The sequence below is a fragment of the Rhizobium sp. Leaf311 genome (assembly GCF_001423445.1).
Taxonomy (GTDB): Bacteria; Pseudomonadota; Alphaproteobacteria; order Rhizobiales; family Rhizobiaceae; genus Agrobacterium.
The window spans coordinates 1-89454 of the sequence record NZ_LMNZ01000009.1; the positions used below are offsets into that span (position 1 = coordinate 1).

General features: G+C 55.1%; 80 protein-coding genes, 1 tRNA gene and 1 pseudogene. 43 read left to right on the forward strand and 39 right to left on the reverse strand.

Annotated elements, in window-relative coordinates:
• Positions 1-207: 207 nt before the first annotated feature.
• The 3 genes from ASF69_RS23260 to ASF69_RS13855 all read right to left on the reverse strand — a co-directional run bounded on the left by ASF69_RS23260 (position 208) and on the right by ASF69_RS13855 (position 2456).
• Positions 208-810, reverse strand: coding sequence for a hypothetical protein (locus tag ASF69_RS23260; protein WP_244475477.1), 603 nt, complete (start codon positions 808-810; stop codon positions 208-210).
• 358 nt (positions 811-1168) lie between these two features.
• Positions 1169-1852 (reverse strand): recombinase family protein, encoded by a 684-nt coding sequence (locus tag ASF69_RS23095; RefSeq protein ID WP_156462068.1) that lies wholly within the window; start codon positions 1850-1852, stop codon positions 1169-1171.
• A gap of 76 nt (positions 1853-1928) precedes the next feature.
• Positions 1929-2456, reverse strand: a complete 528-nt coding sequence (locus ASF69_RS13855) for a hypothetical protein (protein ID WP_062588453.1) — start codon at positions 2454-2456, stop codon at positions 1929-1931.
• 978 nt (positions 2457-3434) lie between these two features.
• On the opposite strand from ASF69_RS13855, the gene ASF69_RS13865 reads away from it, so the two are divergent.
• Positions 3435-3896 (forward strand): hypothetical protein, encoded by a 462-nt coding sequence (locus ASF69_RS13865; protein WP_062588457.1) that lies wholly within the window; start codon positions 3435-3437, stop codon positions 3894-3896.
• 753 nt (positions 3897-4649) lie between these two features.
• On the opposite strand, the gene ASF69_RS13870 is transcribed toward ASF69_RS13865, so the two are convergent.
• Complete coding sequence (locus ASF69_RS13870) at positions 4650-6323, reverse strand: ATP-binding protein (protein ID WP_062588459.1); 1674 nt, start codon at positions 6321-6323, stop codon at positions 4650-4652.
• Positions 6324-7021: 698 nt separating this feature from the next.
• Between ASF69_RS13870 and ASF69_RS13875 the strand changes: the two genes are divergently transcribed.
• Both ASF69_RS13875 and ASF69_RS13880 read left to right on the forward strand, forming a co-directional pair.
• A complete protein-coding gene (locus ASF69_RS13875; protein WP_062588461.1) occupies positions 7022-7357 on the forward strand; it encodes a hypothetical protein in 336 nt (111 codons plus the stop codon).
• Between the two features lie 536 nt (positions 7358-7893).
• Positions 7894-8985, forward strand: a complete 1092-nt coding sequence (locus tag ASF69_RS13880; RefSeq protein ID WP_162238080.1) for a glycosyltransferase family 4 protein — start codon at positions 7894-7896, stop codon at positions 8983-8985.
• 440 nt (positions 8986-9425) lie between these two features.
• On the opposite strand, the gene ASF69_RS13885 is transcribed toward ASF69_RS13880, so the two are convergent.
• Positions 9426-9809, reverse strand: a complete 384-nt coding sequence (locus ASF69_RS13885) for a response regulator (protein ID WP_062588466.1) — start codon at positions 9807-9809, stop codon at positions 9426-9428.
• Between the two features lie 69 nt (positions 9810-9878).
• The gene (locus tag ASF69_RS13890; protein ID WP_348271379.1) at positions 9879-10547 is read right to left on the reverse strand and encodes a response regulator transcription factor; all 669 of its coding nucleotides are present in this window, start codon (positions 10545-10547) and stop codon (positions 9879-9881) included.
• Positions 10548-10637: 90 nt separating this feature from the next.
• Here ASF69_RS13890 and ASF69_RS13895 point away from each other — a divergent pair, with 90 nt between their 5' ends.
• On the forward strand, positions 10638-12782 hold the full coding sequence (locus ASF69_RS13895; RefSeq protein WP_156462069.1) for a PAS domain-containing sensor histidine kinase: 2145 nt from the start codon (positions 10638-10640) through the stop codon (positions 12780-12782).
• Between the two features lie 100 nt (positions 12783-12882).
• Here ASF69_RS13895 and ASF69_RS13900 read toward each other — a convergent pair whose 3' ends face one another.
• Positions 12883-13917 (reverse strand): glutamine synthetase beta-grasp domain-containing protein, encoded by a 1035-nt coding sequence (locus ASF69_RS13900; RefSeq protein ID WP_062588471.1) that lies wholly within the window; start codon positions 13915-13917, stop codon positions 12883-12885.
• Between the two features lie 366 nt (positions 13918-14283).
• Here ASF69_RS13900 and ASF69_RS13910 point away from each other — a divergent pair, with 366 nt between their 5' ends.
• The 3 genes from ASF69_RS13910 (at position 14284) to ASF69_RS13925 (ending at position 18056) form a co-directional block, all read left to right on the forward strand.
• On the forward strand, positions 14284-15435 hold the full coding sequence (locus ASF69_RS13910) for an esterase-like activity of phytase family protein (protein WP_062588475.1): 1152 nt from the start codon (positions 14284-14286) through the stop codon (positions 15433-15435).
• A 666-nt stretch (positions 15436-16101) separates the two neighbouring features.
• Positions 16102-16566: a peptide deformylase gene (gene def, locus ASF69_RS13920; RefSeq protein WP_062588479.1), complete on the forward strand. Its 465-nt coding sequence runs from the start codon at positions 16102-16104 to the stop codon at positions 16564-16566.
• A gap of 137 nt (positions 16567-16703) precedes the next feature.
• Positions 16704-18056 (forward strand): MFS transporter, encoded by a 1353-nt coding sequence (locus ASF69_RS13925; RefSeq protein WP_244475478.1) that lies wholly within the window; start codon positions 16704-16706, stop codon positions 18054-18056.
• A 40-nt stretch (positions 18057-18096) separates the two neighbouring features.
• Here the strand turns inward: ASF69_RS13925 and ASF69_RS13930 are convergent, their stop codons facing one another.
• Positions 18097-19266 (reverse strand): cytochrome P450, encoded by a 1170-nt coding sequence (locus ASF69_RS13930; protein ID WP_062588481.1) that lies wholly within the window; start codon positions 19264-19266, stop codon positions 18097-18099.
• A gap of 529 nt (positions 19267-19795) precedes the next feature.
• On the opposite strand from ASF69_RS13930, the gene ASF69_RS13935 reads away from it, so the two are divergent.
• The 4 genes from ASF69_RS13935 to ASF69_RS13950 all read left to right on the forward strand — a co-directional run bounded on the left by ASF69_RS13935 (position 19796) and on the right by ASF69_RS13950 (position 22279).
• Positions 19796-21004 carry a cytochrome P450 gene (locus ASF69_RS13935; protein WP_156462070.1) on the forward strand — a complete coding sequence of 403 codons (1209 nt, stop codon included), beginning with the start codon at positions 19796-19798 and terminating at the stop codon, positions 21002-21004.
• A gap of 132 nt (positions 21005-21136) precedes the next feature.
• Positions 21137-21382 (forward strand): DUF1127 domain-containing protein, encoded by a 246-nt coding sequence (locus tag ASF69_RS13940; RefSeq protein ID WP_062588485.1) that lies wholly within the window; start codon positions 21137-21139, stop codon positions 21380-21382.
• 17 nt (positions 21383-21399) lie between these two features.
• Positions 21400-21669, forward strand: coding sequence for a hypothetical protein (locus ASF69_RS13945; RefSeq protein WP_062588486.1), 270 nt, complete (start codon positions 21400-21402; stop codon positions 21667-21669).
• Entirely contained in the window at positions 21623-22279 is a 657-nt protein-coding gene (locus ASF69_RS13950; protein ID WP_244475479.1) for a cytochrome c, read from the forward strand. The genes ASF69_RS13945 and ASF69_RS13950 overlap by 47 nt, the downstream gene beginning before the upstream one ends.
• A 597-nt stretch (positions 22280-22876) precedes the next feature.
• Here ASF69_RS13950 and ASF69_RS23100 read toward each other — a convergent pair.
• Positions 22877-23245: a hypothetical protein gene (locus ASF69_RS23100; protein ID WP_156462071.1), complete on the reverse strand. Its 369-nt coding sequence runs from the start codon at positions 23243-23245 to the stop codon at positions 22877-22879.
• A gap of 144 nt (positions 23246-23389) precedes the next feature.
• Here ASF69_RS23100 and ASF69_RS13965 point away from each other — a divergent pair, with 144 nt between their 5' ends.
• The 7 genes from ASF69_RS13965 (at position 23390) to ASF69_RS13995 (ending at position 31388) form a co-directional block, all read left to right on the forward strand.
• On the forward strand, positions 23390-24070 hold the full coding sequence (locus ASF69_RS13965) for an EAL domain-containing protein (protein WP_280136386.1): 681 nt from the start codon (positions 23390-23392) through the stop codon (positions 24068-24070).
• 105 nt (positions 24071-24175) lie between these two features.
• Positions 24176-24826: a phosphatase PAP2 family protein gene (locus tag ASF69_RS13970; RefSeq protein ID WP_082469734.1), complete on the forward strand. Its 651-nt coding sequence runs from the start codon at positions 24176-24178 to the stop codon at positions 24824-24826.
• Positions 24827-24965: 139 nt separating this feature from the next.
• Positions 24966-25991, forward strand: a complete 1026-nt coding sequence (locus ASF69_RS13975; RefSeq protein WP_062588495.1) for a cytochrome c peroxidase — start codon at positions 24966-24968, stop codon at positions 25989-25991.
• Positions 25948-28461 carry a two-component system VirA-like sensor kinase gene (locus tag ASF69_RS13980; protein WP_162238083.1) on the forward strand — a complete coding sequence of 838 codons (2514 nt, stop codon included), beginning with the start codon at positions 25948-25950 and terminating at the stop codon, positions 28459-28461. Before ASF69_RS13975 ends, ASF69_RS13980 begins: the two co-directional genes overlap by 44 nt.
• A 659-nt stretch (positions 28462-29120) precedes the next feature.
• Positions 29121-29858 carry a response regulator gene (locus ASF69_RS13985; RefSeq protein WP_062588499.1) on the forward strand — a complete coding sequence of 246 codons (738 nt, stop codon included), beginning with the start codon at positions 29121-29123 and terminating at the stop codon, positions 29856-29858.
• 302 nt (positions 29859-30160) lie between these two features.
• Positions 30161-31024, forward strand: a complete 864-nt coding sequence (locus ASF69_RS13990; protein ID WP_062588501.1) for an extradiol ring-cleavage dioxygenase — start codon at positions 30161-30163, stop codon at positions 31022-31024.
• The gene (locus ASF69_RS13995; protein ID WP_062588503.1) at positions 31017-31388 is read left to right on the forward strand and encodes a hypothetical protein; all 372 of its coding nucleotides are present in this window, start codon (positions 31017-31019) and stop codon (positions 31386-31388) included. Before ASF69_RS13990 ends, ASF69_RS13995 begins: the two co-directional genes overlap by 8 nt.
• Positions 31389-31406: 18 nt before the next feature.
• Here ASF69_RS13995 and ASF69_RS14000 read toward each other — a convergent pair whose 3' ends face one another.
• Complete coding sequence (locus ASF69_RS14000) at positions 31407-32489, reverse strand: GAF domain-containing protein (RefSeq protein ID WP_062588505.1); 1083 nt, start codon at positions 32487-32489, stop codon at positions 31407-31409.
• 210 nt (positions 32490-32699) lie between these two features.
• Here ASF69_RS14000 and ASF69_RS14005 point away from each other — a divergent pair, with 210 nt between their 5' ends.
• The 6 genes from ASF69_RS14005 to ASF69_RS14030 all read left to right on the forward strand — a co-directional run bounded on the left by ASF69_RS14005 (position 32700) and on the right by ASF69_RS14030 (position 38542).
• Positions 32700-32912 (forward strand): hypothetical protein, encoded by a 213-nt coding sequence (locus ASF69_RS14005; RefSeq protein WP_062588507.1) that lies wholly within the window; start codon positions 32700-32702, stop codon positions 32910-32912.
• Between the two features lie 419 nt (positions 32913-33331).
• Positions 33332-34039, forward strand: a complete 708-nt coding sequence (locus ASF69_RS14010; RefSeq protein WP_244475482.1) for an alpha/beta hydrolase — start codon at positions 33332-33334, stop codon at positions 34037-34039.
• 222 nt (positions 34040-34261) lie between these two features.
• Positions 34262-35839, forward strand: coding sequence for a GMC family oxidoreductase N-terminal domain-containing protein (locus ASF69_RS14015; protein ID WP_244475483.1), 1578 nt, complete (start codon positions 34262-34264; stop codon positions 35837-35839).
• A gap of 128 nt (positions 35840-35967) precedes the next feature.
• Entirely contained in the window at positions 35968-37071 is a 1104-nt protein-coding gene (locus ASF69_RS14020; RefSeq protein WP_062588512.1) for an FAD-dependent monooxygenase, read from the forward strand.
• Positions 37072-37185: 114 nt separating this feature from the next.
• Positions 37186-37521 (forward strand): hypothetical protein, encoded by a 336-nt coding sequence (locus ASF69_RS14025; RefSeq protein ID WP_062588514.1) that lies wholly within the window; start codon positions 37186-37188, stop codon positions 37519-37521.
• A 106-nt stretch (positions 37522-37627) separates the two neighbouring features.
• Complete coding sequence (locus ASF69_RS14030) at positions 37628-38542, forward strand: fumarylacetoacetate hydrolase family protein (protein WP_062588516.1); 915 nt, start codon at positions 37628-37630, stop codon at positions 38540-38542.
• Between the two features lie 93 nt (positions 38543-38635).
• Here ASF69_RS14030 and ASF69_RS14035 read toward each other — a convergent pair whose 3' ends face one another.
• Positions 38636-39244 carry a Urease operon accessory protein gene (locus ASF69_RS14035; RefSeq protein ID WP_244475480.1) on the reverse strand — a complete coding sequence of 203 codons (609 nt, stop codon included), beginning with the start codon at positions 39242-39244 and terminating at the stop codon, positions 38636-38638.
• Between the two features lie 2 nt (positions 39245-39246).
• The gene (locus ASF69_RS14040; protein WP_062588517.1) at positions 39247-39636 is read right to left on the reverse strand and encodes a lysozyme inhibitor LprI family protein; all 390 of its coding nucleotides are present in this window, start codon (positions 39634-39636) and stop codon (positions 39247-39249) included.
• A gap of 516 nt (positions 39637-40152) precedes the next feature.
• On the opposite strand from ASF69_RS14040, the gene ASF69_RS14045 reads away from it, so the two are divergent.
• Both ASF69_RS14045 and ASF69_RS14050 read left to right on the forward strand, forming a co-directional pair.
• The gene (locus tag ASF69_RS14045; protein WP_082469735.1) at positions 40153-41478 is read left to right on the forward strand and encodes an O-antigen ligase; all 1326 of its coding nucleotides are present in this window, start codon (positions 40153-40155) and stop codon (positions 41476-41478) included.
• 180 nt (positions 41479-41658) lie between these two features.
• Entirely contained in the window at positions 41659-42750 is a 1092-nt protein-coding gene (locus ASF69_RS14050) for a polyamine ABC transporter substrate-binding protein (RefSeq protein ID WP_062588775.1), read from the forward strand.
• Positions 42751-42884: 134 nt separating this feature from the next.
• Here the strand turns inward: ASF69_RS14050 and ASF69_RS14055 are convergent.
• The 13 genes and pseudogenes from ASF69_RS14055 to ASF69_RS14115 all read right to left on the reverse strand — a co-directional run.
• Positions 42885-43574 (reverse strand): annotated as a pseudogene (locus ASF69_RS14055) (LysR substrate-binding domain-containing protein); the annotation flags it as partial.
• Between the two features lie 38 nt (positions 43575-43612).
• A tRNA-Gln gene (locus tag ASF69_RS14060) sits at positions 43613-43686 on the reverse strand.
• A gap of 466 nt (positions 43687-44152) precedes the next feature.
• Positions 44153-45199, reverse strand: coding sequence for an alcohol dehydrogenase AdhP (adhP, locus tag ASF69_RS14065; RefSeq protein ID WP_062588520.1), 1047 nt, complete (start codon positions 45197-45199; stop codon positions 44153-44155).
• 187 nt (positions 45200-45386) lie between these two features.
• Complete coding sequence (locus ASF69_RS14070) at positions 45387-46085, reverse strand: ParA family protein (RefSeq protein WP_062588521.1); 699 nt, start codon at positions 46083-46085, stop codon at positions 45387-45389.
• A 117-nt stretch (positions 46086-46202) separates the two neighbouring features.
• A complete protein-coding gene (locus tag ASF69_RS14075) occupies positions 46203-47288 on the reverse strand; it encodes a chemotaxis response regulator protein-glutamate methylesterase (protein ID WP_062588523.1) in 1086 nt (361 codons plus the stop codon).
• Positions 47289-47297: 9 nt separating this feature from the next.
• A complete protein-coding gene (locus ASF69_RS14080) occupies positions 47298-48125 on the reverse strand; it encodes a CheR family methyltransferase (RefSeq protein WP_062588525.1) in 828 nt (275 codons plus the stop codon).
• A gap of 35 nt (positions 48126-48160) precedes the next feature.
• On the reverse strand, positions 48161-48655 hold the full coding sequence (locus tag ASF69_RS14085; protein ID WP_062588527.1) for a chemotaxis protein CheW: 495 nt from the start codon (positions 48653-48655) through the stop codon (positions 48161-48163).
• A gap of 3 nt (positions 48656-48658) precedes the next feature.
• Positions 48659-50356: a methyl-accepting chemotaxis protein gene (locus ASF69_RS14090; RefSeq protein ID WP_062588529.1), complete on the reverse strand. Its 1698-nt coding sequence runs from the start codon at positions 50354-50356 to the stop codon at positions 48659-48661.
• 163 nt (positions 50357-50519) lie between these two features.
• Positions 50520-52331 carry a methyl-accepting chemotaxis protein gene (locus tag ASF69_RS14095; RefSeq protein ID WP_062588531.1) on the reverse strand — a complete coding sequence of 604 codons (1812 nt, stop codon included), beginning with the start codon at positions 52329-52331 and terminating at the stop codon, positions 50520-50522.
• 1 nt (position 52332) lies between these two features.
• Positions 52333-52875 (reverse strand): chemotaxis protein CheW, encoded by a 543-nt coding sequence (locus ASF69_RS14100; RefSeq protein ID WP_062588533.1) that lies wholly within the window; start codon positions 52873-52875, stop codon positions 52333-52335.
• Positions 52872-54863, reverse strand: a complete 1992-nt coding sequence (locus tag ASF69_RS14105; protein ID WP_062588535.1) for a chemotaxis protein CheA — start codon at positions 54861-54863, stop codon at positions 52872-52874. Before ASF69_RS14105 ends, ASF69_RS14100 begins: the two co-directional genes overlap by 4 nt.
• Positions 54860-55228: a response regulator gene (locus ASF69_RS14110; RefSeq protein ID WP_062588537.1), complete on the reverse strand. Its 369-nt coding sequence runs from the start codon at positions 55226-55228 to the stop codon at positions 54860-54862. The genes ASF69_RS14105 and ASF69_RS14110 overlap by 4 nt, the downstream gene beginning before the upstream one ends.
• The gene (locus ASF69_RS14115) at positions 55225-55539 is read right to left on the reverse strand and encodes an STAS domain-containing protein (protein WP_062588539.1); all 315 of its coding nucleotides are present in this window, start codon (positions 55537-55539) and stop codon (positions 55225-55227) included. Before ASF69_RS14115 ends, ASF69_RS14110 begins: the two co-directional genes overlap by 4 nt.
• Positions 55540-56400: 861 nt before the next feature.
• Here ASF69_RS14115 and ASF69_RS14125 point away from each other — a divergent pair.
• The 6 genes from ASF69_RS14125 (at position 56401) to ASF69_RS14150 (ending at position 62690) form a co-directional block, all read left to right on the forward strand.
• Positions 56401-57636, forward strand: a complete 1236-nt coding sequence (locus ASF69_RS14125; RefSeq protein WP_062588543.1) for an ABC transporter substrate-binding protein — start codon at positions 56401-56403, stop codon at positions 57634-57636.
• Positions 57637-57794: 158 nt separating this feature from the next.
• Complete coding sequence (locus ASF69_RS14130; protein WP_062588546.1) at positions 57795-58697, forward strand: sugar ABC transporter permease; 903 nt, start codon at positions 57795-57797, stop codon at positions 58695-58697.
• Positions 58690-59631, forward strand: a complete 942-nt coding sequence (locus ASF69_RS14135) for a carbohydrate ABC transporter permease (RefSeq protein WP_062588548.1) — start codon at positions 58690-58692, stop codon at positions 59629-59631. The genes ASF69_RS14130 and ASF69_RS14135 overlap by 8 nt, the downstream gene beginning before the upstream one ends.
• 5 nt (positions 59632-59636) lie before the next feature.
• Positions 59637-60725, forward strand: a complete 1089-nt coding sequence (locus ASF69_RS14140; RefSeq protein ID WP_062588550.1) for an ABC transporter ATP-binding protein — start codon at positions 59637-59639, stop codon at positions 60723-60725.
• Positions 60726-60770: 45 nt separating this feature from the next.
• Positions 60771-61532 carry a sugar phosphate isomerase/epimerase gene (locus tag ASF69_RS14145; RefSeq protein WP_062588552.1) on the forward strand — a complete coding sequence of 254 codons (762 nt, stop codon included), beginning with the start codon at positions 60771-60773 and terminating at the stop codon, positions 61530-61532.
• Positions 61533-61556: 24 nt separating this feature from the next.
• A complete protein-coding gene (locus tag ASF69_RS14150; protein ID WP_062588554.1) occupies positions 61557-62690 on the forward strand; it encodes a Gfo/Idh/MocA family oxidoreductase in 1134 nt (377 codons plus the stop codon).
• 40 nt (positions 62691-62730) lie between these two features.
• On the opposite strand, the gene ASF69_RS14155 is transcribed toward ASF69_RS14150, so the two are convergent.
• Together ASF69_RS14155 and ASF69_RS14160 are read right to left on the reverse strand one after the other, a co-directional pair.
• The gene (locus tag ASF69_RS14155) at positions 62731-63540 is read right to left on the reverse strand and encodes an endonuclease/exonuclease/phosphatase family protein (protein ID WP_200939092.1); all 810 of its coding nucleotides are present in this window, start codon (positions 63538-63540) and stop codon (positions 62731-62733) included.
• Between the two features lie 73 nt (positions 63541-63613).
• A complete protein-coding gene (locus ASF69_RS14160; RefSeq protein WP_062588556.1) occupies positions 63614-65074 on the reverse strand; it encodes a phosphatidylserine/phosphatidylglycerophosphate/cardiolipin synthase family protein in 1461 nt (486 codons plus the stop codon).
• Positions 65075-65313: 239 nt separating this feature from the next.
• Between ASF69_RS14160 and ASF69_RS14165 the strand changes: the two genes are divergently transcribed.
• Both ASF69_RS14165 and ASF69_RS14170 read left to right on the forward strand, forming a co-directional pair.
• Positions 65314-66606 carry a murein L,D-transpeptidase family protein gene (locus ASF69_RS14165; protein ID WP_062588558.1) on the forward strand — a complete coding sequence of 431 codons (1293 nt, stop codon included), beginning with the start codon at positions 65314-65316 and terminating at the stop codon, positions 66604-66606.
• The gene (locus ASF69_RS14170; RefSeq protein WP_062588560.1) at positions 66603-66836 is read left to right on the forward strand and encodes a sulfurtransferase TusA family protein; all 234 of its coding nucleotides are present in this window, start codon (positions 66603-66605) and stop codon (positions 66834-66836) included. The genes ASF69_RS14165 and ASF69_RS14170 overlap by 4 nt, the downstream gene beginning before the upstream one ends.
• A 14-nt stretch (positions 66837-66850) precedes the next feature.
• Here ASF69_RS14170 and queE read toward each other — a convergent pair whose 3' ends face one another.
• The 8 genes from queE to ASF69_RS14210 all read right to left on the reverse strand — a co-directional run bounded on the left by queE (position 66851) and on the right by ASF69_RS14210 (position 74836).
• Complete coding sequence (gene queE, locus ASF69_RS14175) at positions 66851-67588, reverse strand: 7-carboxy-7-deazaguanine synthase QueE (protein ID WP_062588562.1); 738 nt, start codon at positions 67586-67588, stop codon at positions 66851-66853.
• Complete coding sequence (queD, locus tag ASF69_RS14180) at positions 67585-67953, reverse strand: 6-carboxytetrahydropterin synthase QueD (RefSeq protein WP_062588564.1); 369 nt, start codon at positions 67951-67953, stop codon at positions 67585-67587. Before queD ends, queE begins: the two co-directional genes overlap by 4 nt.
• Positions 67953-68663 (reverse strand): 7-cyano-7-deazaguanine synthase QueC, encoded by a 711-nt coding sequence (gene queC, locus ASF69_RS14185; protein ID WP_062588567.1) that lies wholly within the window; start codon positions 68661-68663, stop codon positions 67953-67955. The genes queD and queC overlap by 1 nt, the downstream gene beginning before the upstream one ends.
• 125 nt (positions 68664-68788) lie before the next feature.
• Positions 68789-70768, reverse strand: coding sequence for a phosphatase PAP2 family protein (locus ASF69_RS14190; protein WP_062588777.1), 1980 nt, complete (start codon positions 70766-70768; stop codon positions 68789-68791).
• Between the two features lie 162 nt (positions 70769-70930).
• Positions 70931-71752: an ABC transporter ATP-binding protein gene (locus tag ASF69_RS14195; RefSeq protein ID WP_062588569.1), complete on the reverse strand. Its 822-nt coding sequence runs from the start codon at positions 71750-71752 to the stop codon at positions 70931-70933.
• Positions 71749-72789: an iron ABC transporter permease gene (locus ASF69_RS14200; RefSeq protein WP_062588571.1), complete on the reverse strand. Its 1041-nt coding sequence runs from the start codon at positions 72787-72789 to the stop codon at positions 71749-71751. Before ASF69_RS14200 ends, ASF69_RS14195 begins: the two co-directional genes overlap by 4 nt.
• The gene (locus ASF69_RS14205) at positions 72786-73829 is read right to left on the reverse strand and encodes an iron ABC transporter permease (RefSeq protein WP_062588572.1); all 1044 of its coding nucleotides are present in this window, start codon (positions 73827-73829) and stop codon (positions 72786-72788) included. Before ASF69_RS14205 ends, ASF69_RS14200 begins: the two co-directional genes overlap by 4 nt.
• Positions 73826-74836 (reverse strand): iron-siderophore ABC transporter substrate-binding protein, encoded by a 1011-nt coding sequence (locus ASF69_RS14210; RefSeq protein ID WP_062588778.1) that lies wholly within the window; start codon positions 74834-74836, stop codon positions 73826-73828. Before ASF69_RS14210 ends, ASF69_RS14205 begins: the two co-directional genes overlap by 4 nt.
• 229 nt (positions 74837-75065) lie before the next feature.
• Here ASF69_RS14210 and ASF69_RS14215 point away from each other — a divergent pair, with 229 nt between their 5' ends.
• Positions 75066-77201, forward strand: a complete 2136-nt coding sequence (locus ASF69_RS14215) for a TonB-dependent siderophore receptor (RefSeq protein WP_062588575.1) — start codon at positions 75066-75068, stop codon at positions 77199-77201.
• A gap of 33 nt (positions 77202-77234) precedes the next feature.
• Here the strand turns inward: ASF69_RS14215 and ASF69_RS14220 are convergent, their stop codons facing one another.
• A complete protein-coding gene (locus tag ASF69_RS14220) occupies positions 77235-78134 on the reverse strand; it encodes an AraC family transcriptional regulator (protein WP_200939094.1) in 900 nt (299 codons plus the stop codon).
• A 402-nt stretch (positions 78135-78536) separates the two neighbouring features.
• On the opposite strand from ASF69_RS14220, the gene ASF69_RS14225 reads away from it, so the two are divergent.
• Complete coding sequence (locus tag ASF69_RS14225) at positions 78537-79742, forward strand: low temperature requirement protein A (RefSeq protein WP_062588577.1); 1206 nt, start codon at positions 78537-78539, stop codon at positions 79740-79742.
• A gap of 14 nt (positions 79743-79756) precedes the next feature.
• On the opposite strand, the gene ASF69_RS14230 is transcribed toward ASF69_RS14225, so the two are convergent.
• Positions 79757-80311, reverse strand: coding sequence for a PAS and helix-turn-helix domain-containing protein (locus ASF69_RS14230; protein ID WP_062588579.1), 555 nt, complete (start codon positions 80309-80311; stop codon positions 79757-79759).
• Positions 80312-80416: 105 nt separating this feature from the next.
• Between ASF69_RS14230 and ASF69_RS14235 the strand changes: the two genes are divergently transcribed.
• From ASF69_RS14235 to ASF69_RS22770, 3 genes are all read left to right on the forward strand, one after another.
• A complete protein-coding gene (locus ASF69_RS14235; RefSeq protein WP_062588581.1) occupies positions 80417-81133 on the forward strand; it encodes a CoA transferase subunit A in 717 nt (238 codons plus the stop codon).
• A gap of 1 nt (position 81134) precedes the next feature.
• Entirely contained in the window at positions 81135-81794 is a 660-nt protein-coding gene (locus ASF69_RS14240) for a 3-oxoacid CoA-transferase subunit B (protein WP_062588584.1), read from the forward strand.
• Positions 81795-81966: 172 nt separating this feature from the next.
• Positions 81967-82113 (forward strand): DUF1127 domain-containing protein, encoded by a 147-nt coding sequence (locus tag ASF69_RS22770; RefSeq protein WP_082469737.1) that lies wholly within the window; start codon positions 81967-81969, stop codon positions 82111-82113.
• Between the two features lie 326 nt (positions 82114-82439).
• On the opposite strand, the gene dinB is transcribed toward ASF69_RS22770, so the two are convergent.
• Complete coding sequence (gene dinB, locus ASF69_RS14245) at positions 82440-83519, reverse strand: DNA polymerase IV (RefSeq protein ID WP_062588780.1); 1080 nt, start codon at positions 83517-83519, stop codon at positions 82440-82442.
• 114 nt (positions 83520-83633) lie between these two features.
• Complete coding sequence (locus ASF69_RS14250; protein ID WP_062588585.1) at positions 83634-84230, reverse strand: TetR/AcrR family transcriptional regulator; 597 nt, start codon at positions 84228-84230, stop codon at positions 83634-83636.
• A gap of 223 nt (positions 84231-84453) precedes the next feature.
• On the opposite strand from ASF69_RS14250, the gene ASF69_RS14255 reads away from it, so the two are divergent.
• From ASF69_RS14255 to ASF69_RS14270, 4 genes are all read left to right on the forward strand, one after another.
• The gene (locus ASF69_RS14255) at positions 84454-85455 is read left to right on the forward strand and encodes an XdhC family protein (RefSeq protein WP_082469738.1); all 1002 of its coding nucleotides are present in this window, start codon (positions 84454-84456) and stop codon (positions 85453-85455) included.
• Between the two features lie 126 nt (positions 85456-85581).
• Entirely contained in the window at positions 85582-86112 is a 531-nt protein-coding gene (locus ASF69_RS14260) for a 2Fe-2S iron-sulfur cluster-binding protein (protein ID WP_062588586.1), read from the forward strand.
• Positions 86109-87098, forward strand: a complete 990-nt coding sequence (locus ASF69_RS14265; protein WP_062588587.1) for a xanthine dehydrogenase family protein subunit M — start codon at positions 86109-86111, stop codon at positions 87096-87098. Before ASF69_RS14260 ends, ASF69_RS14265 begins: the two co-directional genes overlap by 4 nt.
• A 71-nt stretch (positions 87099-87169) precedes the next feature.
• The gene (locus tag ASF69_RS14270) at positions 87170-89395 is read left to right on the forward strand and encodes a xanthine dehydrogenase family protein molybdopterin-binding subunit (protein ID WP_244475484.1); all 2226 of its coding nucleotides are present in this window, start codon (positions 87170-87172) and stop codon (positions 89393-89395) included.
• Positions 89396-89454: the final 59 nt, after the last annotated feature.

Below are 89454 nucleotides of genomic sequence, written 5' to 3' on the forward strand. Positions count from 1 at the left end.
TCAGGCTCATAACCTGAAGGCCGCAGGTTCAAATCCTGCCCCCGCAACCAACGAAACTTGTAACAGCTTCCATTCGGCCTCCGCTTCGGTGATTACGGCACTACAGCGTTCAAAATAGGCCAGCTTCTCAGACTGATTATTGAACTCACCCGCCCTGACCCGGCGGGCGAACTCGTTTCTATGATGCTGCGCGAGACCGGCACTATATTACAGGAATGCTTGCATAAACGCACGGATAGCAGCAAGTTGACCGTAAATTGTCAGCTCCGTTGACTTGCCGTCAGAGGTGGGCGAGATGACGACCTTCTGAACAAGCTGCCTCAGGAAGTTAAAATGTCGCTGAACTGTATCATCTTGGCTAGCAGCGGTGCGGATAACTCTGGTGAGCGCACCGATGACAGCGTTATACATCGCCGGATTGATGATGAATGTCTTCGGTGGACCTATCGACTTTCTGGTGGTCGTCGCGAGATTGGCTTCAATTTCATTACGCTGGTTTTGTAGGTCATCGAGCATCTTATTGAATGCTTCGATCTGTGGCTGTCCGTTCATGATACGTTGGGTGATTTGCCCTGCGACCACCTCTTGCCCGTGCGAAATATCGCGTAAGCTAGCGCGCAGCTTACCTTCGTTGCGTTCACGGCTCGCTCCCGCAGCAGCCAGTTGCTTATTGATCTCGTCCTGGATGGGCGGGAATGGCGTGGAGAACCCGCCTCTCCAACTCGTGCCGGCTGATGGTTTTGGAGTTGGGGCAAACGACGCCACCCAGATGTTCGATAGGGAGCTTCTTCTGGCGATTGGTGCAGCCATACCGGTCCTTCGCCATGATGGCGAAGGGACCGCTGCAATGGCTGCACTCAAGCAATCCACTGAGAAGGTAGGACGGTCGATGTGTTCGGTTTAATCTGTTGGTCGTCGTATGGCTGAAACTCGCTTCGACTTCCATCTGGCGTTTCTTAACCTTTGTCCACATCTCGTCGGACACGATCCGCAGCTCAGGCTTCTCGCCGACCACCCACTCGCTTTTATCATTCATCCGCGCTTCACGGTTCTCCGTTTCCGGGTTCTTTCGGAAATTGCGGCGGTTGAATACGAGGCGACCAATATAGGTCTCGTTGTTGAGAATGCCAGCACCACGATCCCGATGACCGCGGATAGCAGTGTCACATTATTTAAGCCCGCGAGGGCCTGGTACGGTCGGCACACGTCCATTGAGTTCGACAGCCAATTCTTTCGGTGACCTTCCGAGCACGTATTGTTCGAAAAGCCATCTGACGATCTCGGCCTGTTCCTCGTCAATCTCCCGTTCGCCGGGAATACGATCGCCTTTGGCGTCATAGACGAGCTTGGCCCTATAGCCATAGGCAATCCCTCCAGCAGCCCGACCTTTCTTGACGGAGGTCTTCATGCCCTCGCGCGTACGGTAACGGGTTTGTTCGATCATGTCGTGACTGATGATCGAGCGAAGACCGAGTTCCATGTCATTAACTGCGGAGCTGTTCTGGACTGTCCAGAGCTCAACACTATGGTGTCGAAGCTGTTTGAGAATGCCGGAGCTGTGTTCCATATCTCGGGAGATGCGGTCGACCGAAACGCAAAGAAGAACGTGAATGTCGCCGCGCTTGATACGGCGCAGGACGTTCTGGATGCCAGGCCGCGACTTCAGTTTCGTCCCGCTGATCGCTCGATCTTCTAAGGTCTCGATAATCGTCCAACCGCGTTCGCGGGCGAATTCGCGGCCCAGCGCCACCTGCGTCTCAATGGATTGCTCATCCTGGCGATCGGTTGAGTAGCGGGCATAGAATAGGACGTTCTTGGTAATGATTGCTCTACGAAGGTCATTGGTAAGCAATACCTAGCGTGAAATTTCGCCGTTCCAAGCCGGCGCGGGAAATTTTGGGCGGGCCGGCTCGGATGTGGTCGTCAGATCAAACAGCTGCGGTACGATAGACGCCTCGCTCGAAAAGCTCTGGCGTTCCGTAGTGTCGGCGCATACCGACCGCATCCACAAGAATGCCGGCACTTTGCTTGCTCTGCAGCAGGTTCAGTACGAAATTCGTTTCGAATACGATCCCGAAATACAGATTGCCAGTTGTGTCGCGCCAAGTTGGATCAATGACCTTAATTTCTTCGTCAACGAGCCATGCATGTTGCATCGGAATTGGCAGTTCGGCGTCCATCGCATAACCTTCGGCGTAACGGATGCCGGTTTCTCCCGCTGCCACTCGTGAGACAAGAACTTGCGTAGCGTTATCGAAGGCCTGCTTCGCAGGACCGCGGGTGAACCAATCGGGATTGGTGTCCGTCGGTTCGAAGGTTCTAGCGTGTTGCAGCAAGGCGGTTGCCGGTACAAAGCCTCGCTCCATCTCTGCGTTCATCTGGATGAACGTGAGGAGTTGTTCGAGGTAGGGATCGGACGTCGTTTCAATGTGATTGAGGTTGAAGGTATCAGTCATGATGATCTCCCTGCGCGGCGCGCATCGTTGTTCTTCGGTATGTCGGAAAAAACGATGACGGGACCGTGTGAGCCGGTATTTACCGTCGAGAGCTCTTGACGCAGGATCGGCTCTCCCTCACGCTCACAACCGCTTGGGACGACACTGTCGTGACTGTTCAAATAATCGATGGTGCGGAAATGGCAAGCGAGATGGCGAGAGCGTTCGCGGTCATCTCGTGGCTTGGTTAACGAAAAGTTTTCAGCGGTTGACCTTGCGTCCAGTCCCCAAAAAAGGGGCCACCAGTGACCTTGCGCAGCCGGCACCGGCAGACCTGAACGTGCCGGCTGCGCAAGGGGCCTGAGGTGACGCTGGCCAAGATCAACAGATTGTTCATTGGCATGAGCGCGCCGAAAAGGACAGTCACGGCCAGGAGGAGAATCGCTTCTGGAGCAGCCGTCCCGGCGTGACGTGCAAAAAGCCGTACCGATAGCCCCGCCCGCGCGGGGCTATTTTTTGACCGGTGTTCGCCGCGTACCCTGTTAACCATACCGGTGCTCTTTGTTCCGGATGTGTTCCAACCGGATTGCCGGATGTAAAACTCCGGGCTATGTCGACAGCGTCAGCAGAAACTGAATATCTGCAGACACTTAACGGCCCCCGCCGATGCGCCAACATCGAACGAGGGCCTAACCCGCAACCTTCTCAAGAAAGGCATTGGGCTATGTGGCCCTTACTTGCTTTGCTTCCGAACGGGAAGCTTCTCTGTCATCTGATCCTGTTGATGAGCGCATTTTGTCACGGTGCAGCTGGTTGCCCCGTCGTTTTCGATGTGCCTGCACTTCGTCGATGAACTGAGCCACTCAACCGATCATCCCATTTCTAGGACCCGGCTTCGTTTGAAGCTGGCTGGCCGCCGGATACGGAAATGATTTCCGGATCGGACGCCGTGGGTTCGAGGTCTGCAGGCTGATCGGCACTGTCAGCAGGAGCAATATAATGACCATCATTCTTTCAGGCGCGTCTTCCGCGCAAGCCTATTCGCATGCCGTCGATCTCGATGCATTACAGTCGCGCTTCGATACCCTCATCGATGAACTGTCTACCCAGCCCTTTTCCGCCTGCGCGCTTTCGGACGCGCTTGCCGGCGGGGTCAATGAAGCTGCGGAAATCCTACGCGCCATCCCTATTCAGGAGGGCAGGCTGCTTGAGCGCGGAATTGGCATCATCGCGGGCCTCAATCCTGACCTTGTTGTTTTGGCGCATAATCTGCGATTACCAGTTACGAAGACCGCCCTTGAACTCGTCGAGAAAAACGATCCGAAGCATTTTCGCTCCCTGACACTCGACGCCGATACCGGTGGACGCAAAGGGGCGGCTGCTCATAGGGTCGGCCAACCTGACCGCCAGTGGGATCGCAGGCAACCTCGAAATCGTCAGCGAGCTCCGAGCAACAGCTGAAGCGAGCGGCGAGCGGAGGATTCTGCGCCAGGCATTAGATTATTTACTCCGCCATCTCGACCAAGGCGATCCAGCGGTAGAGGCGCAGCTAGAATTTCTGCGGCGACGTACCCCTTGGCTAGCGCACGCGCGTTTGGTAGGTGTCCCTGATCTTCAGCTTTAGTTCGGCCTGCTCGCCACGTCTGGACTTGTAGACATAGAGCGACCGGTCAAACTTCAACACCGAGCATGCACACCGGATCGAACCTTCCAGTCCGCTTCTACTGAGTCGACAAGCTTGCGCTTGTGGACAGGCCTCACAGCTTTCATAACAGAACATCCTGGGGCAGGGCCTTGTTCAGTAAAAGATCCGCCACAATCCGCTTCAGCTTGGCATTTCCTCTGCAAGCTGGGGTAATGGCTTCATCTCCAACGGCATCACACACGCGTATTTACGTCATTTGTGCAACGTCGCATCCGAAATGCCTTACGGCACACCTCCCAAATTGGGTTCCATCCGCCGCCTGCTTCAGCACAAATGCAATCTGTGCTTCCGAACCGAGGACCGCGCACCAAAAATTGGACGCCTTAATCTGGTTCCCCTCTTCTTCCATCAGGGATCACGAGCGCAAATGCCAGTTCAACATCGACAAATTTGCCGGTGGTACATCAACGCTTAGAGTTTCCTGAGAACCAGAGATAATTGTTTTGCCAGGCCGTGCCTGCATCACGACCCTGTGGAATAAGCAGGTCTTCGCGATCCCTGTATCTATCTCACGTCCGGATCAATGCCTCTCTGATACCTTCAGCGAGTGCGCTGGTGCTTAACGGCTCCCGTAGCACGTTGAAGCGCAACGCGATTGCAGCGCTGAGCATGTCCTCGTTTCCCGCGTGCGAGATCAACACGACAGATGCGCCTTGGGCCATCGAGGCTATGTCGCATGCTGTATAACGTGGCGGTAGTGACCTGATATCGATAATGATCAAGTCCGGGGTCTGGGTGGACAGCCATTCCTCCATGGCGCCGATATCGAGAAACCCAACCGGTTCGTAGCCAAGCGCTGCAATCTTTTCCTCATGCATCGCAAGGTCGCGTGCATAGGGTTTCAGAAGTGCGACCAGCTGCCCGTTGCCCAAAGTCACTTTCGGCGTTTCGAAGAATTGGTTGATAGGAGTGGGCAATAGTGTCGAATGGGGAAAATACACTTCGAAAGATGTGCCCTTGGCGCAGTCGCTTTCTACATTGATCCGGCCATCCATGGCCGTTACCAGGCCGTGGACAGCGGAGAGCCCGAGGCCCGTACCTCCTGTGGCAGCCTTTGTCGTGAAGAATGGTTCAAAGATATGCGGCAGGGCATCCGGTGATATCCCTGTGCCGTTATCCGCGATACGGACGCGCACATATTTGCCTGGTTGCAACAGTCCGAAGGACAAGGAGTGAACATCCTTGATGACGACAACATCGACATTTATGTCAACCCGGATTTCTCCGCGTGACGCTTCTGCCGCGTTTTTACAGAGGTTCATGACAACCTGTTGGAGTTCAACAGGATGACCGAGAAGTTTGCAATCCTCATCGGGCTCCAGACATGCATTGACCTCCAAGAGAGGCAACGAGGCCGATATCAGCGGTAGGGCGTCCCGGATCGCTTCCACCAGGTTGATCGGGCGCCTTTCCTGCTCCCGGTTTCGACTCAAAGTGAGGATCTGGTTCACAATATATTCTGCTCGTCTGGCAGTAGACATCATTTCCGCAAGATAGGGCTCCACCTGACCGCCCTCCTGCGCGCGCTGCAATGCCATCTCACCATAGCCGAGCAGTGCGCCCAAGATGTTGTTGAACTCATGCGCTATGCCTCCCGCCAACGTACCAACCGCTTGTACGCGTTCCGCATGCCTGAGGCGCCGTTCGAGATCTTCCCTGTTTCTGCGCTTGCAATGGTCAGAAGCCGTCTGGATGAGACCAGACAGAGATGAGCACAGCAGCGAAACTTCATCCTGTCGAAAGGTTCGCCGAGGCTTGGGAAAGGTCAGGAGCATAATGGCAATGCGTCCGAGTGGCGTTAAAACCGCCGCGGCGACAGTCGTTGTTTGGCGGCCAGTGAACGACTTGGAATGTGAATTGGCAATGTCGAGGAAATAGCCGGCAGACTGGTCTTCGGTGGTTTGCGATGCGCTGACCCGTGTCAGGAAGTGTGCTTTGACTTCAGGCGCGAGGGGAGGCGGGAATTGTGCACTCAAATATTCTTCGATCGTTACACCCGTCCGCGGCTCCACGATTTCGACCCTGAGCGCGTCCGCCCCGAAATAGAATGCGAACTCCGAGAGAACTCTTGTTGCAACGACTGTGAATTCGTCCCTGTTCAGGGTCTCGTCAAACGCTTGAGCGAACCTGTGCAGGAGTGACTGTCCATCCAGCAACCGCTTGATGGATGTTGCCTGCCTCATTCCACTGAATGTCAGCCACGAGGCGTAAGCGCACAAACAAAGAGACGCGAAGGCAAAAACCGCACCGGCTAGAGAAAAGCGATCAGTTATGCCCCATGCCCTGCATCCCGCCATTACACCGCCGCAGGACGCAAAATAGGCGAGGAAGAACGCGCCTGATATGCAGACCAATATCCTCAAGGAATTGTCGACAAAGATAAATCGAGTGAGCGTGGTGGGCACAGATGGGAGGGTCGTCATATCTGCTCATGTTGTGAAGGGGAAATCGGGCTGCTGAGGGGCTGATACTGAGCCGAGCAATGCGAGTTGACGCCAAGCTTTGAGGCAAGCGAGCAAATTTGAAGGTACACGCACCTGGAGACGGCCAAATTGATCTGAGGATAGGCAGTCATATTGGTCCGCAACTTGGGTTATCCGCGGTAAGAGGTGGCGAAGTGTCTCGGCATGAAGGCCATCACCAGACTCTGCCTCTCCCCAAGTGCGACATTGTTTCTGTTTTGACGCCCCGCGTTACAAATGAAATTCGCCGCCGCCCGACAAACGCGCCGGGAGCACACGGTTTGTTGCATTTGAAAGCAGATATTGCCGATCTGACACGCATCCGATAATCGGGTCGTCTTTCTAAGAAAATTACATCTCCGACACGCTGCCACGCCTGCCACAGTCGGACCCCGATTGCGGCTATGAGGATCGATCAAATGCCCCAGGTTGAAAGTCTGAAAGCGTCAGCAGCAATAAAATCGGATCCGATGTGCAGTTGCTCAGTCGAGCAGTTCCTGGCGACCATTGATGTAGCAGGCGGGAGAATCCTGCTGACGTCCGACGAATTGGAAAGTCTGGAGACCGACCCCAGCTTTACGAAAGCTTGGCAGCGCGATCTTGTCCGGATTGATGCTGGTGGAGAGTGGTGTGAAGGGGGAATTGTTTACCTGACCAAGTCTGGACGTTCATTATTAAAGGCGTCCCGCCCGTCCATGCCTGACGAAAGTATTGTCACAAGGCTTCTGCGCTGGTGCGCAAACCTTTCACGATAAGTATTCCCCGCGTTTCATTTTAAGTCCGGGACAACCGGAGTGGCAACTCGGGCCGCCGGCTCGATTGCTGAGATTACCTGGGCCAAATAAGCGACGTTCAGCATTTTTGCTCCCAGCCATTTCGGCTCGTTGCAGATGTAATTCTATTTCGCTTCTCGTTCACATTACGCTTTTGCAGGCCGTCCAGAGGTTCGTCATCGCAATGATGGAGACCGGACGTTGATGCCAATCGAGTTAACCGCAAAGCCGAGGTTACCACGTCTACGTGGCCCCGTGATCCCATCCAGATCTACGGGAAGGCACACCCTGTGCCCTAGGCGGTAACGCCCACAGTGATGCCACTGGCGGCCCCGATCCGTCCGCAGGCTTCGGCCGATTGATGCGACCAAGTTGGGAGCCAAACCTCATATAATCCCGAGAACGCGAGAAGAACCATGACTGGTCCCCTCACTATTCTAGCTCCGGTCCGTTACCCCTCCCTCTTCAACAGCCCAAGAACGTCTCGTCATCACATTCTCCGGCGTCGATTTCTGCCGATGAATTACCTGTCGCCGAAAGTTGAAGGCGTGACGGTATTCCCCCCAAGTTTGCTCGACAGGATCGATCTCATTCATGGATTCAACCGGATTCCACTCAATCCCAAGCCCTTTGTCATAGGATTTGAGTCACATCTTCCCAGAGGTTTCGGAATTGAAAACTCATTCTTCTTTACGTTCATGCGAAACCAGTTGTTGAATGAGCGGTGCAGGGCCATCGTCGGAATTTCCGAATATGCAAAACGCACCTTTCTCGCGCAACATGAGGGGACATCTGCATATCATGAACTTGCGGCAAAGCTGGTTGTCCGCATGCCCTCCGTCGTATTGCCAAAGGATCCGCCAGCGAAAAAACAGACTTTGCCACCAATTCGTCTGCTGTTTGTTGGAAACCACTTTGCGAGAAAGGGTGGTTGCGTGGCTCTGCGTCTTGCCCAGTTGTCGCTGGATGCAGGGCTGCCATTGGAAATTGAAATCATCTCCAAGCTGGAAATTGGTCGCGTCTCGTGGACAGATCCACTGGATGAGAGTTTTTTCGATCGGTATCGACCACTTCTCAATTTGCCCAATGTCCGATGTTGGGGAGAGCTGCCCAATCAGCAGGTGATCGAAAAAATCCGTCAATCCCATTTCCTTCTGCTCCCGACCTTTGGAGACAGCTTCGGTTACAGCGCGATCGAGTCTCTCATCAACGGCACCCCTGTCATCGCTACCCGACAATGTGCACTGCCGGAATTTATAAGGGATGGCGTCAATGGCATCATGCTTGACCTGCCTTTGAGCGATAAAGGCGAATGGATACATTTGAACAGTCCAGATCGCGGGTCAAAAACATTCGAGAAAATCCATGCGCAGGAGGTGGATCGGCTGGCAGAAGAGACGCTTCGTCGTCTGGAGGAAATGTTGAATTCTCCGACCTCTTTCGATGCGATGGCACTGAACGCGCATGAAACCGCGGTCCAGAGATTTGACTCTCGACTGCATGATACGTTTTGGGATGATCTTTATGAAACGGCGGTTTTGCAGCCTGTGGAGGCGTATGCCCCGGACGGTGTACGTCAGGCCTACCCAATCGACCATTTTGAGACTTGACGGAGCAAGCTGCCAGGGCGACGAGACCAGCAATCTCGTCACCCCCAGTGGCGTCGGACCTGATTAGCTTGGACCAGAGCTGAGCTACAGCCGAAACGAATTTCTATAAATTTTGAAACAATGGCGAGGTTTGGGCGACCGATCATGCTGCCTTCAGTCTGATATCACCCCACCTCACCATTGGAGTCTAGAATGAAGACACTGTTTCAAACGATGGCAGTCCTGGCTGCCCTCATTGTGCCGGCCAATGCTTTTGAACCTATTCCGTTCAGCCTTACATTTCCAACCCAGCCCCGGTCAAAGGTGTCCGCCATTCCAGGTGGTAAAGTTTCGAGGCTGAACAGATCGAACTCGAACGCCGCTTCCGACAACTCGAAAAAGTCGGGTCAGACACAAAATCCTGCTCGACATGAGAAACATTCGCGGTGACGCGCCGCCGACTAGCAGAGCAGGTTGCCTAACACGGATTGCACAGCGTCGATCAAGGCCTGGCCACTGAAGGGCTTGTATAGCAATACGAAGCCACCACATTCAGACACCCGTTTGACCAAGGAAGCATCGGACTTTGCAGTGACGAAAATCACCGCGGTTTCGCAGCCATCGTCGTTCATTTTCTGTTTCATCTCGATGCCTGACATTCCCGGCATGTGAATGTCGGAGATTACGCAGGCCGGGTTCAGGCCTGTGCGGGCTTCCAGAAATTCTGTAGCTGTTGCAAACCCTGCTGTCTCGTATCCAAGGGACCTCATCAAGCCTTCCGTTGCTGTGCGAAAGGAATTGTCATCATCTACGATGGCGATGAGCACGTTGCTGTGCTTCGGCATTGCGATTACCCTTGTGGAAAGATACTGGTACGTATCCTACCTCATCGCATAAACGGGCCTGTCACGAAATCATACGGTGGTGTTAGTGCTTCGTTTTGGATCGCGTTCCTGCAAGGCATCGGCCATACGCACCAGATCAGGGACCGTGCGGGCACCCATCTTCCGCATTGCAGCGCCACGATGGATTTTGACTGTAACCTCGCTGATACCCAGATCTCCTGCGATCTGTTTGTTCAGCAAACCCCTTGTCACCATCAACATCACTTGCTGTTCTCGACTGGAGAGCGTTTGAAAGCGCGCTTCGGTCTCGGCGGTCTGTCCATGCTCCGCGCGCCTCTTTCGATCAAGCTTGAGTGCTGAAGCGATTGCATCCAGCATATCCTGATCGCGAAATGGCTTTGTCAGAAAGTCCACAGCACCAGCTTTCATACCGCGGACCGACATCGGAATATCACCGTGACCCGTCATCAGGATAACTGGAATGAAAATGCCACGGGCGTTCAACTGATCCTGAAAATCGAGCCCACTCGTCCCTTGCAATCGGATATCGAGCACCAGACATCCTTCAGTATCCGAACGACTGGCTGCCAGGAAAGCCTCAGTCGACACATACATCGCAGTCGTAAAGCCGACAGACCGAAACAGGCTGTCCAAAGCAGACCTGAGAGATTCATCGTCATCGATGACGTGAATGATGGGGGGCTGGGGCTTCACGTGTTCCCTCTTGCAAAAACACACATTGCTTTACTTAAAAGCGTTTCCCCTTCATGCCAAAAAAGTAGACATTGTGAAAGTCGTTTTGTGCGCGAGCTTTTTAAAGGATGAATCGTGAGCCCTTTGCCTGAGCAAATCGGTTTGATGGACTTGAAGCCAAGCTCCCCGGAAGCGTTAAGCAGGCTTCTCACGGCGATGGGTGCACTCGTGGTGGAGGTCGATGCATCCTCCGCCATGGCTGTGTTGACCACGCTCCAAAAGGAGGGGGTTTCAGATCTCGCAAACCATCTTCAACGTCATGATGACGTCGTCCGTCAGATCATGCGGGACACAACATGGGCGGTTCAGGTTTCAGATCATGCGGCATCAGGGATCGGTGTTCTTTGGCCAGAAGAGAGCGCGAGCAGTTTCATTGATCTGGTCGTCTCGTCCTTTTTGGGCGAGGGCGAGTGGCGTGGCGAGTGCCGGATGCGCCATGACAACGGTAGTGTCTATCATGCTCAACTGACGTCGGTCATAATCCATCGATCGGAAACAGACCTTCGTCTTCTTCTCGCACTAAAGGATATTTCCGCCGAAAAAGAAGAATTTGACCGGCTCACTGCGAGTGAGCGCCGCTTCAGACAGCTTTTCGATTACATGCCGATCGCATTGACGGAGGTCGATGCCAGCCGTCTTGTCGATATATTCCGTAGCCTTCGTGAGCAGGGCGTAGAAGATCTTTCTTCATATATTGACGCCAATCCCGGCTTCATGGCCGACGTGATGAACGCGATGCATGTTGAGGAAGTCAATCACTACAATGTCGCGATGTTCGGGGCAGAATCTCAAGAGGCGATGAAGGGGCCGATAACGCGGTACTGGCAAGCCGGGATAGCAACGCTTAGACGGTCTATCGAGGCGAGATATCGGGGTGAGAACTTCTTCCAGGAGGAAGGTCAAGTTTGCCGTATGGATGGAACGGTCATCGACGTTCTCTATGCGGCGGCGCGACACGGATCCAGTCCTGACAAGAGTCTTGTGGCTTTCATTGATATTTCGGATCGTAAGAAAGCCGCAGAAGCACTGCGCCGGAGCGAACGACGTTATCAGGACCTTTTCCAGCATGTGCCGGTTCCGGTGTTGCAGGTGAATGCCAGCGGGCTCCTTGCGCTTCTCGCAGAGCTGAAGGAGCAGGGGGTAGACGATCTCGAAGCCTATATCGCCGGGAACCCGCAGTTCCTGTGGGCTGCGATGCAAAGCACAGTGATAGAGGAGGCAAATTACGCTGCGATAAAAGTTCTTGGAGTCACCAACGCGGATGAGTTGAAAGGTCCGATCACGCCGCTGTGGCGCAACCATCCCGAAATCTATTCCCGTCTGCTCAAACATCGTTATCTCGACAATACGACCTATGAGGAGGAGGTTACGATCACCGCCTACGATGGCAGAGTAAGGGAGGGATCGTTGACGGTCACATTCCCTCCTGAGGTGGGCGACAATGGACTAACAATTAATGCCTTCGTAGACACGACGGACAGGAAATTGGCGGAACAGAAGCTGAGGCAAATCGAGGCAGATTACGCACACGCAGCCCGGATTTCCATGCTGGGAGAATTGACGGCGTCTATCGCCCATGAGGTCAATCAGCCGCTTGCAGCAATCACCACCTATGGCGAAGCCGGGTTGCGCTGGCTAGGAAGACCGGAACCTGAGCTTTCCGAGGTCAAGGAAATCGTGGAGCGAATCGTCGCGGATGCCCAGCGTGCCGCTAGCGTTATATCCCGAGTGCGAAACCTCGCGCTAAGGCGGGCAACAAGCGAACAGGTTCTGCCGCTCGATGATGTGGTTGCCGAAGCACTGTCATTTTTAAAGCACGAGTGCCATACGCATCAGGTTCGTGTAACGCATCTGCCGGCACTGGGCCGCACGGATGTTGTTGTGGATCGCACGCAGTTGCAGCAGGTCGTCGTCAATCTTACCGTCAACTCAATTCAGGCGATGGCCTCGGTCAGCAAAAATCGGCGTCAAATCTCTATTCAGACGGTAGCTGACGGTATCAAGGTGCGGTGCATAGTCGATGATTCCGGGCCGGGTATCATGGATGCAGAGGCTGAGAACCTGTTCCAGAGCTTTGTTACGACCAAGGAAAACGGTATGGGAATGGGCCTGGCCATATGTCGCTCCATTGTGGAAGCGCATGGCGGACGCATCCATGCAAGCGCAGACAGCGCGCTCGGTGGGGCGCGCTTTATTTTCGAGCTACCAGCCGCGCCATGACGGTTGGTTGTTGAGAGGCAGGTCGCCAGAATGCCATGCCTCTCAACCTGTTTTACGTGCTCAGGCCCATGCTGGGCGATCTACAGTTCTTCGCAACTGCTCACGCCGCAACGGATGACATGGTCGGGACCTGGGAGATTGTCTTGAGAATTTGCGACGCGATCTGGTAGGGATCGCCCTGGCTGTTCGGTCGGCGATCCTCGAGATAGCCCTTGTAATCGCTCGTAACGAATGAATGCGGAACGCGGACAGACGCGCCGCGATCAGCGATCCCGTAGGAGAACTCGTTCCAAGGGGCCGTCTCGTGTTTGCCGGTGAGGCGTTTGTCGTTGTCGGGACCATAGACGTTGATGTGGTCCATCACATTTGCGTTGAACTGCGCCATGAGCGCTTCGAAGTAGTCTTTGCCTCCGACGTCGCGCATGAATTTGGTAGAGAAGTTGCAATGCATTCCAGAGCCGTTCCAGTCGGTGTCGCCCAGCGGCTTGCAGTGGAACTCGACGTCGATGCCGTATGTTTCGGTGAGACGCTGCAGCAAGTAGCGAGCCATCCAGATCTGGTCTGCGGCCCGCTTTGAGCCCTTCCCAAAAATCTGGAACTCCCACTGGCCCTTGGCCACTTCCGCATTGATGCCCTCGTGATTGAGACCGGCGGCCAGGCACAGATCGAGGTGCTCCTCGACAATCTTGCGTGCGATGGAGCCCACATTCTTATGGCCGACCCCGGTATAGTACGGGCCCTGCGGGGCGGGATAACCCGACTCGGGAAAGCCGAGCGGCCGTCCATCCTTGTAGAAAAAGTATTCCTGCTCAAAGCCGAACCAGGCATCTTCATCGTCAAGGATGGTGGCTCTCTTATTGGACTCATGCGGCGTCACTCCGTCCGGCAGCATGACTTCGCACATGACAAGAATGCCGTTGATGCGCGCGGGGTCAGGATACATGGCGACGGGCTTGAGCACGCAATCGGAATTGCTCCCTTCTGCCTGCATGGTCGAGCTACCATCGAAGCCCCACAGCGGCAGTTCCTCAAGTGTGGGCATTGTCTGGAAATCTTTGATTTTTGTCTTGCCGCGCAGGTTCGGTACCGGTGTGTAGCCGTCCAGCCATATATATTCGAGCTTGTATTTCGTCATAAGGATCTCCTGTTTTGAAGAGCCTTTATTTGAGGACTGGATGCTTCAAATCGATTTCCCGCTTAACCGTCAAAGTTTCAGACTTAACGTTCAGCCAGCCATGCATTGGAGTTGGCAATTTCATTTGAAGTCCGCCCACTAAAACCTGAAATCCGTCGATGCGATTTGTACCCGAAGCTCCCGACGTGGCCAGGTCACTCCAGGTCAAAAAGATGCGCATAACAGGCAGGACTGTCCCGCATCTTGATTGCACAACCAAAACCAGAGCGGATCGCAGCCGTTGCCGGACGGAAGGCTATTTGCGCAAACGACCCTGACCATGAAGGCTACGCGCGACGACCGCTATTCACACAGATAGGATCTTTGATGAGTAAGCGTTTATTTGCCACGGTGGCATTCACCTTTCTGCTTGGCACTACAACCTACGCGAATGCCGAGGTGAAGCCTGTGGAAACCACATGCCCGTTTGGAGATTGCGATGCGGCTATTTCCTTCTCCTATCTTGGAGAAGTCATCATCCCGACGGGAACCATGGAGAATGGACTGGAATTCGGCGGTATTTCGGGCCTGGATTTCGACCCGTCCAGTGGTCGCTACATCGCTATCAGCGATGATCGTTCCGACAAGGGACCTGCCCGCTTTTACGAGCTTGATATAGACGTGAGCGCTAACGGTTTAAAAAGCGTCAAAGTGGTCAAGCGGGTGACCCTACTGGACGCTGACGGGGAAGCCTTTCCAAAAAACGCTGTAGATCCGGAGGCCATTCGTGTCGGCAAGGAAGGGATTTACTGGTCTAGCGAAGGCGGTGGAGATCCGCTGATCGCGCCGTCGGTTCACGTCGCCTCGTCCGACGGCAAATCCATTCGAGAATTGTGGTTGCCGGGGGAATTCGCGCCCACTGCCAACAAGACGAGCGGTGTTCGCGAGAACCTGTCATTTGAAAATCTCGCGTTTGCTCCATCCGGTGCCGTGTTTGTCGCGGTCGAGGCAGCCCTCTATCAGGATGGAGACAAGCCTGGGCTTACCAATGGTAGTCTTGCCCGGATCATCAGTTACGACAGCACCACGGGCGAGCCTGGAAAACAATACGTCTATCCGGTTTCACCAATTCCTCAAGCCGCTAGCAAGGCTGACGGGGCAAATGACAATGGCATGTCTGACATGCTTGCACTTGATGATCGCCACATGCTTGTCGTTGAACGCAACTTCGCTCAAGGTTTTGGAAACAACATCAAGTTGTTCATGGTCGATCTCGAGGGTGCGACCGATGTCTCGAACATTGCCTCACTGGCCCGCACTGGGGAGCGCGTTGTTCCTGCTCGCAAGAGCCAGGTGCTCGACTTGCGCGCTATCGGCTTGACGCCAGATAATATCGAGGCAATTTCCCTCGGCAAAGCCAGGGACGGGACAGATGTTCTCATTCTTGCGGCGGACAACAATTTCTCGGATCGTCAGAAAACGCAGTTCTACGCCTTTAAAATTGGAGGTCGGTGGACGGCTCCCGGCAGCGCCCGATAATTGAATAAGCTGCGCTCCGCTTAAAACGCCTGGCAAGCAAAACGCAGCCCTTGAAGTCGGATGTGGACGTCAAGGGCTGCAATTTCGTAATGGTGTAAGCACTTTACTTGTAGGCAGTATTGCCGGATCTCCGAAGTCCTCAAAGTGATGTCGCGATCCCTAAGTTGTGCAGTATGCAAATGCCGACTGCGACCATTTATTTTGTGTATCCTCGACGGCCAAAGCGCACGATGTTTTCGATGTCACACCGGCCGATTCCGATGTCATTGAGCAAGTAATCGTCCAGCTCTTCCAGACGGTTCATGGCCGCTCTCAGCCTTCTTTTGCGCATGAGTGTCGTGATAAGATCGCGCAATCGCAATACGGATAGGTGTTGAGTTATCATCATGCTCTCCATAAATGCCTTCAGAAAAGTCCAGACGCCTAAAAGACGTGCAATGGACGATGATTATTTGGGCATTTAAGGCTAATGCGACGTTTCACACCTGATGATCTTGATTACAGTTGTAGGCGGCTGATCCGGCGGCAACTATAGATTCTCAAAAGAGCTGATGGCATTTCAGCTGAAGTCTCATCGCAGATTTCTAAAATCAATCGGTGCGAATTATCACCCACATTCCCGGTCTTTGCGTGATCAGCCATCGCGAGTGACAAGGAGTGCGCCGCTTGACCGTTCGGAAAATTGTTTCATCTCTCAATCGGATGCTCAGGCAACGGTCTCAGCCCGTGTCGCTGGAGGATCGGACGATTGGCGCGCTGGTCAAGGATATGCTTGATACGATGTACGCCGCAGGGGGCGTAGGGCTCGCTGCCGTTCAGATAGGGGTTCTCAAGCAAGTTATCGTAGTTGACCTTCCCGGCGGAGACCCGCTCGGTCCACAAATTTTCATCAATCCGGAGATCATTGAAGCAAGCGGGGAGCAGGCTGTTTTCCGCGAAGGTTGCCTGTCACTTCCGGGCGTGATGGTGAATGTGAAGCGCCCGACACATGTTCACGTCCGGTACCGATCCCTCGATGGCAGGGCCTGTGAGATAATGGCTCATGGTTTGCTGGCAATTTGTCTGCAGCATGAGATCGACCATCTCAATGGCGTACTCATCACTGATCATGTCTCGCCAGAAGAGTTCTGACACGGGCGGAGCAGCATGTTACAGTTGAAATGACTTTAGCGCCGATTAATCCAAGAAATCGCGGGCGGCTGCTTGAATTTGGATTTCCCGTTGCGTATCGGGCAACTAGATTGTGCTGATGTTTTCAGGGGGCGCCCATGGCAAGTAGTGTTACACGGCTTCCTCGTCTTCTGGCGCTTTCCGGGATTGGTGGCGCACTGGAGTTTTTCGACTTCGTCATCTTTCTCTTTCTTGCCCCCGTTATCAGCAAGAATTTCTTCCCGCCGGACACTCCGGAATGGTTGGCGGACGTTCATGTGCTCGGCATTTTTGCCGCTGGGTACGTCTTTCGCCCGCTGGGTGGTCTCATCATGGCCCATTTTGGAGACCGCTCCGGCCGTAAGCAGGTTTTCCTTTTTTCGATCCTGCTCATGGCTTTTGCGACAACTGGTATCGCGTTGATCCCGAGTTATTCGACGGCCGGTTGGCTGGCGCCACTCCTTCTGGTGTTACTGCGCATGATGCAGGGCGTCGCAATTGGAGGCGAAGCTCCCGGTGCCTGGACATTCGTCGCGGAACACGTTGCTCCTCGTCATCTCGCGCTGGCTTGCAGCTTCATGAGTTCATCTCTCATTGCCGGTGTCTTGATGGCTTCTCTGGTCACGATGGCGGTGCACAGTTACTTCTCTCCCGCCGCCATGCTTGACTATGGCTGGCGTGTCCCGTTTGTCGTGGCAGGGGTTCTGGGGCTGTTGGGCGCCATCTTGCGGCGGTGGCTCAGCGAAACACCCGTGTTCCTAAGGGCTAGAGAGCAGCGTGCCGCTGCAAAGCGGCTGCCGATTCTGGTCGTGTTGCGCAGTCACTGGGAGGCGCTTTCGATTTCGGTGGTTGCGACATGGATCCTGTCGGCTGTCGTGATTGTCACGACACTTATGACGCCGCTGATCCTTCAAAAGCAGTACCATTTCGATCCCCAGTCGGCACTTGCGATTTCAGCCTTCGGATCGCCGTTTGTTTGTGTGGGGGGGCATTTGCGCGGGCTATATGGCAGACAGGGTTGGCCTCGGTCGATATTTCATGTTTGCCAGTCTTCCTTTTGCGACGGCCAATTTCCTGTTCTATTCCTATGTGGATCCTGCAAGCGGCAATGTGTATCTGCTGTACGGTCTGTCGTCTTTTTTCAATGGCATGGTTGGAGCGATCCCATGCTTCATGGTTCGGGCATTTCCGAGCAGTGTCCGTTTCACTGGCATCTCGCTGGCGTACAACGTGACATTCGCAGTCTTTGGCGGGCTTACACCAGTCGTGATCGGTGCGCTTCTCCCGACCTCGCCCCTGTCCCACATGTATTATCTGCTTGCGGTCGCCGTCGGCATTTTCCTGTTGGGCGCTTATGTAACCGTGAGGCCATCGGCTGTGCGATACAGATCGGCTCGCGACGAAGGTTTGGCGATTTAGCGCTTTCAAGTTGCGCATCCTCGAAACTGCGCAGACATTTAACGCTTGCGTAAAGCGCGCAATCGCCGCGCGCCGATGATTTTTGGTTGGTTCTCAGACGGGCCAGCTGACACAGAAATGGCTCGGCATGCGAACAAAGATATGGCCGTTGAAAACTGGTATGTCTTCCAGCCGCAGCTTCGGCAGTCTTCGTGTGAAAACCGATAGACACTCTTCCAGCTCGATTCGTGCCAGATGATCAGCGGCGCATCGATGTGACCCGGCACCAAATGCGAGATGGTCTCGCGCAAGGTCACCGCGGTGAATGTCGAATGTATCAGGATGCTGGTAGACTGTTTCGTCTCTCAACGCCGATATTGTCGATAAGATCAGCAGCGTATGTGCCGGGATTATGTGCCCGTGCAACTCGATTTCGTCCGCAGTCGCGCGTACCATTCCGGCAATTCCGGGCTGATAACGCATCGCTTCGCTCACAGCTGCGGCCACAAGACTTTGATCCTCACAAACCGCATTCCATTGGCTTTTATGAAGCAAAAGAAGAGATGTCTGTGCGACGATAGCGGCCCGCACGGACTCGTTTCCCCCTATGATGAGTTGAATGATCTGGATAGCTGCTTCCACAGGGCTCACGCCCGCATCCTCTGCCGCTTCCCTGATAGCATCCATGAAACCTGCGCCGGTGTGCGTCTGGGCCATTTTTCGCATCAGGTAATCGCGAAGGAACGTTGCCGCCTCAGCCGATTTTGCGATGTCGGCAACCGTCGAGGCGGGACTGAAGAACCGGCTCAACTCACCCACATGCGAAACGAATACGGCACGCTCTTCCTGAGGAACGCCGAGGATACCTGCCAGAGCAAGAACGGTAACCTTGTCGGCAAACTGGCTGACGAATTCAGCGGTTCCCTGTGCGTAGACAGTATCGATCAAGTCTTCTGTCGCGTTTCGGACACTAGTACGCAGTTCCTTTGTCAAAACGGTTGAAAGAGCGCGGGACATGATGGACCTGCGTCTTTCGTGAGGCGCGCCGTTTGCCGTCAACATGCCAAGGCTGAAAAACTCATGCAGGATCCCCTCGGTAACACCTCTGGATTCAGGTATCGCAGCTTCTGTTGCGACAATGCGTGGGTCTGAACTCAGCTGAACGACATCGGCATGGCGAAGAACGAATAGACCGCCCCCCTCGTACTCCACAATAGGGCTCTTCGAGCGCCAGCGTTTGAAAGCAGCCTGGGGATTGGCGTCAAGCTCTGCGATCGTCAGCATAATGTCTCCTACTCGTAAGATATGCCGTTTGGCACCAAAAATATTTGTATCGATATTATCGAATATATCAAATATGTCGAGTTGCATGAGGTTTCAGATGTAACCAAGACAAGCGCATGACGATGTTTCGGGATCGCAGCGGATGGGATGGGCCTGTGCCAACAGACCGTTGCAAAAGGTGTCCCGATGACAATGGTAATCGTGCACCCGTCCATTGAAGCGCAAAAGAAACCGACCGGCTTCAAACATGCCGGACGCGCCTAATGAGCCTCCCTTGCTCGGCTATCCATCAACAGAAAGCGCTGCCCTTCAGCGGAATGGATTGTTACGACAACACGCCAGTGCTGGATATCAAGCCTTATCGTGGGCTTTGCAGGCCCTCGAGGTGATCTAACATTCGCAGTGTAGAGGCAGATACAGACGCTCCTCCAGAGATGCTCATGTCAAATGCAATAGTATTTCGTGGCCATGTAATGAGCGCGTCGGATTGAATGGCAAAAAAGCGGTCTCGTTATCGAAGGAACCGCATTTGACCTACTCATCTCCAGTCGCCAGTCCACCTGTTCTTGGTTTCCGTGAGCTCAACGCCCAACCTCATGAGACATTTGCCGAATATCGCTCCATCGTTCCCTTTTTGAAGAGAGAAGACGGTGCGCATCTCTTATTGAGAGGCCACGATGTTCAGAGGTTCGTGAAGGATCCAAAGACGAAGCAACTAGAGACAGAATTGCTATATGCTCGCGGCATAACAGCAGGTCCGCTCGTCGAGCTCGCAGCGAACAGCATGTTGTTCTCCAACGGCGAGGTACATCGGCGGCGGCGACAGGCAATGGCGAAATGCTTCTCCTTTAGCTTGATGGAACACGTCAGACCGGAGGTTCGAAGGCTCGCACAGGGCATCATCGACAGCCACGCCTATGCTGAAGGATTCAAGCTTCGCGATGATTTTGCCGCTGCAATACCGGCCGTAACCCTTGCTGCCATACTGGGTATTTCCCAATCGGACATTCCATTGTTCACATCGTTGGCCTACCGGGTATCGAAGGTCCTGACCACGTCTTGGGGCGCTGAGGATGTTCCGGAGATGGAAGAGGCCACGCGTCAACTCGTATCCTATTGCGAAGATCTCATGGCCGAACGACGCAGGGAACCACAGGATGATTTTCTTTCCCGATATGTAGCAAGTGTGGATGCGAATGCTGATCTTTCTCCCGCCGAGGCCGTGATGCAACTGGTTTCCGTGGTTCTCGGGGGCACGGATACGACACGCGCCGCGATCGTCATCCAGACAGGACTATTGCTTGAAAGGCCGGATATCTGGAGCGCGATCCAGGAAAACGACAACCTGATTGCGCCAGCGGTCGCCGAATCGTTGCGATTGGAACCGGCCGTCGCATCCATTCCCCGCCTCGTGGTCGAGGATATCGATATAGAAGGCCACATGATCCCAAGGGGAAGCGTGCTGCTTCTGTCTACGATGTCCGCGCTTCGTGACCCACTTCAATTTCCTCATCCGGGCGAGTTTGATCTACACCGCGAACGGCCAAGATGGCATCCTGTCTATGGAGATGGCGAACATCGGTGTCTGGGACAGGCATTAGCGCAGGTCGAACTGGAAGAAGCGCTTCGCGCACTGATCAAATCCAGACGCAGCTTGCGCATGGACAATCAGACCTTACGTGTCTCGGGACATGCCGGCATAAGGCAGGTCGAGGAAATAATCGTCCAGTTTGCATGACAGTGCTGAGATGAAGCCATTCATTCAAAGCGAGCAACGCGTATTTCGTCTGCAACCGATCTGCCTGTTTGGCAATCAACTTAAAATTTTACGCGGCCAGAGTGGCTCAAGTGAACAACTTGGAGAACTCTCATGGCGCTAGATAAATCAATGGACGATGTCGTACTGACGGGCTCCGCTTCGGGTTCCGGTCTCGTCAAGCGATGTGCAAGCCTGCTGCGCAAAACAGCAGACTGGCTTGGCTCGTATCAAGCCACGGCCAGACATAACGAGGAGTTGCGCGCTCTCGATGACCGTCTCCTCCGGGACATAGGAATCAACCGGCAGGACCTGGAATTTATGATTGTGTTTCCGTCCCGGTCGCATCGGGATTTGTGATGGAGAGATGCTTCATCATGTCTCCTGAGCGCCCGGCAAAGCCGATCAGCAATGTCGTTGCTTTCAATGGTTCTCACCAGAGAGAACAAGGGCTCGACAAAGACCGACGCGGATATTTGGCAAATGCGGCGGCAGGCGCGCAGCGGCAGGAGGCGAAGCCCGCTTTCTGGTTGCGCCTGTTCTTATCGTTCAGCGCGGCCTGTTGCCTCGTCTCCGTCATGCCGATCTCTGGCGGTGAGCGTGGGCAAGGCAATCACCTGGATGAAGGTCAGGATGGCGACGTCTGACCAGTTCCCTATGTCCGGCCTCTTGATTCATCCACCGGACAGTGAAACCCGAGCACATGAGGATCCCGTGTATTCAAGAACTTTAAAGGCGCCACGCGTTCCGCTGGCAAGCGTTACGCTTCTCGCATCTCTATGTCTTGGTCCCCTTTGCGCCAGGGCAGAGCCAGACGCTGACCTCATTGCCCGCGGCGCGTATTTGTCTCTGCTCGGCAATTGCGAACATTGTCATACTCCGGGGCACTTCCTGGGGAAGCGAGATGACAGCAAAGCCTTATCCGGTTCTGATGTTGGCTTTTGGGACCCTGTTGCCGGGACCGTCATTGGTCCAAACATCACCCCAGATATCGAAACAGGCATAGGCTCATGGTCGAGTGCTGACCTCAAAAAAGCGCTTACAACAGGTGAGCGGCCGGACGGGCGAATGCTGTCCCCTGTCATGCCCTGGCAGGATCTCGCTCGATTGCATGACGAGGACATTACCGCGCTTGTAGAATATCTCAAGTCGCTCAAACCTGTAAAAAATCAAGTGGTTGGGCCATTAGGGCCGACCGAGCCGGTGCCGGTTTACACGCTTCGTCTGACGCCTCCCGAAACCGGAAGCACACGCTGAGGATGCTGCCTGGAGAGTGTGGCCAAGCGAGATATTTCGCCGCCATCAAACGTTATTCGCGACCCCTAAGGATACTCTCAATGCCAGATTGCCCCAATTCACAAAGAGCGGCGCGGCCATCCCATCTCTATCTGGTGAGCAACGAAGAACCGGAGTGTATGCGAAGAAGCGGGTCTTCCCCCGAGGATCAGTCAATCGGAGGTACGGCCAGAAAAGCTTGCGAAAGCTCAAAAGGGATGAGGTCCGTCGACAGCTCGCGCGGGTTGGTCAATCAGGCCCCGTCTAAGAAGGACGATCGGAGACAGGTCCGGGATCGTGACCGTTTGAACGGTGTTGACGACCTATGGCATTCGGGTGTCCTGCCGATCACTCTCTTGATCGCCATAGGCATAATTCACTTCACGATCTTCTCTGTGATATGGCAGTCGGTGCCGACATATGTCGACTGGCACCCGTAGAGCGAACAAATGCAATTGTAACATTGTGACCATTGCCGGAAACAAGCCCGAAACATCGCGACATCATGTTTTATGCTTCTGAGAATTACCAAGTAGCGAAGTATACAGGGGTAAAAATGGGCTTCGGAAGCAGAATTATTCATCGCCACTTTGCGAGGGCAATATGACGAAGCGCTGCGTCTTGTTCGTCATGATCGATCCACTCGTCGTCTCCGGTCAAATGAGAGGTCTGATGCAGCGGCCATTGGCAGGAGATTTGCATTTCAGCCAAATGCTGGATCCTGATAACGCCAATGCGGATGCCACCGTCACTGGCGAAATCCACATGGCGAAAATGATCATCACTCTCAATATCTATCACGCGCTGGAAGGATATGACTGGAGGAACATCATCCGTGTTGTCGATGGTGCGCCTTGCGGTGCCGACGTGGAATTTGCCTCGTCTGAAGAGGCGAGGAGGTTTCAGATGGCGAATCCCTCTTTCGTTGACGGCGTTCAGCTGTGCCATGCGTAGCCTTCAGGGCTTTGCCGTTTTCAAGAAGCTCCTTGTGAAACGGGAACCACTGGTCAGAGCGGGAATCTCGGTCGATGCGAACCCTTCAGGGGCTGGCTACTGATGCCGCATGATGTTGATTCAACCGTTAAAATTGCCATGGAGCAAGGATTGCTGTCGCTCGTCTATCAGCCAATACGCTGTCTCGAGTCCGGCGAAATCAGTGCTGTTGAGGCGCTGATGAGATTGCGAATGCTTGACGGTGTTGAGGTCCCGCCCCAACAGTTCATACCGGTTGCGGAGAAAACCGGAGGAATTATCCAGCTGGGTTACTGGGCCATCCGCGAGGCCTGTTGCAAGCTCCTGACCAATGCAGATTTGCCTCTCGTCAGCGTCAACGTTTCTCCTGTTCAATTGAGGGAGCCGAGCTTTGCGGACGAAGTCGGGGCCATCCTTTCTGAAGCGGGGATACGTGGCGACCGGCTGGCCTTCGAGATCACCGAAGGACAGAGAGTTGAAGCCAGATCCGTGGAATTGCATTGCATCTGCAGGCTGCAGGCACTTGGTATCGCGATATGGCTAGATGACTTTGGAACTGGTTTTGCGGGCTTGGCCCTGCTTCGCCTTGTTGATTTCGACCTTGTGAAAATCGACCGGTCGTTTCTTTACGCAAGCAGCAGCAGGCGAGGTCACGTGATGTTGCGCAACATCGTTCGGCTCATACAAGACCATGGACCCGAGACTTTGGTCGAAGGAATAGAAAGCGCTTCACATCTGGAGTTGGCCAGGGCGCTCCAAGTGCGCCATGTTCAGGGTTTTCACATCGGTAGGCCAGCCTGAGTTGGCCGATTACTCTCCCACTCTGCACCGCGTTAAGATGGCGCCATAGGGAAGGGGGCTTGGCGATTTATATGCAGCACCTTTGCATCCACAGGACATCAAAGCATGGAAAATCAGACGTCTAGAACCAGGATGCAAACGGTTTGTCTCTCGTTATTCGGCGCAATGATCTGCTTTGTGAGCATGTGGTTTTTCGATCGCGCCACACTCCTCGCTGTACGCGAAATGCCGGAAGCAACGAAACACGTTTTCATGCAACTGTCTTACTGGACAGAGCCATCAAAAGCGCTGACAGCGATGGCAATGGCTGTGGTCCTGACCGCCTTGTCGTCATCGGTGTTCGGATTTCCCCGACCGACACTTTTGAAGTTTTTAGGATTAAGCCTGGTCAGTTGTGTACTTGTTCTTTGTTTTGTTTTGCTTGCGAAGACCTCGATAGGTCGGGCACGGCCGTTGCCGTCTTCAGCTTTTGATCCTTTTGTATTTGCTCCCTTTTCCGGGTCCGAGGCATTTGAGTCTTTCCCGTCTGCTCAAGCAGCAATTGCGGCGGCGATCTGTTACTGTTTCATGTTTCGATACCCATCCTACCGCCCTTTGGCGTTTGCACTGATGGTCTCGGTTGGGCTCTCACGCGTCGTGATCGAGCGACACTGGATAAGTGATGTCGTGGCAGGTTGGTTGATTGGATGGCTAGGCGCTGCGGTAATCTGCGCCATGGTGCAGAATCGATATGCAAAGCCAAAATTGCATCGTTGATCGTAGACATCTCATACCAACTTTCGCAGCTAATGATAGATTTGATGTTTGTGGAAATTCTGAAAGCTGATACACAGTTTGCTCACTCCCGATGTTGACGTGCATTTCCTGATGGCTGCCTCCACGCTGGACAATATCCATGTACGCAAAGCGCCACTATTCGAAGTTGATCGTGATAAGCGTGCTGACGAGTTTCCTGGGCGCCATGTTTTCGAGTGCGCAACCCCTGTCGGACGATCTTCTTTACTATTCGGGTGAGGAAAACGCGCTGGCGCCCTTGCCGGCTCCACCTGTTCTGGATCCCGGCAAGGTTTTGATCGGTCGGCGCCTCTTTCATGATCCCGTGCTTTCGAAACAGAAGGCCCTGTCCTGCAGCACCTGCCACAATCTTGAGACAGGCGGTACGGTCCGAATACCGAGAACTGTCGGCTATCAAGGCAAGACTCATGCTTTCAATGCGCCGACAATTTTCAATGTTGGAAACAACTACCGGCTGGGATGGCGCGGGAAGTTCACGTCGCTGCTGGTTCAGAACGAGGCTATCTTGCATGATCCGAACCTCATGGCCGTGGACTGGCCCACCTTGCTGTCGAGGTTGAACGACGACAGCAGCTACGACGCGGTATTCAGGGCCCAGTATGGAAGAGCCGCGGACCGGGAGAGTGTCCTCGACGCGCTGGTGACCTATCAGCAGTCTTTGTTCACGCCGGACTCGGCATTTGATCTGTATATGCGAGGTGACCAGAATGCCCTTTCGCAAGCTCAAAAATCAGGTCTCAGGCTGTTCATGGAGTATGGTTGCGTGTCGTGTCACCAAGGGTCAAACATAGGTGGCAACATGTTCCAGATATTCGGCGTCTTTGGCGAACCCGGGACAACAACGCTGCCGACGCCTGATGATCTGGACGAGCGCCTGAGATTGCATGATCGGGAGGAAAATGTCTTTCGGGTGCCGAGCCTCCGCAACGTAGAGCTAACAGCGCCTTATTTTCATGATGGTCGGACCGAGACCCTGGCCGAAGCGATAGCGATCATGGGAATGAGCCAGTTGGGACGTCAATTAAGTGACGAGGATATCGCTGCTCTCGAAGCATTTCTGAAGAGTTTGACTGGAGTATATGATGGCAAACATCTATCGACGGCTGTCGCTGACGAGCCTCGCTGATTTTTTGCCCATCGGGCTCTTGACCATATCAGCGATTGTTATCGGGTTTGCGCTGGCGGGCAGAGATCCAAGCCGGGCGGTCCATGAAGCCGTCATGACCAATCTGAGAGCAATCGATTTTCATTACGCCTCGCTACAACGAGATGTCTTGAGAGCACGTGCGGGAATGCTCCCATCCTACGATCCGCTCGTTCGTTCTGTCGGCAACCTTCAGCGTACAAGCGGCGAATTGGCTGAACTCTTCAAAACCAAGCCTTTCGATGATGACTTGACGCTACATCAGCTGCTCAAAGACCTCCGGGAGGGCATAGAGAGCGATGATGCGCTCGTAGAAGAATTTAAAACCCGCAATGCTCTTTTGCAGAACTCGATCAATGTCTTTGGGCAGACGATGACGGCTTTGCAAGAATCCGACGATGATGTCGTCAAACGGGTCGTTTCGCGCGTAAGTGACCTCGGTACTCTCATGCTGCGCTTTTCGACCAGACCGGATGAAGAGCTGCACGAATTGATTGGACGTAGGCTGACCGAGATACCTGAGTTTGATACCGCGGCACCAGCCCTCGTAAGCCTTGGCGCTGTGATCGTGCATGCCAAAATGATCCTTGCCGTTCTTCCCCGCGTGGATTCCAAAATTGCAGCAATCCAGGCCTCCACAACGCCTGTGCGGGCGGAAAAACTTCAATCGGAATATGTGAGTATTGCTGCAGACGCAGCGTCTCGGGCATCGACCAGCCGCATCATGCTTGGCGTCGTGGCATCATTTCTTTCCATCTATATCTGTGTGCTCATTTACAGGCTCCGCGCGCAGACAAAGCGCCTCAGGCGTCGTCTCCACTACGAAACGATCATCGCAGATATCAAGGCCCAGCTCGTTGATTGCGAGGCGGGGCAGATACAATCCTTCATGGACGAAGCGCTGAAGCGGATGTCAGGCTTTTTTGGCGCTCGGAGTGTCGGCTTCGCGGTATATGGGCCTAGCCAGAACAGCTTCAAACATGCGTACCAGTTCGAGGATCACACCAGGAACCAGCAAATATTGGAGAGTTTCGCGCAACACACTGAATGGCGGCAGGAAACATCGACACGTCTGTTTCAAGATGATGCGCCGTACGGCAGCCCACTGCCGCTGGGCTGCATGTTAAAATTGCAAGAGTGCAGGCTGGTTGTCGGGACGCAGTCACATGAGCAGGACATTGCGGCTCTGATATTTGTCTTCGACAAGGCCCACCGTCATTTTACATCCGACGAAGCCCACCTGATGACGGCGACGCTGCAAACCTTTATGGAATTTCTAGACGCGTATAATGGTTGCCAGGAGCGCCAGGCGCTCGAGCATCGCTTGCAACATTCTCAGCGTCTGGAGGCAATCGGCACCCTTGCCGGCGGCATAGCCCATGAATTCAACAATGTGTTGAGTGCGATTCTCGGTTATGGAGAGATGACGGTTCAGCTACTGAAAAAGCCATCTGCAGCGCTCAATTATGTTGAGGAGATTTTGAAAAGCGGCACACGTGCCAAATACATCGTTGATCAGATCCTGACGTTTAGCAGAAAGCGGGAGCGTACGGTCAAACCCTTCGATGTTTCAGACGCCATTGCCGATATTCTTCCCCTTCTGCACGTCACGATTTCCAATCATGTGGAACTGGATTGTCATCTTTCCACGACGCCAGCGGTGATCGAGGGCAACCCGGTCGAGATACACCAGCTTGCGATGAACTTGTGCAAGAATGCAAGCCAGGCGTCGGCGAGAGGTCAGAAAGTCACGATAGAGATCCGGACTATCGACGTGCCAAGCATGCGTCCCTTGACCCACGGCGAGATTTCCCGCGGTGCCTATGTATGCCTGTCCGTCAAGGATGAAGCAGCGGGAATTCCCGCTCACGCCCTACCGCATATATTTGAGCCCTTCTTCACAACCAATTCCAGTTCCGGAGGCTCCGGTCTCGGCCTGTCTGCTGTCCATGGTATCGTGTCCGCACTCGGCGGCGCTATCAATGTTGAAAGCAGGCCTGGAAAGGGATCGACGTTTTCCCTGTATTTCCCTGCCTCTACCCTTCCACCATTGCCGATAGACAGTTTTTACAACGAGCGTGCCGTGCCAATCGGAAACGGAGAGCAGGTGATTATCGTCGAAGACGACAACGCTCTACTCGAACTCTACGAGGAGAAGGTCGCAGCACTGGGTTATGAGCCAATAGGCATTTTGGGCATGGCGACTTTGAGACAAAAGCTGGATGCCGGCCTTCGTGCTGATCTGGTGATATTTAATCATAAGGCCATTAAGACGGCGGCCGAGCTTGCATGTGTCGAGAGAAGCATCGGTAACGGAAAATCACTGTTACTCTGCGAGCGAACCTCTGAGCTTCTTCCGGAATTTCAAAGCCTCGGCCCACGCATTTTAAAAACGCCCTTCAGTTCGGCCGTTCTGGCCAGTGCTATCTTTGACAGGCTGAAGCGATCATAATGCAGGGTGCCCCGGGTTCAGGTTCGCTGAGATAGCTGATGCCTTTGTCTGACAGTGCAGCATAGGCGTTCACTGCAAAAGGGGCTCCGTCGAGGACTGCATCACTCAAGGCTTGTTTTCAGCAACAATTTCGTTGTGCGCTTGGTCTTCCTCCGGGTCGGCCCGCGAACGCACGCGCTTTCCAAGTCTTATCGTCAATACGCTATCGAGCATGATGATCGCGCATCAGGCCTGGCACGTCGCGCCCATTGCATCTGCAATCTTTGCCCACACTCTCGAAACCGCTTTGAAACCTCGAAGCGCGAGCACAACGCCAGCAGCATCTGCACATTATTTGCTACGCAGGCGCGAAGAAATCATCTTATTGCGCTTTACAAATTGATGGAAATGATACAAATGATATAAATATAAGTACAGCAGACATATATACGCGATATTTGCGACTTGTTGAATTGGAAGGAAGCGAACGTGAATGACTTGCTAGCGCACCGGCCGGGCGGAGATCGTAGCCGGCCCATCCAACCGAATCCTGGCTTCGAACACACTGCAAACTCCGTGCACCGAAAGCGTGGGGCTGCGGAATCGAGACCGCGAATGCCCATCGGCACACCAAAAGCCCGTCTTGGGCGCAGTTGCCTCAAACGAGTTGGAGCGGGCCTGTGAAACACGTATTGGTGATAGATGACGACTCGGCCATTCGCAGTCTGTTGAGAGACTATCTCTCGCAGCACGCTTTCAGAGTAACCGTTGTCAGTGGAAGCCAGGACCTTCCGCGCATTATGGCAACAGATCCGGTCGACTTGATTATCGTCGATCTCAATCTTGGAAACGAAGACGGTCTGGATATCGTCCGGAAGCTTTCGAGTTCATCCGATTATCCCATCATAATCATAAGCGGTGATCGGCTTGAAGAAGCGGACAAAGTCGTCGGGCTGGAACTCGGGGCCGTCGACTATATTACGAAGCCCTTTGGTACGCGGGAACTTCTGGCACGCGTTCGTTCATCCCTGCGGGAACGACCGGTCATCGAGACCAAAAAAGACAAGAAAATATATACGTTTAATGAGTGGGAGCTGAATATCAAGCTTCGTCGGTTGACATGCAGAGGCGAACAGGAGGTCAAGTTGACGGCAGGGGAATTTAACCTTCTGACCGCTTTTCTAAGATCACCTCGCCAGGTGCTGTCCAGAGAGCAACTGCTCTCGGCAAGTCGGGTCTATAATGAAGAGGTTTTCGATCGCAGTATAGACGTGCTGATCCTGCGGTTGCGCCGAAAGTTGGAAAAAGACCCTTCGCAGCCCGCCCTGATAAAAACCGAAAGAGGCGCGGGTTATCTGTTTGATGCAGAAGTCGCAGTCACGCACAGGGGAAACGGCAAAATGATCGGAAACGCCTAGAGGTATCACCCAGCGCTAGGGACGATTGCGACAACGGTATTTTATCCCGGGTAAGACCATTGGCACTGACAGGTGTGCTTGGTTGAATATTACAGAAGCAACGAAAAATCTTGGTTTGAAACGGCGGTGCAACGCTGGAGCACTAGTTGAGCCTCGTCAGGTCAGGGCGTCGCGGTGGTGCCGCAGCTCAGCATGCATGGAAGTACGGCAGTTGGAAACGCAGCGCCCTCGACCTGAAGACGTTTTGCCTTCGTTTCGGTGAACGTCGTTCCTAGACGCCAACTTACTGAGGGAGCCGACCTGTGGCCCAGCTCGTTGCTACATTAGCATCCACACATCACCCATTTTATTACAAGGCGACCACGGCATCACCTGAAGATCAGATGCCGCAAGCGGCGGAATGGAAGCGCAGGATTGAAGCATATCGCGCGACCTTGGCGCGCGCCGAACCAGACATTCTGGTGATGATAGGGTCGGATCATTTTCATCAGATTTTCCTGGATAATTGCCCGCAGTTTCTGATCGGCAAAGCCCCTCAATATGATGCAACATTTTATAATGAGGAGCGGGAATTCGGGTTGCCAAGATACCTGTTGCAGGGTGACGAGGCTATGTCCCGCTTCATGCATCAGTCATTGATGGATCAGGATTTTGATCTGGCGTTTTCAAACGAGTTGAAGGTCGATCATTCGATTGTTTGCCCCATCATAACCCTGCGACCGCAAAATGATCTCCCGATCGTTCCTGTCTACACCAATATCTTTGCCCCGCCTCTCGCTTCGCCCCGTCGATTTTATGATCTTGGGCGGGCTATCAGGCAGGCGATCAAAGACTATCCATCGTCGCAAAGGGTAGCGGCGATTGGAACTGGGCATCTCTCGCTGGAGCTGGGTGGACCGCGGCAATTCATGGAAACTGGCCCCGATCCTGTGTTTGATCGGCAGGCCATCGAGTGGCTAAGGGCAGGCGATGTCGATGCCATTCTCGAACACGTCACACACGAAAGCATGGAAAAAAGCGGAAACGCTACTCACGGCTTCCTCAACTTCCTGCTGATGCTCGGAGTGGCTGGCGCTCAGCACGCCGACTATGTCGACAATCTCGATCTTTTTCACACGATGGAAGCCTATTTCACGTGGTATCCGCAGGAGGGAAAACATGAGTAAATACTACGTCAACAAGTTCCTCTACACGGTTGACCGCGATCCCGACCTCCTCAGACGCTATATCGAGGAGCCGTCCAACCTGGTTGCAAGCTGGGAGCAATCGATAGGCCCGGTGCTATGTGGGAATGCGACCGAGCTATCCACAGTCCATGCGCTGACCGAAGACGAGCGGGATGCGCTTGCCGGGCACGACTTTGTTACGCTGTTCGAAATGGGAGCGCATTTCTTCCTGAATCTGACGATCTTTATCGGGGTCTATGACGAACCCTACATGGCGCGGTCAGGCCCGCTTTCCTTTCAACGGGAGTTCGCCAGCAAACTGGCTCACTGGAAGGGTAGGGAGTATCCGTCTGTCGCGACATGACCCGAGCGACTGACGCCTCTAAATCCCCGATGTAAGCTTATTGCGCTCTTCGCGTTGCTGCATGCGAACACGGATGAGATTCGACGTCGCTTCTGCGATCGTCGATAGCGCCTCTAGTTCGCTGCTATCAAGCTTTCGGGGAACGACATCGATGACGCATATTGAGCCGAGCGCGAAATCCTGAGGATCACGGACCGGCGCGCCGGCGTAAAAACGAAATCCGAATGGCTCCGCGAGAGCAGGGTTCTGGACGAAGTTCTCGACCTTGGACAGATCTTCGATCACCGTAAACTGGTTCGCCAAAAGTGTCTGATTGCAGAAAGACCAGTCGCGCGGCGTTGTCTCTCCGTCAAACCCGATGCGTGATTTGAACCATTGTGTATCGCGCGTGATAAGCGTGAACATTGCGACGGGCGTACGGGCGGCGTGAGCTGCGAGGCGGACGAGACGATCAAAACTTGGGTCCGGCGCCGAGCCAAGAAGATCGGATTGTTGGACGGCCTCCAGGCGCGCGCTTTCATTCCAGGGCGGCAGGAAGCCTGCAGATCTCGGCGTGGCAGGTATCGTCGATCGCAAATAGTCCATAATCGCTGAACTCAGTTCCGCGACATTGCCCGACATTCTCAACTGTACGCGGTGATGCGCCCGAGCCACCGGGCGCTCAGGACCTTTGTCGACAAGGCTAAAAAGCCCGGTCTGTCTGAACCTAAAATTGCTCCCCACCGATGCAATGAATTTTCTGCGATCATCATTGTCGGCATTCTCAACAATGATAAGCATGGGAGGGGTCACTTCGACCAGCCTTAACGCGGCGTCGACATCCTCAACCACATCCAGAAGAAGACCTGAGCCAGGGAGACCTACAAGTCGCCAATCCTCTGCACGACCTTTCGCTGCGACAACGACCGCTCTAGCCGCCATCGAGACCTGCTCCGTATTGCTTTCTTCTACAAGATCCAGAACAGCCTGACGGGGTATTCTTCGGTGCCCACCCGGCGTTTTCCACGAGGGCAACTGGCCGCTTTCCACCCATAGCTGCGCCGTTCGCACCGATACGCCCAGTATTTCTGCTGCACTCGCAGTCGTCAGAATATCTTTCATCTCAATACCCACCCATGTGACAACATATATGGGAAAAAATGAAAGATATGCAAGAAGTGTTAGAATCGGCAGGCTGTCAGAACAGTGACTCTCGGTGTCGTTCTGCCCATATTACATTTGCCACCGCTCTGTTCGGATTAAATGCGATGCCGAAACACGAGCCGTCCATGCTGTGACCAAGCCCAGATTGGTAAAGCTGAAAGGACGGTCATGGCGCATCATGTTTCACCAAAAGAGAATGTCCCGCGCAAGCGCTTGCGCTCTTTTTTTCTATCCGCCTGCTCGCGAACAAGCAATGTGTTCAAGAAACTCGTCGAAGGTGGATCAGCGGCGTACTATCTTTCCCCGTATTATCCTCTTCCTGACGATGAACCGCTGACGGCTTTTGAAGACAAAAAGGATCATCCCAACCCATCTGAGTGATGGGCCTAAGGTGCTCCGACCAGATGCATGGGCCATGCTTCGCAATCGGTTGCGGTAATCGAAGTGCCTTCGCGCTCAGTCCCTCGATTTCCGCTTACAAGTCGGGGGCCATCACGCCAGTCGAACGAAAAGGTTCATTGGTATCATACCAACGGATGAGCCATCGATACGCACGTTCAATGGGCGCTACCGGTCCGTCCTGTCATCTTACTCGTGCTGAACAACGGCTCTGTTGCCTCCTGGAGCCCACGGCACATGCCTCCCGATGCCGGACAACGGTCCTTCCGTTGTCCGGAGAGGAGACGATCCAAAAACCGTAGAGACCTCAAACGAATAGGAACAAAGTCATGGATTTCGCTCACCTTACTCTCTCTCTCGCTGGTTCGGCTGCGCTGGCTCTTGCAGCGCTCACGCCCGTGATGGCCCAGGCCCAGCCAGTCAAAAATGTTGTTCTTGTGCATGGCGCTTTTGCCGATGGTGCCGGCTGGCGCGGCGTCTACGACGAACTGACGAAACGCGGCTACAACGTGACGATCGTGCAGAATCCGCTGACGTCTCTCGATGACGATGTTGCCGCTACCAATCGCGCACTCGACCGGACAAGCGGCCCAACCATACTCGTCGGCCACTCCTGGGGCGGCACGGTTATTACGGAAGCGGGCGTCCATCCCAAGGTCGCAGGGCTTGTCTATGTCTCAGCGCTCTCACCGGATGCTGGAGAGACCACGGCTCAACAATATGAGGGCTTTGCGCCCGCCTCCGAATTCGTCCTGGATATTGGTAAGGATGGCTACGGGTTCGTTGAAGCCAGCAAGTTCAAGGTCGGATTTGCCAATGATGTCAGCGATGCCGATGCTGCATTCATGCGCGACTCCCAGGTACCCATCAACATGTCTTCCTTCGCAACGAAACTCAAGAACGCTGCTTGGCGCACAAAGCCGAGCTGGGCCGTGATCGCCACCGAAGACAAGGCTTTCGATCAGGCGATGCTTCTCCATATGGCCGACCGGATCGGTGCCAAGGTCACCAAGGTTTCGGCAAGCCACGCGCTTTTCAAAACCCAGGCAAAAGTGGTTGCCGACACAATTCATGCGGCCGCCGAGAGCATTGACAAGCCTGCAAACTGAACATGCTAAACCTGGCAGGCGGCGTGCTGTCGCCTGCCAGACCGGCGTAATGTCCGGCGATACCTCCCATTACAAATGACATCGGAAGCCCGCGGCATGAAATCTGCGCCTGACAGGCCGCCGCTATGTCCGCCCCACTCCTTGCTTTCCAAGCGATGCGGAGTACCCCAACCTGCAAGGTGAAACATGGAACATTCTAGCAAGAACAACCACGACTCCGAAATCTGGATAAACCCGGCTGATAAGCGGGGTAATTTTCGAACGCATTTTGACTTCATTATATGCGGCGGCGGCTCGAGTGGTTCTGTGGTCGCTGCTCGCCTCGCGCAGGACAGCAACGTGCAGGTTCTGCTGCTTGAGGCGGGTGGAGATGACACGGCCCCTTCGATCTCCAATCCGGCGCAGTGGCCGCTTAATCTGGGCTCGGCACATGATTGGGCTTTCCAAGGAGAACCATCGCCTTATCTCAATGGCCGCCGGATGCCGCTCAACATGGGCAAAGTCCTTGGTGGAGGATCAAGCATCAACGTGATGGTCTGGGCCCGAGGTCACAAGAGCGACTGGGACCATTTTGCTGAAGAATCCGGCGATTCTGGCTGGGGATATGAGTCCGTTCTGGATTATTATCGGCGAATTGAGAACTGGCAGGGTGATGCCGATCCTCTTCGTCGCGGCGTGGGCGGGCCCGTCTATGTTGCTCAATCGGATACGCCGCAGCCCCTGGCAAACGCGACGGTGGAAGCGGCCAATGAGATGGGTATCCGGAAATTCGAAAGTCCCAATGGAAAAATGATGGAGACGGATGGCGGTGCGGCCATTGCCGATCTTCTGATCCGTGACAATAAACGGCAATCGATATTCAGATCCTACACCTATCCGAGTATGCACCATATGAACCTTACGGTCCTGACCGGCGCACATGTCACCCGGGTTATCTTCTCCGGCAAGAAGGCCGTCGGCGTCGAAGCTGTGATTGACGGCAAGGTGTTGCGTCTGGGCGCCGATCGTGAAGTCATCCTGTCTTTGGGAGCTGTTCATACGCCAAAAGTTCTGATGCAATCGGGCATTGGACCGGCAAAAGAGCTCCAGCACCATGGAATTTCGGTTGTTCAGGATCTGCCGGGTGTAGGCGAAAACCATCAGGATCACATCGCCTTCGGTTGTACCTGGGAATATGTGAAGCCCCAACAGGTCGGCGGTGGCGGTTGTGAAGCGGTGCTTTATGCCAAGAGTGATGCCAATCTGGCCGCGCCTGACATGGTACAATGCCAACTGGAGTTTGCCGTACCGCCGCCGCCGGAAGTCGGCATGGAGGCGCCCGAGCACGGCTGGACGATGTTTGCAGGGCTTGCACAGCCCAAAAGTCGTGGACGTGTAAGGTTGTCGGGCCCGCGCCCGCAGGACCCGGTCGTCATTGCGCCCAACTCATTGAGTGAGCCCGAGGACCTGGAGACAGCATTTCGAACAATCGAATTGTGTAGAGAGCTTGGGAATAGCGATCTTTTACGGCCACTGGTCAAGCGGGAGGTTCTTCCGCTTGAGAGGACCCGCAGCAGTATGGAGGACTTCATTCGCAACTCCGCGGTCACCTACTGGCATCAGTCCTGCACGGCCAAAATGGGTCGCGACAAGATGTCTGTCGTAGACGCTCGACTGCGGGTCTACGGGGTCGAAAACCTGCGGATCGCAGATGCATCGATCATGCCCAAAATACCAGTCGGAAATCTGATGGCTCCTTGCGTCGTCATTGGGGAGCGCGCCGCAGATATGCTCAAGGCAGACCATGGCATTCAGAGCTGAACCATAAGTCTGCCTTCAGGAAGGTGGCGATCGATTGCCAGGCCTCTCTCTGGGAGGCACTTGCGTCGGAGCTCACTCGCATCGCAGCAAGCTCACCGAGGTCGCGCATATTACCGGGAATATTTCCTATGAAAATCATCGTTGCCGGTGCCGGCATTGCTGGCCTTTCTGTCGCCAAAGCGCTGGAGCTGAAAGGGCACCAATGCCATATCGTTGAGCAATCGGAGGCGTCCAGTTCCGGCGGCATGGGTATATTCCTGTTGGGAAACGCGACAAGGGCATTGCGCCAGCTTGGCGTTCTCGAAGCGATCGAGCCCAACGCATACCCGATCAAAAAACAATTGATCTTCGCGAGCAACGGCCAGCTGATCCATGAAACAGAGTCCCAGGAGTTCTGGTCGGAGTGCGGTCCCTGTCTTGCTATGCCAAGATCGCTTCTTATCCAGTCGTTGCTGTCTTCGTTAGATAACACCGATATTTCCTACGGAAAGGCAGTCGTGGATGTAGAAAATACGATGTCGGGCGTCCGCGCCTTGTATTCCGACGGCTCCTCCCAGTCATGTGATCTGGTTATTGCCGCAGACGGGATCCATTCACGTCTACGCAACGCCGCGTTCAACATTCAGCCTCGCCCTCTCGGCATCACCTGTTGGAGAACGGTTGTGGACAATACAGCCGGTATTGACACATGGACTGCCATGCTCGGCCGTGGACGTACGCTACTCGCCATTCCTCTCAGCGAGACAAAGGTTTATTTATATGCGGATTGTCGCACAGCCGATGTCCGAGACAATACCGTCCTCGGTCTTCGGGACCTATTTGCAGAGTTTCAATCTCCGCTGGGGGAACTTGTTGGCCAGTTGAATAGTCCGACCGAAATTCACTTTGGGGAGCTACGGGAGGTTCCCGAACACAATCGCAACAAACATGGTCTTGTTCTTATGGGGGACGCTGCGCACGCCTGTTCTCCCAGCATGGCGCAAGGTGCGGGCATGGCACTGGAAGACGCGCTGGTGCTGGCTGACCTGGTTTCAAGATACGCGTCCACTGCGGTGATAAACAGGGCGTTCGTGGCACAGCGTCGTGACCGTGTGGCATGGGTCCGAAAACAGTCTCGTGTTCGTGACAAGGTTCGCAACCTGCCGCCCACTGTCAGGAACCTCATGCTGAGAAACTTGGGCGACAGGCTTTACACGCGGTCTTATGCGACGCTGAGAAAGCCCCTCATCTAGGCGGAAGCCTTCGACAGGGGCAATTGTTTCGTGTTTAAGAAACGGATGACAAATCGTAATCGCCGTGAAATCTGACGCTGAGATTCTGGTGTCTCATCAAGAGGAGATCTCGGTATGAAACACCCTGAGGAGCATACCGACGGCGGGCAGCCAACTCGCCTTGAGATCTCGGTGGAACGCCTGAGCAGCAAACGTACCCAGCGTCCAATGAAGGACACGACACGGAGCGGATGTTTGCTCCAAGCAAGCTCACGTTTGGCTTGGGTCGCTGCGGTCGAGCCGCCGCCGGAGTGCAGTTCAGCCACGTCCAGCCAGCAAGAAAATGATCAGTATGCAAGCCCTGGGGACAAAGGTCTGGACGAGACCGAAAAGCTGTTGCGAAGGGGCGTTATGGCGATCTCGCTCCTGAGTTTGGTTGCAACAGTGCATTTCCTGCTTTGCTCTCATTAAGCGCCTGGCCGATTAGGCTGTTTTGGAGCACTGCCGACCACACCGCACCGCACGGCAAGCTCGCCATCGGATTTCGCATTGAGTTTTATGTAAGAAGGATTGCAGCATGAAATTGGGTTTAAGTCAGGCCCGCACCGTAGGTTTTGACGAGGAGCAAAACACCTGGCGGCATTTGAACCACCCACTCTTCAGTGATGTCGTCTCTCTGCTGTCAATCGGTTCTGGCGAACTTCGCCAGTTCTTCGGTGAACAAAGTTCAACACCCGATGGCCTCCCGTTTGTGCCGGGCACCTTGCGGTCGTTTGCTCTGTGGGAAGAGCATATGATCAAGGCGGCCAAAGGCATGGTTTCGAAGTTTGGTTCCGGGTCACTTCAGGCCCTTGCCGCCGGTTATGAAAGGATGACGGGAAACGTGTTGGCGCCGATGCGTCCGCGCGCCAACTACTATCGCTACCCCCAGTATTATATGGGCAATGGGCGCTCTCTGATTGCTGATCAGGACGAACTGGAATGGCCACTATTTTCTACAGTCCTCGATTTCGAACTGGAAATCGGCCTGATAATTTCGAAACAAGTCCGCGATTGTTCCCCAGAAGAGGCTCAGTCCGCGATCGGCGGTCTGTGCATCATCAATGACTGGAGTGCGCGCGACACCCAGTGGGACGATACTAGACGAGGGACTTTTGGCGGCGTGGTCAAAGCCAAAACATTTGCGGGTAGTATGAGCGCGATTGTCGTGACGAGCGACGACGTGTTGTCACAGTTCAGCAAGCTCCAGGGCAAAGTCCGTGTCAACGGCGAGATCTGGTGCGAGGGGCAGACCGCCGGTGCCATGTATGAGCCTTGGGAAATGGTGCGCTATGCGGCCATGGGTGAGACCTTGTATCCCGGCGATATTCTGGCCACAGGGTGCTTGCCGGGCTGCTCCGGGCTTGAACTGGGCCGCTTTCCGAAAAAGGGGGATCTGGTCCAGCTTGAAATTGAGGGGATAGGCTCGCTTGCTAACAGAATAAAGCCTTAGCCGATCAAATGAAACGCCATCAACCTGCACGCTTTAACCGACGCGTTGATGGCATTTCTGAACTTTTAGCGGATCGGTTTTTGATCACCCTGATCAAGCATCGTAACGGGTCAACGACCCTGCGGCGACATATTGATCGACAATCTGCCTCTCTGCTGAAAACGGGTGTCCGGCCCATCCGGTATGATTAAATCCGGTTAGCGCAATATCCGCAGACGGGAATCTTCTGAGCGTCTCGACTATAGCTATCAACCCCGTACTCGGGACGACATAGGAAGGAGGCGCTAAGGCTGAGATCGCTTCGTCTGCAAATGCGTGAATTGCTCTGTCGATGACGACATGTTGCTTGCCGGACATCTTGCAAAACCTGTCGAAGGCGTCTGTGTAGTCGTCGCAGAAATCATCGAGATCGGGGTGCGTCTGTGCCAGCGGCTCCCGCATTTCACGAAAAAGCGCCGGATCGCGTGCGCTCCATATCTCAACGGTATCTCTGACTGCAGGCAGATTGCGCCATTCATCAGCTTCTGCCATCCGCTTGCCAGGTCTGCCTGTATTGCAAACGGCAACGACGTCGGTGCGACAGGAACTGGCCGCGTAGGAGCGGCACTCGTTGAACCGAATGACGAAGTCGGCCTTGGCGGCGGCCACGCGGCCATTCTCGCCAATTTCACCATTGCCAACAATCATGATGTCGTGCCGCATATTCAGTTGTCCTCTGGAGAGGCTGCAAAGGCTTTGAGCTCTTCGACACGATTATCAGTTACATCCGCCAGACAGCCGGCCACGACGACCGGTTGGAGTGTTCCGCCGCCTGACTGGAGGCCAACGGCTTTGCAATGCAAATCACGGAAGCTGATCCATGCTCGTTGTGCATCAAGGAGTGCTTTCTCGACGTCTGGCTCATTGGCAATCTTCGCCAGTGCGAGACTCCATTGGGCGTTCAAAGCCCGGTCTGCGTCCTGATAGCGGGCCTGCTCGCATTGCCGCAATTCTGCTTGCGTTTCCGCTTTGTCGCAGTCGGTGCTCTGTGCTGTTACGCCATTTGAAATCAGGCATAGGGCTGCTAGCCCCGGCAGGAGTTTCTTTGTCGGCATTTCCGCCCTCCAAATCTCAGATACTACTTCGAATTTTTCATCCGGACAAAGCCGGGGTAGCGCGGCGGACACGAGTGTCTTCTGTCAAATCTGCGTCAGCCATCGCCACGGCATCTTTTTGAAACGGTAGGTTCATTTCATTGTTTCACCGACAGGCGATCGTCTTTCATTTGTATTGGGAGAGTTGCAGCGCTGCTTTTCGCGAGCAAGCAGGAGACATCAAGCACGAACCAGTGCTTATGATCGGCGCTATGCACCGCAGCGACAGAAACAATCGCTTCGCTTCAAATGTAACACCACCGTCTTGATCCGAAATCATTCTGCAAGGTCCAAGCGTCAATCCCGTGTGGATTGTTCCTATCCCATGCTTGCCTCCGTGTGAGCCCATACAGGCGAGGTGCCGCGCGCTTGACGTTCTGACAATTGCCGAGAGGCGCGCTGCCGGGCGACACCAGCATGCAAAGCTGCGTTCGCTTGTTGCTGCCCACATTTTAATTTGGCTGTTCAACGATCTCAATGAAAATTCTGAAATCGACGCTGATCGATCCTGATCACAATAAAATATATGGTATATTTGCTACGGCAAGCTCGTTCCTGGTCTTTGCATATTCGCAACAGATTGGCGCGATTGCTGTCGTTTTTTATTACGGGCTGTGGATCTCGCTCGTCTTTGTCGATTACCGCCGTGTTCTCGGCAATTATTCCCGCTATTTCTGGATCTTTGCTTTTGCGGTCTGTTGCTTTCTGTCGGCGTTCTGGTCGCAGGCCCCCAGCGTCTCGTTTAGAGCGGCGATTCAATATTTGTCCCACATTGCTTGCGCGCTGATTGCGATGCGCGTCTTATCGACCGCCACGTTGACGCAAGGTGGGGCGCTGGGGTGCGCTGCCGTGCTTGTCTATTCGCTTATTTTCGGCAGGTACGAAAGTGACGCGCTGGACGGTAGTTACACCTTCGTCGGTGCATTCGCGTCAAAAAATCAACTTGGCCTGTTTGCCTCGCTAGGCTGTCTGCTATCCTGCGGGACCTTGATTCTGACTGCGCGAAAGGGTTGGGTTTTTATCGCCCTGATCACTGGTGCGCTATCGTTCTATAATCTTCTGGCCTCTCAATCCGCGACGTCAATTATAACGACGATGGCAGTCCTTGCTCTGGCTGTTGCGATGCAATCGACCCTGGTCCTTGCGCCAAAGCATCGCGTCATATTGTGTCTGATGGTTTTTCTCGGTGCACTGTTGTGCGGAATTTTCGTCCTGCAGATCGGCGGCACCGGATCGTTGCTTGAGGCTTTCGGCAAGGATTCGACGTTGACTGGCCGCACCTATCTTTGGCAACAGGGTATCGCTGCGCTCAGTGAAAGTCCCTTGTTCGGCGTGGGCTACCAAGGCTATTGGGTGACTGGTCTGGCGGATGCCGAGCGTTTGTGGGATGAGTTTTACATACCGTCGCGCAACGGATTCCATTTCCACAACACCTATATCGAAACCGCGGTCGAAACCGGCATCTTTGGAACCGTGTGTCTCATATTGGTCGTTCTGACGACCCTATGGGGCCATCTCGCCCGTTTTTTAACGCGGCGCAGACACGTGGAATCGCTGCTGCTGTTTGCAGTTGCAGCGCTGCTCACCTGCCGGTCATTTGTCGAAATCGATGTGCTTTTTGCATATCAGATAGGCTCGTTTCTCTTGTATTTTGTGGCGGGCAAACTGACGGTTCACCTTACCGCCATCGTCCGCCCAGCCACGCGAACAATAAGAACGGTGCGATACGCTTGTACCAGAGCTACCTGGGCGGAAGGATCGGGAGCTAAAATTCTCTCGTCACTTAGCCACATCGCGGATTGATGCAATTGAAATTCAACATGGCGCGCTGGAAATATGGATGAAACCGGTTCGCTTAAAAGATCAGCCGTCGATCTCATCGTGAATGGGGGTGACGGCTGGATCATGCATTGGTCTTCGTTGCGCCGCCGGAAACTCCTCAAAAGGTCGACTGCGCAAATATCAAAAAAGTCGAGGTTCAAAATGTATAAAACCCTGCAAGGGCTCGCAGTGGCTGCTGTTCTTCTGAGTTCAACGTCCGTCATGGCGGCTGATCGCGTCGTTCATGTCTATAACTGGTCGGATTATATCGACCAGTCGATCCTTGAGGATTTCACGAGAGAGACCGGCATCAAGGTCGTCTATGATGTCTTTGATAACAATGAACTATTGGAAACGAAACTCCTCGCAGGCGCTTCCGGCTACGATGTCGTCGTGCCAACAGGCCCCTTCCTTGCCCGGCAAATCAAGGCGGGTGTCTTCCAGAAGCTCGATAAGACAAAGCTGCCGAATATCGGAAATCTGTGGCCAGATATCATGGACAGGCTGGCCGCGTATGATCCAGGCAACCAGTATGCCATAAATTATATGTGGGGTACGACGAGCATTGGTTACAACGTCGATAAGGTAAAAGCGGCTCTTGGCGATATTCCGGTCGACAGCTGGAACATCATCTTTGATCCCGCGAACGCAAAAAAGTTGAGCTCATGCGGCATCAACATTCTCGATGCGCCTGACGAGACCATGGCCATCGCCCTGAACTATCTCGGGAAAAACCCCAACAGCAAGGAAACGTCTGACCTGAAAGCTGGCGCTGAGGTTTTCAAGAAGATCCGGGCCTCGGTGCGATCGTTTAATTCGTCCGCCTATATCAACGAACTTGCGACGGGCGATATCTGCGTGACCATTGGCTTCTCCGGCGATGTGCTGCAGGCAAAGGCTCGTGCGGAAGAGGCCAAGAACGGCGTCAACGTCGAGTATGCGATCCCCAAAGAGGGAACTTATATGTGGTTCGATAACCTCGCGATCCCCGCGGACGCCAAAAACGTAGAAGAAGCTCACGCATTCATCAATTATCTGATGAAACCGGACGTCATTGCCAAAGCCTCGAACTACGTCAGATACGCCAATGGAAATCTTGCTTCGCAAACGCTTGTGGACAAGGATGTTCGTGAGAATGCCTCTGTTTATCCGCCGGATGCCGTGCTCGACAAGCTCTTCACGATCTCACCCTATGATCAGAAGCAACAACGCGTTCTAACCAGGCTTTGGACGGGTATTAAGGCGAAAAACTAGCGCGTACGGCACCGGAAGAAAAGCGGCGCATCGCTCAATGGTAGGAGATGCGCCGTCATTAACAGGTGAGACGGTCACCTTTTTAGTGCTATTTGGTAAGCTGGACTCGGCCGACCGTGAGGGTCGACTGTTCTTCATCTGGCTTGAGCCGTTGCGTGAACCCTTGCCAACGCCAGGAAAGCCTTCACGCCTGCCGACAGGTTGCGGCGACCGGGATAGTAAAGGCAAAGTCCTGGAAAAGGTGGTGTCCAGTCATTCAGGATGCGTATGAGCCGGCCTTCTTCAATGTCGGCCAGAACGCTTTGCTCCATGAAGAAGCCGATGCCCGTGTCTTCAAGGACTGCCACTCTGGCGAGGCTGGCTTCGTCCAGGATAATCTGACCACGAACATCAATCTGTGCCGTCTCTCCGTCCTTCTCAAAGCGCCATCTGAAGACTGCTCCATCGGGCAAGCGTACGCGAATGCATTGATGGCTCAGAAGGTCGGGCGGCTCCAAAGGGGTGCCGTGTTTTTCCAGGTATTTCGGGGAGGCGACGACCGCATATCGCTGCGGGCGCCCAAGAGCGACCGAAATCATGTCGGTGGGAACGAGACCCGCGACACGGACACCGATGTCGAAGCCATCAGCAACGATATCGACCAGCTTTCCCTCGGTCACGATGTCCACGACCATATCAGGATAGCGACGAAGATATTCCAAAACGAGCGGTGAAATGATCTCTCTGGCGGCAAAGGGTGCGGCGTTGATCCGTATCGTGCCAGATGGCGTATCGCGCTCTGACCGGACCGCTTCAAGCGCTCCTTGAATATCCTGCAGGGCCGGGCCACTTCATGTCTTTGAATTATTGCTAAAAAAAAGAGTGGCTGGGGAACCTGGATTCGAACCAAGATTAACGGAGTCAGAGTCCGTCGTTCTACCGTTGAACTATTCCCCAACGCAACGAAGTGGGTTGTTCCGCTTCGTCATGGGCGTCATATAAATGATTTGCTTTACTATGCAAGTCCAAAAATGCGACTGGCGATTAAATTCGGCGGTGATCCCTGACTTTGCGCAGGACAGCTTTTGCACTGTTCGGAAGCGGGTCGTCACTGGAGTGGTTTTCGTGGAACCGGTTGGCTTAGCTGCGTCGATGTCCACTAAAATTAGCCGAATGAGAATCAGGCGCTGCACAGTAAGTCATACTAGGCCGTAAGAGTTTTCGCGGGCCCGCTCTTTGTATGAATGCCGCATGTTTGAGCGGCTGCATTCCGCCCTTTGTTGCCAGTGCTGCACCGTAAGCCGCAGTTTCAAGTGGTCTGTGCCCGTCGCGGAGGACCAACATTGCGACCACCGGCCTGGTTTTAGCCTGAGTGTGTTTTGCCAGGCAGCTGACCGACCTTGAAAACACGGCCCTGATCGCTTCAGTCTTCTCCTGTGCCATGCGTGAAGTCGAGGACCATCCGGCCGTCGACCTTGCCTGCCTTCAAACGCATGAAAATGTCGTTGATGTCTTCCACTGGAGCTCTTTTGGTTTCGGTTTTCACCTTGCCCTCCAGAGCAAAGGCAATTGCTTCCTCCAAGTCGCGGCGGGTGCCGACGATAGATCCGCGAATGGTGATGCGTTTTAACACGATGTCGAAAATCGGTGTTTCGAATTCACCTGGAGGCAATCCAACAAGGCTAATGGTTCCCTTTCGGCGCACCATCTTGATCGCCTGTGAAAATGCCGCGGGCGAAACCGCAGTCACCAGAACGCCATGTGCACCTCCGCCCGTGGCAGCAATCACCTGGTCGATTGCGCCGTCGTCACGCGCATTCACACACAGATCGGCGCCAAGGTCTTGCGCCATGTTCAGCTTGTCGGCGCTTATGTCGATTGCCACCACTTTCAGGCCCATGGCCTTTGCATATTGGATGGCGACGTGGCCCAATCCGCCGATCCCGGATATTGCGACCCATTCGCCGGGCTTGGCTTCGGTTTCTTTCAGGCCCTTGTAAGTGGTTACACCCGCACAAAGAATCGGAGAAATGGCGGTGAAGTCCACATCCTTGGGAAGCCGGGCGGCGAAGGCAGCAGATGCGATGACATATTCGGCAAAGCCACCATCGCGACTGTAACCGGTATTGTGCTGATGCTCGCACAAGGTTTCCCAGCCGGTTTGGCAATATTCGCAGCGCATACAGGCATCGTGAAGCCAAGCTACGCCTACCGCGTCGCCTTTCTCGAAGTCAGTGACGCCGGGACCCAGTTCGACGACAACCCCCGCCGCTTCGTGCCCGGGAATGAACGGTGGAGTCGGCTTAACAGGCCAATCCCCGTCTGCCGCATGAAGATCTGTGTGGCATACGCCACACGCCATGACCTTGACCAGAATTTCCCCCGGGCCCGGAACAGGAATCGGCACGCATTCGATCTTCAATGGCTTGGTGAATTCGTGAACGACTGCCGCTTTCATGAGTTTCGACATAGAAGCCTCTCCCGCTATCTGCGTTGAAGCCAATTCTATTCACGGCAGAGAGTTCTTCATTGACCGATATCAAGTCGGTAGCAGCGGCTTAGATCTGGCTATAGCCTGCCAAGGTGAGCGGCGAGGTGTAGCCCAAAGAGCAATCAGCCGGGAGCCCCCGGCTTGTTCCCCGGTCGCAAAGATGCGTTTACGCTGCTGCTGCAGATGACATCTGTGTGAGTGATTGGGCAGGCAAGAGCTTCAGGACTTCATTGGCGAAAGCGTCTGCATTGTGCAACGCCTTGTCGAGATTGCTCACCTGAGTGGGGGACATCATATGCAGATAGCCGCTGAACTCGAACATGTCGCGAAAGGCGGCGCGCTCGATGATGGGCGTATCAAGAACATGCACATTCCGTTTTGCCAGAAGCGCCTTGGCTGCCAGCAAGGCCCGCGTCGTCACCATTGAGTTGACACGGGAAAGAACGACCGAGTGCGGAATCTTGATCGATGCACGATCGTCCAGATAGCGCAGCAATTCAAGGACTTGAGCGCCGCCCTGGGCATCCATGGTGCTTCCTTGAACAGGGATGAGCACATGATTGGAAAGACCCACTGCCGTTGCTAGCAGCGGCGATTGCGCTCCCGGGAGGTCGATGATGACATGGTCGAACTTCCTGCGGCTGTCCAGCACATGTTGCTGCAGGCTGGACGCGGAAACATAGGTTATGACCGACAGGTCGACGCGATGATCGGCGCCTTCGCGCCACTTCGACAGCCAACGCTGTGGGTCGGTATCGATGACGCAGACCTTCAACCCACGGCGAGCAAATTCAGAGGCAAGCAGCAAGACTGCCGTCGTTTTGCCTGCGCCGCCTTTTGTATTTGCGAATGTAATGACCGCCATAATCCGTTCCCGTAATGGGTGCGGCGATCATCGCCCATTTCAAGCTCCAGAATCATGGACCTTCGCCAATCATTGGGGAATATGGTTAAGAGTTCATAAAGAAACCTTACCAGATTTTTAGCGGCGACGGTCCTCGGCAAGAATCTCTCGGGCAAGCTGGTCGAGCGGTACGACCCGGTCCACGCCGCCGTGCGCGATGGCTTCCTTAGGCATTCCGAAGACGATGGAAGAGGCTTCGTCCTGGGCTATCGTGAAGGCGCCTGCCTGATGCATTTCGAGCATTCCGCGCGCGCCGTCGTCCCCCATTCCCGTCATGATGACACCCATCGCGTTGGAGCCCGCCGAGCGTGCGGCCGAGCGGAAGAGCACGTCTACGGATGGGCGGTGACGAGAGACAAGCGGACCATTCCTCACCGAGACATAGTAGCGTGCCCCCTGCCGTTCGAGAAGCATGTGCTTGTCGCCGGGCGCAATCAGGACATGCCCGCGCAAGACCGGATCGCCATCTTGCGCCTCTTTGATCTCGACGTCGCAGATCGTGTTGAGCCTTCTTGCGAAGGCGGCGGTAAATTTCTCTGGCATATGCTGCACGATGACGATGCCGGGCGAGTTCGCGGGCAACTTTTCAAGCATTTCGCGCAATGCTTCCGTGCCGCCCGTTGAGGCTCCCACGCAAACAACCATTTCCGTCGTCCGCGCCATGGCTTTGCCGGAGGGCGGGGGAAGGACGGCATCGGCCGTCAGTTTTGCCGTTGGTGCGCTGGCGACCGCACGTCGAGAGGAACGGATCCCGGTTACCCGCGCCTGGGCTGCGCTTTTGACGACCTGGCAGATGCGCTGGCCCGCCTCCGCCAGATGGTCGGCGGCGCCAATCCGAGGCTTGAGAATGACATCGACAGCACCGGCTTCGAGCGCTTGAAGAAGTGTCTCGGAACCCGCTTCGGTCAGTGATGAGCACATGACGACAGGGATGGGATGCTGCGACATGATCTTGCGCAGAAACGTTATTCCGTCCATCCGCGGCATTTCGACATCGAGCGTGATGACGTCAGGTACATCTTCCTGCATCTTCTTTGCTGCCATGAACGGGTCGGAAGCTGCCCCGATCACTTCGATGTCCGGATCGGACTCAAGCACAGCAGTGAGTGTCTGACGGACACTTGCGGAATCGTCAACGATCAGAACACGCGTTTTTTTTGCCATATGACTCTGCTATTGTTTCATGAATACGGTGTTGGCAACCTGCTTGATAGGTAGATTTATTCCTGTCACCGATTCCGAATGGCCGATCAGCAAGTAACCCCCCGGCGTGAGACATTTGCAAAGCTGTGTCAAAACATGTGCCTGTGTCTTTTTGTCAAAATAGATCAGGACATTTCGACAAAAGATGATCTGATAGGGATCGCCCACATTGTAGCTTGGGTTCATCAAATTGAGCCGGGCAAACCCGACTTTTGAGCGCAGTCTGGGGGTTATTCTGATGTCGCTACGCGTCTTGTCTTTCGGCATCATCACATATTTGCGGACCATTTCTTGCGGGACAGGATCAATAAGCTCACGCGAATATATTCCACTATGCGCTTTTTTCAACACGTCCGTCGAAAGATCGGTCGCCAGAATATGATAGTCCGAGATGACTCTCCTTTCCACCGCGTCGGCCATGACCATTGCCATGGTATAAGGTTCTGCCCCCGTGGAACAGGCCGAACTCCACGCACGCACCCTCTGGTAGCCCTTGTCAGCAAGCGCTGGCAAAGCGACGTTCGTCATGAAGTCAAAATGGTTTGGTTCCCGAAAAAAGTCTGTCTTGTTCGTCGTGACGACGTCGATCAGAAAGACCGCTTCCGTCTCCATGCCCCCATGTCGAAACAGGTAATCGCAATATTCGCTGAAGGTCGGGTAGCCCGTTGCTCTCAATCGCTTACGAAGGCGCCCCTCCAGCATGGAGCGCTTCGTTTCCGGCATCTTGATACCGCAATAATTGTATATGAACTCCGACAACTGGCGAAAATCGCGTACACTGAGAGCGTCGTCGAACATGGTAGTGGCAAGGGCATTCAAATGCGATTACTCCATTACGCTGCGCGGACCGGTCCACTGATGACCTGGCTAAGACTGCCAGCTTCGGTCGAGAATAGTTCTGCAAGGTCGATGATGACGACGAAGTCTCCCTCGCGCCTGACGACGCCGGCAATGTAGGTCGAATTCCAACGGATCCCGATGTCCGGCGCGGTCTCGATTGCTTCACGGCTGAACGGCGTGACTTCGAAAACCTTGTCGGCCACAAGCCCCAGAGCCAGCACTTTCTCCCCGATTGGAATATCGAGAACCAGAATCCGGGTGTTTTGCGTTTTTACCGTTTTGCTCATGCCCAGCCGCAGGCGCAGATCGATGACCGGAACGCCATGTCCTCGCACATCTCTGAGACCCAGCAAGTAGTCAGGCCCATTTGGAATTTTGAAAGCTTCCTCATGGTCGAGAATTTCGCGAACGACATCCACGGGGACGGCGAAAACCTCATCACCAAGACTGAAGGTTACGAACTGGGTATCAGAAGATGTGCTGGCCATGTTTTAAGCGCTTTCCCGGAAATCCGCGTCGTTTGCGTCAGGCCCGCCCATGGACATATCCAACGCAAAGCCCTTGGCGCGTGCTTGTTGTGTTCTGACGGTATTGTCGGATGACCCCTTGCCGGTTCGCGTCATCTGAGCCGGGCTGTGTCTGACGAATTCAGGCTGCTTTGAAACGGCCTTCGCTCTCTGGCCATTGGCCTGGTTGACCTTGAAGAACGCGATGCTGGCCTGGAGTTCTTCGGCCTGAGCCGCAAGTTCTTCCGACGTTGCCGACATTTCTTCCGAAGCGCTGGTGTTCTGTTGAGTGACCTTGTCAAGTTGCTGGATAGCTTCGTTGATCTGGCTGGCACCGATATCCTGCTCGCGGCAAGCTGCAGAAATTTCAGCCACGAGTTCGGCCGTTTTGCGAATATCCGGAACAAGACGGTTCAACATTTCGCCGGCGTCCGAAGCTGCCCTGACGGTGTCGCTGGACATAGTGCTGATTTCAGCGGCTGCAGCCTGGCTGCGTTCCGCAAGCTTGCGGACTTCAGAGGCAACAACGGCAAAACCCTTACCGTGTTCGCCAGCGCGTGCTGCTTCGACAGCGGCGTTCAAAGCGAGGAGGTCTGTCTGCCGCGCTATTTCCTGGACGATTGAAATCTTCTCGGCAATGGTTCGCATGGCAACGACGGCCTGACTTACGGCTGCGCCGCTTGCTTCTGCGTCGGTCGACGACTGACGTGCGATCTTTTCTGTCTGGGCTGCATTTTCAGCGTTCTGGCGGATATTGGCAGCCATCTGTTCCATCGATGCAGATGCTTCTTCCGTAGATGACGCCTGTTCTGTGGCGCCTTGGGACACCTGTTCAGAGCTTGCAGACAGTTCCTGGCTGCCGGAAGAGACATTTTCAGCAGCAGAAATTGAATCGGCGACGACGCCGCGCAAGCGTTCGATCATCGTATTGACGTGCTGAAGCAGCTGGCCGATTTCGTCTTTCGTCGTAACAGTAGCTGTTTCGGTCAAGTCGCCATCGGAAACCTTCCGGACAACATTGATCGCTTTCGTCAGGCCACGGCTGATACCGATTGCGATCCAAAAGGCAACGACCGTAGAAATGATTACCAATGCAATTGAAACACCAACCAGAATGTTGCGCGACTCTGTATATTGAGCGTTTGTCGCCTCGTCTGTCTGGCGCAAATCTGCGGTAATGATGCCCGTTAGCGCATCAAGGTTACGCAGCAGATCTTCGGTGAATTTCGCGCTTTGGTCCATGGAAATGGCACCAGCACGCGTATTGCTTTCTGTCGTGTTTTCTGTGGCGAGCGCAAGAATTTGGTCCTGAATAATGACCCAGTTGGTATAGATCGCGGCAAACTTCGCTACGCTTTCGCGGATAACGGCGTTATCCTGTTCTTCGAACTCTGCGACTTTGCTTTCAATCTTGCGGCGCTCCTGATTGACCGTTTCCCGATAGCCGGAGATTTTCTGTGGGTCCGTATTCAGAATAGCGTTTTTCTCCGCGCGTATGGAGGACGAAACGCCCTCGGTTAGAGCCGTCAAATCTTGGAGGTTTTTCGCAGGGCCCTGAACAATCTCCGTAATTGCGGAGTTCAGAGATGAGAGGTTGAGTATGGCCATCGTTGCCATGCCGCCGGACATAGCGATGATGAAGGCAAAAGCCAGCGCCAATTTAAGTTTAATGGTGAAATGCATCGATCATTCCTTGAAGAAAGGGGGTCACAAGATAGTTTATCTTTTTGCTTCAGAGCGACGTGACGGGTGACACATTCATCCACACACTCCAGGAACGACGATCATCGTCGCTTGGTTGTTGCTCCGAGACGCATTTCTCGGAGCAACAGTTTTAGCTTGTAGATCACGCGCTTTCGCGGAAATCCGCGTCATTCGCATCAGGCCCACCCATCGACATATCCAGGGCAAAACCCTTGGCGCGCGCCTGCTGGCTGGCGACCGTATTGTCGGGTTTACGGACCGGCGCAGCTTTTGGTGCTGGACGCGCCTGTACCGGTGCGGGGCGCATTGGTGCTCTGGCCGCAGGGGCTGCATGTCTGGCGCCTGCACGTTCGACCTTGAAGAATGCAATGCTGGCCTGAAGTTCTTCAGCCTGTGCTGCGAGTTCCTCTGACGTTGCCGACATTTCTTCCGAAGCACCGGAATTCTGCTGGGTTACCAGGTCAAGCTGCTGGATTGCTTCGTTGATCTGGCTTGCGCCGATGTCCTGTTCGCGGCAGGCCGCCGAGATTTCAGAGACGAGTTCCGCGGTCTTGCGGATATCGGGAACCAGACGGTTCAGCATGTCGCCAGCTTCGGTTGCAACCTGAACTGTTTCACCTGAAAGCGACGAGATTTCTGCCGCCGCAGCCTGGCTGCGTTCTGCAAGCTTGCGGACTTCCGAAGCGACCACCGCAAAGCCTTTTCCGTGCTCACCGGCGCGTGCAGCCTCAACAGCAGCATTGAGCGCAAGCAGGTCTGTCTGGCGAGCAATTTCCTGAACGATGGAGATTTTTTCGGCAATGGTCCGCATCGCGGTGACTGCTCGGCCCACTGCCTCGCCACTTGCTTCGGCGTCCTTGGAAGACTGGCGAGCAATCTTCTCTGTTTGCGCAGCGTTGTCGGCGTTCTGCTTGATGTTGGCCGCCATCTGTTCCATCGAAGCCGATGCTTCTTCAGCGGAAGATGCCTGTTCGGTTGCACCCTGAGAAAGCTGTTCCGAGCTTGCAGACAATTCCTGGCTGCCAGAAGAGACATTGTCGGCTGCGGCCAGCGCATCTGACACGACGCCGCGCAAACGCTCGACCATGCGCTCCAGCGACATGCCAAGGGTATCCTTGTCAGAAAGCGGCGTTGACGTGATCGTCAGATTGCCATCGGCAATCTCGTTGGCAACACCTGCCGTATTGCGCAGGTTCCCGGTCATGACGTTGATGCGGTCGACGAGGTCCTTGATCTCGTCATTCGTCTTGATGTCGACATCCTGATCCAGATCGCCGACGGAAACCGCTTCCGCAACGACCATGATCTTGCGAAGGCCACTGCTGATGCCCAGTGCGATCCAGAGTGCCGTACCGATCGCGATGATGACCGCCGCGATGGAAGCGGAAATCAGCAGCAGGCGCGTATTTTCATATTCCGTAGCAGCAGACTGCTTTGATTTCTCAAGACGCGTACGGTTCATTTTTACCGCTTCGTCCAGCTTCTGGGTCAACGCATTGGCCGCCTCGCGACCCTCTCCGGAAGAGTAAGCTGCTGCCCCGGCCGTATTGCCTTCGGCGACCAGCTGACGGACCCGCTCATCGCTTTCCTCGAAGCTCTTTGCTGCGTCCTGTATCGAAGCCCAGACCTGCTGCGTTTCTTGCGAGGCCGTTTTGGCCATGTCGTTGACGAGCGCATTCAGTTGCTGACGGCTCTCGTCACCGGCTTTCTTGAAGCTCTGAATTTCCGCAGCAGACGTGGAAAGGATGATGTTCTTCTGTATGCGTATAACGACGAGGGAAAGCGCATTTATCTGGTGCGCCTTGTCGAGACGGACAACTGTTCCATCTACAACATCATCCATGGCTTCCTTTGCCACACTCAGACTGTAGATGCCGTATCCGGCGGTGCCTGCCAGCATCAAGATTAAAAATCCAAATGCGACAGCAAGTTTCATCTTAATAGTAAATCGCATTCTAGAATTCCTTCGAGAGTTCGATGACATTGTTGCGAGAGATGCCCTTGGCGTTCGCGTCAGCTTGTGACGTAAAAATTGCGCTGAGATTGGGAAGGATCACGAATTCGCTTCCCCTCTTTATGAGGCAGTTGATGTAGTCGGGTCGCCACCGCATTCCCACGCTTGGTGGTTGTTCGCTAGCCGTTCTGGAAAAGGTTGTGACCTCATAGACCTTGTCGGTCCGCAGGCCGACCAGCGTCCTCTCACCGTCGAGCGGTAGCTCGATGACGATGATGCGGCTGTCGATCGTCTTCTCAGCCGCACCCATTCCAAAGGCTAACCTGATGTCGGCGAGGGGAATGACCTTTCCACGAAAATTGATGACGCTGGCGACAAACGGTTTGCTGCCCGGAACCGCCGTTTCCGGCAGGAGGTCGAGTATTTCTTGAACGAGAACCGCCTCGATGGCGAATGTCTCACCTTCTATGCTGAAGGTCAGGACCTCAAGGTCCTCGCGCTCGCGCCAGATATCTTCTGGTTGTTTCAAAAGAGGCTGGTTCATCCGGCAAAACGCATCTGCGCCTCCTGTTGTTGTCCTGCAGTTACGAGATGTCCAACATCGAGAATGAGAGCGACGCTGCCGTCTCCCAGAATGGTCGCGCCAGAGAAGGTCGCGACATCGTGATGAAGTTTCGACATGGCCTTGATGACCGTCTGGTGGTCACCAATGATCTGATCAACGACGAGGCCGACGCGCTCCGAGCCGGTGGATATGACGACCACCTTTTGAAACTGGTCCGGTGTGGTGCCCGTCTGGAAGAGTTCGCGCAGCCGTATAAACGGTACAAGGCTTTCGCGCAGCGATATGAAGGAACGTCCTCTCGATTTGACATCGTTCTCTGGAGACAGTTCCAGGCATTCTTCGACGGCCGAGAGCGGGATGACGTAGCAGCCGGTGCCGACACGCACGAGAAGACCGTCGATAATCGCCAGGGTCAGCGGAATGGCAAGCGTGATCTCTGAACCTGCGCCCGGTGCGCTCGTCACGTTGATCGTGCCGCGCAGGGCTTCGATGGTCTTTTTGACAACATCCATTCCGACGCCACGGCCGGAAAGATTGGTCACTTGCGCTGCGGTGGAGAATCCCGGTTCGAAAATCAGTTGCAGCAGTTCCTGATCGGTCAGCGTAGCGCCGGCCGCGATAAGACCTGAGGCTTCCGCTTTCGCGCGGACCCTCTGGCGGTTGATCCCGCGGCCATCGTCACGAATGGTGATCGTGACATCACCGCCTGTCTGGCGTGCAACCAGCGTAACCTGGCCTGTAGGCTTCTTGCCTGCGGCGATACGCTCGTCCGGTGTTTCAAGCCCGTGGTCGCAGGAGTTTCTGACAAGGTGAACGAGTGGATCGGCCAGACGCTCGATCACCGCCTTGTCGACTTCAGTGCTTTCACCCTCTGTGACCAGCTCGATCTGTTTGCCGGTCTCGCGGGCCAGATCGTGAATCAGGCGGCGGAAGCGGCCAAAAAGCTGGGTAATCGGCACCATACGCAATACCATCATCGTATCGCGAAGTTCACCGGACAGGCGTTCGACATCCTCGGAGACGGCGCGGAGCTGAATGTCGACACTGGTATTGGCAAGCTGGGAGAGGCGTGACTGGGCAATGACCAGTTCACCGACCCGATCCATCAGTTCGTCCAGGCGTTCAGCCGGAACGCGGACGTTCTCGGCGCTCTTGTTCTGCTTGCCGTCGCCGCCGCCCTGTGGCGCGGCTGCGTTCGCCTTTGCGGCTTCCTCGACCGGTGCCGGTGGTGGAACGATCTCACTTGAAACCGTAGTTTCAGACGAAATTTTCTTCACCTCGATGTCCATGTCGTCCATGACGAATATGAACACGTCATCAATGGCAGATCGCGGCTGGTCGGTGGTCAAAGTAACCGACCAGGACAGATAGAGATTGGCAGGATCAAGGAGGTCGAGCGTTGGAATGGACTGAGTGTTGACGGTGATGACGCATTCGCCAAGTTCCGCCATCTCATCCAGCAAGCCAAGCGGGTTCGTTCCGTTCGCCATTGCATTTGCTGGCAGACTGAAGTCGATCTGCCACGTTGCGGTCGAAGGTTCTTCCGCCTTGGCAACGACAGGCGCTGCCGCACCGGCATGGGATGCGGCACCATTGCTACCGACAGCCGCTTCGAGTTTTGCCAACAGCCTGTCGCCGGTCTCGGGAAATGCGGTTGCCGGATTGTCTACCAGACGCCGCATGTGATCCTGTGCTTCGAGCACGGCTGCGATCAACTCGCTGGTGGCCGGTACTTCACCTTTGCGTACACGGTCAAAGGCCGTCTCACAGTGGTGAGTGAACGCGGCGAGCGCCTCAAAGCCGAACATGGCTCCGGACCCCTTGAGGGTATGCAGGCCGCGGAAGACGGCGTCGATCTGTCCCTGGTTGGAAAGATCATGCAACAGATCCAGCAAGCCGCTTTCGATCTGTTCGAAAAGCTCAGCTGCTTCTGTCCTGAAAACCTGAATGGGGTCCAGTATGGTCATCTACCAAGAACCTTCCTGACAATTTTGACGAGATTTTCTGGATCGAATGGCTTCGTGACCCAACCGGTGGCACCCGCAGCCTTCGCCCGTGTTTTCATGTCAGCATCGGATTCGGTGGTCAGAAAGATGATGGGGATGCCCGTGTGAGCGGGCGACTGCCGCAAGGCTTCGATCATTTCCAGACCGTTCATGTTCGGCATGTTCAGGTCGGTGACAATAAGATCGAAAGAGCCGCTTTTCGCTTTCGCAAGACCGTCGGCGCCGTCAACAGCTTCCGTGATAGAATAGCCCGCATTCGTCAGGGCAATCTTGGTCGTCATTCTGATGCTGGCAGAGTCATCGACGGTGAGAATATTGGCGCTCATTGAATTTCCTTTCCATGCAGCCAGAAGAGGCGAGTGGCCTCGTCCATATTTGTGAGAAACCCGCCACGGCGAAGCGTGTCGATCACGCTGGGGGAGGCCGGTTTCGTCAGTGTGATGTATTTGCCTTCAGCCCGCGCATAGAGCCGGGATGCTTCGATAAGCTGAATAAAGCTCAGATCGACGTGAGCATCGTCCGGTATCTCGACAGTCACAGCGCTGTGCGTGCTGAAGTCGTCGAGAAGGCTCTCATGCACAGCGGCGATGCCGCGTATGGAAAGAGTGTTGGGTAAGGTCAGCATTTCCGGTGTCATTGGGGGGAACGTCCTTGATTGCCAATTAGATGGATCGTGACGTCCAGTCGCTTTGTTCAAAGATCGCCGTGCGAAAAATTTCCCTATCGCCCGAGATATCGGCGGTGGAAATTCCGAAAAGTTGCCATTCGACCAAAACCCGCTGTTCTCGAAGCACAGGTTCTTGTACGCAGCAGTTGAAGAAAAACTTCAACCGCTCCGCTCACACATCGGAGACGTGACAACAATGCAGCAGCGCTCTTTTCGCAAAGGCGAAAAAGCGTTCAAATCCAATACATGTTTGAAAATCGAGCTGGCATCATGCAACTCGTTAGATAAGGCGCGCTGCTTGACGCAGCTTTTGGTTTTTTTAGTCGCCTATCATTGGCGTTATTAGTATTGTGCTGTTAGTTAAGACGCAGTTAATCTGGGTTGCGATTAGTCGTAAGGCCTTTAATGGTTGTAATTATATTGCTTCAATTTGTTGAAAATTGCCCATATGTCTGGTTTTCTCTACCAAAGATATACACTTTAAAAAATGATTATTGCTTAGAAAAGTTGTATATTTTAGTCAGTACACCTCGACTTAATGTCTTTTGACTTCCCCTTATCTTGGCCGTCGTGCTCCGCAATCTGTCCGTCCGCAGACATGATTTTGAAGTTGAATTCTGCGCCAGGGGAAATCTCGGGGTCGGTGCGTCCAACTCGATAAAAATTGCGGCTACTGCACTCTTGGGCATCCCGATAATTTCCGGAAAATACTATAAAGGCTTGTTTATAAACAATAAAAAATTCGCAGATTTTTTATTCAGATGTGCTGTTGCAGAACCGATATCTTTCGCATAGGTTTTTACGGCAACGTTTCAGTGAGGGAGGAGACTCATGCGCATTCGTTCTATTTTGGCCGCTTTGGCGGCCAGTGTCATGCTACCGGCAGGTATGGCCGGAGCCACTGACCTCGAGGTAACGCATTGGTGGACGTCGGGCGGCGAAGCCGCAGCCGTCGGAGAACTGGCCAAGGCGTTCGATGCAACCGGAAATAAGTGGGTTGATGGCGCGATTGCTGGTTCTGGCGGCACTGCACGGCCAATCATGATCAGCCGTATCACCGGCGGCGATCCGATGGGTGCCACGCAATTCAACCACGGGCGGCAGGCGGAAGAACTCGCTCAATCAGGATTGATGCGTGATTTGACCGATGTCGCTGAAAAGGGGAAATGGAAGGACGTCATCAAACCTGCCAGCCTTCTCGAGAGCTGCACAATTGACGGTAAGATCTATTGCGCGCCAGTCAATATCCATTCCTGGCAATGGTTGTGGCTTTCCAATGCTGCTTTCAAGAAGGCAGGCGTAGAAGTTCCGAAGAACTGGAACGAATTTGTTGCCGCAGCACCCGCCCTTGAGAAAGCTGGTATTCAACCGCTGGCTTTGGGCGGTCAGGCCTGGCAATCAAACGGCCTGTTCGACACTCTTTTGATCGGCATTGCCGGCAAGGATCTTTATGAAAAGGTCTATAAGGAGAAGGATGCCGAAGCTGCCGCCGGCCCTGAAATGAAGAAGATCTTTGAGGCTGCGGACGTCGCGCGCAAGCTGGCAAAGGGTTCGAACGTTCAGGATTGGAACCAGGCGACCAACCTTGTCATTACCGGCAAGGCCGGCGGGCAGGTCATGGGAGACTGGGCGCAAGGTGACTTCCAGCTTGCCAATCAGAAAGCTGGCGTGGATTACACCTGCTTGCCAGGGCTGGGGCTGAATGAAATTCTCACGGCCAACGGCGATGCGTTCTACTTCCCGCTTCTGAAAGACGAAGCGAAATCCAAGGCGCAGGAGGTTCTGGCCGAGGTGATCGTAGCTCCCAAGACGCAGGTTGCTTTCAACCTCAAGAAGGGATCGCTCCCGATACGAGGCGATGTCGATCTTGCCTCCGCCAATGACTGCATGAAAAAAGGTCTCGACATTCTGGCCAAGGGCGAAATTCTGCAAAGCACCGACCAGCTGATTTCTGCAGACACCCAGAAGCAGAAGGAAGATCTTATGTCGGAGTTTTTTGCAAATGCATCGCTTACGCCTGATGCAGCGCAAAAACGCTTCGCCGAAATTATCTCGGCTGCCGACTGATCTCCGTCTTCCATGATTGCTGTCCGACAGGGCCAGCAATCATGGACACCTCCTTGCCAGGCGTTGTGATGTTCTCATGCATGCCTGGAAAAGTGCTGCGGGATGGCTGAATGCTACCCGCTGCACGATCAACCCCAGTGATTGATAAGGAGTGGCACATGGCACTGAAAAGCCATTCTGGTCGTCCAAACCAGCTATTCCGCAATCTCAATTCGAAGATTGCATCTATACCCATGATCCTGACCGCGATGGTCATTTTTCTGGGCGGAACGATCTGGACAGTCGTTTATTCCTTTACCAATTCGAAGCTGCTGCCGCGGGCCAGCTTTATCGGTCTTGAACAGTATGAGCGGCTGTGGGCTGCGCCGCGCTGGATCATTTCCATTCAGAATCTTGCCATTTACGGCATTCTTTCCCTGATTTTTAGTCTCGTCATCGGCTTTGTGCTGGCGGCGCTGATGGATCAGAAAATCCGATTTGAAAACACGTTCCGCACGATCTTTCTTTATCCTTTCGCTCTTTCCTTCATCGTTACCGGCCTTGTCTGGCAATGGCTGTTGAATCCGGAATTCGGCATCCAGTCCGTCGTGCGTTCACTCGGCTGGGAGAGCTTCACCTTCGATCCGCTCTACAATTCGCAGCTGGTCATCTATGGCGTCCTGATTGCGGCGCTCTGGCAAGGCACGGGCCTTGTCATGTGCCTCATGCTGGCGGGACTGCGCGGTATCGACGAGGACATATGGAAGGCGTCACGGGTTGACGGCATTCCCATGTGGAAGACCTATATTCTTATCGTCATTCCCATGATGCGCCCCGTCTTCATCACCACTCTGGTGATCATCGCCAGCGGCATCGTCAAGGTTTACGACCTGGTCGTGGCGCAGACGAGTGGTGGGCCTGGCATCGCCTCGGAAGTTCCTGCCAAATATGTCTATGACTACATGTTCCAGGCACAGAATCTCGGGCAGGGCTTTGCCGCCTCCACCATGATGCTGCTTACCGTCGCAATCATCATCATTCCTTGGGCTTATCTCGAATTTGGAGGGCGCAAGCGTGGCTAACATCTCGACGCTCAACACTGTCGCTGCCGGCGCAGATGCCGTTTCCAAAGATCTGCAGGGACCTCGCGGGCGCAAGCCGCGTAAGCGCCTGTCCCGCCGAAACATCATGCTGTACGGCACGCTCACGCTCGCCGCGCTCTATTACCTTCTCCCGCTTTACGTGATGATTGTCACTTCGGTGAAGGGAATGCCTGAAATCCGCATGGGCAACATTTTCGCTCCGCCGTTGGAAATCACGTTCGAGCCCTGGGTGAAGGCTTGGGCCAACGCCTGTACGGGGCTGAATTGCGACGGGCTTTCGCGCGGCTTCTGGAACTCGGTGCGCATCATGATCCCGTCGACCATCGTTTCGATCGTGATTGCCTCGGTCAGTGGTTATGCGCTGGCGAACTGGAAGTTCAAGGGTTCCGAGCTGTTCTTCTCGATCCTCATCGTCGGGGCGTTCATTCCTTATCAGGTGATGATCTACCCGATCGTGATTGTTCTGCGCGAACTGGGAATATACGGCACCCTGAGCGGCCTTGTCATCGTCCACACGATCTTCGGCATGCCTATCCTGACGCTCCTGTTCCGGAACTACTTTGCCGGCCTGCCGGAGGAGCTTTTCAAGGCGGCGCGTATCGATGGCGCCAATTTCTGGCAAATCTATTTCCGCATCATGGCACCGATGTCGCTTCCCATTTTCGTTGTCGCGATGATCCTGCAGGTGACCGGTATCTGGAACGACTTCCTGTTCGGCGTCGTGTTCACCAGGCCGGAATATTATCCGATGACTGTACAGCTCAACAACATCGTCAACTCGGTTCAGGGCGTGAAGGAATATAACGTCAATATGGCGGCGACCCTGCTGACCGGTGCCGTTCCGCTGTTCGTCTATTTCGTTTCAGGCAGACTTTTTGTCCGCGGCATCGCCGCTGGCGCAGTCAAGGGTTAAGCTTCATGAATAAAAGCGTTTCCATTCGAGATCTGTCCCTTTCATTTGGCGCAGTCAATGTTCTGTCCGATCTCAACCTCGACATCTATGAAGGTGAGTTTCTTGTTCTTCTTGGCTCTTCGGGCTGCGGCAAATCCACTTTGTTGAATTGCATTGCCGGACTCCTGGAGCCAACGGAAGGGCAGATTTTCATCAAGGACCGCAACGTTACCTGGGAAGAACCCAAAGACCGCGGCATCGGAATGGTGTTCCAGTCTTACGCGCTCTACCCGCAGATGACGGTTGAGAAGAACCTGTCATTCGGCCTGCAGGTCGCCAAGGTTCCCAAGGAGGAGATCGACCGCCGGGTCAAGCGTGCCGCCGGCATCTTGCAGATCGAGCCGCTTTTGAAAAGAAAGCCCGCCGAACTTTCCGGCGGTCAGCGCCAGCGTGTTGCTATCGGCCGCGCCCTTGTTCGTGATGTGGATGTGTTTCTGTTCGACGAACCACTATCCAATCTCGATGCGAAACTGCGCTCCGAGCTTCGTGTGGAAATTAAACGACTGCATCAGGCGTTGAAGAACACGATGATTTACGTCACTCACGATCAGATTGAAGCGCTGACCCTTGCGGACCGTATCGCCATCATGAAAAGCGGCGTGATCCAGCAGCTGGATGACCCGATTTCCATCTACAACAAACCGAGAAACCTGTTTGTCGCCGGCTTCATCGGCTCTCCGTCGATGAATTTCCTGCGCGGCGAATTGGCCGAGCGAAACGGCAAGGTGGAGTTCGTGGCAAATGGGGTCAGTTTTACCCTTGATGGATATGACGCCTCAAACCCTCTGAAAGCGGGTATTCCCGCTGTGCTGGGTGTTCGCCCCGAACATGTCCGGGTCGACAGCGACATAACCGGCGGCGATATCCACGACGCTGTTGTCGATATCGAAGAGCCGATGGGAGCCGACAATCTGATCTGGTTGAAACTCGCCGGTCACACGCTGTCTGTCCGCGTCGGCGGTCACAGACGTTTTTCGCCTGGCACAAAGGTCAAGCTGGCCTTCGACATGTCCATGGCCTCTCTCTTCGATGCGACGACGGAAGAGCGCATCTAGAAAATTTTAATCCACCAGACACAGCCCCAATGTCAGGAGACACAGATGACGAAACTTGGCTTCCAACTTTACAGCGTGCGCAATTTTCCGCCGCTATCCGAAACTTTGAAGAAACTGTCTGCTGCAGGCTATGCGCATGTGGAAGGCTATGGCGGGATTTACGGTGGCATGGACGATGCCGAGCTGAAAGCATTGCGCAATGATCTCGACGCGAACAATCTTACCATGCCAACAGGCCATTTCGGCCTCGACATGCTTGAAAAAGAACCGCAGCAGGCACTCAATATTGCAAAGATCCTCGGCGTGGAAACGATCTACTGCCCGCATCTCATGCCTGACCAACGCCCTTCCGATGCCGCAGGCTGGCTCGCATTCGGCAAGCGACTTCAGGAGGCTGCAAAGCCCTATCGTGACGCAGGGCTGGCATTCGGCTGGCATAATCACGACTTTGAATTCGTGAAGCTTGAAGACGGATCGACGCCGCAGGAGCAGATATTTGCCGGTGGTCCTGAGCTGGAATGGGAAGCGGATATTGCCTGGATCATCCGTGGCAAGGCTGATCCGCTTGAATGGATCGAACGCTATGCCAGCCGCATCACGGCTGTGCATGTCAAAGACATCGCCGCAGCTGGGGAAAATCAGGACGAGGATGGCTGGGCAGACGTCGGCCATGGCACCGTAGACTGGAAAGGCCTCGTCGATGCCTTGAAGAAGACGGCAGTCAAATATTACGTCGTTGAGCACGACAATCCCAAAGACGCGGACCGGTTGATCACGCGATCGATCGCGTCGTTCAACAATTACTAAAACGACCAATCTGGAGTGTCATATATGGCCAAGGAACTTGGCGTCGGCATCATTGGATGCGGCAATATCTCAACAACCTATTTCTCGCTTTCCCCACTTTTCAGGGGCCTGAAAGTTCTCGCCTGCGCAGATCTCAACCGCAGCGCTGCTGAACTGCGCGCCGAAGAATTTTGCGTAAAGGCGCAATCCATTGAGGAACTGCTTGAAAGCAGCGAGATCGATGTGGTGGTGAACCTTACCATCCCCTCGGCGCATTATGCGGTCTCGAAGGCAATCCTCGAAGCAGGCAAACACGTCTACTCGGAAAAGCCTCTCGTTCTCACGCTGGAAGAAGGCGAGTCGTTGCGCCGCCTTGCTGCCGAGAAGAATCTGGCCGTTGGTTGCGCCCCCGATACGTTCCTGGGTGGCGCACACCAGCTCGCCCGCAAATACATCGACGATGGCAAGGTGGGTCGTATCACCTCCGGAACCTGCCATGTCATGAGCCCAGGAATGGAAATGTGGCATCCCAATCCAGGCTTCTTCTTCCTGGCCGGTGGTGGACCAATTCTCGATCTGGGCCCTTACTACATCGCCAACCTGATCAATCTGATCGGTCCGGTAAAGCGCGTCGGCGCGCTGACGTCCATGGCGAACCCGACCCGTACGATCACCAGCCAGCCGTTACATGGCCAGACCATTCCGGTCGAGACGCCAACCAACGTCCATGCTTTGCTGGAATTCGTAAATGGTGCAACGATAACCCTGTCTGCCAGCTGGGATGTCTGGTCTCATCGTCACGCCAATATGGAACTATACGGCACCGAAGGATCGATCTACGTTCCGGACCCCAATTTCTTCGGCGGCGTCGTGGAGGCCAGCGGTCGCGACAAGGACATCCAGCCGCTTGAAAACTGGGATCATCCTTTCGGCATTGCCAATCAGGAAAGCCCACAGGGTGCTCGCGCAAATTATCGTACGGCGGGCCTTGCGGATATGGCGATTGCATTGACGGAGGGGCGCGATGCTCGCTGCTCTCTGGAGCGCTCGCTTCATGGCATCGATGTCATGACGTCTATACTCAAGTCCGGAGAAGAGGGGCGCTTTATCGACCTGACGACCACCTGCACGCAACCCGCTGCTCTTGGAGCCGAAGAGGCTCGATCCCTGCTGCGCTAAGAAGAAGGGCGCCGGGGCAACCACTCACGGCGTCCTAACGCTAGGGATTCAGCAGATCCGTGCGGATTGCCGCTTTCAGTGGAAGATGATCCGACGCAATCCGTGACAGCGCACTGTCGTGTGCTGTCACGTTCTCAATAAGGCCGACGCGGTTTGAAATTATTCTGTCCAGTGCCAGGACTGGCATCCCCGACGGAAAGCTTGGAACCGCAGGCGGTAACGCTCCGAAGGCATCACGCAGCGTATTGAGCGACGAACCGCTACCCAGTCTCCATTCGTTCAGATCGCCAAGCAGAATTGTCGGCTGCTCTTCTCTCGTCCCCAGAAGTGCCAGGAGCGCCTTCGCCTGTTGTGCTCGAGAGTGTCGCAAAAGACCGAAGTGGGCTGCGATGATGCGAAGTGTTCCGCCCTGCTTGAGCTCCAGCTCCACAACAAGAGCGCCGCGTGGCTCCAGACCCGGCAGCTTGAGGGGATGCACATCGCGCACGGCACCCTCGCGAAAGAGCACGACATTGCCGTGCCAGCCATGGGCCTTGCTGGCCGCTGCAATGGGAACAGGCGTAAGTCCACATTCGCGCTCCAGTCGCATCAGGTCAAGCAGCCCCGTTCTTTCGCCAAAGCGGCTGTCAGCCTCCTGAAGGGCTATGATATCGGCGCTGATTTCCTTGATGACATGGCAGATGCGATCCGGATCGAACTTTCGATCACGACCGACACATTTATGGACGTTATAGGACGCAATGACCGGAGACGCGTCAGCACTTTTGTTGTCGGACTGGCTTCGGCGTTTTTTCCGGTTTCGAAAAGATGTCATCAGAACGGAGGAGAGGCTTTCGGGCTTCGCGCGCATCAATATCCTATCTCGCATCAATAATTTCATGTCCGTGCCTGTGCATTTGGCCAGCAAACCCGTTCCTTGGTTCCTAGAGATAAGGCGAAGCCAACCATAGAACCCGTTCGAAAAGCCGCAAAACAAATGGTCGGGCTCGCAAATCTTCTAGCTTCACCGGATTCGCATTTTCCATTGCCTGGGCCATACGCTCCGAGATCGCCTGAGAAAACCTGTCATCGATAACTTCAATGTCCACCTCAAAGTTCAATCGCAATGAACGCGGATCGAGATTTGACGATCCGACGTAAGCCCATCGCTCGTCGATGACGAGAAGTTTGGAGTGATTGAACGCGCCGGCGCCGCGCCAGATCCTGCACTGGTTTCTCAAAATCTGATCGAACTGCGCCGTCATCGCGTAATCCACCAACTTGAGGTTATTGTTCGCGGGAACGATGATATCGACCTGCACGCCTCGTCTTGCTGCCGTCGTCAGCGCGGAGATCAGTTCGCGATCGGGAAGGAAATATGGAGACATGATGCGAATGGACGAACGGGCAATGGAAAAGGCGCCCATCAGCAACTTGTGACTGGTCTCGATACTGTTATCAGGGCCGGACGCGACGACGCGACCGACGACTGGCGAACCTGGTTTGCTTTCGGGAAGTGTGACATCCCATACCGGTCCGTCCAGCAATTCGCGAGTGGCAAAGCGCCAGTCCTCTGCGGCGACCGAAAAGAGATCGAAAACCAGCGGTCCCTTGACCTTGAAATGCGTGTCGCGCGAATAATTCTCAGGAGAGAACTCTGCTGTGAACCCCTCCCGAATATTCATGCCGCCGGTAAATGCCAAACGGCCATCCACGACGAGGATCTTGCGGTGGGTTCTCAAATTCGCATAGGGCAGGCGCAGGCCCATGATGACGTTGCCGTTGAAGACGGCTGCCCTTACATCTGCCTTCTCGAGGCTTGGTATGATGCTGGGGACGGAATAGCGGGCTCCCACGGCATCGACCAGAACACGAACCTCGACGCCGCGATCGCGGGCCCGCGACAATGCCTCCACGAAACGAAGACCAATCCGGTCCTGATCGAAAATATACGTCTCCAAAATAATGGACCGTTTGGCGGCGTCTATGGCATCGAGCATCTCTCGATAGGCGACGTCGCCGGATGGGAGGACGTCGATTTCGTTGCCGGTCGTAAGGGCATTGCGGGTGACCCTGTCGCCGACATTCTTCATGGAGACGAAACGGCGGCCGAAGCGTTTTGCGACGAGCGCGCTATCGGCATCGAAACGAGCTACCCGATCCATGATCGTGCCGTGCATCAGAGACCGTTGCTGCCCTAGCGCACTTCGCCGGATACGATTGATTCCAGCAATGCCATATATGACCGCGCCAATGACGGGGGACAATACGATGACGCCCACCCAGCCTAGAGCGGTACGAACTTCCTGCTTCGTCATTGTCGCGTGAATGGCCGCACTTGCCCCCATGAAAAGCGATAAGGCTGCCAGCAAATGGGGCCAGTAGGTGGTAAAAAGATCAATCATATGAGGAGTATAGTGCAGTTGACCTGCGCTGCAAGCGGACAGCTTTAATCCACGGTAGCGATGCGTTAAGTGTTTGTAAGCTATGATGGCCACAGAATTTGCAGTGAAACTCATGCTCAGATGACCATCAACCTCACCCTATCCGCTGGTAATTCCAGGCCGCTGACACCTCTACGGGCTTGTAATCAAACCGAAATTATCTTACCAACGTTCGACATCCTGCAAATCGGTGAAACGCCATGCGTTTGAGACATATTGCGCTTTTTGCCTGCACTGCCTTGATGCTCGCAGGTTGCAACGAAACGCTCGAGACCGTCGAGCGGGACGTTTCCCATGTCAAGAATAAAGTCGACTACCCCCTGTCTGCGTCCATTCTGGCGGAGATGGACAAGAAGAACATGGATCGCAATGCGCCGATCCTGATCCGTATCTTCAAGGAAGAGGGCAAGCTCGAAATATGGAAGGCCAAGCGCGACAACCGTTTCGACGTAATCGCGTCCTACGACATTTGTGCCTGGTCTGGAAAGCTCGGTCCTAAAATCAAGGAAGGTGACAGACAGGCGCCGGAAGGTTTTTACAATCTTACGCCTGGTCATCTCAACCCGAATTCCAACTACTATCTGGCTATAAACACCGGCTTCCCCAATCGTTATGATCAGGCGAATGGTCGCAATGGCACCAACCTGATGATTCACGGCGCCTGTTCTTCATCGGGCTGCTATTCCATGACCGACGCGCAGGTTCTGGAGATCTACGGTTTTGCCCGCGATGCCTTCAAGGGCGGACAGAAAACCGTCCAGCTACAGGCTCTTCCCTTCCGCATGACCGCGGAAAACATGGCGCGCCATCGCAACAGCGAGCATTTTGAATTCTGGAAGATGCTCAAGGTCGGCTACGACAATTTCGAAGTCACGAAGCGTCCGCCTGAGGTCAATGTTTGCGAGAAGAAATATGTCTTCAACCAGCAGCTGGAAGGCGGACAGTTCAACGCATCTGCTGCATGTCCGAAGATGAGCACGCCGCCGGCTCTTGCCAGCGCGCTTGCGAGCTACGAAAAGACCTATGATCTGGCCTATACCAAAGCCACCAAGAAACTGGACGGCATGGTCTGGTACGATCCGAGCGAGGCTGAACGCAAAGCGCTGGTTGCCGAAAAGCGCAAGGGACGGGAGCCTGCCTATGCGCCAACTGGCTCTGCGCTCAAGGCCGGCAAGCTTATGAAGGAAACGGAATTTGCGGCGTTGATGGAGAAGAAGGCTGCCAAGGGGCTGACCGCTCCAGCAGCGACGGCCATTGCGTCTTCTGCCAATCCACGCGCCACAGTCGCTCCGACGATTGCCGCCCCCAAGCCCGCTGCAAGTGCTTCAGCACCGACAATGATGGCATCTGCAGCGCCTTCACCTTCCGGGCAGCAGGTCGCAGCTGCGCAAAGCGTGCCGGTTCCTGCCGTCAATCCCTTGGCCTTTACGGCGCAGCAGCCTGCTGACGATGCCGAGAAAAAGCCGTTCTGGAAATTCTGGGCCAAGGAATGACCCCAAAGGCTGCGCAATTCTACGATTTAAGGGGGCTGAAATGCCCCCTTCCTGTTTTAAAAAGCCGCAAGAAATTATCTGCGCTGACCGAAGGCGATGAGATTGTGGTGGAGACGAGCGACCCGCTCGCTATCATCGATATCCCTCACATGTGCCGTGAGGATGGAAACATATTGCTTGAAGCCGTCGCGACTGATGATGGCCACAGGTTCCGCATCCGCAAATCCTGAAATGGACAGAGCCTTCAGACGCCGCGCTTGTTGCCCCACAACAGCACGTGCAGCTGCGGCAGGACCCGTACGTCGAACCAGCGATCATCGCTGACCTTATCCACCAGCCATAACATCCGGTCCATCACGCCATCGATGTCGACAATTGCGTCATCGTCATCCGGTGGTGGCGGCGTGTGGTTTCCTGGCTGAAGATAGACAGGAAGATGGGGGTAGCGGGCCGAAGCGCTTCTGGCATAGGCGTAGTCGGTATCGTCAAATATCACGAATTTCAGCGCAACTTTGGGGCCATGACCTGCAGCTTCAAGACAGTTGCTGAGCGCTGCCCAATCCGTATCCATCCCGCTGGACGGTGGCTTGGGACTTAATACGAGATAATCAAGCTCGGCAAACCAGTCCTTGGCGATGCTGCCCTGGGTTTCCAGCGCGAACCGATAGTTTTCGCGATGTCCCCTGGCAATCAATCCCCGCAGTGGCTGGATCGCCGGGTTTCCGCCAGAAAGGGAAACGGTCAGTGGCACGCCGCCCGACAGCCGTGTTACCTCTGCCCAGATGTCATCACTGGACATGGGTTTCCAGTCACCCCGGTATTCGCTATCGACAGCATGGAGCGTATCGCACCACGAACAGCGATAGTCACACCCACCGGTGCGCACAAATACGGTGGGCAGACCGATAAGCAGGCCCTCTCCCTGAATGGTCGGGCCGAAAATTTCGCTGATCCGAACAGGGGCGTCGCTGATTTCGCTCATTGTCTTGGCCCGGGACGGTATTCGGCCCAGGTCTTTGCGGTTTCGCTGACCCTGACGGCGCTCGTTTCCGGCAGGCGCTCCTTGCACCAATCATAGAAATGTTGGGCCAATCGCTCTGCTGTGACCATATCGTTGCCCAGCACGTCGTTGAGGTGGCGGTGATCGAAACTGGTATCGATGTAATGCTTCAACGGTGCAAGTTCATGATAATCGCGCACGAAGCCGTGCTCGTTCAATTCCGCGCCCGAGAGTTCGACCTCAACGATGTAGTTGTGGCCATGCAGCCGCGCGCACTGGTGATCGGCAGGCAATCCCTTTAGCTGGTGGGATGCAGAGAAATGAAATTCCTTGGTTATCCGAAACATCATTGCACCTCGCGGGCGGCATATCCGCTGGTAGCAGCCATCCAGAAATCCGGATCTTCGTAATCCGTGGGATCGGCGACGCCAGCGAGATGAAACGCCTCCCGCCGCTCCACACAGGTCCCGCAGCGCCCGCAATGCCGCAGGCCGCCCTTGTAACACGACCAGGTGTCGGCAAAAGGCGTGCTGTAGCGGGCGCCGTCTGTCACGATGTCCGCCTTGGTAACGGTCACGTAAGGGGCAAATAGTGTGACGTCTGCGTAGCCATCCAGCGCGTGTCGCTGCATCTCGTTGAAACTCTCGATGAAGCCGGGGCGGCAATCGGGATAAATGAAATGATCACCGCCATGCACGGCAATGGCAACAGCCTTGGCTTGCTGAGCCGCAGCAAGACCAAACGCGATGGTCAGCATGATTGCGTTTCTGTTGGGAACGACAGTCGAACGCATGGTTTCTTCGGCATAGTGCCCATCTGGAACGTCGACATCATCTGTCAGCGCCGATCCCGTCAGATGCGCGCCGATTGTTCTGATGTCGATGATGTGGTGTGGAACGTTGAGACGGCTGGCGCAAAGAGCCGCGAAGTCCAGTTCCTTCTTGTGACGCTGGCCATAGTCGAAGGAGACGAGGGCAACGAGTTCATGTTCCGCGGCAATTTTATGCGCGAGCGAAACGGAGTCCAATCCGCCGGAGCAGATGACGATAGTCTTCATGATCAAGGATCCCTTGTTTTGACCGGGTGGGCTGCGACCGGATTTACGGTGCGGCTTCTAACGCAACTCGGGACCATTGTGAAGAGGCGCGTCGATGATGACGTGCCTCTTCGATGTAGGGGGGGCTATTCTACGATGACGGAAACGGTGTTGCCGGTATAGACGGCGCGCATTCTCACGCCTTTGCTGTCGATGGAAGCGAATGTGCCGTTGATGCGGTTTGCGGAGAGCACATCGAACCGCGTCCCTGCAGCTGGAGGGGTGCCTGCAAAATCGATCTCAAGCACGGTGTTTCCGACGTCAGCCGAGCCAGCAACATGCAATGCGGTCTTGGCCGGGTCGAGCGAAAGCTTTCCGTTGCTCTGGCCGTAGTTACCCGAGATGGTAACGGCATCAGATGCCGCAAGCTGCAACGTGCCATCAGAGACGCGAACGCTTCCCGCGCCGAGAGCTTTGGGAGATGCCGCAATCAATGTACCGCCACGCAGTTCGGTACCGCCGGAATAGCTATTGGCGCCACTCAGCTCAAGCGAGCCGGATCCGCTTTTTATCAGGCCGCCTTGGCCTGAAATGTCATTCGACCAGCGATCCCGCGCATGAAAATCGCCTGCGGACGCGTCCATATCCACGGAGACATCGCCATCGAAAGAGCCGTAACCTGCCGCCGCGGCGACGAGATTGATGCGGCCCCAGCCATTGCTGTCATCAAGCAGCGGGTAGCCCGATTCTATTCCGGTCGAAAAAAGCACGGCTCGTCGTTGCGCAGCATCGAGATAGGGAAGGCGGGTTTCAAGCAGCACTTCAGCGCCCTCCGGCACGATCATGGCGACATCAGGCATCGCCGGATTCCGGCTGAATGAGTAGGTCATCCGCTTGCGAAAATTCGCCTTGTTCTCGATTTCGTCGGCAAAGCGATCCGTAGCGACCGTTTCGCTGTGAGCAAAATCATGCAAGCTTTGACCTTCAGGAAGCATCTTCTCGAAATAGGCGTGAACCTCGTCGTGAGCGGCTTTCTTCAGTCCGGCGACCTTGGGGTCCTGCAGCACCGCCGCAGCAATGGCCGTGGCGGTGATCCGGCCACCCATGACATCGAGCGGCGAATGCATTCCCGCCACAATGCGGCTTTCTCCCAGCTGGGATGCTTTCGTCAGCAATTCGGAAAAGCGCTCCGGTACTGCATAGGCGTAGGCTATTGCCGCAAGATAGGCAGCATTGGTGTGCCCGCTTGGGAAGCCACCATCTTTTGCCCGGCCACGGTTTTCACGCGCATATCGCAGCGCCGGAACGGTAACGTCGGGCTCGGTTTCGTAGCGCTCGAATGTGCGGTCGCCGATGGTTTCGGTGCCGGTTTCGATTACCTCACCCTTCGCATTCATGCGCCATGGACGGGGTGACGAATAGAAATATTTGGACGGGGATGTTGTCCCTTCCGGGCCGCGCATCACGGCCATGAAGGCAACGAAATTTCGCAACTGCGAGTCCGGCGAGCCTGCTTCGGTTCCCTTGTCGTCTTCCCGCCTGGTTATGACGTCATTGACATTGAAGTCACCAAGCGTGTGGTTGATTGTAGTGGTCGCGCCAGCACCATCTGTGTACCAGCCCGCCAACGGCCCCAGACCTTCAATAACGCTGTAACTTTGAGAGCGCCTGTCATTGAGATAGGCATCCAGCGCTGCTGCATCGGTGCGATTTTTGCCTGTAACGGAAAGCACGTAGCGCATGTTTTCCGCCCATATATCGGGATCGACGACCCTTGCCTTGCTGAAATCCTTCGGGCCGTCGCCATTGGCGCCGCCGTGTGCCCAGGCATCGTCGCCAAGAGTCCAGATATGGTTGAAACCGGACAGTATGTTAATGACCGGATTGGTCTGATCGCTATAGGCATCAACCGCTTCCCCTTGCGCATTCTTACCCGTCTGGTTGCGATAGTTCTCGGCAACGGGCAGCGGATATTTGACGGTAGGGGACGGTATCGAAACGCTGTAGCCGGCGCCTGACGGCAAAGCGGGGTCGGAAGCCAAGGCCGGGGCCACAAACTGAAGCAAAGTGACCGATGTGACGACAGCGGAGCGAAATATCTGGAAGGTAGCGAGAAGACTGGCCATCATGGCCTCCTTGAAACATCGAATGCAATGCCGAGGAGCAGATCAATGTTTCCATCCGCCACGGCTCGGCCGCGTGCAAAATGCCCAGCAAATGTGACAGCTTGTTTACAGCGCCGCTGGTTCACACAGCAGAAGCGTTCACATTAAACGCCTGCTGCCATTTCAGTCCCTTGCGCTGGCCGGCACGGAGCTCATCCGGTGACGACCAATCGGCAGCATCATTGGACGGTTGGAGGTGGGGTCGACTATGACGCGGCTTTCTATTCCAAAAACATCTCGGACGGTGTTTTCGGTCAGGACCTCTTCAGGTGTGCCGATGCTGTGCACACGTCCATTCGCCATAGCAACGAGTTGATCGGCATAGCGCGAGGCGAGATTGAGATCGTGCAGAACCATGACGATTGTCGTCGCGCGGGCCTGGTTGAGGTCGGTCAGGAGATCGAGAACCTCCACCTGATGATTGATATCCAGAAATGTTGTCGGCTCGTCGAGCAACAGGATGTCGGTTTCCTGGGCAAGGGCCATGGCTATCCAAACACGTTGCCTCTGCCCGCCGGAAAGTTCGTCGACAGACCGTTCCGCCAGATCGAATGTCCCGGTTGCCTCAAGCGCTGCAGCAACGGCGTCGTCATCCTTGTTTGTCCAGCGAGACAGAAGCCCCTGGTGAGGGTGGCGGCCTCGGCTGACGAGGTCAGCCACGGTTATGCCTTCTGGAGCAACGGGCGATTGTGGAAGCAGTCCTAACGTCTGGGCAAGTTTGCGGGGAGAGGTGCTGTGAATGGATTTTCCGTCAAGCAAGACATGACCGCTGCGCGGCGACATGAGGCGAGACATTGTGCGCAGAAGTGTTGACTTGCCGCAGGCATTGGCGCCGACGATGACGGTGATCTTCCCGGGCGAGACGGAAAAATCCAGACCATCCAGAATGATCGTGTCGCCGTAACCAGCAGAAAGACCGCAGGCATTGAGAGAATGGGCAGTCAAAGCGAGCCTCCGGATCTATTGGCGCGGATGATCAGGAAAATAAGATAGGGTGCTCCGAGCGCCCCGGTCACAACGCCGACGGGGTAGCGGCTGAAAAGCAGGAACTGCCCGGCGTAGTCTCCAGCCAGAACAAGCACTGCGCCGACCAGTCCGGCGGGAATGAGCGGCGAGCTTCCCGGCCCGACGATGCGGGCAGCGATGGGGCCCGAAAGAAAGGCAACGAATGCAATTGGTCCTGTCACGGCCGTTGCGAAAGCGATCATCCCGACGGCGGCCACGATGACGAGAATTCGTGTCGTCCCGACACGCACCCCCAGGGCAGCTGCCATCTCGTCCCCCAGCCTCAGGGCCTCTAGATCGCGCTGGCGGCTAAGAAGAAGGCCACCGAAAATGACAAGTGAGAGCAGGAGCGGAGCAGCCTGTGAAAGCTGCGCGCCGTTGACGCTGCCCGTCAGCCAGCGCATTGCTTCTTGGAGGTTCCATGCGGGCGCTGTTGAAAGAATATAGGCGATGATACTTTCCAGCATGGCGGAAACACCGATGCCGACAAGAATGAGGCGTGTCCCGGCCACACCATTGCGAGAGGAAAGGCCGTAGACCGTAAGTGCAACACCAAGCCCGGCCACGACCGCGAAGACCGAAACGATCGGTCCTTTCAGCGATAGAACGACAATTGCAAAGACTGCTGCAGCACTTGCCCCGGAACTGATGCCGATAATGTCAGGGCTGGCCAAAGGGTTTCGAAGCATGATCTGGAAAGCCACGCCGCCCATGCCGAAGCTCAATCCAGCAAGGACGGAAAGCAAGGCCCGCGGCAACCGCAACTGGCCGACCGTAAAGCTCGCGCCCGCGACATTTTCCCCCAATAGAACTCTGAGGACCTCAGTGGGCGGGGTGAAGGACTGGCCGAGAATGAGCGTTAGCGAAAAAATGGTGGTGAGCAACGCTGCCAGCAGCGCAATGACCGCCGCGCGTCGTCGCGCATGTCTTGTGCGTTGTGCGACGATCAGACCTGTGATTGTCGTTCGCGCCGTCATAGGTCACGCACGCGCTGGCGTCTCACGACCCAGATGAAGAAGGGGGCGCCGATGAGGGCGGTGACGATGCCGACGTCCAGTTCGCCCGGGCGGGCCGCGATGCGCCCGACGATATCTGCGGTGAGCAAAAGGAAGGCGCCGCCCAAAGCCGAAAAGGGCAACAGCCAGCGATGGTCCACACCGACGAGGAGGCGACAGAGATGTGGTACGACAAGTCCCAAAAAGCCGATTGGCCCACAGACTGCGGTTGTTGCACCACAGAGCATGATTGCGCCGAGCGCTGAGACGGCACGGGCGACAGCAACGCGCTCACCAAGGCCAGCCGCAAGTTCATCGCCCAGTGCAAGTGAATTCAGCTTTCTGGCTGATAGCAGGCTGATCAGGAAGCCGACGGCCAGAAACGGCAGGATGTGGGAAATGCGGTCGAAGGTTGCACCGCCTACACCGCCTATCTGCCATGAACGAACACCGCCCGCGATATCGTTGCGAGGCAGAACGACCGCAATGACCAGAGAAGAAAAGGCAACGGATGTCGCAGCACCAGCAAGCGCGAGCTTAAGAGGTGTTGCTCCACCGCGGCCAAGCGACCCGATGGTATAGACGAAAATCGCGGCGGCACCCGCGCCTGCAATTGCCGTCCAGATGAAGGCGTTACTTGACGCCATATTGAACCAGGCGACGCCGATGACAACCGCAAGCGATGCTCCCATGTTGACCCCAAGTATCCCCGGGTCGGCAAGAGGATTGCGCGTTACACCCTGCATGATGGCACCCGAAAGCGCCAATGCCGCCCCTGCGATGAGGGCAAGCACTGTCCTCGGAATGCGCACCGCCACCGCCGCCTGTCCGATGTTTTCGACCTGTCCATTCAAGGCCGAGACGATATCCGCCCATGCGACATCACGGGTGCCGATGGCAACGGAGAGAAGGCATTGAATGGCGAGAGCAGACACCAGGACCCCAAGCCAGATCGACCTGACGCCGTTTGATCGCTTCAAGACAACATTCGACCTGCGCGACTTGACAAAGCTGCCAGTCATTTCGGCTTTCCATCCGCTTTCGCGACAGCATCTGCCAGCAGCTTTACATAATCCTTCAGGACCCAGGAAATCGACAGCGGGGTGGGGTTGGCCGCGGTACCCAGCGGGTTTCGTCCCAGCATGACAATCGAGCCGTGCTCGACAGCGGGCATTCGCGACAGCAGCGGATCTGCCTTGACCGCGTCCAACAGCGCCTGTCCACCATAGGTTACGAGGATATCGACATCGTCGAATGTATCCACACGTTCAGCACTGACGCTGGACGAAAACTGGCCGGGCCTCGTTGCGTCCCTGACGCTTTTGGGGGAACCTAGACCCAGATCGGTAAAGAATTTCACCCGCGTATCATTGGCCGTGTAGAAGTTGACCGTGCTGAGATTGCCGCTGTCGAGATGGGTTACAAACATAGCCGATTTGCCCTTGAGTTGAGGCACATCGGCAACCACGTCCGCGATTTCGGCTTCGGTATGCTTGATCAAGGCCTCGCCCTCAGCCGCCATTCCCATGCCGGCACTGTTGATGCGGATCATCTCGCGCCAATCTGTCGACCAGGCTGATTCCGGGTAGGCGATAACCGGGGCAATCTGGCTCAGCGTGTCGTAGTCCGATTGGCTCAGCCCTGAATATGCCGCAAGGATGACATCCGGCTGCGTTCCGGCAACCGCTTCAAAATCGATGCCGTCACCCTCATCGAAGAGGACGGGTGTCTTGGCACCAAGCGATTTCAGCTTCTCCGCGACCCATGGAAGAAGGCCATCGCCGTCATCATCGCCGAAATTGGCGGCGGCAAAACCGACGGGTACGATCCCCAGAGCGAGCGGAACTTCATGATTTGCCCAGGAGACAGTGGCAATGCGCTCCGGCTTTTTCTCAAGCGTTGTCGTTCCAAAAGCATGTCTTATCGTTAGCGGATAGACTGCGCCGTCGGCTGACCATGCTGGAATTCCGGCAGACAGAAACAAGATTGCTCCAAACAGGGACGCAATTGCGCGGAGGCGTCGCAACATCAGCCAGACTTTCTTCATATTAAAGTTGACTTCAAGTCTCAGCTTCATAGCTTGAGGTCAAGACTGTTGTTCGACGCACCGGTAGAGGGGAATGAAGTTTCCGTGGTTTTTTACAAAACCGCAGAAAATTACAATACCGGATGATCGTACTCAAGTTATCAGCGCTGACGAGGGGCAGCCGCATGTGTTGGCCTGCCAAGGGTCAGCAACACTATTCTGGATTTCGATCATGATATTTGACACGACGGGCGCGCGCAAAAGCCGATATTTCAAGGCTGTTTTGTTGGGATGCACGGCTCTCGCCGCATTTTCTCCGTCTCGGCTTGTTGCCCAGGACGCAGCAACGCAGGGCGGCTCCACCGTACTCGAAAAGATCACCGTCCAGGGTGGCGGCGGCGATGATGACGACAATTCGATCGTAGCCCGCAAGACAACCGGTGCCGGAAAAATGCCGGGTGAGGTGCTAACGACACCCGCGTCTGTTTCCGTCATCACCGCCAAGGAAATCAAGGAACGCGCTGCGAACAGCGTTGAGCAGGTCGTGCAATACACGGCGGGTGTCGTGACCGATTTCTATGGCTCGGATGATCGCTACGACTACTTCGATATCAGAGGCTTTACGCCTTACACATACCGCGACGGCCTTTCCATTGGCCGCACCTTTGCGGGCATTCGTGAAGAACCCTACGCCTTCGAGCGTATTGAGGTCCTCAAAGGCGCAAGCTCGTCTTCATTCGGCGCGGCGGAGCCGGGTGGATCGGTCAACTACGTTACCAAGCTGCCCAAAAGCGAACGGTTCGGTGAGGCCTATGTCACCGGTGGCTCTTACGCGCACAAGGAAGTCGGACTGGATTTTGGCGATAACATTACCGAAGATGACACGCTGTCCTATCGCCTGACCGGGCGCCTGCAGGATGCAAACGCGGAATATGACTATTCGAAAGACAATGAGAAATTCATCATGGGTGGCCTGACATGGCGCCCGACGGATGTCACAAAACTGTCCTTCGTCTTTGACCACCTGAACCGCGACGGAGTGCCTGGCAGTGGCGGCCAGCCGCTGGGTACGGACTTCGACAGAGACGCGTTTTTCGGTGAGCCCGACTATTATTTCAAGAACACCAACCGCAACACATACAGCCTGATGTTCGACCATGATTTCGGCAATGGTCTGAGCTTTGGATCCAAGGCGCGGTATAGCAAGTCCGATGATGGGTTCGGAAGCGCCTATCTTTCGAGCACATCGACGAACGGCTCCAACCTCGCTAATCGTTACTTCTTCGGAAGCGACAAGGGGTCGGAACAGTTCATCATCGATGCCAACCTGATCTACGAAGCGAATTTTGACAATGTCGAAAGCCGCACGCTTGCCGGTATCGAGTACAACAAGTTCAAGTCGCAGACCTATACCCTGTATGATCCGAGCGCACCTCCCATAAACTGGGTCAATCCTGTCTATTCCGGTGGCCCGGCTTCAACGGCCCCAAATTCCGGAACTCTTGCGGACCAGAATAACAAAAGCATCTATTTGCAGCAGGATTTGACGTTCTCGGACCGTTTGACCGCTAGTGTCGGAATGCGCAACGACTGGTTCGATCTGAGCGAAACCAATCTGGCGGCCAACAGCAGCGGTAACCTTGTCACCAGCAGTTCTGGATCTGCCAACCATTCCGAATTCACTGCTCGGTTTGGCCTGAGCTACAAGCTGACCGATGAATGGGCAACCTATGCAAGCTATGCGGAGTCCGCTGCACCTCCCGGTACCGGCACGGAACCGACGACCGGCAAGCAGTATGAGGTTGGTGTGAAATACCAGCCGGAGGCGTTTCCGGCTCTGATTACCGCTTCCGTCTATGACCTCACCAAGGGAAATATCACCGTCTATGACAGCGTGACCTATTTGCCTGCGTCTGTCGAAAAGGTTCGTCATCGCGGCTTCGAACTGGAAGCGAAGGCGGAACTGACGAACAATATCAATCTGGTGGCGGCTTACAGCTATATCGACAGCAAGATCGAGGAACCGGGTGGCGCCAATGACGGAAACCGTTTGATGCGCGTTCCCAAGCACCTGGCTTCCGTCTGGGCGACATATACTCTGGAGGGAGAAGGCGCGCGCGGCGATATGACGTTCGGTCTTGGGGCCCGTTACTCAGGCAAGTACTTCACCAATCTCCAGAATTCGATTGCATCGGAAAGTGCTGTCGTGTTCGATGCGGCATTCACCTACAAGATCAAGGAAAACACGATGCTGCAACTTAACGCCAGCAACCTGTTTGATGAAAAGCATGTTGCAAGCCAGGACAGCGGCGGGGTCTATTACAACCCTGGACGGACAGTTCTGGCGACGCTTCGCCAAACCTGGTAAATCACGGGAAGCATTTTGCGGCGGGGGATATGCTCAGTCCCCCTGCCGCATTCGACGCCATGCGGCAGGGGTGGCACCTGCGACTTGCCGGAAGGTCTTGGTCAAATGGGCCTGATCTGAAAATCCAAGTTGCGCTGCAATGGCGGCCACGCTGAGATCGCTTTGCTCCAGCATCTCCTGGGCAATCCCTATTCGTTTCGTAAGTTGCCATTGGAGCGGTGTCTTGCCTGTCGTATGCTTGAAGACATTGGCAAACCAACTTTCCGAAAGCCCTACCGCTTCCGCCATTTCTCCCACGCTCATGCGATAATCCGCTCGCTCGTTGACGACAGCGATCAGCCTATTCATTTGCGCCTGCGTGAGACGCGCATTTGCTGGCTCAAGCTCATGACTGTCCATATCGAGGTTCAGCAAGCCGGTGACGATGCTGCCGACCAGACTTTCCGCGAAGGCAGCGTGTCTGGATGGGCTTGAAACCTCATCGACCAGTAGACCCGCCAGGGTCTCGATGGCTGCAGCGTCTTGGATTTCTACCGGGCGACGCAGAGCCGACAGAGCCAATGACGCGCCGAGTGACGGCGTCAGATATTTCAGCAGCCTGTCCCTGTGAAGGTGAATGTCGAGATGCGAGAAGCGATGAAACGATGTGAAGCTTGTCCAGAGAGGCACGCCCGCCGGCACGTAAATGGCCCGCTTCATAGGCCGATATTGTAAGTTGTCGCCGCCTTCGAGATTCGTCATGCGGATATGGGAAGAGACGTCATTGAAGAAAATGACGATGCGCGGATCGGGAGAGAGATAGTATCCCGTTGCTCCCGCATGTCCTTCTGCATCCCAGAACACGCTGACCAGCCCATCAAGTCCGCGCCATCTGGCAGGTGCCAGCGCCCGGATGCCGTCGGTTGATGATGTCATGGAGTGGAGATAGGTCACCTTGGTCTTTCCGCTGTTTGATCCGCGCAGGGCCGCCAAGGAGTTTCGAATAGAAACCTGGCCAAAACGATAAAGCGCGGCGTGAAATTATGACATCAATAATCATGTTTTAGTTTTGTGGCAAGTATGGACCATGTATTTGGCTGCTTGGGGCGCGTGGAACCAAACCGATCTCTTTTCGGTTGTTCGGCCACACAGTCAGCTTTCCGGAGATTGTTTGTTAAACGCGTTGCCCATGGTGCCGCTGTTGGAGCTCCGCACTTTGCCTGTCTCAAGCTTTTGCGCAGGAGAGAGAAGGTGCCAGGCTCAGGCGCTTAAGCGATGAGAAGCGCGAGGACAGCTTGCTGCGAAACAATTGCTTTAACAATAAATTTCAGTCTACTCATCCAAAAGGCAAAAAGTATGAATAAAGATATGGCGGCATCGGGTAAGGATAACCCAAAATGGCGTCTTATTCGGCAGGATGACGCCGAAGCCGGGAAACCAACTTTCCCTGAACTTTTTTTCGACCTTGTTTTCGTTTTTGCCCTCATCCAGCTTTCGCACACGCTTGCAAAAGACTTCGGCTCGACGGCCCTTCTTGAAGCAGGGCTTTTGATTCTGGCGCTCTGGTGGCTCTGGGTTCAGATAACCTGGCTCACCAATCTCCTGAATACGGAGGCAGGGCTGGTGCGCCTGTTTCTGTTTTCGGTAATGTTCGCGGGCGTTCTGCTCGCCATTGCATTGCCCAAGGCGTTTGAGGACCAAAGCCTCATCTTTGCGGTAATCTACAGCACGATGCAGATCATGCGCTCCCTGTTTGCGCTTTATGTCTTCAAAGGTGTCGACCACGAAAACTCACTGACATTTGCGCGGATGGCGCTGTGGCTCGCTGTTTCCAGCGTCTTCTGGGTCGCAGGTGGGCTGGCGGGCAGTCTGGGAGCGCAAATTGCGCTGTGGAGCGTTGCAATCGGTATCGAATATCTTGGTCCTATCGCCAAATATTATTTCCCCGGGCTGAAAACCGGCAAGGATGAGAAACTTCACCTTTCCGGCGAGCATCTGGCCGAACGGTGCGCACTTTTCGTCATCATCTGTCTTGGCGAAACCATCCTGACGACGGGCCGCACGGCCACCGACTACATGAATTCCAGCCTGACCTTCGTCGTCTTCTGTTCAGCCTTTGGAAGTACCGTTCTGATGTGGTGGATCTATTTCCATCATGGGCAGGAAAAGGCCTCCGAGAAAGTTGAAGAGACGGAAGAGCCGGAGAAAATTGCTCAGAACCTTTTCAGTTACGGGCATCTGCCAATCGTCGCCGGGATCATTCTGACGGCGGTCGGAGAGGATTTCAGCCTCTCTCACAGCTACGAACATTCGACCTTGCGGGAAGCATCCGCCATTGTGGGTGGGCCGATACTGTTCCTGGCGGGCAATATCGGCGTGAAGATTGCCGCTTCCTACATCAGGCCTGTTTCGCATTTTGTCGGCATCGCCGTTCTATGCGTGCTTCTTCTGCTTCAGGGGATGCCGCTCTACGCTCTGCAGATTTCTGCCGTCAGTGTGCTTCTCCTCGTTGCAGGCTGGGAGTATTTTGCGCTCAGGAAACAGGCGCCGACCGTCGCTTGATTGCGGCGGGGCGATCATTCCGTGTTGAAGTGGGCAATGAGTTCGGCCGTATTTTTTACGCCGGATGCCTTTATCAGCCGCGACCGATGCGACTCTATGGTTCTGGTTGAAAGTCCAAGCTCATCGGCGATTGCCCTGTTCGTCTTGCCTTGAGATACAAGAGCGACGATCTGCTGTTGACGATCGGTAAGGTGCAGTCGATCCTGTGCGAAGGGTCGTGACAGGGGCTGGAAGCAATAGAGTGCCTGCGCAAATGGGTCGACCGGATGGCGTGTTCGGCCATGAACCTGGCACCAGAAGCGCCTGCCATCGCTGGCCGTCATAATGCGCTCGTCGTAATAGACCTGTCCTTCGGCGAGATGGACCTTCCACATCGCGCCAGTCCGAACGAAGTCGGCGTGCTTGGGATAAAGCCGCGCAAAACTCTGATCGATCAGATCACGCTTTGGATAGCCGAACAGTCGCGCAAACTCTTCGTTGCAATCTCGGATGATGCGATGTGTGGCATAGACCATTGGCACCGGCATCTCCGCCAGCGCAAAACGTTGATCCTGAGCCTCGTCCCTCATGAAGTCTCCCCCGAATTTGCAGTATAAATACGGCTAACCGGGCGGCGGAATCAAGCTTACCTTTTTTGCTCTTCCGCCAAATCGTGCGGGGGTGAAGGAGGAGACATGAGAAAGCTGAAAGCGACCGCAGCGGAGGCGCTGGCGGACGTCTTGCGAGACGGCATGACCATAATGTCGGGCGGGTTCGGCCTGTGCGGTATTCCCACAAGCCTGATAGAAGCCGTTCGTCTTTCCGGCGTGAAAGACCTGACAGTCATATCCAACAATGCCGGTGTTGATGGTTACGGGCTTGGCGTCCTGCTGGAAACGAGACAGATCAGGAAAATGATTTCGTCCTATGTGGGAGAAAACAAGCTGTTCGCCGAACAATTCCTGTCCGGCGCGCTTGAGCTTGAATTCAACCCGCAGGGAACGCTGGCCGAAAGAATTCGGGCGGGTGGTGCAGGTATTCCTGCCTTTTTTACCAAAACCGGCGTCGGCACCTTGATTGCCGAAGGCAAGGAAGTCCGTCGTTTCGGCGACAGCGATTACATCATGGAAACCGGTCTGTTTGCCGATCTGGCAATCGTTCATGCCTATAAGGGCGATAGCGAGGGCAATCTCGTTTACCGGAAAACAGCCCGCAACTTCAATCCGGTGATGGCAACGGCGGCAAAGCTGACTGTCGCCGAGATCGAGCATCTGGTGCCGCTTGGGGAGATTGACCCGGATCACGTGCACACCCCCGGCATTTTCGTTCAGAGACTGGTGCATGTGCCAAACCCGGCAAAGCGGATAGAGCAGCGCACCACAAGACCCAGATCGCAGAAGGAGGCTGTGTAGGATGGCCTGGACACGAGAACAGATGGCGGCACGGGCCGCAAAGGAATTGCAGGACGGCTTTTACGTCAACCTTGGGATAGGCATTCCCACCCTTGTCGCCAACTACATCCCGGATGGAATGGAAGTGACGCTGCAAAGCGAAAACGGAATGCTTGGCATGGGCCCTTTTCCTTTTGAAGGAGAAGAAGATCCAGATCTCATCAATGCCGGGAAACAGACGATTACCGAACTTGCGAAGACGAGTTATTTTTCCTCGGCAGACAGCTTTGCAATGGTGCGGGGCGGCCATATCGACCTTTCGATACTAGGGGCGATGCAGGTCTCGCAGAGCGGCGACCTCGCGAACTGGATGATCCCGGGCAAGATGGTAAAGGGCATGGGCGGCGCAATGGATCTTGTCGCCGGCGTCAAGCGTGTCGTCGTGGTGATGGAGCACGAGGCTAAGGGCGAGCCGAAATTGCTCAGCGAGTGCAATCTTCCTCTCACCGGCGCCCGGGTTACGGATCTCGTCATTACCGATCTCGGCGTTTTTAAGGTTGCCCGCCAGGGACCTCCGAGCCTCACGCTGATCGAATTGGCTGAAGGTGTTTCTGTGGAGGAAATCCGCGCGAAGACCGAGGCGTCGTTCAGTGTTGCACCAGAACTCGTAGCGCGCGGATGAGATCTTCGTCGTTTGACGAGCCGACTCCGCCATCCATGCGCCAGTTGCATGGCCGTTGTGAAACCTTGTGTCTTATCGAATAGCTGGAGGAGGCCTATATTCCAGTCATCGAAACGACGTTGGGACCGAGACCGGTAGCTGACGTCAAGATACCTCACGAAAGGGGATCATCATGAACGTAGCACGCTCTTTCAACAATTGGCGCAAGTATCGTCAGACCGTAACCGAACTGGGCCGTATGAGCACACGCGAGTTGCAGGATCTCGGCATCAGCCGCGCAGACATTCACAGCGTTGCCCGGGCATCCGTTGGCCGCTAATTGCTGATTGTCTCTACAAATTGATTACCTGGGCGCCTGCGGCAACGCGGGCGCCTTTCTTTTTCTCAGCCTTATTTTAAGCCATGCGAAATTTGCATATCTGCGCTGCAATGAAATCTATTTATTAGGCGGTCAAAAACGATATGTTTATGTCATCGAAGCGATGCACCTCCTCCCGCAAAGCTTCGAATTCAGACGGTCCATCCTCCTCCCAGGGTCGTCTGTCGGAACAGCGACACTCCTCCTCCCAGTCGTTGTTCGGTTTTTTTCGGAAAGCCTGCCGCACCTCCTCCCGCGGCAGGCTTTTTCGTTTTGACGCTTTCGGTTCAAAGGCCGAGATCCAACTGATGCAGGGGGAATGCTTGTTCTGTACTGAGTGAGGACAGCGTGACCCCAAGCAGGCGTACGGGACGCTTGAAGGGATAGACGGAGGAAAGCAAGGCGTCGGCTATCTCGAGTACCAACTCGATGCTCGATAGTCCCTGGGGGACAGTCCTGCTGCGTGTGGCCTGTGTGAAGTCTGAATATTTGATCTTGACCGTGACCGTCTTGCCGGTGATGTCGTGTGCTTCGCAGTAACGCCAGATCTTTTCTGCAAGCGGGCGTAGTTCAGTTTGGGCGGCGTCCAGCGCATCAATATCCTGTGCGAACGTATCTTCCGCCCCTACCGATTTACGAACCCTGTCAGCCTTGACCTGTCTCTCATCGATGCCGCGCGCGATACCGTAAAAATAAGGTCCGGACTTCCCAAAATGCTGCTGCAGGAACTGAAGGCTTTTCGATTTAAGGTCGTGCCCGGTTTCTATTCCATGACGCTTCATCCGCTCCGCGGTAGCGGGTCCTACGCCGTGAAATTTCTTGACCGGCAGAGCCTCCACAAAAGCCGGGCCGTTCTTCGGTGTAATGACAGCCTGACCATTGGGTTTATTCAGATCGCTTGCCATCTTTGCCAGGAACTTATTGTAGGAAATCCCGGCCGAGGCATTGAGCCCTGTGACAGACTTGATCCTGGCGCGAATTTCCGTCGCGATCTCAGTGGCGATCTCCATTCCCTTGAGGTTTTCGGTCACGTCCAGATAGGCTTCATCCAGCGATAGTGGTTCTATGAGGGGCGTGTATTCCGCGAATATGGCCCGGATTTGCTGCGAAACCTGCCGGTAGACTTCAAAACGAGGGGGGACGAAAATGAGGTGCGGACACTTGCGCTTCGCTGTTACGGAGGGCATCGCGGAATGGACGCCGAAGGCTCTTGCCTCATAGCTCGCCGCTGCAACCACGCCTCTCGCCGCCGAGCCGCCAACTGCAACAGGCTGGCCACGCAGTTGCGGATTGTCACGCTGTTCAACGGAAGCGTAAAACGCATCCATGTCAACGTGAATGATCTTTCGACTGGAGTGGGTGACCATGTCGCTCATGGTTGGCAAACTGCGGTACCGGCTGGAAACAAAAGAAGAACATAGCAGCGTTCTGCAATATGTCCAACCAGCCTTCGGGTTAACAGCGCACTATTTTAAGGTTAGTCACGCTGTTGAAGGAGCGCGCAGCCCATCCATCACAAGGCGCACCAATCTGTCCGCGCGGTCACGCCAATCCGGACCTTCCGGAATGGAATATATTCCAAAAAGTGCATTCAGTACGTCATCCGCGATGATGTCGGATTTTATCAGGCCGGTCTCGACAGCTGCCGTTATCAGACGGTTGAAAGTCTGGTGCAACAGGGTCGAACCCTCGGTAAAGAGTGTCGAGTTGGATGTGAACAAAAGTTTGAGGCTGCTCGCCATGCCGCGTTTTGCAGCCATGTAGCTGACGAAACAATGCATCCACTCTTCCAGCGCCAGATCAGCCCGTTTTTCTGCCAGCAGCTCTGTTGCAGCCGTTGCGAGAATTTCCAGTTCGCGCCTGTAGACCATCTCGACAAGATGTTCGCGTGTGGGAAAATGTCTGTAGAGGGTGCCAATACCGACGCCTGCTCGGCGCGCTATGTCTTCAAGCGACGCGGTAGAGCCCTGTTCCGAAAATGCCAATGCCGCGATCTCGATCAACTTTTCCCGGTTTTTCCGGGCGTCGGCGCGTTTTGGCAATTCGGAAGGCGCTGAAAGGGATCGCTCCTTCGACACTTGAATATTACTCCATGCGAAAGGACTTGACGAATGAACGCAAGTCGCTAAGTTAAACGGAGGCGCCTCCGTTTATTCGGGCGCCAACCAATTCATAGTTCAGTTCTGGGGTTGTTGTCATGCACAAAGCACAAGTTCATCCCGGGAATGCCGGAAGACGTGGAACTAACCGAAGGTCCAACGGATTGGGCGTTTATCTGGCGTCGCAACGCAGGAGCTAAACATGATACGACCCATCACCACTATCCTGCATAACGACGTGGACGAGAACGAGTTCCCTTCGCGCCCAAGCGCAAATCAGAGCTCTCCCGAGGCCGTCGTCCCGAAGAAGGCTTTCTCGACAGACGATGCGCTCACTATTTTGGGCTTTGCATCGCAGATAAGGAACGAGGGTGGGCAGGTGGCTTTGTGCACACTTGTCGAAATCCGAGGTGGATCGTCACGTCCGCTTGGAGCCCACATGGCCGTTGCCGCCAATGGCCTCTACTGCGGCTATGTCTCTGGCGGTTGCACCGAAGCGGCTGTTGCTGCCGAGGCGCTGGAGGCAATCAACAGCGGTCATGACCGGTTCATGATGCTCGGTGAAGGATCGCCTTTCTTCGATATCGTCCTTCCTTGCGGTGGTGGCATCACGGTCGCCATCCACGTTCTCAAAGATGCGGCTCCGCTGCGAACAGTCCTCGAAATGGTCAGGGGTCGCAAGGCTGCCCGCCTTAGCTATAACCCTAGCGGGCAACGTCTGTCGGTTGGAGAAACCCACCAGAAGGCGGGCTGGGGCGACGACGCCTTCGTCACCTGTTACCGCCCTGCCGTTCGCGTCGTTCTGTCCGGTCGCTCCCTCGAAGTCGAGATGGCGGCCAGTGTCGCGAGAGCTGCAGGGTACGAAGTTTTTCTACAGGATCAGGCTGGGCCCGACGGGTTCGACATCTCCCTGATCGATGACGACACTGCGGTCGCGCTTTTGCAGCATGATCTGGAGCTGGAAATGCCGGTTCTAGAAGCGGCGCTGTCAAAAACGCCCTTCTATGTGGGCGCGCTTGGCAGCAGCCGCACGCATGAGAAACGCACGGAAAGACTGCGAGATGCCGGCGTCGCGCCCGAGGTCATCAGTAAGATCAAAGCGCCGATCGGCTTGTTTGGAAAGGCAAGGGATGCTCGATCTCTCGCACTGTCGGTAATTGCTGATATCGCAGCCTGTCGCCAGGCTGCTCTGTCTGCAAGCTAGCATCCCTGCTCGCCGCACGCCTGGCAGGCGTCGGCTTCAATACCTCATCAATGATCTCAATCACCCCGTGGAGACTCACGTCTTACGGCCACGTCACCGCTCATGCGCGGATAATGGAGATGTCCTATGCATTTCAAGATCAACGGAGCATCGGTCGAAGTGGAGGCGGATATCCGTACCTCCCTGCTCGATCTCATGCGAAACTATCTAGGTTTTACCGGAACGAAAAAGGGTTGCGATCAGGGTGCCTGCGGTGCCTGTACGGTGCTTGTCGATGGAGAGCGTATCAATTCCTGTCTTGCACTCGCAGTTCAATATCAGGGTAGGAGCATCACGACTGTCGAAGGGCTCGCAAGCGATGGCCATCTGCATCCCTTGCAGAAAGCGTTCATTGAGCATGACGGTTTTCAATGTGGTTACTGCACACCCGGCCAGCTTTGCTCGGCCATCGGCATGGCCGGTGAGATCGATCGGAATATTCCAAGTTCTGTTTCGAACGATTTGAACGGGGCGAGTGTAGAACTCAGCGACGTTGAAATCCGTGAGCGGATGAGCGGTAATCTCTGTCGATGCGGAGCCTATAACGGCATTGTCGAAGCGATTTCCGAAACCCTGCGTGACAGCTCGTCTGCATCCGAAGCGAGGGCCCAGGCATGAATATCTTCTCTTTCCACCAGGCGTCGGATGTGGCCTCCGCCATCGCGCTCAAGCACTCCAGTCCCTCTACGAGATACCTTGGCGGCGGCACAAATCTCGTTGATCTCATGCGTGAAACGATCGAGCACCCCGACACGCTCGTGGACGTCTCGCATCTGTCTTCTACAATAGAGCAAGGCCCGGATGGGCGTTTGTCGATAGGGGCAGGCGTCAAAAACACTGCGCTTGCCGCCAATGATATCGTGCGGGCGCAGTTTCCTCTCCTGTCGCGCGCCATCCTGGCTGGTGCAAGCGCGCAAATCCGTAACGTCGCGACCGTCGGAGGCAACATTCTGCAGCGGACGCGTTGCCGGTATTTTTATGACAACGCCGCACGCTGCAACAAGCGTGAATCTGGAGCGGGCTGCGATGCCCTGGAGGGTTTCAATCGCTATCACGCCATCCTGGGTGCATCGCAAAGCTGTGTTGCCACGCATCCATCGGATATGTGCGTGGCGCTTGCGGCTCTTGATGCGGAAGTTGTTTTGGATGGACCAGAGGGCCAACGCCGTATGGCCTTGCGTGACCTTCATCGTCTGCCCGGGGACAGGCCAGATATCGAGACCGAGTTGAAGCCGAATGAACTGATTACGTCGGTCGAAATCCCCTCGCATTCATTTGGGCAACGCGCTGTCTACCGCAAGGTCAGGGACCGCGCCAGCTATGCCTTTGCTCTGGTGTCCGTTGCTGCCATGCTTGACGTAGATGAGGCCGGGACGGTGCGAGATGTCAGGGTGGCGCTTGGTGGCGTCGCTCACAAACCATGGCGGGCTTTGACGCTCGAGGGCAGGCTGAAGGGCGAAAAAGCTACTGCCGAGAACTTCCGCGCAGCCGCAGAGGCCGAACTCGCGGATGCCGTGGGCTTAAGAGACAACATGTTCAAGATCGAACTGGTCAAACGAACCATCGTCGCCGTTCTAGAAGAATTGAAGGGAGAGAAGGCATGAGTGCCGAGACCCGAATCCAGACAGAGACAAGCAAGTCTGGCCGTTGGCAGCCAGCGATTACCGCCGACCCGATGCTGCGCAAGCACGGAGCGCTTGGTCAGCCCGTCTCCCGCATAGAGGGGCCCATGAAGGTACGGGGTGAAACGAAGTTCGCCGCAGAATTTCCATATGACGAAATGGCCTATGCGGCACTGTCTTTCAGCACCATCGCGCGTGGTCGCATCAGCAGGCTGGACGTTGCCGCAGCAGAAGCCGCCCCTGGCGTTGTGCTGGTTATGACCTACAAGAACGCACCGCGCATGAAGGCACCGTCGCTGATGATGTCTTCAGCCACTGCGGCTGGCTCAAGTGATCTGCCCGTCATGCAGGACGATGAGATTCACTGGAATGGACAACCCATCGCGCTGGTACTTGCTCAGACGCAGGAGCAGGCTGATTATGCGGCCTCACTTGTGAAAGCCGAATACACGCTTCTGCCGGCTGTCACCTCCTTCGAAGAAGCCCGCAAACATCCAAGGAAGCTTGATAATATTCTCGGGCAGCCGCCGATGCTGGAGATTGGCGATGCGCAAACCGCGCTGGCGCAGGCCGATGTCAAGGTGGATGTCGTCTACAGGACACCGCGCCATAATCACAACGCCATCGAACTTCACGCGGCGACCGTGCTCTGGGACGGTGATCAGCTGCGTGTTCATGATGCCACGCAATTGCTCGATCTGACGGCTGGCCAGCTGGCGGATATTTTCGACATCGACACTTCCGACGTACATATCACGTCGCCTTATGTCGGTGGTGGATTCGGCGGTAAATGCCTTTGGGACCATCAAATTCTGGCCTGTGCCGCATCCCGGCTGGCCGGGCGGCCCGTCCGCATCATGCTTTCACGCGAAGGGGTCTTTCGCATCATCGGCGGACGAACCATAACCGAGCAGCGGGTCGCCCTGGGTGCGCGCGCAGATGGCACGCTTGATGCGCTGATCCACACCGGCACGGCGGCCATGACGTTGCATAATGCCTGTCCGGAACAATTTACCTTTCCGGCACGCCACCTTTACGCATCCAGGACGTTTCACATCGCGCAGGATGTGGCCGACCTCGATATGCTCGTTAACACCTTCATGCGGGCACCGGGCGAATCCGTAGGGACATTCGCTCTTGAATGCGCGCTGGACGAACTGGCGGTCAAGCTTGAGCTCGACCCTATCGAACTGCGTCGGCGGATCGAACCGAATGAGGATCCGACGACCGGAAAGCCGTTTTCGTCGCGCTATCTCATCGAGGCCTATGAGAAGGGCGCCGAAAAATTTGGCTGGAACCTGCGGAACAGCACCCCGAAACAGAGGCGCGAAGGTGAGTGGTTGATCGGAATGGGCTGTGCGACGGCGACATATCCCTATCACCGTTTCCCCGGTGCGGCGGCGCGTATCAGGATGACCGCTGACGGCAACGTCACCGTATCCACCGCCGTTCACGACATGGGAATGGGAACCGCGACCGCACAGGCCCAGCATATCGCCGCAAGGTTGGGAGTTTCTCTTGATCAGGTGACTTTCGAATATGGCGATAGCAGTCTGCCGCGTGGAATTATCGCTGGAGGTTCGACACAGACCGCGTCGATAGGTGGTGCCATCGTGGCAGCAACTGAGGTCTTCGTGGAGGAACTCCTCAAGCTTGCGGGTAACGACTCGCCTTTGGCCGGGCTGTCGCTTGCGGAAGTCGAACCCAAAGACGGCGGTATCGGCCATATTGAGGACGGCGATCGCTTCGAAAGCTACGGTTCTATCCTTCGAAGGGCAGGTCGCGAGGAGCTCGTATGTGAAGCCGAGGGACCGGCACCTGCGGAAATGGGGGCCTTCTCCATGCATTCCTATGGCGCACAATTCTGCGAAGTGCGCGTCAGTACGGTGACAGGCGAGGTTCGCGTCTCGAGGTTTCTCGGCTCCTTCGATGCAGGGCAGATCTTGAACGCGAAAATGGCGACGAGCCAGTTCAAGGGTGGAATCATCATGGGGCTGGGTCTGGCATTGACAGAGGAAACCAATTTCGATGAACGCACCGGTCGCGTCGTAAACGCGTCGCTCGCCGATTACCATGTGCCTGTGCAGATGGATGTGCCGAGCATCGAGATCCTCTACACCAACAAGCCTGACCCCCAGGCTCCCATGGGTGCACGCGGTATTGGCGAAATCGGGATCACCGGTGTCGGCGCGGCAGTTGCCAATGCTGTCTATAATGCGACCGGAATCCGTATCAGGGATCTTCCGATTACGCTGGATAAGGTGCTTGTCGGTCTCTGACGGACAGAAGTTAAAAATCGAGTGGCGGGGTTGGGTCGCATCTTATGCATCCCAACCCC

Bases quoted from the DNA above. Each gene is read 5' to 3' on its own strand.
- ASF69_RS23260 (WP_244475477.1), bottom strand. From the start codon at position 810: ATGGCTGCACCAATCGCCAGAAGAAGCTCCCTATCGAACATCTGGGTG.
- ASF69_RS13855 (WP_062588453.1), bottom strand. From the start codon at position 2,456: ATGACTGATACCTTCAACCTCAATCACATTGAAACGACGTCCGATCCC.
- ASF69_RS13865 (WP_062588457.1), top strand. From the start codon at position 3,435: ATGACCATCATTCTTTCAGGCGCGTCTTCCGCGCAAGCCTATTCGCAT.
- ASF69_RS13870 (WP_062588459.1), bottom strand. From the start codon at position 6,323: ATGAGGCAGGCAACATCCATCAAGCGGTTGCTGGATGGACAGTCACTC.
- ASF69_RS13875 (WP_062588461.1), top strand. From the start codon at position 7,022: ATGCCCCAGGTTGAAAGTCTGAAAGCGTCAGCAGCAATAAAATCGGAT.
- ASF69_RS13880 (WP_162238080.1), top strand. From the start codon at position 7,894: ATGAATTACCTGTCGCCGAAAGTTGAAGGCGTGACGGTATTCCCCCCA.
- ASF69_RS13885 (WP_062588466.1), bottom strand. From the start codon at position 9,809: ATGCCGAAGCACAGCAACGTGCTCATCGCCATCGTAGATGATGACAAT.
- ASF69_RS13900 (WP_062588471.1), bottom strand. From the start codon at position 13,917: ATGACGAAATACAAGCTCGAATATATATGGCTGGACGGCTACACACCG.
- ASF69_RS13910 (WP_062588475.1), top strand. From the start codon at position 14,284: ATGAGTAAGCGTTTATTTGCCACGGTGGCATTCACCTTTCTGCTTGGC.
- ASF69_RS13925 (WP_244475478.1), top strand. From the start codon at position 16,704: ATGGCAAGTAGTGTTACACGGCTTCCTCGTCTTCTGGCGCTTTCCGGG.
- ASF69_RS13930 (WP_062588481.1), bottom strand. From the start codon at position 19,266: ATGCTGACGATCGCAGAGCTTGACGCCAATCCCCAGGCTGCTTTCAAA.
- ASF69_RS13940 (WP_062588485.1), top strand. From the start codon at position 21,137: ATGGCGCTAGATAAATCAATGGACGATGTCGTACTGACGGGCTCCGCT.
- ASF69_RS13945 (WP_062588486.1), top strand. From the start codon at position 21,400: ATGTCTCCTGAGCGCCCGGCAAAGCCGATCAGCAATGTCGTTGCTTTC.
- ASF69_RS23100 (WP_156462071.1), bottom strand. From the start codon at position 23,245: ATGGCACAGCTGAACGCCGTCAACGAAAGAGGGATTCGCCATCTGAAA.
- ASF69_RS13965 (WP_280136386.1), top strand. From the start codon at position 23,390: ATGGAGCAAGGATTGCTGTCGCTCGTCTATCAGCCAATACGCTGTCTC.
- ASF69_RS13970 (WP_082469734.1), top strand. From the start codon at position 24,176: ATGGAAAATCAGACGTCTAGAACCAGGATGCAAACGGTTTGTCTCTCG.
- ASF69_RS13975 (WP_062588495.1), top strand. From the start codon at position 24,966: ATGTACGCAAAGCGCCACTATTCGAAGTTGATCGTGATAAGCGTGCTG.
- ASF69_RS13980 (WP_162238083.1), top strand. From the start codon at position 25,948: ATGGCAAACATCTATCGACGGCTGTCGCTGACGAGCCTCGCTGATTTT.
- ASF69_RS13995 (WP_062588503.1), top strand. From the start codon at position 31,017: ATGAGTAAATACTACGTCAACAAGTTCCTCTACACGGTTGACCGCGAT.
- ASF69_RS14000 (WP_062588505.1), bottom strand. From the start codon at position 32,489: ATGAAAGATATTCTGACGACTGCGAGTGCAGCAGAAATACTGGGCGTA.
- ASF69_RS14005 (WP_062588507.1), top strand. From the start codon at position 32,700: ATGGCGCATCATGTTTCACCAAAAGAGAATGTCCCGCGCAAGCGCTTG.
- ASF69_RS14010 (WP_244475482.1), top strand. From the start codon at position 33,332: ATGGCCCAGGCCCAGCCAGTCAAAAATGTTGTTCTTGTGCATGGCGCT.
- ASF69_RS14020 (WP_062588512.1), top strand. From the start codon at position 35,968: ATGAAAATCATCGTTGCCGGTGCCGGCATTGCTGGCCTTTCTGTCGCC.
- ASF69_RS14025 (WP_062588514.1), top strand. From the start codon at position 37,186: ATGAAACACCCTGAGGAGCATACCGACGGCGGGCAGCCAACTCGCCTT.
- ASF69_RS14030 (WP_062588516.1), top strand. From the start codon at position 37,628: ATGAAATTGGGTTTAAGTCAGGCCCGCACCGTAGGTTTTGACGAGGAG.
- ASF69_RS14035 (WP_244475480.1), bottom strand. From the start codon at position 39,244: ATGCGGCACGACATCATGATTGTTGGCAATGGTGAAATTGGCGAGAAT.
- ASF69_RS14040 (WP_062588517.1), bottom strand. From the start codon at position 39,636: ATGCCGACAAAGAAACTCCTGCCGGGGCTAGCAGCCCTATGCCTGATT.
- ASF69_RS14045 (WP_082469735.1), top strand. From the start codon at position 40,153: ATGAAAATTCTGAAATCGACGCTGATCGATCCTGATCACAATAAAATA.
- ASF69_RS14050 (WP_062588775.1), top strand. From the start codon at position 41,659: ATGTATAAAACCCTGCAAGGGCTCGCAGTGGCTGCTGTTCTTCTGAGT.
- adhP (WP_062588520.1), bottom strand. From the start codon at position 45,199: ATGTCGAAACTCATGAAAGCGGCAGTCGTTCACGAATTCACCAAGCCA.
- ASF69_RS14070 (WP_062588521.1), bottom strand. From the start codon at position 46,085: ATGGCGGTCATTACATTCGCAAATACAAAAGGCGGCGCAGGCAAAACG.
- ASF69_RS14075 (WP_062588523.1), bottom strand. From the start codon at position 47,288: ATGGCAAAAAAAACGCGTGTTCTGATCGTTGACGATTCCGCAAGTGTC.
- ASF69_RS14080 (WP_062588525.1), bottom strand. From the start codon at position 48,125: ATGTTCGACGACGCTCTCAGTGTACGCGATTTTCGCCAGTTGTCGGAG.
- ASF69_RS14085 (WP_062588527.1), bottom strand. From the start codon at position 48,655: ATGGCCAGCACATCTTCTGATACCCAGTTCGTAACCTTCAGTCTTGGT.
- ASF69_RS14090 (WP_062588529.1), bottom strand. From the start codon at position 50,356: ATGCATTTCACCATTAAACTTAAATTGGCGCTGGCTTTTGCCTTCATC.
- ASF69_RS14095 (WP_062588531.1), bottom strand. From the start codon at position 52,331: ATGCGATTTACTATTAAGATGAAACTTGCTGTCGCATTTGGATTTTTA.
- ASF69_RS14100 (WP_062588533.1), bottom strand. From the start codon at position 52,875: ATGAACCAGCCTCTTTTGAAACAACCAGAAGATATCTGGCGCGAGCGC.
- ASF69_RS14105 (WP_062588535.1), bottom strand. From the start codon at position 54,863: ATGACCATACTGGACCCCATTCAGGTTTTCAGGACAGAAGCAGCTGAG.
- ASF69_RS14110 (WP_062588537.1), bottom strand. From the start codon at position 55,228: ATGAGCGCCAATATTCTCACCGTCGATGACTCTGCCAGCATCAGAATG.
- ASF69_RS14115 (WP_062588539.1), bottom strand. From the start codon at position 55,539: ATGACACCGGAAATGCTGACCTTACCCAACACTCTTTCCATACGCGGC.
- ASF69_RS14125 (WP_062588543.1), top strand. From the start codon at position 56,401: ATGCGCATTCGTTCTATTTTGGCCGCTTTGGCGGCCAGTGTCATGCTA.
- ASF69_RS14130 (WP_062588546.1), top strand. From the start codon at position 57,795: ATGGCACTGAAAAGCCATTCTGGTCGTCCAAACCAGCTATTCCGCAAT.
- ASF69_RS14140 (WP_062588550.1), top strand. From the start codon at position 59,637: ATGAATAAAAGCGTTTCCATTCGAGATCTGTCCCTTTCATTTGGCGCA.
- ASF69_RS14145 (WP_062588552.1), top strand. From the start codon at position 60,771: ATGACGAAACTTGGCTTCCAACTTTACAGCGTGCGCAATTTTCCGCCG.
- ASF69_RS14150 (WP_062588554.1), top strand. From the start codon at position 61,557: ATGGCCAAGGAACTTGGCGTCGGCATCATTGGATGCGGCAATATCTCA.
- ASF69_RS14155 (WP_200939092.1), bottom strand. From the start codon at position 63,540: ATGCGCGCGAAGCCCGAAAGCCTCTCCTCCGTTCTGATGACATCTTTT.
- ASF69_RS14160 (WP_062588556.1), bottom strand. From the start codon at position 65,074: ATGATTGATCTTTTTACCACCTACTGGCCCCATTTGCTGGCAGCCTTA.
- ASF69_RS14165 (WP_062588558.1), top strand. From the start codon at position 65,314: ATGCGTTTGAGACATATTGCGCTTTTTGCCTGCACTGCCTTGATGCTC.
- ASF69_RS14170 (WP_062588560.1), top strand. From the start codon at position 66,603: ATGACCCCAAAGGCTGCGCAATTCTACGATTTAAGGGGGCTGAAATGC.
- queE (WP_062588562.1), bottom strand. From the start codon at position 67,588: ATGAGCGAAATCAGCGACGCCCCTGTTCGGATCAGCGAAATTTTCGGC.
- queD (WP_062588564.1), bottom strand. From the start codon at position 67,953: ATGTTTCGGATAACCAAGGAATTTCATTTCTCTGCATCCCACCAGCTA.
- queC (WP_062588567.1), bottom strand. From the start codon at position 68,663: ATGAAGACTATCGTCATCTGCTCCGGCGGATTGGACTCCGTTTCGCTC.
- ASF69_RS14190 (WP_062588777.1), bottom strand. From the start codon at position 70,768: ATGGCCAGTCTTCTCGCTACCTTCCAGATATTTCGCTCCGCTGTCGTC.
- ASF69_RS14200 (WP_062588571.1), bottom strand. From the start codon at position 72,789: ATGACGGCGCGAACGACAATCACAGGTCTGATCGTCGCACAACGCACA.
- ASF69_RS14205 (WP_062588572.1), bottom strand. From the start codon at position 73,829: ATGACTGGCAGCTTTGTCAAGTCGCGCAGGTCGAATGTTGTCTTGAAG.
- ASF69_RS14210 (WP_062588778.1), bottom strand. From the start codon at position 74,836: ATGTTGCGACGCCTCCGCGCAATTGCGTCCCTGTTTGGAGCAATCTTG.
- ASF69_RS14215 (WP_062588575.1), top strand. From the start codon at position 75,066: ATGATATTTGACACGACGGGCGCGCGCAAAAGCCGATATTTCAAGGCT.
- ASF69_RS14225 (WP_062588577.1), top strand. From the start codon at position 78,537: ATGAATAAAGATATGGCGGCATCGGGTAAGGATAACCCAAAATGGCGT.
- ASF69_RS14230 (WP_062588579.1), bottom strand. From the start codon at position 80,311: ATGAGGGACGAGGCTCAGGATCAACGTTTTGCGCTGGCGGAGATGCCG.
- ASF69_RS14235 (WP_062588581.1), top strand. From the start codon at position 80,417: ATGAGAAAGCTGAAAGCGACCGCAGCGGAGGCGCTGGCGGACGTCTTG.
- ASF69_RS14240 (WP_062588584.1), top strand. From the start codon at position 81,135: ATGGCCTGGACACGAGAACAGATGGCGGCACGGGCCGCAAAGGAATTG.
- ASF69_RS22770 (WP_082469737.1), top strand. From the start codon at position 81,967: ATGAACGTAGCACGCTCTTTCAACAATTGGCGCAAGTATCGTCAGACC.
- dinB (WP_062588780.1), bottom strand. From the start codon at position 83,519: ATGGTCACCCACTCCAGTCGAAAGATCATTCACGTTGACATGGATGCG.
- ASF69_RS14255 (WP_082469738.1), top strand. From the start codon at position 84,454: ATGATACGACCCATCACCACTATCCTGCATAACGACGTGGACGAGAAC.
- ASF69_RS14260 (WP_062588586.1), top strand. From the start codon at position 85,582: ATGCATTTCAAGATCAACGGAGCATCGGTCGAAGTGGAGGCGGATATC.
- ASF69_RS14265 (WP_062588587.1), top strand. From the start codon at position 86,109: ATGAATATCTTCTCTTTCCACCAGGCGTCGGATGTGGCCTCCGCCATC.
- ASF69_RS14270 (WP_244475484.1), top strand. From the start codon at position 87,170: ATGCTGCGCAAGCACGGAGCGCTTGGTCAGCCCGTCTCCCGCATAGAG.